The organism is Marivita sp. (genome assembly GCF_051251565.1).
In the GTDB taxonomy this organism is placed as follows: domain Bacteria; phylum Pseudomonadota; class Alphaproteobacteria; order Rhodobacterales; family Rhodobacteraceae; genus Marivita.
Genome location: NZ_JBPOFB010000001.1, coordinates 56,216 through 167,435 on the forward strand (window position 1 = coordinate 56,216; position 111,220 = coordinate 167,435).

Genomic DNA, 111,220 nt, shown 5'->3' on the forward strand with positions numbered 1-111,220 from the left:
TGCCGCGGCGCGCCCGGCTTTACATGATCGGGCTGCTGTATGTCGGGGTTCTGTTCATTCAGATTGCGCTGCCGATGGGACATCCCTTGCGGCTTGCCACCGGGGAAAGTGCTGCGCTTTGGATTTTGCTGGGCGTGTTTGCGGCATTGGCCGTGGTGTATGGACGTGTCGTCAAGGTCTTGAAGGGGCGTGCGCTGGTCAAGGAACAAGCTGACGCGCCAAAGGTAACACGGGGTGCGCGCTTTTCGGAAAGCGAATTGGAACGCTATGCGCGCCATATCGTGCTGCGTGAAATCGGTGGTCCGGGACAGAAGGCGTTGCGCGACGCGAAGGTGTTGGTGATCGGCGCAGGTGGTCTTGGTGCGCCTGCGCTGCAATATCTGGCCGCTGCCGGAGTGGGGACCATCGGTGTGATTGACGACGACATGGTCGAGAACGCGAACCTGCAACGGCAAGTGATCCACCGCGACCGCGACATCGGTATGCCCAAGGTGTTTTCGGCGCAATCGGCCATGATCGCGCAGAATCCGCATGTTGAGGTGCTGCCCTATCATCGGCGATTGACCGAAGGTATGGCTGAAGATCTGTTCCGTGGGTACGATCTGGTGCTGGACGGTACGGACAATTTTGAAACCCGCTATCTTGCCAATCGTGTGGCCGTGGCGTGCAGAGTGCCGTTGGTTTCTGGGGCGTTGTCGCAATGGGAGGGACAGATTTCCGTCTTTGATCCAAGCAGTGGCACGCCTTGTTACCAGTGCATTTTCCCGCAAGCGCCCGCGGATGGTGTGGCCCCATCCTGTGCCGAGGCGGGGGTAATCGGGCCATTGCCCGGTGTGATCGGGTCGATGATGGCGGTTGAAGCGATCAAGCTGATCACTGGGGCCGGTCAGGCGCTCAAGGGCGAGATGCTGATTTATGACGCTCTTTGGGGTGAGACCCGGAAGATTGGGCTAAAGCCACGCGCGGACTGCCCCGTGTGCGGAACGGGACGCGCCTAACGCAGATGGCCATTGTTGTTCTGCGGCCTCGACCCTAGGTTTTGACCATACCGAATAGGAGCTTTCGATGACCAACCCGTTGCTTGAGACTTGGGACACGCCCTTTGGATTGCCGCCTTTTGCTCAGATCGAAGATATGCATGTCGCACCTGCCATCGATGCTGCGATGGCAGAAGGGTTGGCTGAGGTCGAGGCGGTTGCGCGTAACCAAGAACCCCCGACATTTGAGAACACCATTGAAGGGCTGATGCGCACGGGAGCAGTTCTGGACCGGGTGCTGGGGGTGTTTTACAATCTGGCTGGCGCCGACAGCACCGATGCCCGTGAAGAGATTATGCGGGAGTATTCACCCAAGCTTGCCGCGCATTCGGCAGCGATTTACGGCAATCAGGCGTTGTTTGCACGTATTGAGCAGGTCTGGTCGGCGCGGGATGCGCTGGATCTGACGCCTGAGCAGGCGCGCGTGTTGATGCTCACCCATAGAGGGTTCGTGCGCGCGGGTGCGGCGCTGACCGGGGATGAGGCGACGCGGATGAAAGAGATCAAAGGCCGCTTGGCGGTTTTGGGCACTGCGTTTGGGCAAAACCTGCTCTCGGATGAGCGCGAGTGGCAGCGGGCTTTGGCCGAGGACGAGCTTGAGGGACTGCCCGGCTTTGTGATTGACGCGGTACGCGCTGCGGGCAAGGAGCGGGGGGCCGACGGGCCGGTTCTTACGTTGTCGCGGTCGGTGATTGTCCCGTTCTTGCAGTTCTGCCCAAACCGATCCTTGCGCGAAGAGGCATGGCGCGCTTGGGTCGTGCGTGGTGCAAATGGCGGGGCGACGGACAACCGCGCGGCGGTGGCCGAAATTTTGGCGCTGCGACAGGAACGTGCGCGGTTGTTGGGCTATGATGATTTCGCGTCCTATAAGCTTGAGCCCGAGATGGCGAAAACGCCGGATGCGGTGCGCGGTCTGCTCATGGATGTGTGGGAACCTGCAAAGGCGCGGGCTGTGTCGGACGGCGCGCTACTTGAAGACCGGATGCGCGCGGACGGGGTCAATGGCCCGTTGCAGGCTTGGGATTGGCGCTACTATTCCGAGGCGCGACGGCGCGAGGAATTTGCGCTTAACGAAGCAGAGCTAAAGCCCTATCTGCAACTAGAGCGGATGATCGAGGCGTCTTTTGCTTGTGCGTCGCGGCTGTTCGGCCTGGCCTTCACGCCGCTTGATGTGCCGATGTACCACAAGGACGCCCGCGCCTGGGAGGTGACTCGTGACGGGAAACACGTGGCGGTGTTCATCGGGGATTATTTCGCGCGGGCGTCAAAACGGTCTGGCGCGTGGTGTTCCACAATGCGGTCACAGCGCAAGTTCCCGGATGTGCAGGCCCCGATCGTGGTGAATGTCTGCAACTTCGCCAAGGGCGATCCTGCGCTGTTGTCATATGACGATGCGCGGACGTTGTTCCATGAATTCGGCCATGCTCTGCATCAGATGTTGTCGGATGTGACCTATGATATGATCTCGGGCACATCGGTTGCGCGGGATTTTGTCGAACTGCCAAGTCAGCTATACGAGCATTGGTTGGAAGTGCCCGAGGTGTTGCAGGAATTCGCAACACACTCCGACACCGGAGAGGCGATGCCACAGGCCATGCTGGACAAGGTTCTTGCGGCTGCGACCTATGACATGGGGTTCCAGACTGTGGAATATGTCGCTTCGGCGTTGGTCGATCTGGCGTTCCACGAAGGGGCTGCACCTGCTGATCCGATGGCGGCGCAGGCCAAGGTTCTGGCCGAGCTGGGGATGCCCGAGGCGATTGTGATGCGCCACGCGACGCCGCATTTTGCGCATGTGTTCACCGGAGACGGCTATTCGTCGGGCTATTACAGCTACATGTGGTCCGAAGTGATGGATGCCGATGCGTTCGAGGCCTTTGAAGAGGCAGGCGGCGCGTTTGATCCCGAGATGGCGGATAAGCTGGAACGGTTCATCCTGTCGGCGGGCGGGTCCGAGGAAGCGGATGTACTTTATACCAAGTTCCGCGGTCGGATGCCGGGCGTCGAGGCTTTGCTCAAGGGGCGCGGATTGGCGGCCTGAGGCGGTCGATACCCTTGCAGGGATTTGGCGCGTCGGATCACGGGTGCAATCCTTCGATGGATTGCGCCCAACTCTTGGACGAGTTGGGGCTATTGCTCTGATGTCAGCTTTTCGGTTTCAAGAAAGCGTTCGAACGCGTCAAGATTAATAGCCTCGAACTGACCAAAGGCTTGCATCCAGACGCTGGCATCCTTGAGCGCGTCTGGTTCCAGCTTGCACCATTTCACGCGCCCGCGCTTTTCCTGGCTGATAAGGCCCGCACCGGCGAGGATCATCAGGTGCTTTGAAATCGCAGCCAGTGACATGTCGAACGGCTCTGCCACATCGGTCACCGCCATATCGTCTTCTAGCAGCATCGTCAGGATTTGACGGCGTGTTGGATCGGCCAAAGCGGCAAAGACGGTGTCGAGCGTGTTGGGCATGCTACGCAGTAGACGCGGGTGACTGGGAAACTCAACCGAAAAGTTGAATATGCGATATCGGCTTTTTTGGACTTGATTGTCCGTGCGACCGTTTGGTCTGAGGCAGCTTTCCTAGGTAATTATCAATTATAATCAGTATCTTGAAATCGTTTTCGCCGTGTCCAACACTGCCTTGACTCGGATCGTGCTGCACCGTAGCACAAGGCCAACGTTCCAACCGAGGTGGAGTGCGTGTCTGAAGACGATCCAAAGCAGAGGCTGGCAGAGCTGGAAGCGCGGATCGCGGCGGCCAAAGGGGCCCCCAAGGACAAGCCACATCAAGAGGAACATTACAGCCAAGCGCAACATGCGTGGCGCATGGTGATCGAATTGGTGTCCGGTCTCGGGATCGGATTTGGCATCGGATACGGGTTGGACGTGCTGTTTGGCACCGGACCTTGGATGATGGTGCTGTTTGCATTGCTGGGCTTCGCGGCCGGGGTCAACGTCATGATCCGCACCGCACAGGAGCTTCAGGACAAGAAACTGGCCGCGCAGGCTCGCGAGGGCGAAGGGGACGAACATGGCTGACGAGGCGAAAACAGGCGGACTTGCCGAATTCCATCCGATGGATCAGTTCATCGTGAAGCCGCTTTTTGGTGATGGTGCGGTTGGCATGTTCACGGTAACGAACGTGACCCTGTGGCTTGCGTTGGCAGTTGTGTGTTCGCTGGCGTTGATGGTGCTTGGCACGTCCAAGCGCGCGACCATCCCAACGCGCACCCAGTCGATTGCTGAGCTGGCTTACGGGTTCGTCTACAAGATGGTTGAGGATGTCACGGGCAAGGATGGCCTGAAATACTTCCCCTACATCTTTACCCTGTTCATCTTTATCCTGTTTTCTAACTACCTTGCCCTAATCCCGATGTCGTTTTCGCCGACATCTCATATCGCAACAACAGCGGTGCTCGGCTTTGGTGTGTTCATCTTCATCACCGTTTTGGGCTTTGTGAAGAACGGTGCAGGTTTCCTGAGCCTGTTCTGGGTGTCGAGCGCGCCGCTGGCGCTGCGCCCCATCCTCGCTGTGGTCGAGGTGATTTCCTATTTCGTGCGCCCGGTGAGCCATTCGGTTCGTCTTGCCGGGAACATCATGGCGGGTCACGCGGTTCTCAAGGTGTTTGCGACCTTTGCGTCGTTGGCCATCGTGGCACCGCTGTCGGTTCTTGGTGTGGTGGCGATCTATGCCCTTGAGGTGCTGGTTTGTGGCATTCAGGCGTACGTGTTCACCATTCTGACTTGCGTCTATCTCAAGGACGCGCTGCACCCGCATCACTAACGTCTTGGCGGGCAACCTGCTCGCCTTACTCACTATTTCAACTTCCAATCGTAAGGAGAATTCACATGGAAGGCGATCTCGCACATATCGGCGCTGGCCTCGCAGGTCTGGGTACGGGCCTCGCGGCTCTGGGTGTTGGCAACGTTGCCGGCAACTTCCTTGCCGGCGCTCTGCGCAACCCCTCTGCTGCTGCGTCGCAGACAGCAACGCTCTTCATCGGCATCGCCTTTGCAGAAGCTCTGGGTATCTTCTCGTTCCTGGTTGCTCTGCTGCTGATGTTCGCCGTCTAAGCACCGGACTATAATCCTTACGCGCGGGCGGTGCCGTTTGTTTACGGCCCGCCCGATGTGACGACAGGTTCCGACGGAGGACAACATGGCAACCGAACCCACTGGTACAGCCAGCGCATGTGTAGGCCCGGATGGCAGCGCCATCGGGATGCCGCAGCTTTGCGCCGACTGGATGCCGAACCAGATTTTCTGGCTTCTGATCGCGCTGGTCGTGATTTACTTTGTCCTGTCCCGCATCGCATTGCCGCGCATTGCGACGGTTCTGGCGGAACGACAAGGCGCAATTACAAACGACCTCGCGGCTGCTGAAGATCTCAAGCAGAAGGCTGTTGAGGCCGAAGAGGCCTATAACAAGGCCCTCGCTGATGCGCGTGCTCAGGCGCAAGAGATCATCGCGCAAAACAAGGCCGACATGCAGGCTGAATTGAACAAGGCCATCGCCAAGGCCGATGCCGAGATTGCAGCAAAGGCTGCGGAATCGGAAAAAGCAATTTTGGCCATTCGCGCATCGGCTGTTGAAAGCGTCGAAGCCGTGGCCAAAGACACCACAGGGGCCATTGTCGCGGCTCTGGGTGGACAGGTTGACGATGCTGCGGTTGCCGCAGCCGTTGATGCACAGATGAAGGGGTGAGCGCTATGCAACGTATCATGACCATTGCCGCGGCAACCCTGATCGCCAGCCCGGCGCTTGCCGCTGGTGACAAACCGTTCTTCTCATTGGCGAACACAGATTTTGTCGTGACCATCGGCTTTTTCGTGTTCATCGGCATCGTGCTCTATTTCAAGGTGCCAACGCTTTTGGGTGGCATGCTGGACAAGCGCGCTGAGGGTATCCGCAGCGAGCTGGACGAAGCCAAGGCCCTGCGTGAAGAAGCGCAAGCCCTGCTGGCCTCGTACGAGCGCCGCCAGCGCGAAGTTCAGGAACAGGCGGACCGCATCATTGCGCACGCTAAAGACGAAGCGGTTCTGGCCGGTGAGCAAGCCCGCGCCGATTTGGAAAAGTCGATCGCGCGCCGGTTGGCTGCCGCCCAAGATCAGATCGCGTCTGCGCAGGCCGGTGCTGTCAAGGAAGTGCGGGATCGCGCAATCGCTGTTGCGATCAACGCAGCGCGTGACGTGGTGACAAAGCAGATGACGGCCAAGGATGCGGCCCAAAGCATCGACGTTGCGATTGCCGAAGTCGGCCAAAAGCTCCACTAAGCTTTTCTGCGTCACTGAATGAAAAGGCCCCGGTTTTGCCGGGGTTTTTTGTTTTTTTCGGTAACGCACGAAAGCGCAACGCCTGTGCAAGTTAGTGCATCGCGTCAATCAACGCTCGTACTGATTGCATCGAACAGAGGTTGACGGTGCAGGACGCCTGCTAGCCTTCCGCAGGCACTCGCGCACCAAACAGTGCAGAACCTACGCGGATATGGGTCGCGCCAAAGGCGATGGCCTGATCAAAATCATCACTCATGCCCATCGAAAGCCCCGTCAGGCCGTTGCGCTCTGCCAGTTTGCGCAACAGCGCAAAATGTAGCGACGGGGTTTCGTCTACGGGTGGAATACACATCAGCCCCTGCACCGGGAGATCAAGCGCACGGCATTCCTGGACAAAGGCGTCTGTTTCCGCAGGCGTGATGCCAGCCTTCTGTGGCTCTTCGCCTGTGTTGACCTGAATGAACAGTGACGGGCACTGTCCCATGTCTTGTGCGATCCGGGCAAAGGTGTGCGCCAGTTTGGAGCGATCGAGCGTGTGAATGACATCGAACATCTCAAACGCCTGACGGGCCTTGTTGCTTTGTAAAGGGCCAATCAAGTGCAGGTTGACGCCGTCATAGCGGTTGCAAAAATCCGGCCATTTGCCAGCAGCTTCTTGCACACGGTTCTCGCCAAAGACGCGATGCCCTTCCTTGAGAACAGCTTCAACCCGGTCATTCGGCTGGACCTTGGACACTGCAATGAGGGCCACATCGACCGGATCGCGCCCCGCCTCTTGGGCTGCTTTGGCGATGCGGGCGGTGATGTCAGTCAATCCCATGGTGTGTCTCCCCAGGCGTCAAAGAAGGGTTGCAAGTCAGCTTCATAGCGGCGCCATGCGGCGGCTGAGCTCTGATAGATCGGTTGGCGGACCTGATGCAGGCTAAGTGTCTTCACCGTGCCTGTGCTTTGGTGGAAATTGAGACACTGCTCTTCCCACTCCAGACCTGCGGCCAAGATTAGATGCCTCGACTGTGTGTCAGGGTCGGCTACGAGGTCTTCGTAACGTATCTCGGTAAACCTATCCGGCAGAATTTTGCGCCAATGGGCGACAATCCGGCGGAAGCTCTTGATTGTGTCGGCGATGGTTGCAAGATCATTGGCATAGCGATGCGTACCGCCGTTGAAATAGTTCTTGTAGATCGACACTGCGATGTCACGCGGATCGCGGTGAACCACGATGAAGCGCGCATTGGGCAGGGTTGCGTGCAGCAGGCTGTAAATCAGGAACGCCATGATTGACTTGTCGGTCAGCCATGGTTTCGATGCGTCGGCATGCACGCGCATTTGGGTGTTCAACTGCGTGGCAAAGCTATTCAGCGCGTCTACGGGTTCAGACGCCAAAGGCCGCATGGCAATGCCTGCGCCAAAACTGGCATAGGCTGTGCGCAGCGCTTTGGCCATTTCACCGCCTGCATGGACCTGTGAATGACTGGCGATGATCTGCTCGACCAGCGTTGTCCCGGACCGGGGCAGGCCTGTGACAAAGATCACGCCCGGATCGCTGCCTGTGCTGTCGCCAAGTGACGTCAGGTTGGCTTGTGCGGCAACAACCGCCTCCCATTCCTGCGTGCGCGCTACAACGTCATCCGGCCAAAGCGCGGCCTGTGCTGCATTTGCGCGTCGTAGGTGCGGGAAGACCTTATCGGTCTGCGCGATGTCTTCCATCGCCTTGGCGAGCGCATAATGCACGTGCATCTTGCCCTGTGGGGAAAGCTGGGGATGTTTTGCCAGACGTCGCATTGCCCCGATCAGGGGATCGTTGGGTATGAACCGGATCGTCGCGGCAAACATCCTGTAAAGCTCGGCGTCGTTGGGGCGCTTTTTCAGCAGCTTGCGAAACAGTTTTTCCGACGCGGCAAACTGGCCAGTCTGTTGGAGGAACAGGGCCTTGTCGGCCTGGGGTGCAATGGAAGACGGGTCGCGCGCAATCTTGGCATCCATCAAGGCAAGAACCCGGTCGGTGTTGCCTGCGGCACGATGCGCGTTCAAAGCTTCGTCAAGGATCGCAGGTTCGGTCGGGCGCAGCGCATATGCGGTGTCGATGTTGAGGCACCAACTGTCGATATCGCCCAGCCGGGCGGCGATCTGCGCACGTTTGTACGGAAATTCGGCGGCTGTGGGCAGTTTTAATGCCAACGCATCCAGCAGGGTGGCGGCGTCGTGCAAACTGCCCGCTTGTGCCAGCCGCAAGGCGCGGTCGTATTCAGCTTTGATAGGGTGTTTTGCGCCGGGTGTCATGTTCGCCTCTTTTCAGGCTTTGCTAATTGGACCGTGCACAAAAGAAAAGAGCGGGCGCAAGGCCCGCTCTTTCCCTAACCAAATCTGGTTATGAGCTATTAGAAGCTCATCGACAGACCGAAGGAGTAGCTCTCTTCGTCGTTGACTGTCACGTCGTCGCTGGAACCGTAACCAACGTGAGCTGCGAGACCGCCGCCCAGGTCGTAGGTTGCCGCGAGGCCGAAGCCGGACGAATCGGGGTCAGATTTCGCTGCCCAATCTTCGTACTCACCGTAGTTCACACCGATCGACAGTGCGTTCATGGTGTAGCCAACGCCAACGCCGATGAATGTGCCGTTGTCGGACACGCCGTCGATGTCTGCTTCAGCGTAGTTGATCGCAGCCGAGAAACCGTTTGCCAGTTTCGCGTCAACGCTCACGCCGATCAGCGATGCGAAGTCTTCCTGAGTCTGGTAACCAAGGCCAACACCGATGGCTGCGCCACCAAGGTCAGTCACGTAGCGAACGCCAAGGCCCCAAACGGGGTTGTCGTTGCCAACTTCAAGGTCAGCCACGTTTGCCGACAGACCGAGTGTCAGGCCACCTGTGGAGTAGGATACGCGAGCAACCTGACCGCCGTGGACGCCGTCCAGGCCGGAGTTACCATTGTAGCCGGAGTGCTCTGTTTCGTCATCCGCGATGGATGCGCCAGCAAGTGCAACTTCCTGCAGAGCCGCGTCATACGCGCCATCTGTGTCGCCCATGTCGAGACGCATCGGGCCGAATGCGAGGAAGTATGTCTCGCCGCCCTGTGTCTGAGCGTTGGAAGCGCCAGCGATTTCGTCGAGCTGGACAGTGGCACCGAATGCCAGACCGCCATCGGATTCGCCGGTCATGGCGAATGTGACTTCAACGTCTGTGTGATACTGAAGCTTGGAGTCAGCAGCACCGACGTCGTAGCGGTCGCCGCCGATAACACCGATTTCGGCGTAACCAGAGATCGACACTTCGGCTGCTGCGATGCCAGCAGTTGCAACCAGCGCGGTGGAAGCAAGAAGAAGAGTTTTCATGTTTTTCCCTCATGTGTTCGTAAGGCACGTACCAAACCGGATGGTCCGGATTAGCTGGAAACTCTATGCTCTCTGGGGGGGCTTGTTTGCAAGTCAAGCCGCAAGGCCTTTGGGAACTTCGCCTTCTGTGGTGCTCATTTGCCACAAGCTTCACGGCGGTGTTTCCTGTCGAAAGATCACAGTCTTATTGGGGCAAGACAAGTTCGGCTTGTCGTGATCGGGATGGGCTTGTATGCAAACCTTAAAGCAAACACTGAGCTAACAGGCAATCGAGGACAGTTTCCTATGGACCTTACACGTTTCAGGACCGGTAGTGGTTTTGTTCTTGTTGCAGCTCTCGTGTCTGGCTGCGGCGTTTTCGGTGGCGGCGACCGGGCTCCGGTAGAAACGCCACCAGCGTCAGAAATCGCGGATGACATTATCTTTCAGGATAGGCAGCGGCCGCAGTCGACATTGTTCGACTTTTTCCGCAACCGCAACGATGCCGGGCAGGTGGGTGCCGTTAACAAGTATATTTGGAACGCCGCGCTTGAGACGTTGGATTTCCTGCCGGTACAGTCTGTTGATCCGTTCACAGGGGTCATCACAACCGGATTTGGCACACCACCGGGCGGTGGTCAGGCGTATCGTGCGACGATTCTGGTGAATGACCCGGCACTCGACGCGCGGTCGTTGAACGTGGCGCTGATGACGCGCTCTGGCCCAGTCAACGGCGCGACAGTGCGCGCCGTTGAGGATGCGATCCTTACTCGGGCCCGCCAATTGCGCCAGCAAGACAGTCGTTTCTAGGTTTTTCGGGTCTGTAGGACGTTTAAACTCTGAAACTTCCGCACAGTCCCTATCTACCACTTGTCCAGTTTCAGTCGCGCGGCCGGCGCACCGGGGTGGCTTTGGCAAGAGTATCCACCCAGTTAAGCTGTTTTGGAAGGCAAATGCGCTCCAGATCATAGGTCGCTTGCGCGAATCGGCGGGCATTTGCACCGAGTGCCGCCCTGCGTTCTGGCGACTCTAGCAGGGCACAGGTTTCGTCTGCCAACGTGGCGCGGTCGAAGAAGTCGACCATCACGCCGGTCTGGCCGTCCTTGATTGCCTCGTGCACGGGGGCCGTGTCGGATGCGATAATCGCACATTCGGCGCTCATGGCTTCGAGCAGGGACCAGGACAGTACGAACGGATAGGTCAGGTAGATGTGCACCCGGCTGACCTGAAGCATCGACAGGAACGTGTTATAAGGCACGCGCCCCAGAAAATGCACGCGCGCCCAATCGGCGTCAGAGATTTGTGGGCGCACTTCGTCGATGAAGATCTGTTTCCACGTCTTGCCCTTGGGCGGTTTGGCCCCGTAACTGGTGTCATCGCCGCCCAGCAGCACCACCTGAGCCGACGGGCGACGACGCAGAAGATCGGGAAGGGCCCGCATGAACACGTGATATCCGCGATACGGCTCAAGGTTGCGGTTGATAAAGGTCACGACTTCATCGTCGCGGGTCAAAACGCGGCCGTCGGGCAATGTCAGCGCGGCGGCAGGGTTCGGAACGACATAGGTGGTGTCGACGCCGTCATGACAAATGGTGATCCGGTCGCGGTGATGGTCGGGATAGGTGCTCGCCTGAAACTGGGTTGGGCTGATGCCCGCGTCCATCACCTCTTCATGCAGGCGGTTGTTCAGGTTCTTCATCCGCAGACGCAGCGGATCGCGGTCTGGTGTCCGGCTTGTGAATTCGGGGTCAAAGTCGGTATGGCCTGCGCCGTAGCGGTGGTAAAGCTCGCAATACAACCCAAGGCGCGCGTCGGGCCAGACGTCCTTGAGAAACAGGCTTTCGCCCCAACCGTGATGCGCCAAGATCACATCGGGGACAAACCCCTTGTCCCGCAGCGCAACGGCGGCTTCAAAGCAGGCAGTTCCGCGCAAAAGTTTGGTTTCAAAATCGGTCAGCCACGGGTGGACACCCGGCGTACTGTTGCCCGTGACCTCATAGGGCAGGATCGCGATGCCGCTCCATTTTGACGGTTCTTTGACCTTGGGAGTCAGAACGACAACCTGATCGCCCCGCTTGGCCAGTGCAGGGCCAAGATGTTTGAATTGGCCGGGGAAATTCTGGTGGATCAAAAGGAGTTTCATCAGCCTGCGCAGTGTGTTCCAGCAATTCCTTTTGGTATGACTGCAAAAAACAGGCATCACAATGGCGCAGTTGGGGGCGGGACTGGACGATCCTGTGGCATCGGCCTATCACGCTGGCAACAGAAGATGCACACCCGAAGGACACACCTCATGTCGCGTTATGACCCCTCTGTCATTGAATCCAAATGGCAGGCCGTCTGGGACCAGCAGAACACGTTTCGTGCCGTGCGGTCAGACGACAAGCCCAAATACTACGTGCTTGAGATGTTCCCGTATCCGTCGGGCCGCATCCATATCGGTCACGTGCGCAACTACACGATGGGTGACGTGATCGCGCGCTACAAGATGTCCACCGGGCACAATGTGCTGCACCCGATGGGGTTTGATGCCTTTGGCATGCCTGCTGAAAACGCCGCGATGGCGTCGGGCGGGCACCCCAAGGATTGGACCTATTCCAACATCGACACGATGGTCAGCCAGATGAAGCCGCTGGGCTTTGGCCTTGATTGGTCGCGCATGTTTGCGACCTGTGATCCCGAGTATTATGGCCAACAGCAGGCCTTGTTCCTGGATATGTTGGAGGCCGGTCTGGTCTATCGCAAAAACGCGGTGGTGAACTGGGATCCGGTCGATATGACCGTGCTGGCGAATGAGCAGGTGATCGACGGCAAAGGCTGGCGATCCGGTGCCGAGGTAGAGCGGCGCGAGCTGACGCAGTGGTTCTTCAAGATCAGCGACATGTCCGGCGAATTGCTTGACGCGTTGGACGGTCTGGACGATTGGCCCGCCAAGGTAAAGCTGATGCAGGCCAACTGGATCGGCAAATCGCGCGGTCTTCAATTCGCGTTCTCGACCATTGATGCGCCGGACGGGCATGACCGGATCGAGGTCTACACCACCCGCCCGGACACTCTCATGGGCGCGAGTTTTGTCGGCATTTCTCCGGATCACCCCTTGGCCAAGCATCTGGAGAAGGACAATCCGGAACTGGCTGCGTTCAACGCCGAGTGCCGTAAGGGTGGGACGACCGAAGAAGCGTTGGAAAAGGGCGAAAAGCGCGGCTTTGACACTGGGCTGCGCGTACGCCATCCATTTGATACGGCTTGGGAATTGCCGGTCTATGTGGCGAATTTCATCCTGATGGATTACGGCACCGGCGCAATCTTTGGCTGCCCGGCGCACGACCAGCGTGACCTTGATTTCGCGCGCAAATATGGCCTGCCCGTCACCTCGACCTACGCCCCTGTTGCGGACGCAGGTGCGGTCCTGCCCGAGGATGGTGGCGATGCCTATGTGCCGCCGAAAACTGACCGCGTGGTCTATGTGCGCGGCTTTGCCGGTGAGACCGAACAGACCGGGCTTGAGGGCATCGACAGCGCCATCGACTTTTGCGAGCAGAACGGGATTGGCCAAGGTGTGACCAAGTTCCGCCTTCGTGATTGGGGCCTGAGCCGCCAGCGCTATTGGGGCTGCCCGATTCCCGTCGTGCATTGTGACGCCTGCGGTGTGGTGCCCGAGAAGAAAGAGAACCTGCCCATCGCGCTGCCCTACGATGAGGACGGCACTGCGATTGATTTCAATGTTCCGGGCAACCCGCTGGACCGGCATCCGTCCTGGCGCGCTGTGCCCTGTCCAAGCTGTGGCAAGCCGGCCTCGCGTGAGACCGACACGATGGACACCTTTGTCGACTCAAGCTGGTACTTTGCCCGCTTCACCGCCCCGCGTGCCGACACGCCCACGGATATGGCGGATGCCGAGTATTGGATGAATGTCGATCAGTATATCGGCGGCATCGAACACGCGATCCTGCACCTTCTGTATTCGCGCTTCTTTGCGCGGGCGATGCACATCACCGGGCACCTGCCCGAGAAATGCAAAGAGCCGTTCAACGCGCTGTTTACGCAGGGCATGGTGACGCACGCGATCTACCAGACCAAGGGGGCGGATGGCCGTCCGGTTTATCACTACCCCGAGGATGTTGCGCTGCGGGACGGTAAAGGCTTTTTGAAAGACGGGACCGAGGTTCAAATCATCCCTTCGGCCAAGATGTCCAAATCGAAGAACAACGTGGTCGATCCGGTTGCCATCATCCAGCAATACGGGGCCGACACTGCGCGATGGTTCGTGCTGTCCGATTCGCCTCCCGAACGGGATGTGGAATGGACGGCCTCGGGCGCCGAGGCCGCATCAAAGCATCTGGGCCGTGTCTACCGCATCGCAACTGAGGCGGCAGAGGCGGACGAGGCACCGAACGCAGAGGATGCCGCGCTGCTGCGCGAGATGCACAAGGCGATTCATGATGTGACACTTGGGGTCGAAAGCTTTGGCTTCAACGCGTCGATCGCGCGGCTTTATGCCTTCACCAATGCGCTGTCGAAATCCAAGGCCGGGTCGGATGCGAAACGTCAGGCGGTCAAGACATTGGCCCAATTGATGTCGCCGATGACCCCGCATGTGTCCGAGGAGATATGGGCTTTGCTGGGAGGCGAGGGCCTCATTGCCAATGCACCTTGGCCGGTGGCTGATGCGGCGATGATGGTCGAAGACACCGTTACGCTGCCCATTCAGGTGAACGGCAAACGCCGCGACGAGATCACCGTCCCCAAGGATATGGGCAAGGACGAGGTTGAAAAACTGGCGCTGGCGACCGATGGTGTGAAACGTGCGCTGGATGGCGCAAGCCCCAAAAAGGTGATCGTGGTGCCGGGTCGGATCGTGAATGTGGTTGCATAGACGCCAAACGCTGTTTGCTTTTGCGGCGCTTTTCGCGGGGGCGGCCTGCGGGTTTACGCCTGCATACGGCCCCGGCGGTAACGCGTCTGTTTTGCAAGACAATCTTCGGGTCGCAGTCCCAGACCGGCGGGACGGCTTTTTGATGTCGCAACGCTTGGAAGACCGGTTCGGTCGCAATGATGCGGGGCGGTATCTTCTGACCGTGACGACACTCCTTCAGCGGCAAGGACTTGCCACCTCGGTCGAGGGCACAACCAACCGGTTTCAGCTAACGGGTCGCGCGGATTATGCGCTTAAGGATCTTGAGACAGACACAGTTGTCCGGAAGGACAGGGTCACGGATTTCACCGGCTTTTCGGCCACAGGATCAACCGTTGCCACCTTGGCCGCGGAACGCGATGCAACCGCGCGGCTGATGGTGATCTTGGCCGACCAGATCGTGGACCGGTTGGTGATCTCGGCAGATGGCCTGCCCGAATGAAACTGTCCCCGCGCGAAGCGTTCGGGTATTTTGGCAAGCCCGATCCGGCCAAGACCGGCATCCTGATCTTTGGCGAAGACGCAATGCGCGTGGCACTCAAACGGCAGGAACTGATCGCGGCGCTGATCGGCCCCGAAGGCGAAAGCGAAATGCGCCTGACCCGGATTCAAGCTGCAGAGCTGCGCAAGGAGCCCGCGCTTTTGGGTGACGCAATCAAAGCAGTTGGATTTTTCCCCGGACCGCGCGTGGCATTTGTCGAAGATGCCAATGACACGATTGCCAAACAGGTCGCGGCGGCGATCGAAGATTGGCAGCCGGGCGATGCGCAGATTGTTGTGACCGGCGGGCAGCTGACCGCCAAATCGGCATTGCGCAAACTGTTTGAGAGCCACCCCAACGCCTATGCGGCGGCACTGTATAATGATCCGCCCAGCCGGGCCGAGATCGAAGCAGAACTGACACGCGCCGGGCTTGCGCGGCCGGATGGCGCGGCGATGGAGATGCTCACATCCCTATCGCGCGAGATTGATCCGGGGGATTTCCGCCAGACGCTTGAGAAAATCGCCCTCTATAAACTGGGCGATGCGACGCCACTTACACCGGATGAGGTGACGTTGTGCGCTCCGGGATCGACCGAGGCCGATCTGGATGATGTGCTCAACATCGTGGCTGATGGGCGCACAGGTGACATTGGCCCCGTGATGGCACGGCTTGAAGCGCAAGGCACGGCAGCGGTGACGCTTCTGATCATGGCAACGCGGCATTTCCGGGCGCTGCACGTTGCAGCATCAGATCCGGGTGGCGTGGGGCAAGGTATGGGGCGTTTGCGTCCGCCGGTCTTCGGTCCGCGCCGGGATCGCATGTCGCGGCAGGCGTCCGGTTGGGGCATGTACCGGTTGGAGCAAGCGTTGCAGATGTTGCTTGAGACGGATCTGTCGCTGCGTTCAGCGGGGCAGCACGGACCAGCGATGGCGATTGTCGAGCGCGCGTTCATCCGCTTGGCGATGCTTGGGCGCAGATGAGGCGTGCCGGGCCAAAGCCCGGCCTTTGGGGGGGGACTATGTATAAACTAGTTGGAAATCGTGCGACGCGGGCATTCCGGCCCTTGTGGCTGCTCGAAGAACTGAGTGTGCCGTACCAGCATATCCCGGCCGCGCCGCGCTCCGACGAGGTGCGCGCGCACAGCCCTGCGGGCAAAGTGCCCGTGTTGGTCGACGGGGACCAAGTGATTGCTGATTCCATGGCGATTGTGACCTATCTGGCGGATAAGCATGGCGCGTTTACCCATCCGGCGGGCACAGTCGCACGGGCGCGGCAGGACGCCTGGACGTTTCGGGTGTTGGACGAGGTAGACAGCGTCTTGTGGACGGCGGCTCGGCACAGCTTCATTTTGCCCGAAGACCAACGTGTGCCTGCGATCAAAGACAGCCTTAGGGTCGAATTTGCCGGAAACATGGATCGCATCGCGGATGAGATGACGTCGGACTGCCTGACAGGCGATGATCCGACCGTGCCGGATATCCTGCTGGCACACTGTCTGGGCTGGGCGCGGAATGCCAATTTCCCAGATGCGCCTGACGTGTTGGTGGCGTATCTGCGCCGCCTTCGGGACCGGCCCGCGTTTCAGCGCGCGGCGGCGCTGTAATACAGGCTTTCGAAACTGCATCTCGCGCCCCTTGGGAGAGAATTGTGCACATCGGAAACTGCTCGGACGCAAATCTGCGCCAAGGTGTCGGGATTGTTGATCCCGTGTTGCCCCCGAATGCGGTTAGAGTGTGGGCGACAAGGGAGACTGCAATGACCGACACGATCCGCTTTACCCTCGATGGGGCAGAAGTTGAGGCCCGCGCTGGCGAGACCATTTGGGAGGTCGCCAATGGCCGTGGTCTGGTGATCCCGCACCTGTGTCACAAACCGGCGCTCGGCTATCGCCCTGACGGCAATTGCCGCGCGTGTATGGTCGAGGTTGCGGGCGAACGTACCTTGGTGGCGTCGTGCATCCGCGAACCTGTTGAGGGCATGGTGGTCACCACAGACTCTGCCCGTGCCACATTAGCGCGCAAGATGGTGGTCGAGATGCTGCTGGCGGATCAGCCCGAACGGGATGCCGCGCATGACAAGTCCTCGCATCTTTGGGACATGGCCGATGCGACGGGCGTATCGGAAAGCCGTCTTCCGACCTTGGATGTAGAACGGATTCCGCTGCTCGATGACAGCCATGTTGCGATGCGGGTGAACCTTGATGCCTGCATCCAATGCGGTTTGTGCGTGCGCGCCTGCCGCGAGGTACAGGTCAATGACGTGATCGGCATGGCCGGACGCGGGCATGATGCCTATCCGGTGTTCGATTTCGACGATCCCATGGGCGACAGCACCTGTGTGGCCTGCGGTGAATGTGTGCAGGCTTGCCCCACGGGCGCACTGATGCCCGCGACTGTGCTGGATGACGCGCAAGTGGGCGACAGCAAAGATTACGACAAAGAGATCGAAAGCATTTGTCCGTTCTGCGGTGTGGGTTGTCAGGTCAGCCTTAAGGTCAAAGACAACCGCGTTGTCTATGTCGAGGGGATCAATGGGCCAGCCAACGAAGGGCGACTCTGCGTCAAAGGGCGGTTTGGGTTTGACTATATTCACCACAAACACCGTCTGACGAAACCGCTGATCCGGCGAGATGATGCGCCCGCAAAGGGGCTGAACGTCGATCCGGATAACTGGCAGGAGGTGTTCCGCGAGGCGTCTTGGGACGAGGCGTTGGACTTTGCCGCAAAGGGACTGAAAGGGCGCGGGCGTGAAGTGGCGGGCTTTGGGTCCGCCAAGTGTACGAACGAAGAAGCGTATTTGTTTCAGAAGTTCATCCGTCAGGGATTTGGCCATAACAACGTCGATCACTGCACGCGGCTGTGCCATGCCTCGTCCGTGGCGGCGCTGTTGGAGAATGTTGGGTCGGGGGCTGTGACGGCCACGTTCAACGAGATCGAAAATGCCGATGTGGCGATTGTGATCGGGGCGAACCCGGTGGAAAACCATCCGGTTGCCGCGACATATTTCAAGCAATTCGCCAAGCGCGGTGGCAAACTGATCGTGATGGATCCGCGCGGGCAGGCGTTAAAACGCCATGCGACGCATATGCTGCAATTCCGGCCGGGCGCGGATGTCAGCATGCTCAACGCGATCATGCATGTGATTGTCGAGGAAGAGCTGTTCGACCGTCAATATATCGAGGCCTATACCGAGAATTGGGAGGCCGAGAAGGCGCATCTGGCGGATTTTTCGCCCGAGAAGATGGCCGATCTTTGTGGCATTGATGCAGAGACGCTGCGCGCTGTGGCGCGGGACTTTGCGACGGCCAAGGCGGGCATGATTTTCTGGGGAATGGGCATTTCGCAGCATATCCATGGCACCGATAATTCCCGCTGCCTGATCTCATTGGCGCTGATGACCGGACATGTCGGGCGCCCCGGCGCCGGATTGCACCCGCTGCGCGGGCAGAACAATGTGCAGGGCGCATCCGATGCCGGACTGGTCCCGATGTTCCTGCCGGATTACCAGTCTGTGATGGATGATGGCGTGCGATCTGCCTTTACGGATGTCTGGAAGTCGGGCGATTTCTCGAACCAAAAGGGCCTCACCGTGACCGAGATCATGGATGCGGTGCATGACGGGGACATCAAGGCGATGTATATTCTGGGCGAAAACCCTGCCATGTCGGACCCCGATGTCGAACACGCCCGCGATGCCTTGGCCAATTTGGACATGCTTGTGGTGCAGGACATCTTCCTGACCGAGACCGCAAACTATGCCGACGTGATCCTGCCCGCGAGCGCCTTTGCAGAAAAGTCCGGCACCGTGACCAATACCAACCGACAGGTGCAGATGGGCCGCGCGGCGGTGACACCGCCCGGTGAGGCGCGCGAAGATTGGGCGATCACGACCGAACTGGCGCGCCGCTGTGGCATGGATTGGGACTATGACAGCCCGGCGGATGTGTTTGCGGAAATGAAGCTGAACATGCGGTCGCTGGAGAACATCACCTGGGACCGACTTGAGGCGCAAAACGCGGTCACCTATCCGTCGCTGTCGCCGGAAGACCCCGGTCAGGCGATTGTGTTCGGCGACGGCTTCCCCCGTCCTCACGGGCGTGCACGGTTCACGCCTGCATCGGTGATTGCACCCGATGATGTGCCTGATGCTGAGTACCCGATGATCCTGACAACTGGTCGGCAGCTTGAACATTGGCACACCGGGTCGATGACGCGCCGGTCTGCTGTGTTGGACGCGGTCGAACCGGAAGCGAACTGTTCGCTGCACCCTTCGACCTTGCGCAAGCTTGGGGTGGAACCGGGCGGTCATGTGCGCCTGACCACCAAGCGTGGCACCGTCGTCGTGATGGCCCGCGCCGACCGCGCGGTGGCCCCGGACATGGTGTTCCTACCCTTCGCCTATGTCGAGGCGGCAGCGAATATCTTGACCAATTCGGCGCTTGATCCCTATGGCAAGATCCCCGAGTTCAAGTTTTCGGCCGTGCGGGTCGAGGCAGCGGATCTCGGGGCGGTTGCGGCGGAATAGATACATAGAGCGCTGACGCGAAAAGGTTTTCTTGGCCACGGGCTTGCGTCGCGCGGCATAGACACGTTTTCTACTGTGGCGCTTTTGAGGATGTGTCGCCTGAGACGACGTTGCTTTGGCGTATTTGGAAAAAGAAGAAGGACATCTGTCATGCTCCCGATCCAGCCAGCGCGCTTTCTGGAAGACCTTCACAACTTGCGGGGGTTCGGCGCTGCGGGCCTTGGCAAAGGTGTGGTGCGTCCGGCTTATTCCGAGGCGGATATCGCGGCGCGGGGGTGGTTGGCGGCACGTATAACAGAGGCGGGATTGCGCGTGCATGTCGATCCTGTCGGATCGGTCTTTGGCTTGGCTGAAGGGCCGTCGCTTTTGCTTGGGTCGCATTCGGACAGCCAGCCGGAGGGTGGATGGCTGGACGGAGCTTTGGGAGTGATCGCGGCGCTGGAGATTGCACGGGCGGCGCGTGAGGCCGGTGGACCGGCAGTGTCGGTTGTGTCCTTTCAGGACGAAGAGGGCCGGTTCGGCGTGACCACGGGCAGCGCGGTTTGGTCGGGCAGCCTGACGCTAAAGGCCGCGGACCTTCTGGTTGACCGGGACGGTGTGTCGTTTGGCGCGGCGCGCGCATCTATGCCGGGGCGGTCAGAGATGTTTGTCGATCCTTCACAGTTTTCTGGCTTCCTGGAGATGCATATCGAACAGGGGCCGGTTCTGGACCGCGAGAGCGAGGCGATTGGTGTGGTCGATGCCATTGTTGGCATTCGGGACATGAAGATCACGTTTGAAGGTGAACAGAACCACGCGGGCACCACGCCGATGCAGGGGCGACGGGATGCGTTTCAGGCGGTGTCCCGGTTCAACACGTTGTTGGCTGACAGGTTTGCCAATGTGGTCACGCCGCGCACGGTTTGGACCATTGGGCATATAAGCCTGCACCCCAACGCATCGTCTATTGTGCCGGGTCGGGCCACATTTTCAATGCAGTGGCGTGACGGTGATGCGGACCGGCTTGGCCGGATGGAGCAGATCATCCGTGACACCGCGCAGGAGGTTGCATCGTCAGGCGGTTTTGAGCTGAGGTTCGGGCCAATGCTGGGGCTTGAACCTGTGAAGATGGACACTCGGCTGCGCGGGGCGCTCGAAACCGCGGCAGAGGCCGAGGTGCCGGGGCGCTGGCGCGTGATGCCATCGGGCGCGCTACACGACGCAACCAACCTGTCCGGGCTCATGCCGGTGGCGATGCTGTTTGTGCCGTCAATCGGTGGGATCAGCCATGCGTTTGGTGAAGACACAGCTGAGGCTGATCTGGTCACCGGGCTTTCGGTTCTCGCTGGGGCCGTTGCCGCTTTGGGGTAGTCCGGCGTTTCGTGCTATCGTCATCCCTTTGGGGTCAGGGCACATGGCATCGAGATAACAGCCATGCTGTTTGCAGGGGTTTTGTCGGCGTTGCGCTGGGTGATGGGGATTTGATGAGGCGTCAGGCCCATGTCACGTCGCCCAGAAAGATATACCCGGCACCGTAGATCGTCTTGATCAGGCGGGGGTTTTTCGGGTCTTCGCGCAGTTTTGTGCGTAGGCGCGAGATACGCACATCCATCGCGCGATCAAAGCTGTCACCTGCGGCCCCACCGAGTGTATCCTGCATGTAGTCGCGGGTGATCAGGCGGTTGGGGCTTTCCAGAAAGAGCCGCAGCACCTCGCCTTCGGCATGCGAGAACGGGGTTTCTGCGCCGGTTTCATCTTGCAAGGAATAGCGATCGAAGTGAGCGATCCAGCCGTTAAAACGAGCGGTCTGGCCAGTCGGGGCTACCGCCGTTCGCGTGCGCAGACGGGCACGGACACGGGCGACAACCTCGGCCGGATCAAACGGCTTGATAATGTAATCGTCAGCACCCAGTTCCAGCCCGGTGATCTTGTCCTGCACCTGCGCGCGTCCCGAGATGATGATGACAGTGGCCCCTTGTTCAAGCGCCAATCGATGCACAAGGCTGAGGCCGTCGCGGTCGGGCAGGCTCAGATCGACAAGGCAGACATCGGGCGTCGTGCGGCGCAGCGCCAGTTCGAATTCCCCGGCGCGCCCAAAGCTGAGCGTGTCATAGCCTGCGTCCTGTAGCGCTTCGGATAGCATGGTGCGGATTGCGGGTTCGTCATCCAGAATGGTGATCAGTGGCTTGCTCATGTCGGGTTGGCCTCGTGGCCCAGAAACGCGGCCAGAACGGATTTGGAAAAGGGTTTGCGCAGCACGGCGGCTTTCGAGGCGGCGTCCTTGTGGCGTGGGTCGGTGGCGGGCAGCGATGTCATCAGATGGACAGGTTTCTTGGGCAGGGCAGTGACAAGCTCTGTGCCCAGGGTGAGTCCTTCCAGGGAAATATCCGAGAGCACGAAGGCAATGTCGGGCACGCCTTGCGCCAAGGCCAGAGCTTCGTCTACGGAGGTGGCTTCGATCACGCTGTGGCCCAGACTTGTGAGCATTTCACGGATCGTGGCACGCAGATCCCCGCTGTCTTCGACCAGAAGGACCAGTTCGTTGGTCAGATGGCGTGCGGCGTGGCGCAAGGGCAGGCGTAGGGTGACGCGGGCGCCGGTGCCTGTGTTGCCGACCTGAAGCTGCCCACCCGCCAGTTTGGCGGTGTCATAGACCATGGACAGGCCAAGCCCGGACCCGCCATCGCCCTTGGTGGTGAAGAACGGATCAAGCGCGTGTTTCAGGGCATCCTCGGAAAACCCGGTTCCGGTGTCTTCGACGGTGAAGTCGATCCATGTATCGCGGATCTCGGACGCGGTCAGTCGGATGCTGCCCGTGCCGGTGCACGCGTCGCGCGCGTTGAGGATGAGGTTCAGCAGGCTGTCCTGCAATTGGCCGGCATCAAGCAGCGCCCGTTGGGTGATGGATGTCTCGAAACTCAGGCTGATGCTGTCGGGCAGCGAAGGGGCCGCCAGCGTGTGCAGATCGGACAGAAACGTCGCCACATCCAGCGGTTCGGGTCGCCAGGCACGATGGGCGGTTATATCGGCGATTCGGTTCAGAAGATCACCCCCCCGACGGGCGGCTTGCAGCGTGGCGGTGATCAGCGGGTCGGCATCGGGTGGCAGGTCCATCCGGGCAAGTTTCGACTGCATGCCAAGGATAATGGTCAGCAGGTTCGAGAAATCATGGGCAAGGCCAGAGGTCAGCTGCGCGGCCATTTCGCGGCGGCGGGTTTGCTGAAGTGCTGCGCGCGCTTGGGTTTCTTCCGTCACATCCATCGACAAGATGTAGACGCCGTTTTCAGATTCGTCCGGCGTAAAGGCGACGCGGATGCGGCGGGAACTGCCGATGTCAGTAAATTCAAAGGTCGAAGGATCGCCCGCCAAGGCCATCTGAAGGTGCGGCAAAACACGGGCATAGGCATCGGCCCCCAGCGCCTCGGAGATGTGCAGGCCGACGATTTTCGACGGACGCCCCGGCATGACGTTGGACAGGCGGCGGTTTGAAAACGTGTAATGCCCGGCGCTGTCCACATGCGCGATATGGGCGGGCATCATCTCGGTGGTCAACCGGGTGCGCGCTTCCATTTCCCTCAGTTCGCGCTGTGCTTCTTCAAGGGCCGAGACAGTGGCAGCCAGTTTGCGGTTGGTGGCGGCCAGTTCCTCTGATCGGGCCAGCACCTCTTCGGACAAAAGTTCGGACCGGGTGCGCAAAAGCTGCTCCTGCGACTTGACCTCGGTGATGTCGGTATAAACCGTAACCCAACCGCCTTGAGGCAGGGGCGCGCCTTCGACGCTGATTGTGCGGCCATTGGCGCGGCTGCGTTCCATGTAATGGGGTTGAAACGCGCGGGCTTGTTCAACGCGGGTGCAGATGAAGCTTTCGAAATCGTCGATCTCGCCATATTCGCCACGTCCGGCCAGATGACGGATTGTGGCTTCGAAATCGGCACCCGGTTTGGTGAGCGTGTCGGGGAGATTGAACATCTCGGCAAAGCGGGCATTGCAGGCGGCCAGCTTCAAGTCGCTGTCATAAATCGACAAGGCCTGTCCGATCAGGTTTAGCCCGGCTTGAATGAGCGCGTCGGTTTGCATGCGAAAACCTCCGAAAATGGTTCCGTCCCCTTCTGGCTAGCATTGGATGGGCGCGGGGCAAAGTCTGGCGGAGCACCTGTTACAATTCGTAAGGATTGTGAAAACTTCAGGAAAAAGTTGACGGTCAACCTGCCATCTGTCCAATCTTGGGACAGAGTCGCGCAAAGCGGCCGGTTCGGGTTCACCCGGGCATAGGGAGGAAACGTTTTGGCATATTTGACCGAGGGCGCAGAGGGTCTGCGCTCGGTTCCTGCGTTATTGGCGCGCAATGCTTCGCAGTTTGGCGGTTCGCCCGCCTACCGCGAAAAGGAATATGGTATCTGGCAAAGCTGGACCTGGGCCGAGACCGCCAAGGAGATTGAGGCGCTTGCGCTGGGATTGTTGAACCTTGGTGTGAACGAGGGCGATTTTATTGCCGTTATCGGGCGCAACCGCCCGTACCTGTACTGGTCAATGGTGGCCGCACAGCGCGTCGGCGCGATCCCTGTGCCGCTTTACCAAGACGCGGTGGCCGAAGAAATGGAATATGTGCTCGACCATTGCGGCGCGCGCTTTGCCATTGTGAGCGACCAGGAGCAGGTCGACAAGGTCATCGAGATTCAGGACAAGCTGCATCAGTTCGAGCATATGATCTATCTCGATCCGCGCGGATTGCGGAAATACGATCATTCGCATCTGCATCAATTCAGCCATGTGCAGAACCAGGGCCGCGCCGCCCATGACGAATTCATCAAGGAGTTAGAGGCGCGCACAGCCAAGCTGGAGTATGACAGCACCTGTGTGATGCTTTACACCTCTGGCACGACCGGAAAGCCCAAGGGGGTGGTCCTGTCGAACCGCAACATCATCGAAACCGCCAAAGCCTCGTCTGAATTTGACCATCTGAAGGTGGATGACGAAGTGCTGGCCTATCTGCCGATGGCGTGGGTGGGCGATTTCATCTTTTCCATCGGACAGGCGTATTGGTCGGGCTTTTGCGTGAACTGTCCCGAAAGCCCGGAAACGATGATGACCGATCTGCGCGAAATCGCACCGTCCTATTATTTTGCCCCGCCACGGGTGTTCGAGACGCAGCTCACCCAGATCATGATCCGCATGGAAGACAGCGGCACGTTCAAGAAAAAGACGTTTGACTATTTTATGGAACACGCCCGCAAGGTGGGGCCAGCGATCCTTGATGGGCACGATGTCAGCGCGTTTGACCGACTGAAATACCGTCTGGGCGAATTCATGGTCTATGGGCCTTTGAAGAATGCGCTGGGGTTTTCGAATGTCCGGGTCGGGTATACCGCCGGTGAGGCGATCGGCCCCGAGATTTTCGATTTTTATCGCGCCTTGGGTATCAACCTCAAACAGTTATACGGCCAGACCGAAGCGTCGGTGTTCATCACCCAGCAGCCTGATGGCGAAGTGCGATCGGACACTGTGGGCGTGCCTAGCCCCGGGGTCGAAATCCGCATCGCGGAGAATGGTGAGGTGTATTACCGATCGCCGGGTGTGTTTGTGGAATACTACAAGAACGCAGAATCGACCGCAGATACCAAGGATGCCGAAGGCTGGGTCGCCACCGGGGATGCGGGTTTTATCGAAGAAGCCACCGGGCATCTGCGGATCATCGACCGTGCCAAGGATGTGGGCGCGATGGCCAATGGTGCGATGTTCGCGCCGAAATACGTTGAGAACAAACTCAAGTTCTATCCCAACATTCTGGAAGCGGTTGTGTTCGGGGCAGGCCGCGACCGCTGCACTGCGTTCATCAACATTGATCTTGCCGCCGTCGGCAACTGGGCCGAGCGCAACAACATTGCCTATGCATCCTATCAGGAACTCGCTGGTCACCAGCAGGTGTTGGACACCATTCAAGCCCATATCGAAGAGGTCAATGCCAGCATTGCGCAAGATCCGATGTTGTCGGGATGTCAGGTGCACCGCTTCCTTGTGTTGCACAAGGAACTGGATGCCGATGATGGTGAGCTGACCCGGACGCGCAAAGTGCGCCGCAAAATTATCGGCGAGAAGTTCGATGATCTGGTGACGGCGCTGTATGAAGGGGCCTCCAATATCTACACCGAAACAGAAGTGACCTATGAAGACGGTCGCAAGGGCAAAATCTCGGCAACGCTGGAAATCCGCGACGCCAAGGTGGTGCCGGCAACAGCGCAGAAATTGGCGGCAGAGTGATGGGCGTGCGTTTTGACAGCAAAATGGCGCGTGCCAGCATTGGTCAGTCGGACGCCGCTGGTCCCAGAATTTTATGGGGAGAGCTGAGAATCTTCGTACGAAGATTCTCGAACACCCCTAATAAATTGTTGACCCCGATGGCCTGCGCCGGAGGAACCACGGCATGAAAGATACCGAAGGCTATGTCACCGAGGACGGTCGCCAAATTGGCGGCACCCTGATGGAGATGAAGAACATCACCCTGCGCTTTGGAGGGGTGGTGGCCATTCAGGACATCAGCTTTGACATCCGCGAGGGCGAGGTGCGGGCGATCATTGGGCCAAACGGCGCGGGCAAGTCGTCAATGCTGAACGTGATCTCGGGCTTCTACACCCCGTCCGAGGGCGAGGTCTGGTACAAGGGATCGAAACGTCCGCCGATGAAACCGTTCGAAGTGGCCCGCCAAGGCGTGGCGCGGACCTTTCAGAACATCGCTTTGTTCGAAGGCATGACCGTTCTCGACAACGTCATGACAGGACGGCTGACGCATATGAACGCCGGGCTCGCCAGTCAGGCGCTTTGGTGGGGCAAGGCCCGGACCGAGGAAATGGAGAACCGCGAAAAGGTAGAGCGGGTGATCGATTTTCTTGAAATCCAGAACATCCGCAAAACGCCCGTGGGCCGTCTGCCATATGGCCTCAAGAAACGCGTTGAACTGGCCCGCGCACTGGCGGCAGAGCCATCGCTTCTGCTGCTGGATGAACCCATGGCGGGCATGAACGTCGAGGAAAAAGAGGACATGAGCCGCTTCATTCTGGATGTGAACGACGAATTTGGCACGACAATCTGCCTGATCGAACATGACATGGGCGTCGTCATGGACCTGTCCGACCGCGTGGTCGTGATGGATTACGGCAAAAAGATCGGCGATGGCACACCAAGCGAGGTGCGCAACGACCAGACCGTGATCGACGCCTATCTTGGGGTGCCGCATGAGTGATCTGGGCCAGCCACGCAACTCAGCAAGGGATTCAGGTGAACCATGCTAGCAGATATTTTCATCAATCCATTCGTGGACATGGTCGAAGCACCGGATTTCCTGATGCAGGTGCTTTGGGAAGGCCTCGTATCCGGCATCCTTTATGCGCTGATCGCGCTGGGCTTCGTGCTCATTTTTCGGTCCAGCCGCATCTTCAACTTTGCCCAAGGCATTATGGTGGTCTTCGCCGCGCTGACGCTTGTGGGACTGCACGCAATGGGCATCCCGGCCTGGATCAGCGTTTTGCTGACGCTGGGCGTGATGTTTGTGCTGGCGGTGACAATCGAACGGGTGGTGTTGCGGCCCTTGGTGGGGCAGCCTGACATCATTCTGTTCATGGCAACCATCGGGATCACCCTGTTCCTCATTGGCTTTGGCGAGACCATATTTGGCGGCGAAAACAAGGTGATGATCACCGAGGAACTGGGCATCCCGACTGGTGACACGGTGCTTGAGCCATTCGGTGGTCTTTTGATCCTGCAACATCTCGACATCACGGTCGTGATCGTAGCGACCCTTCTGGTCTTGGCGCTGCTGGCCTTCCTCAACTACACGCAGATGGGCCGGGCGATCCGGGCGCTGGGCGACGATCACCAAGCCGCGCTGTCGGTGGGCATCTCGTTGCAGACAATCTGGGTGCTGGTCTGGTTCATCGCGGGCATTATCGCACTGGTCACCGGCATCGCCTGGGGCGCCCGCGCGGGCGTCAGTTTCGCGCTTGAAGTCATCGCCTACAAAGCGCTGCCGGTGCTCATGCTCGGCGGGCTTGAATCGATCACTGGAGCCATTGTTGGCGGCTTGATGATTGGCATTCTGGAAAAGCTGTTCGAGATTTACTGGGGCCAGCCTTTGCTGGGTGGCAACACGGAAACATGGTTTGCCTTTGTGCTGGCGCTCATCGTGCTGCTGTTTCGGCCACAAGGGCTGTTTGGAGAACGGATCATCGAGCGGGTCTAGGGCAGCGCGGGGCGCGCTGCACTTGGACTTGGTGGGCCACATTGCCCACCCGACGATACATATTGAAAGACACGACATCATGGCAAAGCTGATCGCACTTCTGAACGTCATCGCCTGGTCCGGGTTCTGGGCCTTTGGCTATCTTGCGGTGTCCAGCGGGACCGAGGCGGGGTCGCAGACGGTTGTGGCAATCTTGCTCGCCGCGATGGGCGGTGCGCTTGGGCTTTGGGCGTATTTCTGGCTGATCCGGTACTCTGAAGCGACCGGCTATGCCAAGCCGCGCAATCGCGCGATTATTCAGGAAGAGGAGGCGGTCTGATGCTGTACCGCACGGCTGGACAGTTCAAAACGAGCTACAATGCCGATCAGGCTCTGTTCCCGGTCAAACAGGACGCGTTCCTGCTTTGGGTGATCGTGATCCTTGCGTGGGTGGTGTTCCCGCTCACAGCGTCGGAATTCACCTTCCAGACACTTCTGATCCCGATCCTGATCTATGCGCTTGCGGCGATGGGGCTGAACATCCTGACCGGCTTTGCCGGACAGCTCAGCCTTGGCACCGGCGCGTTCATGGGGGTTGGGGCCTACGCGTGCTACAAGATGGTCACGATCATGCCCGAGATGAACCTGATCGTAGCGATTTTGCTCTCGGGGTTCTTTAGTGCGGCCATTGGCGTGGCCTTCGGCATTCCAAGCTTGCGGATCAAGGGGTTTTATCTGGCCATCGCCACGCTGGCGGCGCAGTTCTTTCTGGTCTGGTTGTTCGAAAAATGGTCGTGGCTTTACAATTACAATGCCTCGGGGGCCATTCAGGTGCCCAACCTTGAGATGTTCGGGATGTTCGTCTCCGGCCCGCAAGCGGCATCGGTCACGGAATACTATATCGTTCTGTTTGTCGTCTCACTTTTGACGCTGCTCTGCATCAACCTCACGCGGGGCAATCTGGGTCGGACGTGGAAAGCGACTCGCGATATGGACATTGCTGCTGAACTGATCGGCATCAATCTGATGAAATCCAAACTGACGGCTTTTGCAGTCTCAAGCTATGTCGTGGGCGTCGCAGGCGCACTTTACGTCTTTTTGTGGAAGGGCGCTGCCGAACCCAATGTCTTTGACATTCCGCTGTCGTTCCAAGTGCTCTTTATCGCCATCATCGGCGGGCTTGGGTCGATCATGGGCAATTACCTTGGTGCGATCCTGATCGTCGGCTTGCCCGTGGTGCTGAACGTAGTGGCGGGCACACAGGTGTTTCAGATGTCCACCGGATCAGCCGCTCTGCTGACGGCGGTCATCGCAGCGGCGGTGTTTTTGTTCGCGGTCGCGCGCAATCTTTGGGGCGTGGGCGTTGCACTGGCCTTTGGCGCGGTGACGCTGATCTATGGTTATGCTCAATTGCAGGGCTTCCGCATCGAATCCGCGCTGATCGAACACATCAACGTGATGATTGTCGGCGCACTTATCGTCTTCTTCCTGATCATCGAACCGCACGGGCTCAACCAGCTGTGGCGGCTCATTCGGGAAAAACTGATTATCTGGCCATTCCCGCATTGATGGGCTGGCCCAAGAAAAAGACCAAAAAAATTGAACCCAATGGGAGGACAACCATGAAACAGTTTACCAAAATTGCCGCAGCTGCGGCGCTCGGCACGGTGATGGGCACTGCGGCCATTGCCGAAAGTCTCTACACCCCGAACCTCGCCTACCGGACCGGCCCCTTTGCGGCGACAGGTATTCCGCTGATGAACGGTCAGGCTGACTACATGACGCTTCTCAATGAACGCGATGGCGGCATTGGCGGCGTGATGGTGGACTTCGAAGAATGTGAAACCGGCTATTCCACAGAAAAAGGTGTGGAATGCTACGAAAAGACCAAAGGTCAGGCCATCGTGACCCAGCCTTGGTCCACCGGCATCACGCTTCAGGTTCTGCCCAAGACCAATGTCGACGAGATCCCGATCCTCGCCCCCGGTTATGGCTTTTCGCCGATGGCTGATGGCAAGGTGTTCCAGTGGGCGTTCAACATGCCCGCAGGCTATTGGGACGGCGCGGACATGATCATCCAGTACCTTGAAAACCAAGGATCGCTGGACGGCAAAAAAATCGCCTTCCTGCATCTGGACCACCCGTTCGGCAAGGAACCTCTGCCTGTTCTGGAAATGCATGCCGCCAACAAAGGGTTTGAGCTTCTTCCGATTCCGGTCGGCCTCAAGGAAATGCAGAACCAGTCCGCGCAGTGGCTGCAAATCCGCCGCGAACGTCCCGATTATGTTGTGATGTGGGGCTGGGGTGCGATGAACGCAGGCGCGATCACCGAAGCCGTGAAGACCAAGTTCCCGATGGAGAACTTTCTCGGCGTTTGGTGGGCTGGTCACGATGCGGATCTCAAGCTCGTCGGTGAAGAAGGCAAAGGCTACAAGTCGATCTCATGGTCCTTCCCGAATATGGACGCGCCTTTGATGAAGGACATCAAGGAACGTGTCATCGACGCGGGTCTGAGCCAGACCAACGAAGAAGAGATGCAGGGCGTGTTCTACGGCCGTGGTCTTGTCATGTCGGCGATCCTTGCCGAAGCGATCAAGAACGCTCAGGAAAACTTTGGGGCGAGCCAGATCACGCCGACACAACTGCGTTGGGGGCTTGAGAACATCAACCTCACCGAAGAGCGGATCGTAGAGCTGGGCATGGAAGGCATGGTGCCACCCTTCGCCACGTCCTGCGCCAACCACACCGGTCACTCTGGCGGTTGGATGCTCGAATGGGACGGCGCTAAGTTTGTCAAAGCGTCAGACCTCTTGATGCCGAACGTGGACGGCTACGCCAACCTGATCGCAGAAGCGTCGGCAGAATATGCCACGTCGAACGCGCCTTGGGCGATGAACGAAGAGTGCTCGGCGACCAACTAAGGCCCGCGATCCCCGGCGGCACAGGTCGCCGGGGACCTTTTAGGACATTTTCAAACACAAAGGCCCGCCATGCTGGACGCCGGACGCACAGACGAGACCCTGCTTGAGGTCAACAATATCGAGGTGATCTACAATCATGTGATCCTCGTTTTGAAAGGTGTGAGCCTGACCGTAAAGAAGGGTGGCATCACAGCCCTTCTTGGTGGCAATGGCGCGGGCAAGACAACCACTCTCAAAGCCATCTCCAACCTGCTCCATTCCGAGCGCGGAGAGGTCACCAAAGGGTCGATCCTCTACCAGGGCGAACGGGTGCAGGATCTGGACCCGGCGGCGCTGGTCAAGCGCGGGGTCATTCAGGTGATGGAGGGGCGGCATTGCTTCGGCCACCTCACCGTTGAGGAAAACCTGCTCACCGGCGCCTATACCCGCAAGGATGGCAAAGCCGCGATCCTGAACGATCTTGAGCTGGTCTATTCCTATTTCCCGCGCCTCAAGGAACGTCGCAAATCGCAGGCGGGCTACACCTCGGGCGGCGAACAGCAGATGACCGCGATCGGTCGGGCCCTGATGTCACGTCCGCAGACGATCCTTCTGGACGAACCTTCGATGGGTCTGGCCCCGCAATTGGTCGAACAGATTTTCGAGATCGTAAAATCCGTCAACGAAAACGAAGGTGTGTCCTTCCTTTTGGCCGAACAGAACACCAATGTTGCCCTACGCTATGCGCATGAAGGCTATATCCTTGAAAACGGGCGCGTCGTCATGGACGGCCCCGCCGCAGAACTGCGTGAAAACCCGGATGTAAAGGAATTCTACCTTGGCGTCTCGGATGAGGGGCGCAAATCGTTCCGCAATGTGCGCAGCTACCGCCGCCGGAAACGCTGGCTCGCGTGACCCTTCCATACGTTTCGTTTCAACCCGACCTGTCAAGACAAGGCACATCCGCCATGACCCTTCATTACGATGATCTGGAAACCCGAAGCGCAGACGCGCGCCGCGCTGCGCAAGAGACGGCGTTTCTTGCGCAGGTGGCCCGTGCGATGACCGCCGAAGGGTCGTGTCTGGTGTCCGACGGTGCGGTGGCGTCGCTTGATGACATCATCAAACTGCCGGTCCTGCGGAAATCTCAACTGGTGGCTTGGCAAAAGGACAAACCGCCCTTTGGCGGGCTGCCGGTGTCGAACCTTGCACATATCTTCCAATCGCCGGGCCCGATCTATGAACCCGGTGGCGTGACCCATGATTGGTGGCGCATGGGGCGCTTTCTGCATGCGGCAGGGGTGGGCAGCACAGATATCGTGCAGAACTGCTTTGGCTATCACCTCACACCGGCTGGGATGATCTTTGAAAGCGGCGCGCGGGCTGTGGGGGCGGTTGTGCTGCCCGCAGGCACTGGCCAGACCGAATTACAAGTGCAGGCGGCGCATGATGTGGGTGTCACCGCCTATGCGGGAACGCCGGATTACCTCAAGGTGATCCTTGAGAAAGCCGACGAAATGGGTGTCACGCTTGGTATCACCAAAGCGGCGGTCTCGGGCGGCGCGCTTTTCCCATCCTTGCGCGATTGGTACAAGGATCGCGGGATTTCCTGCCTGCAATGCTACGCCACGGCAGATGTCGGCCACATCGCCTACGAAACCCCTGCGATGGAGGGCATGATCCTCGATGAAGGCGTGATCGTGGAAATTGTCACCCCCGGCACAGGCGATCCGGTGCCCGAGGGCGAAGTGGGCGAGGTGTTGGTCACATCGCTCAACCCCGACTACCCGCTGGTGCGCTTTGCCACCGGTGACCTGAGCGCGATGATGCCGGGCCAAAGCCCGTGCGGGCGCACCAATGGTCGCATTAAAGGCTGGATGGGCCGTGCGGATCAGACAACCAAGATCAAGGGGATGTTCGTGCGCCCCGAACAGGTTGCGGCGCTTGTCGCCAAACATGCCGACATTGACCGCGCCCGCGTTGTGGCCAGCCGTGACGGTGAAATGGACGTGATGACCGTGCGTATTGAAACCGCCGCCGATGATGCTGCGCGGTTTGAATCGAGCATTGTCGAAACGCTCAAGCTCAAGGGCCGGGTCGAACTGGTGCCGCCGGGGGCGCTCCCGCGGGATGGATTGGTGATCGAGGACGCACGCAGCTATGAGTGACCAGTCACGCCTCGGTCAGTCAAGATCGGTCCAAGGCCACGGTTTGACGTTGCTCGCCGCCGTTTGATACCGCGCGGCCTTGGCGATCCAGATCCCAAGATCGGTGCCGAATTCGGCCAGCCGGGCATTGGGCTGTTTCTTGTTCACCAGCATGATGATGAATTGCAGGACCGTCATCACACCCAGAATCGTCTGCGCGACCGAGATCATGACGGCGATCAGGATCATGTACAGCAGCCGTTCGATCAGGGAATCGGTCTTTTCTGGTTCGAACTGCTCACCATGAAGACGGCCAGAGACTTTTTCGTCGTCAGAGGGGGGCATCGCAGCGTTCCTTCCGTGTCACATCTGCCTGAGACTCTATGTCGTTTCCGGCAAAAGCGCCAACCTGCTTTGATAAGGCCGCAGGCCGGATGCCGCCAAGCCCCTCTCGGGCCGTACAAAGAGGTTAGCTTAGCAGGGACTTGGCGTTTCGCGCATGACGTTCGATCAGCTTGCGTTGCAGGCGTGGGGGTGGTTGAAACCGCGCCATCTCTGGCGCGGCCACATAATCCGGAAACAGTGCCTCAAACTCTGCGCGCGCCTCGGGCGACAGGGATTTGAGCGCCTCTGGCCCCGGAAAAAAGCTCTCGCTGGGTGCACCGTTGGCCAGAACAACGCAATGCGCGTCAAACACCATATGGTAATAGGTGACGGCAGCGCGGGCGGCATCCACATAGATGCTGGGCAGGGCACAGAGCTGATGCGCGGGCACCAGAACTTCGCGCGCGCCGAACATGCGGTCACACACGGGCGACGACACCAGCATCCGGTGGTGCCGCGATACCCACAAATCGCGCTTGGGCAAGCCAAGCCCCAAAGCGCCGGCGCTGATCTTGATGGGCTGCAATGACGGATCACCTGCCAGCAAAACGCCCGGAACATCACGGTGCAACACCGCCCGCAGCGTCGCCTCGCCACCTTCGGCAAGGATGATGCGCATTCCGGGCCGCAGCGTTTCAACCGCCATAGGCCCGCGCAATGTGTCGATCAGTGTGCCATCGGCAAAGCAGGTGACAGTCGAATAGGTCCAGCCCGCCGATGTGTGGCTTTGGTAATTCCCAAGCCGCGCCCCGACGGTAAAGGCAGATCCGGGTGCGGGGATAAAGTACCACCCGCTTGGTGGGCCTGCGGTGTTGAAAAAATAAAACGGTTCCACATGCGATCCACCAAGCGTGTCGGTGAAGCTCACATTGATGACATAGGGCGTACTGATCGACGAGTTGAATGCGCCACCGTTGATCGAGATCGTTTCGTCAGAATCGCCGCCACCGAGGTAAGTGCCGTCATCATCGTCTAGCACGGCGGTATACGACGTGTTGTAAACGGCATTGTATCCCGTGCCGGTCCAATGAAACGCTGTGACTGTGTGCTGTGGCATTGCCGTCCACCGCTTACCCAAAAACAAAAACAAAATACGAAGCAAATTGTTTCTAGATCTGAAACAGGGCGCGACAGCGGCACGTTTATGAAAAGATCATGATGTGAGGCCAGCCGCCCACGCGGTCATGGCCAAAGTGGCCCAAAACGAAAAAAGCCACCCCGAAGGATGGCTTTCTCGCAAAATCTGCGGTCCGCTTAGCCCTGACGGGCTTTAAACCGAGGCTGCGTCTTGTTGATGACGTAGACGCGGCCCTTACGGCGCACAACGCGGCAGTCGCGATGGCGGTTCTTCAGCGAACGAAGCGAGTTCTTGACCTTCATCTGGTCTCTCCTTTTATCGCGGCGCGCGAGCGCCTGTATGGTTGCGTATGCCCTGGTCCGAAGACCAAGACGGCGAATTCAATGGTGGGCGATACAAGGTTCGAACTTGTGACCCCTTCGATGTCAACGAAGTGCTCTACCACTGAGCTAATCGCCCTTAATCCCTTTGCGATTCACAGGCCCCAAAAGAAAGGGGCGCGTAAAGCCGCGCCAGTGGAGCGGTCTATAAAAGGAGTCGGAACAGGGATCAAGGGCTTTTGGTCAAAGAAAAAATCAGTCTATGTTGAGCGATACGGAGAGCATATGCCAAAAGTCGCGTACCACCTTGTTCAGCCAGAAGCCCACACCTCGCGGGTGGTCTTTGCATCGCCCCATTCCGGGCGCGATTATAGCTGGAATTTCCTGCGTTACACGGCTTTGGACGAGGTCACGATCCGGTCCTCGGAAGACGCGTTTGTAGACCGCCTTTTTGATTGCGCCCCGCAATTTGGCGCGCCGTTTCTAAAGGCGGGCGCACCGCGTGCATATATTGACCTCAACCGCTCCTCAGAAGAACTTGATCCGGCGCTGATTGAAGGCGTGCGGCGTCAGACCCACAATCCGCGTGTCGCCTCTGGGCTCGGCGTTGTGCCGCGGGTGGTGGCGAATGGGCGTCCAATCTACCGCGGCAAACTGCCCTTGGCCGAGGCTGAACGACGGATCGCTGAATTCTGGCATCCCTATCACACCCAGTTGCGCCAGTTGATCCAGCAAGCCCATGCGCGCTTCGGCGAAGCGATTCTGGTCGATTGCCATTCGATGCCCCACGAGGCGCTGGACGGCGTAGCCAAATCCTCTGCCCGGCGTCCCCAGATCGTTCTGGGCGACCGCTTTGGGGCCTCTGCAAGCCAGACAGTGGTGGATCGGATCGAAGCGGCCTTTACCGATGCGGGTCTGATCGTGGCGCGCAATACACCCTTTGCAGGCGCCTATATCACGCAGGCCTACGGGCGTCCGTCGCGCAATCAGCACGCTGTCCAGATCGAGATTGATCGCGCGATCTACATGGATGAACGCACCGTGCGGCCAAACGCCAATTTTCACAATTTCCGCAAGCTTTTGCGCAGTGTCATTGCCGAAATCGCCGCCGCAGGTCAGGCCGACGATATGCCGCTTGCCGCCGAATAGCGTCAGGCGAACAGGGCGGCCAATGCGGCCCGCAAAGGCGCGCTGTTCGTCAGTTCAAGGCGTACAGGCAGTGTCAGCACCTTCATTCGGTGACTTTGCGGCAAACGCACCGCGTCTTTTTCGGTTGTGACCAATTGCGCGTGCGCCGCCTGTGCGTCTTTCTCAAGCCGGGTCAGCAGGGCAGGGGTCAATGGCTGATGATCGTCAAGCGCCCGTGTCTCGACCACCTCCGCCCCCAAGTCACGCAAAGTCAGAAAGAACTTCTCGGGATGGCCGATCCCGGCAAATGCCAGACAGCGCAGGCCGTCCCAATCCATGCCTGTCTGCAATGGTGCCAGATGCCCGGTTAGATGCGGACGCGTGATTTGTGCGCCCCAATGCACCGCGAATTCCGCCTGCGCCGACTCGGGTCCAATTGACAGCACCATATCGCCGCGCGCCATCGCCGCCGCCACCGGCTCGCGCAGCGGTCCGGCAGGGATGCAGCGCCCATTGCCAAAGCCCCGCGTGGCATCAACCACGATCAGCGACAGGTCTTTGATAAGGCTCGGGTTCTGCAACCCATCGTCAAGAATAATCACATCCGCCCCGGCCTCTGCCGCCGCATGGGCCCCGGCGGCGCGATCCCGTGATACCCAAACAGGGCCAAACGCCGCCAGAAGCAGCGGTTCGTCCCCCACGTCAGCGGCCTGATGGCGGCGCGGATCAACCGCAACTGGCCCCTCGATCGTGCCGCCATAGCCGCGCGACACCACATGCGCGGTCTTGCCCATGTCGGAAAGCAACTGCATCAGCGCGATCACCGTAGGCGTCTTGCCGGTGCCGCCCGCATTGACATTGCCAACGCAGATCACTGGCACTCCAACCCGAACCGGCGCCCCCCGCCGCAAACGCCGTGCGGTGAGCCCGGCATAAACGGCCCCAAGCGGTGCCAGCAACCGCGCCCGCAGCCCCGGTGCGTCAGGTGGTGCATCCCAAAACGCCGGCGGTCTCATCGCGTGCCCTCCATCGCATCCAGCCATTCGTTGATCTGCACCAGCACAAGGTCGGCAGTTTCCGCCCCGGCAGACACCACGTTCCACCCGGCATGCGCCATCGCCGCCGCCCGATCCGGCGCAATCAGGTGCGACACCGCAGCGCTGAGCGAGTCCATATCTTTGATGATCCGCGCAGCCCCGGCGGCAACAAGCCGCGAATAGGCGTCCAGATGCCGCCCCACATTGGGACCATAGAGAATCGCCGATCCAAGTGCTGCTGCCATCATCGGCGATTGCCCGCCGGTATTGCCCGCCAAAGATCCGCCTAGAAAACAAAGCGGTGCAAGCCTGTACCACAGACCCAATTCGGCATCATCGGCGGCCAGTAACACCTGCGTGTTCTCGTCCGGCATCTCGCCGTTGTCCCACCGCGCCAGTCGCAACCCCACTTCGTGACACTGCTCGACCATAAAGGCCTCGTCCTCGGCATCCGCAGGAACGATCACCAGCAACAACCGATGCGCCAGCCGGGCCGCCCTCCGATGCGCGCGCAGGATCGCATCCGTCTCGTCGCGTTGAATATGCGCGCCAAGCCAGACAGGGCGTCCAGCCAAAACTGCGGTCAGCTCTTCATGCAAGCCGTCATGGCTCGACAGCGGGAAAATCTCGGGCTCCAGCGGTGATGTGACCTCGATCCGGTCATCCGTCACCCCCAACCTGCGCAATCGAAGGGCGGCCATCTTGTCCTGCGCCAGAATATTGTGAAACAGGCTCAGCGCGCCTGCGGTGGCATCTGGCAAGAACCGTTTGGATGGCTGTCGCCACGCAACATCGGCGGCATCGACCAAAAGCAGGTGCGTGCGCGCCTCGGCCGCTTCGTGGATCAGCGCGGGCCGCAGCCCGTTCCCGGCCCAGACAAGAACATCAGGCCGCCAATGATCCAGAAACCGGTGAACATCGCTCAGGGTTTCAGCAGGCGGCGCGCTCACCGGATGACCGTTCAGCGCAAACCCACCGTCATTGGTGGAATCGCAGGTCAGTAGCAACGAGAAATCGTCGCGTTGCAGACGCAATCGCTGGATCAGCGTCAGCAGCGTTTCCAACCGGGTACGGGTGTCGCTGTGCAGCCAAAGCACCGGGCCGGTGGGGCGTGCGGGCCAATTAACCGCCTCTGTGACAAGGCGGTCTTGTCCGCGCGCCAGCGCCAGATAGGCCGTGAGGCTGAACGGGCGACGCGCCAAATGGTCAGTCCTGCGCGTCTGGGGCCGCGTTGCTGGCGTCCATCAACTGCTGCAAATCCCCGACGAAATAGCGCATATGGGCGTTGTCCACAGTTCGTTGCGCTTCGGTTTTCCAGGCGTCATAGGCCTCTGTGCGATCCGCAAAGATCCCCACGATATGGATGCTGTCCGGGTCCTTGAACACAGTGCCCGACGGCGACACCAGTTCCCCGCCAAAGACGATGTGCAAGTGCTGGGCCATGGGACGTTCCTTTTATTCTGCAATTCCGCCAACCTAAGAAGCTGCGATGCTGGGTCAAGGCGATTAGGGCAAAACCTGACTGACAAGGCCCTTGATGGCGCGTGCATGCTCTGCGGTGGCGGCGCAGACATCCCGCGTCAGATCAGTGGCGCGCTCCAGCAGCGCGTCGGGGGCGGTGATCTCGTCGATCAGCCCCCAACTAAGCGCATGCTCGGTGGTAATCTTTTGTCCCGCCATCAGGATCATCTTGGCCCGTGATGGCCCTACCAGCGCCGACAAACGCGCCGGATCAGAGGGTTGCGGCAGAAAACCCAGCTTCATCACCGGGTAAAACACCTTGGTGCCGGGCACCGCAATGCGCAGATCGCACGCCAGAACCATTCCCATCGCGCCTCCGGCAACCGTCCCATTGAGCGCGGCAATGGTCAGACCGGGATGACGCGCAATCGCTCCTGAAAGACGCTCCCACAGCGGGCTGGTCGCCAGACCGGCCTTGGCCGCATCCAGATCCGCGCCTGCGGAAAACACGTTGCCCAGCCCTGTCAGGATCACCGCCCGCGCGCTGCGCGCCTCTTCCACACCGACGCACAGCGCCTCAAGCATGTCGCCGGTCAGGGAATTGGCCTTTTCAGGACGGTTGATGGTCAGCACGCACAACGGGCCATCGGTGTGAACCGCGATCATACCAAACCCACTGTCTTGCGGATGCCCTCGTCCCTAAGCGAGATTTCCTCGCCCAGATACGCGTCCGCATCAGAGCTGCACATCCACAACAGCGCCTTGGCAGGCCAGTCGGCAGGAATGTGATCGGACCAGTCCAACTGGCTGATCGGATTGATGCCGCTCGCCTTGATCTCGCGTTGCATTTGGGTGGCCACGGTACCGGGGGACAAACCAATCGCGCGAATGCCTCTGTCGCCCATTTCCTTGTGCAGACATTTGGTCAGCATCGCCGCCCCGGCCTTGGACGCGCAGTAATGCGACCACGCCTCAACCGGGCCATGCGCGGCCCCGGAACTGATGGTCAGGATCGTACCGCCACCGGCCTCTTCCATAATCGGAAGTGCGGCGCGCATGCCGTGAAACACCCCCTTGAGATTGATGTCGATCACCTGACCCCAGCTTTCGGGATCGGCCTCGGTCATCCGCGAAATCGGTTCGATCACACCGGCATTGTTGATCAGGATGTCCAATCCGCCAAAGGCCGTGACGCAGTTTTCCACCGCCTTGGCCACTTCCCAATAACGGCTGATATCGCAAGGGATGGCGACCGCTTGCGGGCCAAGCTCGCCGGCAAGATCAGCGATGCTGTCCGCGGTGCGCGCCACAAGCGCGACATTTGCCCCGGCTTTGGCAAAAACCCGCGCAGCCTCTGCGCCGATGCCGCGGCTGGCTCCTGTGATCAAGACGGTACGTCCGGTTAGATCGGTCATGCTATGGCCTCCCCTGTGTGTTCACAGCAGTGCTACTTCGGACAGCGGACGGGGTCCAGCCACTTGACCCCGCCGTGCAGGAGTCCGAAGCTGGGGCCGGGAGTTTGACATCAAGGATAGACCAATGCGCCGCATGACCCGTTACTCGACCTGCTCTGTGCTGGCCTTGGCGCTTGGCGCGGGACCAGCCTTGGCTGACCTGACCGCGCAGCAGGTCTGGGACGGCATCGAAAACGCCGCCCAAGGGTTTGGCTACGCGATCCGCGCCACCGAAACGCCGTCTGCCAGCGGGTTGGACGTGACGGATATCGAACTGCGCTTTGCCGTGCCCGAAGACAACACCACCGTCGATCTGACGATGGACGCCGTGTCGCTGGTTGAAAACGGCGATGGCTCTGTAACCATGACCTTTCCCGCCTCCATTCCGATCACGATGCAGGCCGCGCCCGACGGTGAAGACGATGTGACGATGGTGCTTGATTACACCAATACGGGGCTGGAGCTGGTTGTGGCCGGGACACCCGACAACATGACCTACACCTACAGCGCCGACCAATTGGCGGTCACGCTGGCGGAGTTGTCGGTCAATGGCGTGTTGATCCCCCGTCAAGAAGCGCGGCTGGACGTGGTGCTGGACGATGTTTCGGGCACCGCGACCAGCGTGACCACAAGCGGCACCGAGATCACGCAAACCGTGCAGGCGGGCGCGGTCAACTATGAAATGGTGTTCAACGAACCCGAAAGCGAGGACACAGCGCTGGTGTCGGGGACCATGTCAGCGGTGTTCATCGCAAGCGCCGCCAACCTCCCCGAAGGGTTCAACCCCAATGATCCCGGCAGCCTTGCGGCGGGCGGTTTTTCCGCAAGCGGTGCAATGGGCTATGAAAACGGCCAGATGCAATTCGCCGCAACCGAGCCGTCAGGCACCTTGTCCGGCACCACGAAAACCGGCGCGGTGACGGTCGAGTTTGCGATGGACGGCGCGGCCCTGCGCTACTCTATCGGTGCGACCGAACAGGCGATCACACTGTCTGGCCCTGACATGCCTGTGCCCGTGGATGTGTCCATGGCCGAAACCGCCTTTACCCTTGTGGCCCCCATCGCCAAAGCCGACATGCCGCAGGACATGGCACTTGGCCTCACCTTTGGCGGGTTCGAGATGTCGGATATTCTGTGGAACATGTTCGATCCCGGTGCCGCCCTGCCGCGCGATCCGGCAACCATCGCGCTGGACCTGACCGGGCAAGTCACGCCATTTATCAACCTGTTCGACCCGTCTGAAATGGCCCGCTTGGATGCAACCGGGCAAACCCCGGGGGAACTGAATACCCTTACGCTCAAGGATCTGACAATCGAGGCCGCTGGCGCAAAGTTGGGTGGCACCGGATCGTTCACCTTTGACAACACGGACCTGCAAACCTTTGGCGGCTTCCCGCGTCCAAACGGCACAGTGAGCCTGACGCTCGATGGGGCAAATGCGCTTATCGACAAGCTGATCGAGATGGGCCTGATAAGCAGCGAAGACGCCATGGGCGCGCGCATGATGATGAGCATGTTCGCCGTTCCCGGCGACGGCCCCGACAGCCTCAAATCATCCCTGACGATCAACGAACAGGGTCATGTCTTGGCCAACGGGATGCGAATTCAGTAACAGGTAAGGTGGGCTCTTGAGCCCTCTTTCCCAAATGCTCCACTATTCGAGGATACCAGTATCATCCTCGGGCTCGACCCGAGGACATCTAACCTCAAAGATCACCGGATCATGTCCGGCGATAACGTCCGATAGTGAACCGCAAACCGCCGTTCACCCGGCCATCAAATCCGGCAAATCCCCGTTCAGACCAGCGGCCTCGCGGATAAATGCGCGGCGCGCGCCGGGGATCGCGTTAAGCGCGGCCATGCCCAGATCCCGCCCGGCCCGAAGGACAGGGTTGTCGTTCGAAAACAGACGGTTGAACACATCCGTCGCCGTCAAAAGCGTCGCCGTGTCGAACCTGCGCCATTGCTCGTACCGGGCAAGCACCAGCGGGCTCGCAAAATCCTCACCACGCCGCACGGCATGGCTGATCACATGCGCCAAAGCTGCCACGTCACGCAGCCCGGCATTTAGCCCTTGCCCTGCAATCGGGTGCATCCCATGCGCCGCATCGCCGACAAGCGCCAGCCGATCCCCGATGAACCGGTTCGCCATCGTCAGGCCGAGCGGATATGTGAACCGCGCCCCGGCCAACGAAATCTCGCCCAGAAAATCGCCGAAACGTGGGCGCAGCACGGTCAGGTAATCCTCTTCCGGCAGCGCATTGATCTCTTCGGCCAGCCCCTTGCGTTCGCTCCAGACAATCGACGACCGATTGCCCGTCAGCGGCAGGATCGCCAAAGGCCCGGCAGGCATGAACAACTGATGCGCCACGCCGCCATGCGGCTTTTCATGCGCAATCGCACAGACCAGCGCGGTTTGCGGATAGTCCCACGCGGTGCGCCGGATACCTGCACGCAGGCCCGTGCCGCTTTGCCGCCCGTCCGCCCCAATGATCAGCGCACACGCCAGCACCTCTCCCGACGCCAGCGTCACCGACGCTCCCGACGCGGTAACGCTCTGGTCCACAACCGTCTGACCGGGAAGATGCGTCACCAGCGGCTCTGCCGTCATCGCATCCAGCAACGCGCGCCGCAAATACCGATCCTCAAGCAGATGACCCATCGGTCCCTCCTCGATCTCGGCGCTGTTGAAATGCAGTCCAAGAAACACCTCGGCATCACCCGCGCGCCCATCGCTGACCTTGATCTCGTGCATCGGCTGGGCATCAGCCCTCAGACCGTCCCACAGGCCAAGCGCGGTCAGCATCCGTATGGATGCCAAAGCCAAGGCATAGGACCGCCCGTCGAAATTATCGCTGCGCCGCGCACCTTCGGGGCGGGTGTCGATCACGGTGCTGCGCAAACCGGACTTGGCGGCAGCAAGGGCAAGCATGGGGCCATTCAACCCCCCGCCAACAATCAAGATATCGGATGTCTGGGTCATGCTTTGGCATATGTGCCGACAGGTGGGATTGTCCATGCGCTTCTGTGCCGCTACCGTCACGCTGAACCGGCAGGGCAGGGAATGGAAAAATGACCGAATGGCAGACAATGACAGCCGCCGATCTGGGACGCGGCATCGACAAGGGCGAGATTGATCCGGTCGACCTGACCCAATCGTTCCTTGATGCCGTCCGCGCGCATGAACACGGCGATCGTATCTATGCCCGCCTCACGCCTGACCGGGCCCTGGCCGAAGCCAAAGCCGCCCAAGAACGCGCGCGCCTGAAACTGCGCCGTTCACCGCTGGACGGCGTCCCGATCAGTTGGAAAGACCTGTTCGACACCGCAGGGGTGGTGACCGAGGCAGGATCAAAACTGCTCGAAGGGCGCACGCCCGATACGGATGCCGATGTCCTGACCGCTGCCACCCAGCAAGGGCTGGTATGCCTTGGTAAGACGCATCTGACCGAATTGGCCTTTTCCGGCCTTGGCCTGAACCCCAAAACCGCGACGCCCCCGAACGTCCACAATCCTGACAACGCGCCGGGCGGATCTTCGTCGGGGGCCGCAACTTCGGTCGCGTTCGGCCTTGCCCCGGCGGCCATCGGATCGGACACGGGCGGGTCGGTGCGCGTGCCGTCGGCATGGAATGATCTGGTCGGTCTGAAAACCACCTCTGGCGTGCTCAGCCTCAAGGGCGCAGTTCCGCTTGCCGCAAAATTCGACACGGTTGGCCCGCTATGCAAATCGGTCGAAGACGCAGCACTTTTGTTCGCCGCCATGCAGGGGCAGGCCCCCATCGACCTTGCGGCAACATCGCTCAAGGGCAAACGGCTGGCGATCCTCACCACGACCGCGCTGGACGATCTGCGCGACGCCCCGCGCAAAGGCTTTGACCACGCCCTTCAACGCTTCCGCGATGCCGGGGCCGAGATCACAGAATGCGCCATTCCCGAGGTGGAGACCGCGATGGCCCTGTCTGCCGTTCTCTACAGCTCCGAAGCCTACGGCACTTGGAAAGACGTGATCGAGGCAAACCCCGATGCGATGTTCGCCGAAATCCTTGCCCGGTTCCGGTCGGGCAGCGCTTTTTCCGCAGCAGAGTATGTGGCCGCATGGCATACTCTTGACCGGTGCCGCGCCGCGTATCTGGCAGCAACGGCCGCATTTGACGCGGTGCTGTGCCCGACTTGCCCCATCACCCCGCCCAACGTGGACCGACTGCTGACCGACAGTGACTATTATGTCACGGAAAACCTGCTGACCTTGCGCAACACCCGTATCGGAAACCTCATGGGATTGGCCGTTCTGACCCTTCCAACAGGCGTTCCGGCCTGCGGTGTGTCGCTCATGGCGCGTCCGCGCGGCGAAAATGCGCTGTTGCGTCTGGGTCTGGCAGCCGAAGCCGCATTGGCCTGAAAGCCACAACAGACTGATCTTCACGCTCTTTTTCTGGACGCGCCCGCCCCGCCTATGTAATTTGTTCGCAAAGAGGGCGATAACGACCCTCGTTCTGAGGCAGTACTGGCATGTTTCCCGAGCGGTTTTCGAACCTTCCGGCTTATGCGTTCCCGCGTTTGCGCGCCCTTTTGGACGTGCACGAACCCGGTGGACCTGTGATCCATATGACAATCGGGGAACCGAAACACGCGTTTCCGGCATGGATTTCCGACATTCTCACGCAGAATATGGCCGGTTTTAACAAATACCCGCCGAACGAAGGCACACCCGAACTGCGCGGTGCGATCCGTGACTGGATCAACCAACGCTATGGCGTGACCTTGGACGCTGACACACAGGTCATGCCGCTCAATGGCACGCGCGAAGGGCTGTATAACGTCGGCATGGCACTTTGCCCGGAAACCAAGAACGGTGCAAAGCCGGTCGTTCTGATGCCGAACCCGTTCTATCAGGTTTACCTGATCTCGGCGATTTCGGTCGCGGCCGAACCCGTCTTCGTGAACGCCACCGAAGAGACCGGCCATCTGCCCGATTTCGAAGCCCTGTCCGAGGATGTTCTGAACCGCACCGCGTTGGCCTATATCTGTTCGCCCGCGAACCCGCAGGGCGCTGTGGCTGACCGCGATTATTGGGAACGGCTGATCCGCTTGGCCGAAAAGCACGATTTCCAGATCCTTGCGGATGAATGCTATTCCGAGATCTACCGCGACACGCCCCCCGTCGGCGCTTTGCAGGTGGCACACGAGATGGGCGCAAACCCCGAACGCGTGGTGATCTTTCATTCGTTGTCCAAACGCTCAAATCTTCCGGGCCTGCGATCCGGGTTTGTGGCGGGTGGCCCCGAGACGATCAAACGTCTGCAACAGCTCCGCAACTATTCCGGCGCGCCGCTGCCCTTGCCGCTACAGGCTGTGGCGCAGGCCGTCTGGGAGGACGAGGCGCATGTCGTGGAAAACCGCGCGCTTTACGCCGAGAAATACGACCTCGCGGACCGCATCTTTGGCAATGTGCCCGGCTACCGATCCCCGCAGGCCGGATTCTTTCTCTGGCTGCCGGTGGAAAACGGCGAAGATGCAGCGCTCAAGCTCTGGAAAGACACTGGCGTCCGGGTGCTTCCCGGCGCGTACCTGTCCCAGGACACCAAGGCCGGAAATCCCGGCACGCAGTATATCCGGGTCGCAATGGTGGCCCCAAAAGCAGAAACAGAACGCGGCCTGACGCAGATCAGGGACTGCCTTTACGGCGGTGAAGACCAATAAAGAGGCGAACGATGGCATATCAGGCGCGGGGGCGTGACCCCCTCTTTGACAGCAACATGCAGGCCGCTCTCGAAAAGCGCGGCAAAGAGCTCGGTGGCTTTGTGCTTATGGCACTGGGCGCGATGGCGGCGATGATGATCTATTCGTACTCGCCACAAGACCCAAGCTGGCTGTCGGCCACAGATGCGCCCGTGCAGAACTGGCTGGGCCGTGCCGGGGCGTCGGTTGCGGCACCGTTGTTCATGATTGTGGGCTGGGCCAGCTGGGGCTTGGCGCTTGTCCTTCTGGTCTGGGGCACCCGCTTTGCACTGCACAAAGGCGAAGAGCGCGCGCTGTCCTGCCTGATCTTCGCGCCGATCTGGGTGGCGCTGGCCGCCGTCTATGCCGCCGGTGTGCCGGAAAGCGCCCACTGGACCCACAGCTTTGGACTGGGCGGACTGTTCGGCGACATGATGATGGGATCAATCCTGACGATCCTGCCCTTGGGCACCACCTTTGCGCTCAAGCTGATGATGCTGCTTCTGGGCGGCGTGGTTCTTATCATGGGCGCGTTTGTTCTGGGCTTTACCAAGATCGAAATGGCGCGCATGGCGCGGTTCCTCGTGGTGGGCGTGATCATGGTCTATGCCACGCTCTTGTCGGTTCTGGGTAAAGGCGCATCAGGTGCGCTGATTGCCGCGCGTGATTTGCAGGCAAAAAACGTGCAACGCCGCGCGATCCGTGCGCAGGAAGAGGCTGAAGCCGCCGAATGGGCCGCCGCCGAAGCCGCCGTTGCCGCCGAACCGCGCGTGACCCGCATCTCCAAACCCGCCTCTGCGGCGGCACCGATGGTCTATGCCGAAGACCGCTATAATGATGACCGCTATGACGCTCCCCCCGTTCAGGCTCCACAGAAAACCGGGTTTCTGGCCAAGATGCCATCGCTGATGCGCCGCCCCGAGCCCGAACCCGAACTGGTGGAAACATGGCCCTTGGGCGACATGCCTGACACGATGCCCGGCGATGACCGCGTCCGCGCCAAAATCGCCGATGCCATCAAATCCCGCGTCCGCAGCACTCCGTCCATCACTTCGGCTGTTGCCGCTCCGCTGACCAAAGGCCGGGGCCACGGTCCCGCTCCGTTGATCTTCAAGCCGACAATGGAACTTCCGCCGGAACCGCCGGTCACCGCCCGCGCCGCAGCGCCCCTGCGCGCCGAACCCCCGGTCACGGCGGCCAAGCCCGCCTTTCAGCCGCAGCCCACGTATGGCGAACAATCCGCAGCCCTGCGCGCAGATCCCCCCGAAGACAATATTTTCGAAGATATGGCAGATTGGGATGATTACGGCGACGAGGTGCAAACCTACGCACCCGTGCCACCCGCGCCCGCTGCGCACGCACCCGTCCCGGTTCCCGAGGCCAAGAAGGTTGTGCAGCAACCCCTGCGCAAGCCGATCCAGCCGTCCAAGCGCGCGCAGGAAGAAGCACAGCCGCGCCTGCAATTTGAGGACAAACAGGTTGAGTATGACCTGCCGCCCCTTGGCTTGCTCATGGACCCCGCCAATATCGAACGGCACCACCTGAGTGACGAAGCGCTGGAAGAAAACGCCCGCATGTTGGAGGCGGTGCTTGACGATTACGGCGTCAAGGGCGAAATCGTCTCGGTTCGCCCCGGCCCTGTTGTGACCATGTACGAACTCGAACCCGCGCCGGGCCTCAAGGCATCGCGCGTGATCGGTCTGGCCGACGATATCGCACGCTCCATGTCCGCGCTGTCCGCCCGTGTGTCCACCGTACCGGGGCGCAGCGTTATTGGCATTGAACTGCCAAACGAAAACCGCGAGATGGTCAGTTTCCGCGAGATCCTCTCAACCCGTGATTACGGCGACGGCACCCAGAAACTGCCGCTTGCCTTGGGCAAGGACATCGGCGGCGACCCTGTGGTTGCCAACCTCGCCAAGATGCCTCACCTGCTGATCGCGGGGACAACCGGGTCCGGTAAATCCGTGGCGATCAACACGATGATCCTGTCACTGCTTTACAAGCTGACACCGGCCGACCTGCGGCTTGTGATGATCGACCCCAAGATGCTCGAACTGTCAGTCTATGACGGCATCCCGCACCTGCTGTCGCCGGTTGTGACAGACCCGAAAAAAGCTGTGGTTGCCCTGAAATGGGTCGTCGGCGAGATGGAAGACCGCTACCGCAAGATGTCCAAGATGGGCGTGCGCAACATCGACGGCTATAACAGCCGTGTCGCCGATGCGCTGTCGCGCGGTGAGATGTTCGAACGCACTGTCCAGACTGGCTTTGACGACGACACTGGCGAACCGATTTTCGAGACCGAAGAAATCCAGCCCGTCAAAATGCCCTATATCGTCGTCATCGTCGACGAGATGGCCGACCTGATGATGGTCGCGGGCAAAGAGATCGAAGCCTGCATCCAACGCCTCGCCCAGATGGCGCGGGCCTCGGGTATTCACCTTATCATGGCCACACAACGCCCGTCCGTTGATGTTATCACCGGCACGATCAAGGCGAATTTCCCGACCCGGATTTCGTTCCAAGTGACCTCAAAGATCGACAGCCGCACCATCCTTGGCGAAATGGGCGCGGAACAACTTCTGGGGCAGGGCGACATGCTTTATATGGCGGGCGGGTCCAAGATCATCCGTTGCCACGGTCCCTTTGTGTCTGACGAAGAGGTCGAGGAAATCGTCACCCATCTCAAGGCCTTTGGCCCGCCCGAATATGTCGGCGGCGTCGTACAAGGCCCGGACGACGAAAAGGCCGACAATATCGACGCGGTGCTGGGCCTCAACACCGGTGGCAACACCGACGGCGAAGACGCGCTTTACGATCAGGCCGTCGCCATCGTGATCCGTGATCGCAAATGCTCGACCTCCTACATCCAGCGCAAACTGGCGATCGGCTACAACAAAGCCGCACGTCTGGTCGAACAGATGGAAGACGAAAACGTGGTCAGCGCCGCCAATCATGTCGGAAAACGCGAAATTCTGGTGCCCGAGCAGTAGATACCTGCCGACACATCACAAAAACGGGCGTCGCTATCGCATAGCAGCGCCCGTTTCGGCATATAGTGTCCAAAGAGTTCCGAGCAGACTGGACCCCATCTATGCGTATCCGATACCTTGCCCTGATCACCGTTCTGAGCCTGACATCCGTGCTGCCCGCTTCGGCGCAGCAAATCCCGCTCAACACGCTGTCAAACTACCTCAACCAACTGACCAGCGCCGAGGGCAGCTTCACCCAGATCAACGCCGATGGCACGATCTCGACCGGCACGCTGTATATCCGTCGGCCTGGCAAGGTACGCTTTGAATACAACCCGCCCGAACAGGCGTTGGTGATGGCCAACAATGGCGCGGTGGTGGTGTTTGACCGCAAACTGGGCGGCGACCCCGAGACCTATCCGCTGGATCGCACACCGCTCGGCCTCATCCTTGCGCGCAATGTCGATCTGGCCCGCGCGAATATGGTGGTGGCGCATGGGTATGACGGCACGGCAACCACAGTGACGGCGCAAGATCCCGAACATCCCGAATACGGCAGCATCCAGCTCAAGTTCACCGGCGACCCGGTAGAGCTGCGCCAATGGGTGATCACCGATGATGGCGGTGGCCAGACCACGGTTGTCCTGGGGGCGCTCGAACGCAAGCAACTCGCCAATCGCCTGTTCAACATCGAAGCCGAACGTACCGCCAATCAGTAACGTATGTGACTGCGAGACTCCGAACCATGCAGCATGCCAATCGTTCTGTTTTGCTCACAAATGAGCCTCTTTGGTGACAAATTCAAACGGTATCTCAACGCAAAAGCAATGAGAGACCGTCATGGATTTTCTGAACCAGATTTACGTCAGACTGATTGGCAATTTCACCGACCTGGAATCCCGGATGGCGGTGCTTTACCTTTTGCTCACCATCGTGCTTGTGGCGGTGATTTGGGCGGTGCGCGGGCGGCCCACACGTTTCGTGGCATTTCTTGTCCCGAAAGAGGTCTATCTGCACAAATCCAACATCGTGGATATCAAGATTTTTCTGTTCAACGTGGTGCTCGGTGCCGCCGGGTTGTTTGCTGCGGTCACGATGACACCGCTGATGACGACGTTCGTTCTGGATGCCCTCTTGTCTTTGAGCGGGGGGTCGATGGCTCCGGTCGCCGATACATGGGGCAAGCTGGCGCTTGCCACGTTGATCATGATCCTGACGCTGGATTTTTGCAAATACTGGGCGCACCGCCTGCATCACGAAACCAGTATTCTGTGGCCGTTTCACGCCCTGCACCATTCGGCCGAAGTGCTGACCCCGCTGACGGCAAGCCGCAATCACCCGGTCTTTCTGATTTTGCGCGCGCTGATCTACACCGTGATCGTTGGGTTCGTGCAGGGGATTATGTTGTTTACCCTGATGGGCAAGATCGAAATCCTGACAATCGGCACCGTGAACGCGGGGTACTTCCTGTTCAACGCCTTCGGCGCGAACCTGCGTCACAGCCATGTCTGGCTCAGCTATGGGCGCGTGCTGGAACATATCTTCATTTCGCCGGCACAGCATCACATCCACCATTCGATCGAACGCAAGCATTACAACAAGAACTATGGCGAAGTTTTTGCCTTTTGGGATTGGATGTTCGGTACGCTCTACGTTCCAAGAAGCTACGAAGACATCAAGGTCGGCCTGTCGGATAAAGACGGTAACCGGATCGAACAACCTTATCCAACGCTGCGCAGCGCGCTGTTCCACCCGTTTGTCGATTGCTGGCGTGCCTTGTTGAAAGGCACCTCCCGCGACCCGAGCCTGAACGGGCCCGGTGGCGAGACCACAGCGCAATGACGCGTGGCCTGTCGCTTTGGCTGGATGCGGTGCGGGTTTGGGTGACGATCATCGTCGTCATCTCGCACGTCGCCTACCCAAGGTTCACGCGCGGCGATTACATTTGGGTGCGCGACCTCAACTTTGGCAGCGACGCCGTCATCGTCTTCTTCGTGATATCTGGACTGGTCATCGCCTACGCCGCGCAACGCGACAAGAGCCTTGCGACCTACAGCTTCAACCGTCTGACCCGGCTGCTGTCGGTGTTGCTGCCTGCGCTCTTGCTGACATTCATCTTCGATCAGCTTGGCAAAAGCATAGGACCGGACGCCTACACCACCTTCTACAACCCGGCGTCGCTTTGGGAACTGTTGGTGCGTGGACTGATCATGTCCAACGAGTGGGGGGCGTTCGACCGTATCCGTCTTGGAACAAACGGCCCGCTGTGGTCGCTCAGCTACGAGGCCGCATATTACGTCATCTTTGCCGCAGCTTTTTTCCTGACCGGCATACGCCGTGTTGCCGTGCTTGCGCTGCTTGTCGTGCTGGTTGGCCCCCGTGTCCTGCTCTTGATGCCCGCATGGCTTTTGGGGGTTGTGGTCTGGAACTGGGTCGCCTCGGGCGGGGTGGATCGCCTGTCATTGGGCAAGGCACGCCTTTTCGCACTGGGCGCCCCGCTGTTCTACGTGATCTGTCAGGCGACGGATGTTCCGGCGGCGCTGGCGGCACAGACCGCGCAAGCATTTCAACCCAACCATTACCGCGCAGTTCTGGGTTTCTCAGACGAATTTGTGTGGAACGCTATGATCGGGATCATGACTGCGGTGCATATCATGGGCATGGCACGGGTGTTGCAGGCGTCAAAGCTCGAAAGCATGCGTATACGCTGGTGGGCAGGGGCCAGCTTTTCGATCTACGTGACACATTATCCGGCGCTGCACCTGATCGACGCGGTCTTTCCGCAGGAAACACTGGCGCGTGACGGTCTATTGCTTCTGGGCTCGATCATGGTCGGATTGATCTTCGCGGCGGTGTTCGAACGCCGCATAGCGGGACTTCGCCACTGCCTGCTTGGCATCCTGGACCGGGTCCAGATCGGGTCCACCGCACGCTCCGCATCATGACCGGGGATCGGCCTGCGGTGATCTGGCTCATGTGTTAACATATGATTAAAGGGTCAACAGGACTCATCCAATGTTTCGCGCGCGAAACATTGGGTCCACTTCGGACCTATCTTCGAACCCGGCAACTGGACAATTGTCGCTGATAGGTCATCGACCGTGCGGCAATCTCGTCGGATACGCGCAACAGCCACGCTTTGCCGTTATATGACCCACGGGCAAACCCGGTGCGGCCCTCGTGATAGGCAAGGTACTGGTTGCGGGCGTCGTTCAGCGGAATGCCCATACGGCGATTGGACTCCGCCATATACCAGCCCATGAAATCAGCCGCATCGTCGATGTCGTTGCGTTTCGCACGGAACGCGCGCTGATCCTGAACATATTCGTCCCAGGTGCCATTCAGCGCCTGACTATAGCCAAAGGCCGAACTTTGACGCCCCATCGGGATCACGCCCAGCGTATAGCGGAACGGCGTGCGTGCGTCGGACTTGAACTTGCTTTCCTGATACATGGAGGCCATCTGCACATGTACCGGCACGCCCCATTTGCGCTCTGCCGCGCGGAACGCCCGGAGGTATCCGGGGCGCTGTTGCAGGATCGAACAGGCGTTATCAAGGTTACGGGGCGCCGATGTGCCGCCGCCGCCGCCACATGAGGCCGCCAGCAAAACAATCACCAAGGCGCGAAAGAATCTGCTCATAGGCCTCTCGCTTTTCATCGAAGACGGTTGCTCCGTCTTTCAGATTGCACAAAGTGTACCGCAAAGTCGGCGCGGGGGAAATCACAATTGCTTGGACCGGCAAACCCTTGCTGCACAAAGAAAATCCCTTGTGTCGATAAGGTGCACAGACTGTTTCCCTTAAAGTGGCCCGTTCAATTGGACAATTTGTCGAAAATCAGGCAGGTATGTGGCAACGGACAGGACTCATGATCAGACAACGCGCAAAATATAACATCGGCCAGGTCGTTCGCCACCGCAAACACCCCTTTCGGGGCGTGGTGTTCGATGTGGATCCTGAATTCAACAACACCGATGAATGGTACGACGCCATTCCCGAGGACAGTCGGCCTGCCAAGACGCAGCCCTTCTATCACTTGCTGGCCGAGAACGAACAAAGCTTCTATGTGGCGTATGTCTCGGAACAGAACCTTATCGCCGATTATTCCGGCGAACCTGTCGAACATCCCGATGTGCCCGATCTCTTTGGTGCGTTCGAGGATGGCAGCTATGAGCTGCAATTCCAGTTTAACTGATACCCATCTCTCTTGGTTTGCCACGGCGTAACGAGTAAGGGCTCCCAGTCGGGAGCCCTTTTTTCATGCGCTGTTCAGTAGCGAAACAAAGCGGTCAATCTCGGGATCGGGCAAGGACCAGTCGCAGACCAGCCGCCCGGTCAAAAGCCCGTCCGCAGGGCCATCCTCCAACACGCCGCCCGACACATAGTATTTCGCACCCCCGGCCTGAAGCGTCTGGTGCAGCGCACGCGGGGCCTGGAAAAAGATCATGTTCGCAGTGACCTCATTCAGGAACCGGACATCGGCTTTGCTGCGCATACCGTCATAAAGACGCGCCGCCTTGGCATTGGCCCGCTGCGCCAGATCGCACCACAGATCGTCGCGCAGATACGCGGCCATCTGGGCGGACAGATACCGGTGCTTGGAAAACAGATGTCCACCACGTTTGCGGCGCAGTTCGAACTCCCACGCCTTGGCCGGGTCAAAAAACACCACCGCTTCAACGCCCATCAATCCGTTTTTGGTGCCGCCGAACACGGCCACATCCACACCCAGCTTCCACGACATCTCAGCCGGGGTGCAGCCCAGCGACACCGCCGCATTGGCAAAGCGCGCACCGTCAAGATGCACGGGCAAACCGTAGGATTTCGCCACATCACACAGCGCTTGCAACTCGGCCAGCGTGTAGACATTGCCCATCTCGGTCACCTGCGTGATCGACACAGCGCCCCGGCGTGGGCCATGCACACCGCGATTACCTTGGGATTCGATGGACGCCGTCAGCCGCTTTGGTGTCATGCGGTCGGGCCCCTGCACCAAGGTGAGCTTTGCGCCGCCCATGTAGAATTCGGGCGCATTGCATTCGTCTTCTTCGATATGGGCCATCGGGGTGCAGAACACCGTGTCAAACGGTTCAACCAGCGTGGCCAGGGCCAGAGCGTTGGCGGCAGTTCCGGTGGCGACCAGATAAACGGCCGCCTCGGGTGCCTCGAACAGATCGCGGATGCGCTGGCGCACCTCGTCCATCATGGCATCGGCCCCGTAGCCAAAGGCGTAGCCCTGATTGACTTCGGTCAAGGCGTCCAACACGGCTTGGGGGACAGGCCCGCTGTTGTCAGAGGCAAAAAACATCAGGTCGGCTCCTCGATGATGTGGTCTTCCCAGTCGTCTTCATGCACTTCGAATTCCGGCACAGTTGCGTTTCGCATCGAAACACCGGCGTCGTGCACGCTGTCCGGCGTCCCCGAGATCAGCGGGTGCCAGTCATAAAGCGGCTTGCCCTCCCACAGCAGACGGTAGGCGCAGGTCTTGGGCATCCAATAAGCATGATCGTCGATATTGGATGGTTTGAGCACAATACATTCGGGCACAAACTGATGCCGAATTTCGTATTGCGCGCAGCGGCAGGTGCTGTCGTCAAACAGCCGACACGCCACGCGCGTCAGTTCGACATGGCCGGTGTCTTCGTCCTCAAGCTTGTTCAGGCAGCATTTTCCGCACCCGTCACACAGCGCTTCCCATTCCTTGGGGGTGAGGTCGGTCAACGCTTTGCGTTCCCAAAAGCGGGGGGCAAGGCCGTCGCGCTTTATCGGGTCATGGCTCATAGCGCGGCCAATATCGTGCGCGCCTGTGCGCAATCGGCATCCATCTGGGTGATCAGGGCCTCAAGACCGTCGAATTTCAGCTCTGGGCGCAGGAAATCTACCAGCGCAACCGACACGGTCGCCCCGTAAAGATCGCCGGTGAAATCGAACAGGAATGTTTCCAGATTGGCGCGGTTTTCGCCAAACATCGGACGCACGCCAATGGACGAAGCGCCGTGATAGGATCCGGCATGAGGCCCGTCGAGCACATCGACCAGCACGGCATAGACCCCGAATTTCGGCGGGTGCAGGCCGTCGATCGACATATTGGCGGTTGGGTAGCCCAATTCGCGGCCCCGCTGTTCGCCGCCGATCACCATGCCTTCGATCCGGTGCCAATGGCCCAGCATGTCCGCGGCAACGCGCGGTGTGCCGTCCGTCAGCGCGGTGCGTATCGCGGTCGAGGATACAGCGCCGGACGTGGAGGTAATAAGGTCAGCCACGGTGACGCCAAAGCCCATGTCGCGGCCAAAGCGTTGCAGGTCTTCAACGGTCCCCGCGCGGCCTTTGCCAAAGCAGAAATCGGCACCCACCACCACATGGCGCAGACCCAGTCCTTTGGCGATCACCGTCGCTGCGAACCCTTCGGGTGTCAGGTCGGCCAGTTGCCGGTTGAACGTCAGCTCATAGAGCACATCCACCCCAAGTTTTTTCAGACGCGTTGACCGCGCCTTGGCGTTCATCAGCCGAAAGGGTGGAGCGTCTGGTGCGAAATATTCGCGGGGGTGCGGTTCAAACGTCAGCACTCCCAGCGGTGCGTCGGGCAGCGCAGCACGGGCAAGCTTGATCACGGCTTGATGACCGAAATGCACGCCGTCAAAATTGCCGATGGCAACCGTCGCGTTTTTGTCGCCGTCAGAGACGAATTGATAATCCCGCACAATCTTCATGCGCAGAGGACTAGCGGGGGCTTTGGGGCGTTGCAATCCCCGGTCCGGAGGAGGCGGGTGATTTTCCAACGCTGGAAAATTGAGGATGCGTCACCGCATCCTTGCCGGTGGCTGGGTCAGTCGAACTTGCGCGACGGGGCGAGCACCTTGGCTTCGCCGATCAGGACCTTCTTGCCATCGACGGAACAATGGCAATCCAGCGTGACGCGGCGTTTCGAAATGTCGATATCGACCACTTTCACCTCGGCATAAACCATGTCGCCGGGGCGAACGGGGGCCAGAAACTTGAGCGTTTGGCCCATGTAAACGGTCCCGTGACCGGGAAGCTGTTCGCCGATGACCGCAGAGATCAGACCGGCGGTCAGCATCCCGTGGGCAATGCGCCCTTCAAAAATGGTATCCTGCGCGTAGTCGTCATCAAGATGCACCGGGTTCCGGTCGGTCGAGATCTGTGCGAACATTTCAATGTCCTGATCCGTCACTTCTTTGCGCAGGTGACGCGACATCCCCATTTCGATGTCTTCGATACAGATTGTTCCGCGTGGCAGATTGTCCAACATTTCGCACTCCGCTCTGTGACCCAAACTATAGGGAAAGAGTAATAAAAAGTAAATCAGCTTCCCATTTGAGAAACTTTATTACTTTGCAAGTGCAGAAAATCAAGCAAAATCTGACCTAGCGCAGTTGTCCTATAGTATAGGTCGGCGCGATTTTTTCCTTTTGGATATAGGCGTTTAGCGCATCTGGGTCAGGCTGATGCGACGTTTTGGTCTCTGCTGCGGCCAAGCCCCCCGAGATGAAGAGGGAATCAATGTCCTCGCCCATGGCACCGTCGATATCGGTATGCGCGCCGTCGCCGATGGCCAGAATGCGCGATGGGTCCACATCCCTGTCCAATGCGGCCAGCCGCCGGCGGGCCAGGTCATAAATCGGCGGGTGCGGTTTGCCGAAATAAAGGCTTTCGCCGCCCATCTCGGTATACAGCGCAGCCAAGGCACCCGCGCACCATTCGCGGGTTTCGCCGCGGTCCACCACGATATCGGGGTTTGCACAAAGCAGTTTCTGGCCCTTTTGCTTGGCGTAGAGAAAGTGCGGGCGGTTGACGGATGGGTCGGCCATTGGATCAAACGGGCCACAACAGACAATGCCTTCGGCGTTTTCCAGTTCAACGCGCTGAATGGGAGCGGGATCGTCGATCAGGTCCATCGGGGCAAAGAAGCTTTCGTCAAAGGGCTGACCCATGAACCAGATTTTTTCGCCCACCGCGCCCCGGAACATCGCCGCACGGGCGCTGTCACCGCTGGTGGCGATGCTGTCGTAACAGTCTTCCGGGACGTTCAGGCGCACAAGCTGCTTGGCGACCTCATCGCGCGACCGGGGAGCGTTGGTCAGCAGAACCACGGTGCCGCCGCCCCGTTTGAAGCCCTTGAGCGCGGCCACGGCGTCTTGGTAAGCGGTCACACCGTTGTGGACGCAGCCCCACAGATCGACCAGCAGCACGTCATATTGGTTGGCGATGTCGGCGAGGGAGTCGAGGATCTGGGTCATGGCATATCTTTCCGGGCAGTGTTGGGGGCAGGTCACACGAAAAAGGGGGTGCCGTCCAGCACCCCCTTTGAAACGTCGTTCGGGTCGACTCGGGTCAAAGCTTGAGGTTCGGGATGATCTGCTTTTTACGGCTGACCACACCCGGCAGGACCACGGTGTCGCCGGACACGGTTGCGCCAAAGCTTTTCTCGGCCAGTGCTTTGACCAGATCATTGGGGACCAGCAGCGTTGCTTCTTCGTTCAGGATATCGACGACAAACAGGATCACCTGATCAACGCCATCCTCGGCTGCGACATCGGCCATGGTGGCCATCAGGCTGTCTTTGCGGTCGAGCACGATCTTGGGCGAAGTGGTTTCAAGGACCGAGACGCGGAATTTGGTGCCCTCAACCGGGTATTCCTTGCTGTCCATGCGCAGGAGTTCGGCGTCAGAGAAGGCAGAGACATCAGATTTCGCGGCGAACATTTCAGCCGCGAAGTCGGGGATCGACACGCCAAGGTCTTCGGCCAGCGCATAGGCGATGGCTTTGTCTTCCTGGGTTGTGGTCGGCGAGCGGAATTCCAGCGTATCGGACAGGATGCAGGACAGCATCGCGCCTTTGATGCCTTTGGGGGCCTGGGCCAGATCGTCGCCAATCATCTTCCACATGATGGTGGCGGTGCAGGCGACGGGTTCGATGCGGATGTCGATGGGGCCTTTGGTTTCCAGACCGCCGACCAGTTTGTGGTGGTCGATGATCGCGCGGATGTCGGCGCTGTTGATGGCCGGGGGCAGCTCAGCGGGGTTGTTGGTGTCAACGATGACTACGGGCTGATCCGCGTCCACGTCCGAGATGATATCCGGCTTGTCGAGGCCCCAATGGGTCAGCATGAACGCGGCTTCGGTGTTGGGTTCGCCCAGCAGGACCGGCTTGGCGTCTTCGCCCTTGATCTGGTTGAGGTACCACGCCCAGATGATCGGGCTGCCGGTGCTGTCGGTGTCGGGGGATTTGTGTCCGAATACGAGGGTTGTCATGGGGGGCCTCTGCTCTGCCAAAATCAGGTCGCGCGCCTTATAGGGCGCGCGCTCTGCAATGTCACCTGTGTCAGTTTGCGCCCCGATGCAGGGGCGGTTCTGGCGGGGCCTTGGAGGCCCCGCCGGGTGGTTAGTTCGCCACCTGTTCGCGTAGGATTGACGCGGTCAATGAGATCAGAAGGTAGATTCCCGAGAAGATCAGGAAGGTCAGCAGCGTGTTCTCGAATGACCTTGGATAGCTGGGGTCCTGTGCGGCCAAAGGGTAGACCGATGTGGTCAGGTAGCGGGCCTGGCTGTCTGCGTCGCGGCGCGCCTGATCAAGCCGTTCGAGGGCGGCGGCCAGCATCATGTCGCGGGTCGCCAGATCGGCCTCGGCCAGTTGGATCTGCACGGCGGTTTCGGCAAGCGAGCCCGCGCCTTCGCTTTCGGCTGTCATCTCTGAATTGATGTCGGCCTTGAGCGCTTCGAGGCGGCGAATGTCGGCCTCAACGCCCTCGACGCGGCTGCGGTTCGGGCGGGCGTTGTCGAGCAGCGCCTGAAGTTGCAGATTCTTTTCCTGAAGCTGCGTTTCGACGGATTCGATCCGGGCCTGGAGCGATCCGATGCGGGCGCGCGGGTCAAGCACAGAGCTGTCCTGTTGCAAACGGACCAGCCGTTCTTGTGCCACGCGGCGGGCGCCTTCGGCTTCTTCAAGACCAAGCTGGGCATCTTTGACCGCGTTTTCGCGTTTCCGGGCCGACAGGTTGTCGACGCGTTCTTCGGCATAGCCGATCAGCGCGGTTGAGAAATCCGTGGCCACCTGGGGATTCGCGGCGGCGACTTCCATGCGGATCACGCCTTCGGTCGGATCATAGCCGATCTGGACGTATTTCTTGTAGAGCTTGTACATCTCTTCGGAGGTCGCGGTTGGTTCAAGGCGGCGCAGCGGGTCGAGGTCCGGTTGCGAGAAATGCGATTTGAAACCTTCGTCCTGATCCAGACGCAGCATGGCGTCTTTCGAGGTCAGGTAGCTTTGCACCGCGATGGCGTCCTGATTCGTGGCGAATTGCGTGCCCGAGAAGAGCCCACCCACGCCGCCGCCGCCGGATTCGGCCTTGAGGATCAAAAATTCTGATTTCGAGGCATACATGGGTGTGGCAATCGTGAAGAAATACCAGCCCGCAACCAGCGTGGGCAGCAGGACAAAGGCGGTCAGGCGCGCAAAAAGCATGCGCATCCGTTGCCTGCGGCGGCGGGCCATGTCTTTTTGAATTGCCATGATTTCCTGCGCGCGCCGTTCCGCAGGGGTGCGGTTGTCGGTGGCGGGCAGGTTCTTGGTCTGCGGGCGCACGGCTTGGGGAAGCTGTGGCTGTGTTGCCAGCGGTTTTCCGTCTGCCGGGGCAGGGGCGGCTTTTGCCAGTTTGGCCTCGGAGGTGGCGGCGGGGGGCAGCATCAGGTCAAGCGCGTTTTCGCGTTCAAACGGGTCCACGCCCTTGAGGCGCAGCAGGTAGACCGCTTCGAAATCCGAGTTCGGGTTGAGCCCATGTTTCTGGGCAATGCGCCGTGCCATGCGCAGCTGCCGGCCTGTCAGGCCTTCGTCGCGGATGGCGGCAAGCGCCTGTTCCACACCGCCATCGGCGGGGCGTTGAATGCGGGGCTGTTCCAGCGTCGAGGGCGCGGGCGCGGTGGCCGATACCGGGTGTCCGGCCGCAGCCATTTGGCCGGTGCCTGTTTCGGGTGCCGGTTCACTGCGACGGATGCGAAAGCGTTTAGCCTTGGGTTTCGTAGTCATAGAGCTGCTTCGCTTCCTCCAAGGTGTCAAACATATGCAGCTGGCCATCCATCAGGACGCCAGCCTTGCTGGCAAAGCGTGCCAGCGTCTCGGGTTGGTGAGACACGATTATCATTGTTGTGGTGCGCAATCGTTCCGCGAGGATATCGCCCGCCTTTCGGTTGAATTCCACGTCGGTGTAGGTCGGCATGCCCTCGTCCACGAGGTAGATGTCGAAATCGAGGGCCAGCATCAGCGCAAAGGTGAACCGTGCGCGCATGCCTGACGAATAGGTGCCCAGCGGTTGGTCGAAATATTCGCCCAGATCACACAGCCAGCGGCAATATGCTTCGACGTAATCTGGATCGATGCCGTAGAGACGCGCGATGAACCGCGAGTTTTCCATCGCGGTGTGTTTGGGGACCACACCGCCCATGAACCCAAGCGGAAAGGACACGCGGCTGGTCTTGCGGATTTCGCCCTCATCGGGTTTTTCCAACCCTGCCATCATCTTGATCAGCGTGGTCTTGCCGGTGCCGTTGGGTGCAAGGATGCCAAGGGATTCGCCCAGTTCGACGCGAAACGACGCCTGATCCAGGATCACCTTGCGGTGCGACCCGGTCCAGAACGATTTGCTGACATTGTCGAATTCGAGCATCGAAACCCCGATCTACATCCGTACAGGCATTGCACGGTATGGTTTCCAAAGGGTTTAGATGTCGAGTTTGACTGGATTGTGGCCAATCCTTAGCAAAATGCGGGTATTGTCTCTGAGCCCTTGGGATCAGCCGGTTCTGGCCCTGTCCAACTTCTGAACCAGACGGTGGAACGTGATGTCGGTGGCATAGTATTCGGTCAACTGGGCAAAGAGATCTTCGGGCAGGAAGCTTTCGATGCTGAGCTGCTTTGGTGTCGGCAGGTCGGCGGGCCGCGCGTCGGGGGCCCATTTGTGGTAAACTTGGCCCTTGGTTTTGTCGCGTGACACATTCATGCGTGGCAGTTCGATGTCAGCGCCGATATGGGTGCGCAGGTCTTCGGCCAGAAGATCAAGCCGTTTGACATCATAGACATGGGTGAACGGGATATGGCCCAGATATTCCGATTGTGGCCGCCAATGCCCGTTGAGCCTTTCCGGGCATTCAGACAGAATGTATTCGACAAATTCCCGAAAGGTCAGGCCGCGGTCGAAATCCTCGGGGGTGAGTGTGTCTTTTCCCAAGATTGCCTGAAACGCGGGGCCGATGGTCTGCACCTGATCAGCCTTGTTGCGGTTGAATACGAATTTTTCGACATAGACGCTGACAAGCCTGTCTAACGGTTCGCGGATAATAAGAAACCGCATCCAGTCGGGTGCGGCCAGCGCCTTGCGAATTTCATGGTCAGGTCGGTCTTCGAACTGGAGGCCGGTGCGTTCGGAATCCAGCTTGTGATGGATGTCTTCACCATTTTCGAGCGTCAGTCCGCCCAGCATGGCCACGGTGCGTTTGAGCGAGGAACAGGCGTTTTTGGCGATCGGCAGATACATCAGCTTGTGTTTGTCGACCATCATCGCCTGACAGATCGGCGGCCGTTTGAGGGGCGATGGGATGTAAGTGTAGTCGAACAGGTGTGTCTGCTTTGGGCCGGGTTGTGGGGCTTCAATGATCTGGTCAGACACTGCTGCAGATTGCACAATAGGTGGTGTCGGCGCCAACCGACGCCGCATTTTCTCAAGCAGCCTTCGTGCCACGTGTCACGTTCCCTGTTTCGATGTCGCGTTAAGTGTTGCGCGCAAGTTGCCTCTACTGACCCTTTAGAATGCATGTGGTCAAGATTGTTCTGTTGGTCAACTTTTGACCATCGCGTCTCGCATGTCATGAAGTTTGGCCGGATGTCGGAGTGGCTTGGTGTCCGCCCGCATTTCCGGGATGCGGAAAACATGTGAACATTCGGAGCATAGAGTGTGGCGAATCGTCGATCCTGATGTTTCGCATGGTGGTTTTCTGAGGGCATTGCGCTTGCATTTGTCGAGTCTTGAGAGTCGAGTGTCCTGTTTTGCGGTGGTGACTTTGCCTGCCTTTTGGCTATGCGCAGTCGATCTTCCTGATGTGACGCATAATTTCTGCGCATAATTCCTGCAAATGACTGGTGTCGCGCGAAACTTGGACGACCGTGTTGCAATGTGATGCACAACGCGATTTATTTCGTCCAGACAAGCGGAAGCAATCCGTGGACCAAACAGGGAGTTCGTTTTTGCCCGACACGTCAAACAGTGACGCGTTCGTCGAATTTGAACGAGTGCAAAAAAGCTACGACGGCGTACAGCTCGTCGTGAAAGACCTTAACCTGACCATGCCGAAGGGCGAGTTTCTTACGATGCTCGGGCCGTCGGGGTCTGGTAAGACCACCTGCCTCATGATGTTGGCCGGGTTCGAAACAGCGACCCATGGCGACATCCGGCTTGATGGCAAACCGATCAACAATATCCCGCCGCACAAGCGGGGGATTGGCATGGTTTTCCAGAACTATGCGTTGTTTCCCCACATGACGATTGCCGAGAACCTGAGCTTTCCTTTGGAAGTGCGTAAGATCGGTAAGTCCGACCGCGAGGCCAAGGTCAAACGGGCGCTGGACATGGTCGAGATGGGGGCCTTTGGAGGTCGCCGTCCGGCACAGCTTTCGGGCGGACAGCAGCAGCGGATCGCACTGGCGCGGGCGTTGGTGTTCGAACCTGAACTGGTTTTGATGGACGAACCGTTGGGCGCTCTGGACAAGCAGCTGCGCGAAAAGATGCAGTTCGAGATCACTGATCTGGCGCACAAGCTGGGCATCACCGTTGTTTATGTGACCCATGACCAGACTGAAGCGCTGACCATGTCGGATCGTGTTGCGGTGTTTGATGATGGCCGTATTCAGCAGCTTGCTCCGCCGGACGAACTTTATGAAAAGCCGCAAAACAGTTTTGTGGCGCAGTTCATTGGCGAGAATAACACGCTCGAAGGGGTCATCCGCGAGATCAAGGGCAACGCGTGCGTTGTGCAGCTTGATGGTGGCGATCTGATTGATGCGGTGCCGGTCAACGTGAGCAAGGTTGGCGAACGCACCCGCGTGTCGATCCGCCCGGAACGGGTTGAGATCAACAAGGATCGTTTGCAGGACGGTGCCCATACGCTGAAAGCCGAGGTGCTGGAATTCGTGTATATGGGCGACATTTTCCGCACCCGTCTTCGGGTCGCTGGGAATGATGATTTCGTCATCAAGACACGCAACGCCCCTGATCAGGTGCGACTTGAGCCGGGAACGCAAATCGATATCGGGTGGTTGCCCGAGGATTGCCGCGCCCTGGATGCGTCCAACTAAGCACTTTCTAGCGTCGCCACGTCTTGGCTTCGCGTCGCCATAGGTGATGGTTGGGCGGTCCGACAGCCACCACCACTTTTGATAAGCGGACCGAAACGGGAGAATATTAATGAAACTGACTAAAACACTTCTGGCGACCAGCGCACTTACAGTCGCGGGCGCAGGTGCCTACGCAGCCGGTCACGGTATGTCCGACAGCATGACTCTTGTCAGCTGGGGCGGTGCCTATCAGGCGTCGCAGCAGAACGCGTATGTGGCACCTTACCTGGAAATGAACCCGGGCCTGACTGCGTCCTGGGACGAAAGCTCGGCCGAAGCCGTGGCGAAATTGCGCGCCATGAACGAAGCGGGCAACATCACCTGGGATCTGGTCGACGTGGTTGCCGCTGACGCAATCCGTTTGTGCGACGAAGGTTTGGCGATGGAAATCGACCACGACGCCATGCTTGAGCCTGCGCCCGATGGCACCAGCGCAAGCGATGATTTCGGCGACCTGATCGTCTCTGAATGCTACATCCCGCAGATCGTGTATTCGACCACATTCGGCTATCGCACCGACATGGTCCCGGAAGGTGTCGCGCCTCCGAGCAAGATCTGTGACGTGTTCGATCTGGAAACCTATCCGGGCAAGCGCGCCCTGGAACAGCGTCCGATCAACAACATGGAATGGGCGCTGATGTGTGATGGCGTCGCCAAGGAAGACGTCTATTCCGTGCTGGAAACTGACGAAGGTCAGGACCAGGCCCTCGCCAAGCTGGGCACCATCAAGGACGAAGTGATCTGGTGGTCTGCCGGTGCGGACACGCCGCAGCTTTTGGCGGATGGCGAGATCTTCATGGGTTCGACCTATAACGGTCGTCTGTTCAGCGTGATCGAAGAGCAGGACCAGCCTGTTGCGATGATGTGGGACGCTCAGGTATTTGACCTTGACGGTTGGATCATCCCGACCGGTCTTCCCGAAGATCGTCTGGCGCGCGTGATGGATTTTGTCCGCTTCGCAACCGACACACAGCGTCTGGCGGATCAGGCCAAGTGGATTTCCTATGGTCCGGCACGTGCGTCGTCTGCACCGCTGGTGTCCACACATGCTGATCTGGGCATCGAAATGGCACAGCATATGCCGACCGATCCGGCAAACGCCGCCAACACGTTCCTCTATAACTACGAGTTCTGGGCTGACTACCGCGACGATATCGACGCGAAGTTCCAGGCGTGGTTGGCACGATAAGCCTGATACGGGCGTAGGGCGGGCAGTTTTGCCCGCCTGACTGACATAAGGGTGGGCAAAACTGCCCACCCTGCTTCAAAGGACACTTCCATGCCCAAAGGCTACATCATCGGCCATATCACGGTGAACGATCCCGACGCCTACAAGGAATATATCGAGCGCGATACGCCGATTCTTGAAAGCTTTGGCGCAAGGTTCATTGTTCGGGGCGGACAGTCCGAGACGATGGAGGGCGACACGCAAAATCGCCATGTCGTTATAGAATTCGACGATTACGAGACCGCACAGCGCGCGTATCACGACCCTGCCTATCAGGCGGTCGCAGAGATTCGCCGTCGCACTGCAACAAGCACAATCATTCTAGTCGAGGGCACCTAAGCTATGACTGACGCAGCTATTGAACCCGACAAGATCAAAAGCCCGACCCCGGACAGCGCGCATCGCGCCGCAGATGGGTCCGTTCTGGCCGCGGACGGCACGCCACTGAAGCAATCCTTGAACCGTGCGTTGCGGGCGCAGAAATTGCGGGCTCTGGCGTTGATTTCGCCACTTCTCATTTTCGTGCTGGTCAGCTTTATCGCGCCGATTGGCGACATGCTGTTCCGGTCGGTTGAAAACCAGATCGTGTCCGACACGATGCCGCGCACCGTGGCCGCGCTGGCCGATTATGACGCAAGCTCGGGCGAGCCGCCCAGCGATGCCGTGTTCGAGGCTGCCTATTACGATGTGTTCTTTGCTGCCGAACGCAAGCTGCACACGCGGCTTGGGTCGCGGTTGAACTACGAGCAAACCGGCGCATCGTCGCTTTTCCGCAAGTCTGGCCGTGGCATTGATGACATTGGCGAGGTGTATCAGGATCAGTTCAAAGACCTGAACGCCGATTGGGACGAAGCCCGCCCCTGGGCCGAGCTGATGGGTGATCCGGCATGGATTGCCGCGCAAGAGTCATGGGATGGCGAAGGTTCGATGCCAGCGTTCGTCTTGCGTGACGGCATTGCCGACGTCCTGCCGCGTACGGCTGAATCCTATGCGATCTTCGCGCGCTTCATGCAGATCGACGAAGGCGACAGCCCGCTTGCGGAAGAGCCGTGGACGGTTGTGCATACCGCGCTTTATCAAGACCTGTCCGAGAGCGAACTGTCCGGCTACACCGGTCCGCGTGCCGATATGCTGCAAGCCGCGGATGCGTTGGTTGACAGCCCTGATTTCGAAACCATCGCCTTTCGTGACGGTTTGGAAGAGATTGATGAGGATTGGGTCACTGCCGAGATCTGGCAGACGATCAAGACCTACAGCCCGTCCTACACTGCGGGCTATTTCCTGAATTCCGTGGACATGCAAAAGACCGCAGATGGCCCGGCCCTGCGCGAAGAAGACGAGCGCATCTACGGTCTGCTGTTCCAGCGGACCATGTTCATGAGCCTTGTTATCACCCTAAGCTGTATCATGCTTGGCTATCCGATTGCCTACCTGCTGTCGAACCTTCCTGCGAGCAAGGCAAACCTGTTGATGATCCTTGTGCTGCTGCCGTTCTGGACCTCGCTTCTGGTGCGGACATCGGCGTGGAAGGTGATGCTTCAACAACAAGGGGTGATCAACGACACGTTGGTTTGGCTTGGCCTTGTGGCCGATGATGCGCGTCTGACGATGATCAACAACCAGTTCGGTACGATTGTGGCGATGACGCATATCCTGCTGCCGTTCATGATCCTGCCGATGTATTCGGTGATGTCGACGATCCCGCAGACCTATGTGCGAGCGGCCAAATCGCTGGGCGCAACCAACTGGACATCGTTCTGGAGGGTCTATTTCCCGCAATCGGTGCCGGGCATTGGCGCGGGGTCGATCCTCGTGTTCATCCTGTCCATCGGTTACTATATCACGCCGGAAATTGTGGGTGGCACGTCGGGTATCTTTATCTCGAACCGGATTGCCTATCACATCTCAAGCTCGCTCAACTGGGGCCTTGCGGCTGCGTTGGGGACGATCCTGCTGGTGGTGGTTCTGTTGCTCTACTGGGCCTACGATCGGATCGTTGGCATCGACAACGTGAAACTGGGGGGCTGAACCATGTCGGACGCCATTCTCACACCTATCGAGAAAAAGCCCATCGGGTTCACCGCTGGCGTGCTTGCTGCGGCGGGCGCCTTTGCCGGGTTGTTCATCGGCACGGCCCAAGGATCAGGTCTGATGGGCATCGTCGTGGGGGCTGCGCTGATGGCGGGGTTTGCCTTTGTGGCGATGCAGGTCTTGGGCGAAACACTTGAAAAGCCGGTGCGCTGGGGCGTCATTGCGGCAGCCGCATTGGGTGGATATCTGTTCAGTGCGGTGCCCGGATTTATCCTTGGCGCGTTGTTCGGCTGGTTCTTTGGCTGGTTCATCTACTGGGTCGGCATGGGCCGCTACCGGGCCCATCTGGTGCCTTACCTCACCGGCAGACAAGTGTTGTGGCACTACACGTTCCGGGTGATCTGCGGCGCGATCTTTATTTTTCTGATCACCCCGATCATCGTGGTGATGCCGTTGTCATTCAATGCGCAGGACTTCTTCACCTTCACACCAGAGATGTTGCGCTTTGATCCGGCGGGCTATAGCCTCAAGCATTACCGTGACTTCCTGACCAACCCGGAATGGACCAGCGCGGTGAAGAACTCGCTGATGATTGCGCCGGTTGCGACGCTGATCTCGGTCACGCTTGGCACGCTGGCGGCCATCGGCCTGAGCCAAAGCCATGTGCCCGGCAAGCGTGCGATCATGGCGATCCTGATTTCGCCGATGATTGTGCCGTTGATCATCTCGGCGACAGGCATGTATTTCTTCTATTCCAAGATCGGTCTTGTCGGCACTTATTGGGGCATCGTCCTGGCGCATGCTGTTCTGGGCATTCCCTTTGTGATCATCACCGTGACCGCAACGCTGGTTGGCTTTGACAAGTCCCTGACGCGGGCGGCGGCGAATATGGGAGCCAACCCGGTGACCACCTTCTTCAAGGTGCAGATGCCGCTGATCTTGCCGGGGGTGATCTCGGGCGGGTTGTTCGCGTTCATCACGTCGTTTGACGAGGTGGTTGTGGTGCTGTTCATCGGATCGGCAGAATTGCAGACCTTGCCGTGGCAGATGTTCACCGGTCTGCGCGAGCAGATTTCGCCAACCATCCTTGCCGCTGCCACGATCCTTGTGGGGATTTCGATCTGTCTTTTGACCGTGGTCGAGATCCTGCGCCGCCGGTCTGAGAAGTTGCGCGGTATGTCGCCGGGGTAATTTCACATTCCTTGGAACCAAAGAAAAAGCCCTGCACCAGATGATGCAGGGCTTTTTCCGTCATATGGGTGTGCGATCAGCTGCGAACCAGCGTCTCGTAGCCTTCTGCGATTTCGCGGGTCAGGGCACCAACCTCAAACGTGAAGTCGCCGATCTGGCCAACAGGCGTGACCTCGGCAGCTGTGCCGGTGAGCCAGCACTGTTCGAACCCTTCGAGTTCTTCCGGCATGATGTGACGCTCATGTACGGTGATGTTGCGCTCTTTGAGCATGCCGATCACGGTCTGGCGGGTGATCCCGTTCAGGAAGCAGTCGGGCGTCGGTGTGTGTACTTCGCCGTCTTTGACGAAGAAGATATTGGCCCCCGTCGCCTCGGCCACATACCCGCGATAGTCGAACATCATGGCGTCGGAGCAGCCTTTTGCTTCAGCCGCGTGTTTGGACATGGTGCAGATCATGTAAAGACCGGCGGCCTTGGCGTGGCTTGGGATTGTCTCGGGCGACGGGCGCTTCCATTTGGAGATGTCGAGCTTGGCCCCCTTCATCTTTGCGTCGCCGTAATAGGCGCCCCATTCCCAGCTTGCGATGGCCAGGCGCACGGGGTTGCGCGCAGAGGCGACACCCATATCTTCGCCCGCACCGCGCCATGCGATGGCACGGACATAGGCGTCAGACTTGCCATTTGCCGCCAGCACGGCCGCTTTGGCTGCTTCGATCTCATCCACTGTGTAGGGGATTTCAAAGTCGATCATCTGCGCCGAGCGCTTCAGGCGTTCGGAGTGATCGCGCGACTTGAAAATCTTGCCGCCATAGGCGCGTTCGCCCTCGAAGACCGAGCTGGCATAGTGCATTGCATGGGTCAGGATGTGGACATTGGCATCGCGCCAGTCGATGAGCTGGCCGTCCATCCAGATCGTTCCGTCGCGGTCATCATAGGTTCCGGCCATTTCAATTCTCCTCGCTCGGATTTTCATTAATTGCGCAATAAAGGTCCGTATCGGACATAATGTTGCGCCAAAACTGAGATTCGCTACCATTTGATCCTTGGAATGTCAACAAGACTGACGTATTTTCAAGACCAAGAAAAAGACGGAGTGGGTGGCAGAACATGGCAGACGGACACACGCAAAACACATCGAGCGGACAGGCACTGCTGTACCTCACTGATGAACAGCTGCGGCAGGGGATCGAGGCGATGTTCTTTGCCTATCGCGGGTTCACCGCGGATCCCGACCGTATTCTTGAAGGTCTGTCTTATGGACGTGCCCATCATCGGGCGATCCATTTCATCCATTGCGCGCCGGGTACAACGGTGAACAACCTGCTGGCCATTCTGGGTGTCACCAAGCAATCGCTGAACCGTGTGTTGCGCACCTTGATCGAAGATGGTCTTGTGACAAGCCATGTGGGACGCAGCGACAAAAGAGAGCGGCATTTGACACTCACCGAGGCCGGAAGCGCGCTGGAACAGCAATTGTCCGATGCACAGCGCGTGCGCATGCGCGACGCGTATCGCAAGGCCGGGCCGGACGCGGTGGCGGGGTTCAAGACTGTGCTGGAAGCGATGATGGATGATGACATGCGCGGCGCTTACCACGCGATGCGAGAGGGGCGCTGATATGGCCGATCCTGATGCCCACCTGCTGATTGTCGACGATGACGAACGCATTCGCGGCCTGTTGCAGAAATTCCTGATCCGCAACGGGTTTCTGGTCAGCGCTGCGCGCGACGCGGCCCATGCAAGGCGCATTCTGTCGGGGCTGGATTTCGACCTGATCGTTCTGGATGTGATGATGCCCGGCGAGGATGGCATTAGTCTGACACGGGGAATCCGCGAGCGGTCGTCGACGCCGATCCTGTTGCTGACCGCACGGGCCGAAACCGAAGACCGGATTGCAGGGCTTGAGGCAGGGGCAGATGATTACCTTGCCAAACCGTTCGAACCGAAAGAGCTGTTGTTGCGGATCAATGCGATCCTGCGGCGGATGCCGGAACAGGTCGCCGATGATGGCGCGCCGAAATACCTGAGCTTGGGCCCGATCCGCTATGACACCGAACGCGCCGAGATGTGGCGGGGCGAAGACCTTGTGCGCCTGACCTCGACCGAGATCCAGCTGATGAAGGTCTTTGCCGCCAAACCCGGTGAAGCGCTGAGCCGGATGCAATTGGTCGAGGAACTGGGCCGCGACCGCAGTCAGAGCCAGGAACGCGCGGTGGATGTGCAGATCACTCGCCTGCGCCGCAAGCTTGAGGACAACCCGAAACAGCCCCGCTACCTGCAAACGGTGCGTGGTGCCGGGTATATGCTTGCGCCCGACTGACGGGTTTGGTCTTTGCATATTTGAAAAAAGAAGAAGCAAAAGGGGGACGCGCGCATGGCGACGGCATTGATCACGCATGCAGATTGTCTGGATCATATCACGCCCGACGGTCATCCCGAACGGGTGGCGCGGCTTGAGCATGTGTTGCATGCGCTCCAAGGGCTGGACCTGCGGCGCGAAGCGGCCCCTTTGGTGGACATGGCGCATCTGGCGTATGTCCACCCGCAGGCGCATGTTGATGCAATTCTGAACGGCGCGCCGGATCAGGGGTTCACCCAGCTTGATGCGGACACCTGGATGTCGCCGAACAGTGTGCCTGCGGCTTTGCGGGCTGCGGGGGCCGTGGTGAAGGCGGTGGATATGGTGCTGGGCGGTGAGGTGGGGAACGCGTTCTGCGCCATTCGCCCGCCCGGTCACCATGCCGAAACCGCGACGCCCATGGGGTTCTGCCTGTTCGGCAATGCGGCTATCGGGGCGAAACACGCGCTTGAGGCGCATGGGCTGAACCGCGTTGCCGTGGTGGATTTCGACGTGCATCACGGCAATGGCACGCAGGATTTGCTGTGGGCCGAGCCGCGTGCATTTACGGTCACCAGCCAGCAGATGCCGCTTTGGCCCGGGACAGGCGATCCGTCTGAACGCGGCGGTCATGACAACGCGCTGAACATCGCGCTGCCACCCGAGTCGGGCGGGGCCGAGATGCGCGCCGCCTACGAGGGTCAGGTGTTCCCGCGTCTGCGCGCCTTTGCGCCGGAATTGATCATCATTTCTGCCGGGTTTGACGCACATCAGGATGATCCGCTGGCCCAGCTTTGTTGGTCGACCGAGGATTTCCGCTGGCTTACCGAAGAGCTGTGCGCGCTGGCGCAAGAGCTGTGCGGCGGGCGCATCGTCTCGACACTCGAAGGTGGGTATGATTTGACTGCGCTGGCAAAAGGTGCGCGCGCGCATGTAGACGTTTTGATGGAGGCCGCGTCATGAGCGACACACCCGTAGACGAGATGAGCTTTGAAGCGGCGATGGCCGAGCTTGAAAAAGTCGTGGGGCAGCTGGAGCGCGGGGATGTGGCGCTGGAGCAATCCATCGCGCTTTACGAACGAGGTGCTGCATTGAAAAAGCGCTGCGAAGCCAAGCTGAACGAAGCGCAGGAAAAGGTCGCCGCGATCACGCTGGACGCGGATGGTCAGCCCAAGGGCACCGCGCCGTTCGACGCCGAGTAAGACAGGGCGATGTTTTCCGACGCGCTGCGCCGTGATGCCGATGCCATTGGCGCACATTTGACCAAGGTTCTGACGGGCGGGCCTGATCTGCCGGTGATCGACGGCATGCGCTATGCGCTGTCAGGTGGCAAACGGCTGCGCGGGTTTCTGGTGCTCGAAGGTGCGCGGTTGCACGGTGTGCCAGAGGCACACGCGATCTGGGCGGCGGCGGCGATTGAGGCAATCCACGCCTACAGTCTTGTGCATGATGACCTGCCTTGCATGGATGACGACGATCTGCGGCGCGGCCTGCCCACGGTGCATCGCAAATGGGATGACGGTACAGCTGTGCTTGTGGGTGATGCGTTGCAGGCCCTTGGGTTCGAACTGGTGCTGGACCCAGCCTGCCATGCGAACGCGGCTGTGCGCGCCGATCTGGCGTCAAGTCTTGCGCGGGCTTCGGGGCACAGGGGTATGGTGCTGGGACAGGCGTTGGACATTCTGGCCGAAACCGCAGCGACGCCGCTGACCTTGGACCAGATCACCCGGTTGCAGGCGGGCAAGACAGGCGCGCTGATCGTGTGGTCTGCCGAGGCGGGGGCGCGGTTGGCGCAGGTCGATCCCGCGCCATTGACGGCATATGCGACGGCGCTGGGCCTTGCCTTTCAAATCGCCGACGACATTCTGGACGTTGAGGGCGATGAGACTACAGTTGGCAAGGCAGTCGGCAAAGATGCGCACCGGGGTAAGGCCACGTTTGTGTCGCTGCTTGGACTGGATGGCGCGAAACGCCGGGCGTCCGAGTTGGTCACTGCCGCCTGTGATGCCTTGTCACCCTATGGGGACCGGGCACAAACCTTGAATGACGCAGCGCAGTTCGTTATCTCGCGCGACACCTGATGCGACCCGGAGGCGCGGCCCATGTCCTTTTCTACAGCGACCCCGCTTCTGGATACGGTGACATCACCGGCTGATCTGAAGCGCTTTTCCGATACACAGCTTGAGCAATTGGCAGACGAGCTGCGGCGCGACACGATTGCCCATGTCTCCCGGACGGGCGGGCATTTGGGTGCGGGCCTCGGTGTGGTCGAACTGACCGTGGCGTTGCATGCGATTTTCGACGCGCCGCGCGACAAGATCGTCTGGGATGTGTCGCACCAGTGTTATCCGCACAAGATCCTGACCGGGCGGCGCGCGCGTATGGGCACGCTGCGGCAAGAGGACGGGCTGTCAGGTTTTACCAAACGGTCAGAATCTCCGTATGATCCGTTTGGTGCTGCGCACAGTTCGACCTCTATTTCAGCCGCGCTTGGCTTTGCCGTCGCGCGTGATCTGGGCGGCAATTGCGACACCGGGCATGGCGACGCGATTGCGGTGATCGGCGACGGAGCGATGAGCGCGGGCATGGCCTATGAGGCAATGAACAATGCGGGCCATTTGAAAAAGCGGCTGATCGTCATTCTGAACGACAACGAAATGAGCATCGCACCCCCGGTCGGCGCGTTGTCGTCCTACCTGTCGCAGCTATATGCAGGTGCGCCGTTTCAGGATTTCAAAGAGGCGGCCAAAGGCGCGGTGAGCCTGCTGCCGCCTCCGTTCCGGGAAGGGGCAAAGCGCGCCAAGGATCTTCTCAAGGGCATGGCCGTGGGCGGCACCTTGTTCGAGGCGCTGGGCTTTTCCTATGTTGGGCCAATTGACGGGCATGATCTGGACCAGCTTTTGCCGGTGCTGCGCACGGTCAAGGATCGTGCGGATGGGCCGATCCTCATTCATGTGCTGACCAAGAAGGGCAAGGGCTATGGCCCGGCCGAAGACTCTGCCGATCGCGGGCATGCGCGGGCCAAGTTCGACCTTGTGACCGGAGAGCAGAAGAAAGCGCCGTCAAACGCGCCGAGCTATACCAAGGTCTTCGCCGATGCGCTGTTGCAGGAAGCGGCGGACGATCCGATGATCTGTGCGGTCACGGCTGCGATGCCCGATGGTACGGGGTTGGACCTGTTTGCCGAGCGCTACCCGTCGCGGACGTTTGACGTGGGGATCGCCGAACAGCATGGCGTGACGTTCTGCGCCGGATTGGCGGCAGGCGGGTTGAAGCCGTTCTGCACGCTGTATTCGACATTCCTGCAACGGGGCTATGATCAGGTGGTGCATGACGTGGCCATTCAACGCTTGCCGGTGCGCTTTGCGATTGACCGGGCAGGTCTGGTCGGGGCCGATGGTGCGACCCATGCGGGAAGCTATGACATTGCTTTTCTGGCGAACCTGCCGGGGTTTGTTGTGATGGCAGCGGCGGACGAGGCCGAGCTGAAGCATATGGTCGCCACCGCCGTCGCGCATAACGAAGGTCCGATTGCGTTCCGGTATCCGCGGGGCGAAGGGCAGGGCGTTGAGATGCCCGAGCGCGGCCAGATTTTACCAATTGGTAAAGGGCGGATGATCCGCGAGGGCAGCAAGGTTGCGATCCTATCTTTTGGCACCCGTCTGGGCGAGGTTCTGACCGCCTGCGAGGCGCTTGAGGCCAAAGGCATCACGCCGACGGTGGCCGATGCCCGTTTTGCCAAGCCGCTGGACCGGGATCTGATCCTGAAACTGGCGGCAGAACACGAGGCACTGATCACCATCGAAGAAGGGGCTGTTGGTGGATTTGGCAGCCATGTGGCCCAGCTTTTGGCCGAAGAAGAGGTGTTCGACCACGGGCTGAAATTCCGCTCCATGGTGCTGCCGGATATCTTTATTGATCAGGCTAGTCCGGCGGCGATGTATGCTGTAGCAGGGCTGAATTCTGAACAGATCGAACAGAAAGTGTTGGATGTGCTGGGCGTCGCGGCGATTGGCAAACGGGCCTAGAACAGCCCGGCGATCAATGCAGCCACGACCGATAGCGACAGCCCGAGCACGGTATAGCCCGCGATCAGGACAAATCCGTCCCGCACCATCAGCGCAAACGCAATAAGGGCGACGCCGGTGGCGCTCACGGATGTGAACATCGGCAGAATTTCCAGAAACGGCCATGTGGCCGCGACGCTCATCACCGCCAAGAGGGCGATCCGGTCCATGGGTGCGGCGGACAGGAACCGCAGCCTGTCGCGGCTGTTGCGGTCGAGACATGCCGCAGGTTTGCGCAAGAATGCCACGGCGCGGGTCAGTTGGTCCTTGCGCAGCCGTCGTGTGGCAAGGAACCGTGGCAACCACAGGTGTGTGCGTCCGAAAAACGCCTGTATCGAAATGGTCAGGATCACCAAACCGCCAAGCGTTGGCATCAGCGGGATGATCGACAGTGGAGACACGAGGATCAGTGACGGGATCAGCAACGCAGCCCCGAAGGAACGGGCACCCACACGGTCCAACATCTCCTGAATGGTCAGCCCGTCTTGCGCATCATGTGTCTGGGTGCCCGCGCCGGTCGTTGGCATGTCCGGATCAAGCGCATCAAGAAGACTGGTCAGCGATCTTGGTGCCCTGGGGTCGGATGTCACGGTTTGGTTTGCTCTGCGGCAAGGATGGCGGCGAGACCAGTCCGGTAATCGGGATATTGCAAGGTTATGCCAAGGTCTGATTTGATCCGGTCATTCCGCACCCGTTTGCTTTCGGCATAAAAGCTGCGCGCCATGGGGGACAGTTCGGCATCCTCGAACGCCTGTTCGGGCGGTGCCTCGACCCTGAGCAGGGTGGCGGCGTGGGCAATCACGTCCTGCGGCGGTGCAGGATCGTCATCGCACAGGTTATAGGCGGTGCCCGGTTTGGGATGGCTCATCGACGCCTCAAGCACCAATGCGATATCTTCGACATGGATGCGGCTGAACACCTGACCGGGCTTGATGATCCGGCGGGCAGTGCCGTCGCGCACCTTGGCGAAGGGGCCACGACCGGGTCCGTAAATTCCCGCGAGACGGAAGATATGCAGCGACAGACCCGCAATGGCCGACCAAGCGGCTTCGGCCCTGACACGCCGGCGGCCACGTTCGGTGGCTGGCGTGAGCACCGCGCTTTCATCCACCCAGTCGCCCTGCGCATCGCCGTAAACGCCGGTTGTGGACAGATAGCCCACCCAGTCGAGCCTTGCTGCCTGTGCCGCGATATCGGCTTTCAAAAGGGCCAGCGTCGGGTCGCCTGTTTCGGTTGGGCCTGCGGAGACGAGCAGGTGACTGGCGTTTTCCAACCACGGCAGAATGGCGTCTCTGTCCCACAAAAGCGGTGTGATCCCTTGGGCGCGCAGGGCCGTGAAATTGTCCGGGTCGCGTGTTGTGCCCGCAATGCGCCAGCCCTGCGGCACGAGCCGCTTGGCCAGATAGGCCGCGCTGTAGCCGTGGCCGAGAGAGAGCAATGTCTTTTCCATAAGCAAGACGTGGTACGCCAAATTCCAAAAACAAGCGGGCGCCGAGCTGCCTCGCTGATTTGTTAACGTTCATGCGGCGTAATCAGATCCCTCGGCGTCGAGAATTTTTTTCAATTCGTCCAGATGGCGGGCGTCTTGCTCCGGGTAGCCTTCGAGTTCTTGGGCTGTTTTCTCGGCAATCTCGTCCGAGAGCACTTTCAACGGCTGGCCTGTTTGCAGCGCGCGGATATAGGTCTCGGCGGCGCGTTCGAAGTAATATAGACGGTTGAACGTGTCGGCCACGCTGTCGCCAATCACCATGATGCCGTGATTGCCCATGATCATGACCTTTTGCTTGGGGTCAGAGAAAAGCTGTGCACAGCGTTCGCCTTCTTCTTCAAAGGCCAGCCCTCCGTAATGGCTGTCGATCACGGTACGGTTGAAGAAGGTGGCACAGTTCTGGTCGATCGGGGGCAAGCGCGGGTCTTGCAGGCAGGCCAGAACGGTGGCGTGGATCGAATGGACGTGCATGGCGCAGCGCGCATGGGGGCAATGCCGATGCAGACCGCCGTGCAGGCCCCATGCAGTGGGGTCGGGCGCGTTTGGTCCGTTCAACGTGTCGGGATCATTGGCATCCACGACCAAGAGGTCGCTGGCCTTGATCCGGGCGAAATGGACCTGATTGGGGTTCATCAAAAACTGGGTGCCATCGTCGTTGATTGACAGGCTGAAATGGTTGGCGACGCCTTCATGCATGTTCAGGCGTGCGGTCCAGCGAAAGGCGGCGGCAAGGTCAACTCGTTCCTGCCAGTGATCTATGTTGCGGGCCAAGTGCGTGACGGTCATGAGTGCCTCCTGTGGTTTTCCCCAGACCAAGCCGTCTGTGCGCCGAAGTCAAGCCGTGCGTGGTCGGATATCGCGTCCGGCATTTGCGCAGGGTGGATCAGAGCGGACGCTACGGCACCCATGCATAGCCATCGGTGCACAGCAGGTAACATTCGCGTAGGCCGTGCGGTTTGTCGGTGGGCGCTTGCAGCACAGTGAACCCTGCCGCTTGGGCCAAGGTGCAGGCGTGATCCGGGTCCGTGTCATACAGACGGATCTCAAGCCCGGCGCCGCGCGGTGGGTTTTCCGGCACCAGCCCCAGCAACGGGTTTGCGCCATAGGTCGTGTCTGCGTGGAGTTGAAACACCTAATCGCCATAGCACATGATGGCGAAATCATCCGATAGCCTGTGTGCGGCCATGCCAAACACCTGGGACAGCTGCGTGGCCAGGTGGCGCACATCGCGGGTGATCAGGTTCAGGCCCAGCCCACGCAAGCTTGCGCCAAACGCCTTTGGGGTGACGGTTTCGTAATCCATCAGGCTGCAAACGCTCCTCGTGATTGTGGATAGCTTGATTGCGTGTCATGGACCTGTCAACCTGCACCAAAAGCAGGTGAACACATAAGAAAGGCAGGCCATGCAGGACCGTTCGATCAATCTGGACATCCTTTCACCGGAGGCACCATCGCCGGAACGGTTCGACACTGCGACGGCTGCCGTTGACCGCCTCTGTGCCCTTTATGATCAGGCGACCCGCTTTTTGTGTGACAGTTTTCAGACCGCGATGGAGCAGGGGCATCCCGGTGTGCGCTACCGGGCGTTTTACCCCGAAGTGCGGATTACCACGACCAGCTTTGCCAAGGTGGACAGCCGTCTGAGCTTTGGTCACGTGTCGCATCCCGGCACCCATGCCGCGACGATCACGCGGCCTGACCTGTTTCGGCACTATCTGGAACAGCAGATCACACTTTTGCTTGAAAACCACGGCGTGCCGATCGAAATCGGGATCTCGGACACCCCGATGCCAGTGCATTTCGCGGTGGCCAATGATGCGGCGATCACCGTGCCACAAGAAGGCGCTGCCGATTTTATCCTGCGTGACGTGTTCGACGTGCCCGACCTTGCGACGACCAATGACGATATCGTCAACGGTGTGGCCAAGCCCGCGCCGGATGGAACCGAACCGCTTGCCCCGTTCACAGCGCAGCGCGTGGATTATTCATTGGCGCGCCTGTCGCATTATACTGCGACCGACCCGCATCATTTCCAGAACCACGTGTTGTTCACCAACTACCAGTTTTACGTGGCCGAGTTTGAAGCCTATGCGCGCGCGCAATTGGCTGATCCGGACAGCGGGTACACAAGTTTTGTCAGCACCGGTAATTCCGAGATTTTTTCAGCTGACGATGTGTTGCCTGCGGTCGACAAGATGCCCCAGATGCCGACCTACCACCTCAAGCGCAAAGGCGGGGCGGGGATCACGCTGGTCAATATCGGGGTGGGTCCGTCGAATGCGAAAACCGCAACTGACCATATCGCCGTGTTGCGCCCGCATGCGTGGCTGATGGTGGGGCATTGTGCCGGTCTGCGCAATTCGCAAAGCCTTGGGGATTTCGTGCTGGCCCATGCCTATCTGCGCGAAGATCGCGTGCTGGATGACGATCTGCCCGTCTGGGTGCCGATCCCGGCGCTTGCAGAAATACAGATCGCGTTGGAGCGGGCGGTGGCGGCAGAAACGCAGCTTGAGGGATATGACCTCAAGCGGATCATGCGGACAGGCACCGTGGCCAGTGTCGACAACCGCAACTGGGAATTGCGCGACCAGCAGGGCCCGGTTCAGCGGCTAAGCCAGAGCAGGGCTGTTGCGCTTGATATGGAAAGTGCGACGATTGCCGCAAACGGGTTCCGGTTCCGGGTGCCTTACGGCACGTTACTGTGTGTGAGTGACAAGCCGTTGCACGGCGAATTGAAGCTGCCTGGCATGGCGTCGGATTTTTATAAAACACAGGTTGCACGGCATTTGATGATCGGGATTCACGCCATGGAACATCTGCGCGACATGCCTCTTGAGCGTATTCACAGCCGCAAGCTGCGCAGCTTTGAGGAAACAGCGTTCCTCTAAGCGATTCTTGGTTTTTGCGACGCCGCGGCCAATTTGTTTGTTCCACCCCATGAAAACTGGGGGAAAAGCATAAAAAAAGGCGAAAATCACTTGGTAAAGGTCCACCAACCGTTGTGTTTCCCCTCAATATACGGTTAGTTTTTCGTCACGAGGCCCAAGATCGGGCAGTGAAGGAGACCACGAAATGGCGAAACCAATGACCAAGACCCAGCTTGTGGCCGCTCTGGCCGAAGAAATGGGCAGCGACAAGAAAACCGCAGGCGCTGCACTGGAGGCAGTCACCGGCATCATCACCAAAGAAGTATCCGGCGGCGGCGCTGTGACACTTCCCGGTGTTGGCAAGATCTATTGCCGCGAGCGGCCCGAGCGCATGGTGCGCAACCCGGCCACTGGTGAGCAGTTCAAGAAAGAAGCGGACAAAGTGGTCAAGATGACCATTGCGAAAGCTCTCAAGGACAGCGTAAACGGCTGATCCGACTTTTGGACATGCTGAAAAGGCCGCTCGTTTGAGCGGCCTTTTTTGTATCAGCTGTCTTTCGGCACGTCATGCGCCTTGAGCAGGGCTTCTTTGGATGCGTCCTCTGGGAGGTCTTCGTTCTTCCACAGGGGCACGCCCGTCGACAAAACCGACCGGCCCATCATATGCGCCCCGATTGGCGCGGTGAGAAGAATGAACAGCATGATCGCTATGACGCGGATGGTGATGTCCGAACTGCCATAGACAATCGCACAGCCCGCCAGGATCAGCCCTGTGGACAGCGTCCCGATCTTTGTGGAGGCATGCATGCGGATCAGCACGTCTGGCATCCTGAGAAGGCCAAGCGCGCCGATGATGGCGAACACGCCACCAAGGATAATGAGACAGCCTGCGACGACCTCAATCATCTGACGCCTCCTTTCGGTTGCGAAGGGTGTTGCGTTCGGCAAAGCGGGCCAGCGCCACGGTTGCGAGGAACCCGACCAGCGCCAGCACCAGCGCCACGTCAAGGAATGCGCTGGTGCCATAGCGCACAGCAGCGAGGCCACAGAAGGCCACGATGGCCACGGTCATGAAATCAAGCGCGACCACACGATCCTGAAGGCTTGGCCCTTTGACCATGCGAATAAAGGCCATCACCACCGACAGCACCACGCACATGAACCCGATCTCAAGACTGAGTTCCAGAAATCCGTTCATTATGTCCCCTCCACAGCGTCAATGACCCAACGCTCCATACCGTCTTTCAGGCTACGACGCAGTGCGTCGTGATCGTCGGCAAACATCGCATGCACCAGCAGCGTCTTGCGATCCTCACTCACGTCAAGGCTTAGCGTGCCGGGGGTGAGCGATATCAGATTGGTGACCAGCAGGATGCCGGTATCGGTCTTTACATCCAGTGGCACCTCGATGATCGCAGGGCGCGACCGGTGGCGGGGTGTCAGGATGTCAAAGGCGACAGCAAGGCTTGAGACGATCAGTTCATAGTGGAACATCACGATCAGCTTGATCCACGCTGTCACCCGTTTGAAATACGTGCTGGTGCCCAGAAGTGGCTGGATCAGCCAAAGCGCGCCATAGCCAATCACGAACCCGGTTGTCAGCCCGACCAGTGACACACTGCCCGTAAAGGCAACCCAGGCGATGGCCAGAATGATGTTCAATCCAAAGGTGTTCATGGCTGTTCCCCCAACACCGCAGCAATATAGGCCGATGGATCAAGAAGCTGCGCTGCCGAATCCTGGGCGAATTGCACAAACGGTTCGGGCATCACCCCGATCATCACGGTCAGCGCGGCCAGACCAGCAATCGGGATCAAGAGCGCGGCGCGATCCCGGCCAGACAGCGACGACAATTTGGGTTCGATCCCGTCGGGATGCGGTTCCCAGAACGCCTGCGCCCAGATCTTGGTCATTGAGTAGATCGTCAACAGACCCACCGCGAGGGCGATCCCGGCAATGAACCACGCCTGAATATCGAGCGCCGCCTTGACCAGAAGGAACTTCGCCCAGAAGCCTGACAATGGTGGAAAGCCGGCAAGCGAAAAGGCCGGGATGACGAACAGAACGGCCAAGAGCGGAGCCGATTTGTAGAGGCCCCCAATGCGCGCAAGCTCGGTTCCGCCAGCGATCTTGTTGGCGACCCCTGCAATCAGGAACAGATTCGCTTTTACGACGATGTGGTGGACGAGGTAGAACACCGCCCCCACGAGGGCCAGCGGCGTCAGCAGGGCCAGGCCAAGGATCATGTAGCCAATCTGACTCACGATGTGGAACGACAGGATCTTGCGCATATCGCTTTGTGCCGCTGCACCCAGAACACCCACAACCATCGTCAGGCCCGCGACCCACAGCAGGATCGTATGGGTGAACGCGGTGTCGTGGTCAAAGATCAGCGTGAACATCCGCATCAGGGCATAGACCCCCACCTTGGTCAGAAGCCCGGCAAACACCGCCGATACCGAAAACGACGGGGTGTGGTAGGATGCAGGCAGCCAGAAAAACAGCGGGAACACCGCAGCCTTGACCCCGAAGGCAATCATGAACAGCACTGCAACCACGGTCAAAAGCTGCTGGTCCGCACCGTCCACCGCCGACGCCAGATCAGCCATGTTGAGCGTGCCAGTCATGCCATACAAAAGGCCGATGCCTGTCAGGAACATGATCGTGGACACAAGGTTCAGGGCCACGTATTTCACGCCGCCGTCGATCTGTTCGGGGCGTCCGCCCAGCACCAGAAGGCCGAAGGACGCGATCAGCATGACCTCGAACCAGACATAGAGGTTGAACAGGTCGCCTGTGATGAACGCCCCGACCACACCCGCGATCAGCATGTTGAACAGCGCGTGATAGCCCAGCCGCTCCATGTGTTCGTCCACATCGGCCAAAGCATAGACCGACACCGCAACGGCGACGATGGCCGTGATCAGGACCATCACCGCTGACAGAAGGTCCGCGACAAGTGTGATGCCAAAGGGGGCAGGCCATTGGCCCATTTGCCCGGCAATCACGCCTTCGCGCAGCACGGCGTTCATCAAGAGAAGGGACACGGCCAAAAGAACGCCCGAGCCGATCACCGAAACCCAGCGGCCCCACGGGGACACGCGCATGAGGAAAGCCAGAACCGCAGTTATGAACGGGATGACGATAGGTAGTGCGAGAAGCCAGCTCACTTGTGCGCCTCTTCAGGTTCGGCCAGGCGCATGTCGTCCGGCGTCAGGGAATTGAGCGTGGTCCACGCGCGGAAGACCAGCACGATGGCAAAGGCAAAAAGGCCAAAACCGATCACGATAGCCGTCAGGACAAGCGCCTGTGGCAATGCGTTGGCGATGTCACCCAGCGGTGCGTCAGCGCCTTCGGGGATCAGCGGCGGGGCGCCCGTGGTCAGGCGTCCGGCGACAAAGATTGTCAGGTTTGCGGCGTTCGAAATCAGGACCAGCCCGAAGATGAACCGCAGCAGGTGGTTTGACAGCATCAGGTAAACCGATGAGGTCACCAGAACACCGATGGTGATGGCAAAGAGGAATTCCATCAGATTTCTTCCTCCATTGCGAAGACAAGGGTCAGGATCGACCCGAAAACCACGAGATAGACACCGATGTCAAAGACCAGCACCGTAGACAGGGGCAGGCCCTTGTCTGTTTCCGTTGCCCCGATAAAAAGCCATTGCCCGGTGAACAGCGCGTCTCCGAACACCGCAGCGAAGAGGCCCGCCGCAAGCGCGATACCCAGCCCCCAGATCGCTAGGGTCTGCGGCAGAACACGCAACGCCGCGCGGGCGTCTTGGGTGCCGCAGGCTATCGCATATAGCACGAACCCGGTTGCGCCGGTCAGGCCACCGATAAAGCCGCCCCCCGGTTCGTTATGGCCGCGCAGCATCATGTAGAAGGAAAACACCAGCAGCAGCCCGGCAAGGTACCGCGTGCCGACGCGCAGGATGACGGAGTTCATTTTTGGTCTCCTTTGCGTGTGGTGCGCAGCAGCGCATAGGCGGACAGGGCCGCGATCACGACGACCGCGATTTCGCCAAAAGTGTCAAGCGCGCGGAAATCCACGAGGATCACGTTGACGATGTTGCGGCCATAAGCTTCGGGCCAGCTTGTCGCTTCGAAATAGTCGGTCAGCCGCAGGTCAAGCGGCGAGGACACAACCGCCACAAGGATCAATGTCACAGACACGCCCATTGCGATGGACAGCGCGGCGTGACCCAACCGGAACTCGGCCTTGGGCAGTGAGGGCAGGCGCAGCATCACAATCGCCACCAGCACCACAACAAGCGTTTCCACAAGAAGCTGGGTGATCGCCACATCTGGCGCGCTGAACAAGATGAAGATCAGCGCGATACCGATCCCGACCACGCCAAGCGCTGCAATCCCGGCGATGCGCGAACTGGTGACTAGTGCAAGGATCGACCCGGCAATCGTCAAAAGCGCGATTGAGGCATGCTTCCATTCAACGTCTGACAGATCAACGTTGATCGCAGGCAGGCCGGTATAGACAAAGGTCAACAGCACACCGGAGGCAATCGTCAGGAACGTGACTGACAAATAGCTGGAGAGTTTGCCATTTTGCACAAGCTGAGTTTGCCACTTCGCAAAGCCTTTCAGCCCGTCAAGAAAGCGGTCCCATCCCCGGTCGAGGTTTGGAATGGCGTTAAAGCCACGATCCAGCATCGCGCGCAGTTTGACGTGGGTCATGTAGATGAGGATACCCAGAACAAAAGTCGCAACACTAAGCAGGAGCGGGATGTTGAACCCGGCCCAAAGCTTCAGCTCTTTCGCCTCGCTGACCTCGCCGGTCAGGGAGATTACCATCGGGTTGATCAACGACACCTGCAACAGGTCGGGATAGATGCCAAAGATCGCGCCAAGGCTGGCCAGGATGATCGGCCCGGCCCACATCTGCCAGGGGGCCTCGCGCGGGGATTGATCCGACGGCACGCTGCCTTGCCAGAACGGGCGCAGGGCAACCACAGCCGCAACGGCCAGCATCAACGCGTTCGCCAAGAGCGCTGCACCTGCCACCAATATGGGTTCCGACGCCACGGCAATCGCGCCGGCATATTTCAGCTCTTTGCCGATAAAGCCAAGGAAGGGTGGAAAGCCCGCCATAGACAGCGCCGCAAGTGCAGCCGCGACGGTGGTGATCGGCATCAGCCGCCTGAGCCCGCCCAGTTGATCTGTCTCGCGGGTGCCGGTCGACAGGTCGATACAGCCCACCACCAAAAACAGCGCCGCTTTGTAAAGCGAATGCACGATCAGGAAGGTCGCAAAAGCGGTCATTGCGTAGCCGGACTCTTGCCCCAGGAACAGCGTGAGCGTGCCAAGCGCCATCAGCGTGGTATAGGCCAATGCTTGCTTCAGGTCGGTCTGGCGCAGGGCCAAAAGGCTTGCGAAGACGGCGGTTGCGGCTCCGAGTGCTGTGAGCGTCCAAAGCCACACATCGGTGCCGGACATCGCCGGGTGCATGCGCGCCATGACATAGATGCCTGCTTTGACCATCGTGGCTGAATGCAGAAACGCGCTGACCGGGGTGGGCGCGGCCATGGCGTTGGGCAGCCAGAAATGGAACGGCACCTGTGCCGATTTGGTAAAGGTGCCCGCCAGCAACAGGATCAGGATGGGCAGGTACATCGCATGCGCCTTGAGATCGTCGCCCATCGTCAGCAGGCCCGAAATGCTGGTTGTGCCGGACACGGCTGCCAGCAGGATCAGACCCGCCAGAAACGCGAGCCCGCCCGCGCCGGTGACAAAAAGCGCCTGCAACGCGTTGCGGCGGCTTTTCTCGGCCTCATGCGAAAAGCCGATCAGCATGTACGAGGTCAGCGTTGTCAGTTCCCAAAAGACAAACAACACAATCAGATCGTCGGCCAGAACCAGCCCCAGCATCGACACCATGAAGGCCGTCAGGAACAAGGCAAACCGGGCATATTGCGGATGTCCAGCAAGGTAGGTGTTCGAATACAACAGCACCAGCGTGCCGATGCCCGAAATCAGCAAGGAGAACGTGAGGCTGAGTCCGTCGACCAGAAACGCCAGTTCAATCCCAAGCGATGGAATCCACGGGACCGATACGCGAATGATCTCTTGCGCGGCAATCGTCGGGATCATGGATGCAAAAAAGACAAACAGCGCTGCGGCAAACAGAATGGGGATGACCCCGGTTATGCCATTCGCGTTTACGTCTTTTGGAAAGCCACCAGCCATCAGATAGATACCTCTTGCGAACCTGCGCCAACGGGCGATTGAAATCCCGAAGCCTTGGCCGTCAGCACCGAACAGCTGACGTGATTTAAAACGGTCTCGGCCGTGTTGCCGATGAAAAACCCTGCGACGCCCGTGCGAGTCAGAGTGCCCATGACGATCGTGTCGATCCCTTCGGCGGCCACGTGCTCGGGAATCACATCGCCCGCGACGCCCTTGATATGCAGCACGCGCATGATGTCTTCAAACGCGGAAAAGCCCGAAACCAATGATTGCAGACGCTCTTTGCTTGACGCTTGCGCTTTTGCAACCAATCGGTTGATGTCCTGATCCGAAATGTCGGCGATCCCGTGCCGCAAGGTGGCCTCTTCCTGAAGTCGCCAAACCGTCATCACGTCCAGTTTTGCGCCATCGCTGCGCGCAAGCGACGTGGCCATTTCCATCAGCGCATGGTTCAGCCCGTCGCGCGCGGCATCGTTCGGGTCTGGATCGACCGCCACTAGGATACGCCGGGCGCGTGGTTCCGCGGCAGAATTGATAATCCAGACGGGGCAGGGGCATTTGCGCAACAGGTGCATATCGGCGCCGGGAAAGAACCGGCGTCCGCCGACGCGATGCGCGCCCTTGACCACAAGGTCATGCCCGTTGCGCAGGACATGCCTGATGATTTCGATAAAGGGTGTGCCAATCAGCAGCTTTGTGTCGACCGCGATGCCCTTGTCGCGCAGCATCTTTGCACGGTCTGCAAGTTTCGCCTGGTGCACGGCAACAACCGCTTCGCCAAGTGCCTGACTGCCTAATCCGGGGATCACCGAAAAAAGCTTGGACACATCGCTGGCCCCGCCGCTGTCGATTGTGCTGACAAGCGTCACGGCGGCATCATTGGCCGTGGCAAGCCAGATCACGCGGTCCAGCGCCATCTCATGTGCGCTTTGGTCATCGCACACAAACAGAATGTTCTTGAATCGCTGCACGCGGAACGCCCCTTAACCCACTATCCGAGATAGGATGGTGGGTCTCATTGACCAAATCGAAAATACGCGTAGTTTTGATAGAAAATAACTATCAGAGGCGCGAGCATGCCCAGCTTACAGCAATTGCGATACCTTGTTGCCGTCGCGGACCAGTTGCATTTTCGCCGCGCTGCGGAGGTTTGCAACGTCACCCAGCCGACTCTGAGCGCGCAAATCAAGGATCTTGAGGTGCGGCTTGGCACCACTTTGGTCGAACGCAGCCGGTCCAAGGTGATGATGACCCCAACCGGCAAAGAGATTGCAGAGCGCGGGCGGCGCATCCTGCGCGAGGTGTCCGAGATTCACACCATCGCCAAATCGCGCCAATCTGTCTTGAACTCGGTGATCCGCATTGGTGTGGTTCAGACGGTCGGGTCTTATTTCCTGCCGCTGGTGATCCCGGATTTGCACACACAATATCCCAAGCTGGGGCTTTATATCCGCGAAGGATTGCCGGATCTGTTGTTGCGCAGCCTTGAAGACGGTGCGTTGGATTTGCTGTTCTTTCCGTTGCCGGTGAACAGGGCCGAGCTTGAGACGCTGTCACTTTTTCGGGAACCCATTCAGGTTGTGTTGCCCGTTGATCACCGACTTGCCGCCGAGCCCGAGATTGATCCTGTCATGCTGCGCGGCGAAACCATCCTGTCGCTGGAACCGGGGCACCGTCTGCACGAATTGGTGCGTACGATTTCTGACGATTATGGGGTTGAGCTTTCGCATGATTACGAAGGCACCAGCCTTGATACCCTGCGCCAGATGGTGGCGACTGGGATGGGCCTGTCGCTGATGCCAGCGCTTTACGTCAAATCCGAAGTGGCGCATCAGGATCTGGTTGTCGCGCGCCCGTTTCGAGGCACCGCGCCGTCGCGGACCATCGGGATGGTCTGGCGCAAGGGCACATCGCGCGAAGAGGACTACCGCCTTTTGTCCACCTTGGTTTGTCGGTCCCTGTCGGATCGCGCCCCCGAGATCACCGTTCTGGGCGATGTGTCGGGCCGGTGATGCCTGTTAGGGCGTGTATTGGACAAGCGACGCATGGGTGCGCTCAATCCGGTCCTCGGCCAGCGCGGTGCCGGTTTGCCATCCTTCGGCGTCATCAAGTGCTGCGGGCGCTTCGAAATCAAAGGGGATTTTCGACAGGTCGCTGTTCATCACTTCGATCAATTCGAACACCGGCAGCGCCGCGCGCCGCCGTCTTTCCGAAAATTGCAGTGACAGGGCGATCAACGTCCGGCTGTTATAAGGGGACAGGTAGAAATTCCGCCACAGCGCCGGGAAAGATGCGCCGACGGTGGATGGATAATACACCTCAAGGAACATGAAATCCGCCGCTTTTGCCATGGCCGTGTCGGGCAATGTGGCCTGCCACGCCAGAAAATCGTCGCGGTGGCGGTCGGCAATTGAGCTGTCAAAATCGGCGCGCGGCACGATGAGCAGTCTTTCGATCTGCCAATCCGGAGTGCGCCAGTGCTTTTCAGATCGGAACACAAACACCGCCCGCAACAGATCGGTCTGGTGCCCCCGCAAGACAACATTGCCGTCGGGCACACCAGTGATCACGCCATTCAGATATTCCTTGGGTGGTTTGACAGGTGCGCCGTAGGTGACCTGATACGCAGCCAGCGTGCGGCGGATGTCCTTTGGCGTCATCGACACCTGACGTTTGTCATGAACGTCATGCGCCACCCCGGCAACTCGGCACAGGTCAGCGGCGATGGCCGCGTCCCGGCGCGTCGCATAATTGTTGATGTGGGTGTAGACCTGATCGAGCTTCGCCGCGTGTTCGCCCGCAAACGCAAGGATCAGACGGCTGTCCATGCCGCCGGTGACCGGAAGCGAGCAGGGATAGGACCCTGTGATTTCCGCTATATTCGCGCGCGTGGTGGCGATGATCTGGGCGTATATGTCCAGAATGGTCTCAGGTTCCGGCGTAAATTGTTCGTCGCGGGGCCAAAACCGGTGTTCACGCAATGCATCGAGGTCCAGATAGCAGTTCGGGTTCATTCGTCGCACTGCGGCATCTGCGGTGTTAAACAACGACAGTTTCCCACCCCGGTCCCGAATGGACTCAAGATCGACCTTGGGATTGGGCCGCAGCGGGCGCTTGATGGCAAGAAGCGGCGAAGAGGCGACAAAGCCGTCTTCTGCATTATATACCGCGCCAATCATTCCAACCGGATCGGTATACAGCCGCGTCGCCTTGAGCGCATGGAGCACAAACGCGTAGCGCCCGGCGGCATCGTTCAGGAAGGATTCGAATCGCGCCCAGAAATTTTTGCTCCGGCTGCTGAAGGGCAGTGTGATGCGGTTCGTAGATGTAACCGCCATGGTCCCTGCGGCTATGCCAAGCAAAAGGCCGATCGGGCGATCCGCTGAATCGTACACATTGGACACGGGAAGGTGGCTGCCGCAGTGCACATGAACGTTACCCACCACATGCCCGGTGAACCCGTCAAGCGCTTCGGCAGTTCTTGAAATCACATATTGGTAGCGAAACCGGTCTTCAAACGGCCCAAGCCGATAGGTCCATTGCCGCTGTGCTTCAAACATACTGCATACCATCCTGGTTCAGGGACAACTAGCTCGCATATATTTCGAAGACGTAAAGGCCTGTCGGTAAAATCGGCCAATAAATTCCGCATGCTGGGAATTTGGTGGAGCCTAGGGGGATCGAACCCCTGACCTCTTGCATGCCATGCAAGCGCTCTCCCAGCTGAGCTAAGGCCCCGTTAGTGCGTGTTCACCTACGCAAAGCTTGGGGCGGGATCAAGCGTGATTCCGCCCCTTTTGAAGAAATTAATCGTCGTCGTTGCTGGCGACGTCAGCGATCTCGTCCAGAGAGACGTTGTCATCGTCATCGTCTTCGAGAACATCATCATCATCCTCGAGTTCGACATCGACATCATCATCCTCAAGAACATCGCCCTCATCGGTCTCTGTGTCCTTGGCTTTGCTTTGCCGGTCTGCAGCATCCGCTGCGATCATGCGTGTCTTGCCTGTGTCGATCTCGACCACTTCGCCCGTGTAGGGGCTGACGATCGGATCGGCATTGAGGTCATAGAACCGCTTGCCTGTGGTGGGGCAAAGGCGCTTGGTGCCCCATTCTTCTTTGGGCATGGGTTATCCCCTTCAATTGCGTGGTCATATCGACAACCAGCGCCAACTGCCATAACACCGAACCAGTGTCAAAGGCTTTACGGCACGGATCTCATCGAGCGGCATATGGGCGTTACAACTCTTCCGGGCAACCCCGAAATTACGTTGAAACTGCGGAAAAACCCGCGGGCACGGCGCATGACGCTACGGATATCGCGCGTTGATGGCGCTGTGACCCTGACCGTGCCGCGTGGCGTGTCCGACCGCGAAGCGCTCGCTTTTGCCGCAGAAAAGCAGGATTGGGTGCTTGGCCATCTGTCGCAACAGGCCGCAACTGTTCATGTCGGGCCGGGGCAAACCCTGAATGTGGGCGGGGCGCAATTTCAGCTTGTCGCGGGCGCGGGCAAACGATTGCGCGTCGTGGGCAACACAATTGAACTGCCACAGCCGGTGGAGAAAGGGCGGCTTCATCTGTTGGCCTGGCTGAAAGAGCAGGCCCGTGCGGAGCTGACCCGTGCATCGGACCATTACGCCGAACGGCTGGGGCGCGGCTATGCGCGGCTGAGCCTGCGGGACACGCGGTCGCGCTGGGGGTCGTGTTCGTCTGCCGGGGCGCTCATGTATTCGTGGCGGTTGATCCTCGCACCGAAATCGGTGCTGGCCTATGTCGCGGCGCATGAAGTGGCACATTTGCAGGAAATGAACCATTCCGCAGATTTCTGGCGCGTGGTGGATCAGCTTTACGGTCCCCACCAAGAGGCGCGCGCATGGCTGCGGCAAGACGGCCCAAAGCTGCACCGCTTCCGGTTTGATGCTTGACCGCCCTGACAGCTGTGATCACAGTTCGGTATGAGCGTCATTCCCCGCCCCACTGAACCCACCTTGTCCGCGCATGACCGTGTCTATCGCGGGTTGCGCAACCGGATCATGTTCGGCCAGATGTCGCCGGGCGAACCTCTGACGCTGCGCGGGGTTGGACGGGAATTCGATGTCTCCATGACCCCCGCGCGCGAAGCATTTCAACGGCTTGTCGCCGAAGGTGCGTTGTCGATGTCAGCCTCGGGCCGGGTCTCGACGCCAGAGCTGTCGAATGACCGGATCGAAGAATTGGCTGCCCTGCGTGCCCTGATCGAGGTCGAGCTGGCCAGCCGGGCCTTGCCTCGGGCACATTTGGCCCTGATTGAACGGCTTCAAAGCATCAATGGCACGATTGCCGATGCGATCTCAAACCGTGATTCAGTGGGTTATATCCGGACCAATCTCGATTTTCATCGGACGCTGTACCTGCGGGCGCAGGCACCTGCGATGCTGGCGATGGCGGAAACCGTCTGGCTTCAGCTTGGGCCGACCATGCGGGCGCTCTATGGCCGTTTGCGCCGTACCGAAGCGCCACAATATCACCGGTTGATCATTGCCGCGCTAAAGGCCGGGGATGAACCCGGCCTGCGACTTGCGGTGCGGTCTGATGTGACCCAAGGTTTGCGGCTTTTGGCGGGCTAGGCCAATCTGCGCGCCGGTTCAATGCGCCATGAAAACCGGGATTTCGCAGGTTTCCAGCATGTTGCGGGTCACCCCGCCCAGAACGGCCTCGCGGAAACGCGAATGCCCATACGCGCCCATCACCATCAGATCAGCGTTGATATCGATGACATGGCGGCGCATCACATCCGACACGCGCGGCATGGTCTTGGACAGCACGTCGATTTCCACCTTCACATCGTGGCGGGCCAGAAACTGTGACAATTGACCACCGGGGTCAGACCGCGTGGGGCCATGTTTGGGCGGATCAATGACCACGATATGCACGATCTGGGCGCTGCTGAGCAAGGGCAGGGCGCTGCGCACGGCGCGCAAAGCCTCGGCGCTTTCGTTCCAGCCGATGGCGATTTTTTCAGGCACTTTCAACTCGGGCCCCTGATCGGGCAGCACGATCACTGGCGATTGCCCCTCGAACAACGCGCCTTCTACGACGGGCTCAAGTTCGATCCCGCGGTCCTCGCCATAGGGGCGGGGCACAATGGCCAGATCCGCAAACCGCGCATGCGACGCCACGAACCGTGACACATCGGCAAGCTGGCACACCGCTTCGGTGACGCCCCACCGCAGCCCCGACACATTCAAAGCCTTTTTGGCGGCCTCGGACATTTCAGAGGCGTTTTCGCGGGCGTGGTTCATCGTTTCCTGGAGCACCGCCGCGTTCATCCCGGCGTAGTAATACCCGGTTTGCGTGCGGTCGACGCCAATACACACAACGTCCAGATGGGCATCCAGCGCGCTGGCCATGGCGACAGCCTGCGCGAGTGTGTCGCTCAATTGGGCCTGATCAGTGATGACGGCCAGAAGTGTTTTGAAAGACATGATTGGATCCCTTGGATAAGTCCTATGCGCCTATCATGTCACGGCGTTCCAGTGCGTGCATTGATACCCATCAATCATGACCAGCAATTCTATTGATGCAGATCAAGGATAGGTTTCGTCAAGTTCCGCATTAAGGGCCCAGTCTGAAAACCGCCCGCGCGGCAGCCGAATCGCGCAGGAAAGACGAAGGGACAAAAAAATGTTGAACTATATCAAGCTGATCGCGCTTGGTTTGATCACGCTCTTTGCGATGATTGCTGCGAGCTATGCGCGCGATTTAGCCTATCAGGTTCACGCCATCATCATAATGGCGGTATCTGCCGGGCTCTTCCTTTGGACGCTGCGGAACACCGATGAACCGGTACCAGCGGCCATTCTCGAAACAAGCTACATGGACGGCGTGATCCGCTACGGCGTGGTTGCAACGGCGTTCTGGGGTGTTGTAGGGTTCCTTGTCGGGACCTTTATCGCATTCCAGCTGGCGTTTCCGGGGCTTAATTTCGAATGGGCGCAGGGCTACGCGAATTTTGGGCGTCTGCGTCCGCTGCACACCTCTGCGGTGATTTTCGCGTTTGGCGGCAACGCTTTGATCGCGACGTCGTTTTATGTGGTGCAGCGCACCAGCGCCGCGCGCCTTTGGGGCGGGAACCTGGGATGGTTCGTGTTCTGGGGCTACAACCTCTTCATCGTGCTGGCCGCAACGGGCTACCTTCTGGGTGCGACCCAGTCCAAGGAATACGCGGAACCGGAATGGTATGTTGATCTTTGGCTGACCATCGTCTGGCTGGCCTATTTGGCGGTTTTCCTCGGCACGATCATCAAGCGTAAAGAGCCGCATATCTATGTGGCCAACTGGTTCTTCTTGTCCTTTATCGTCACTGTTGCGATGCTGCACGTCTTCAACAACCTGAGCATTCCGGTCTCGATCTTCGGCTCCAAGTCGGTGCAGGTCTTTGCCGGTGTGCAGGATGCGATGGTGCAGTGGTGGTACGGCCACAACGCTGTGGGCTTCTTCCTCACCGCCGGTTTCCTTGGCATGATGTACTACTTCATTCCCAAGCAGGCTGAGCGTCCGGTCTTTAGCTACAAACTGTCGATCATCCACTTCTGGGCGCTGATCTTCCTGTATATCTGGGCTGGTCCGCACCACTTGCACTACACCGCTTTGCCGGATTGGGCGTCGACCCTTGGTATGGTGTTCTCGATCGTTCTTTGGATGCCCTCATGGGGTGGCATGATCAACGGTCTGATGACGCTCTCGGGTGCATGGGACAAGCTGCGCACTGATCCGGTCATTCGGATGATGGTGATCTCGCTTGGTTTCTACGGCATGTCGACTTTCGAAGGTCCGATGATGTCGATCCGTGCGGTGAACTCGCTGTCGCACTATACAGACTGGACCATCGGTCACGTGCATTCCGGCGCGCTTGGCTGGAACGGCATGATCACCTTTGGCGCGCTCTACTTCCTGGTGCCGAAGCTCTGGAACAAGCAACGGCTTTATAGCCTGAGCATGGTGTCCTGGCACTTCTGGCTCGCCACCATCGGCATCATACTCTACGCGGCCTCGATGTGGGTCACGGGGATCATGGAAGGCCTGATGTGGCGCGAAGTCGATGCAAACGGGTTCCTCGTGAACAGCTTTGCCGACACCGTAAGCGCCAAGTTCCCGATGTATGTGGTCCGTGGTCTTGGGGGTGTGATGTACCTCACCGGCGCGCTGATCATGTGTTACAACCTGTGGATGACTGCAACACGCGGCCCGGCAAAAGAAACTGCCGGCGCGTCAGCAGCCGTCGCGGCCGAATAAGGAGGCTTTGACAATGGGTATTCTTGACAAGCACAAGATTCTTGAAACCAACGCGACGCTTCTGCTCGTGTGCAGTTTCCTCGTGGTCACGATTGGTGGTCTGGTGCAGATTGTGCCGCTCTTCTATCTCGAAAACACGATCGAGAAAGTAGACGGCATGCGTCCCTACACGCCGCTCGAACTCACCGGACGCGACGTCTATGTCCGCGAAGGCTGCTATGTCTGCCATAGCCAGATGATCCGTCCGATGCGGGATGAGGTGGAACGCTACGGACACTACAGCCTTGCGGCTGAGTCGATGTACGATCACCCGTTCCAGTGGGGCTCCAAACGGACGGGGCCTGACCTCGCCCGTGTGGGGGGGCGCTATTCGGACGATTGGCACGTCGATCACCTGCGGGATCCGCAATCGGTGGTGCCGGAATCGGTTATGCCGAAATATGGCTTCCTCGAAGCGACCCTTCTGGACGGCGAACATATCGGTGATCTCTTGTCGACCAATGCGTTCGTCGGCGTGCCGTATACCAGCGAAATGATCGAAGCCGCCCGCGCGGACTTCCGCGCCCAAGCGGACCCGGACAGTGACTATGACGGCCTGCTGGAACGCTATGGCGAAGCGGTGAATGTTCGAAACTTCGACGGTCAGCCGGGCATTTCCGAAGCGGATGCCTTGATCGCCTATCTGCAAATGTTGGGCACGTTGGTCGATTTCTCGACCTTCACCCCAGACGCAAGCCGCTAAGGAGGGCGATATGGAAACCTATTCGTTTCTAAGGGAATTCGCCGACAGCTGGATGCTGCTTATGCTGTTCCTGTTCTTTGTCGGGGTGATCCTTTGGGTCATGCGCCCCGGCAGCAACAAGACGCACCGCGACACGGCCAACATCCCGTTCCGCTACGAAGACAAACCCGCCGCATCTGAGGAGGCGAGGAAATGAGCAATAAGAAAGACGACGATCTCGACTACGAGACAACTGGCCACGAGTGGGACGGAATCAAGGAATATAACAAACCCCTGCCGCGCTGGTGGCTGTGGACGTTCTACGCCTGTATCGTATGGGCAGTGCTTTATAGCATCGCCTATCCTGCATGGCCGGGCATCACAGCGGCCACACCCGGTCTTCTTGGCTATTCGACCCGGGCCGAAGTGGCTGAAGACATCGCCCGGTTTGAAGACGCCAATGCAGGGATCAACGCACAGCTTGCATCGGTTGAACTGACTGAGATTGCAAACGATCCAGATCTGAACCAGTACGCCCAGAACGCGGGGGCGGCGGTGTTCCGCGCCTGGTGTTCGCAGTGCCACGGGTCAGGTGCAGCTGGCGTGCAGGCATCGGGCTATCCGAACCTGCTGGACGATGACTGGCTTTGGGGTGGGGATATTGAAAGCATCCACGCGACCATCGCCCATGGCATCCGCAACGAGAATGACCCGGATGCACGGTATTCCGAAATGCCGGTGTTTGGTGAATTGCTCGAAGCGGAAGAGATCGCCCAAGCCGCAAATTATGTCATGACGCTTTCCGGTCGGGACCCGGTTGATGCGATGCTCGCAGCAGCAGGTGAAGAGGTCTACCTTGATAACTGCGCGGCTTGTCACATGGATGACGGTAGCGGTGATGTCTGGCAAGGCGCACCAAATCTGTCGGACGCGATCTGGCTTTATGGCGGGGATTACGACACGCTGATCGAAACGATCACCTATTCCCGTTACGGTGTAATGCCCTCTTGGGCGGATCGTCTGAACGAGGCTGAAATCCGCGCTGTTGCTGCCTATGTCCACGGTCTGGGCGGTGGCGAAGCGTCCCCCGAGTAAGTATAAAGTCGCAACATCTTCTGGCCCGTGGGCCAGAAGATCAGGTGCCGGTGCTGTGTTCCGTTCGCGCGTCTCAAAGCACCGGCGCTGTCATTTGGCGGATCGCCAGATGTAACCGCGCCCCGGTTCCTGCCGGGCGCGGTTTTTTCGTGCCTGCCCGTACCACAGGCGCAGTGGTAGGCCGATCACCGGGTCCATCACTTCCAATCTTCCCATCGCTTTGGCGCCGAGGCTGTGCGCAGGTCTTCCCGGTACCATGATTGCGGCAAGTCTTTCTGGTAGCGGGTGGGCGAAAGTCCACTGGCGCGAAAGTAAGTTTGTGCAAGTGTTGTGAACATGATGATCTCCTGTTCTTTTGTGTTTGTGACATCATACTTGCGTATTTTTGCTGAAAGTGCGACTCAGGGATAAATCCAATATGTAAGTTTAAATTACATGATTGACTGGTCCAGACTTCCCTCTCTTGCCGCGTTGCGCGCGTTTTGCGCATTTGTCGAACGCGGGTCTGTGGTTGGGGCAGGGGCCGCGCTGAACGTCAGTCATGCGGCGGTCTCGCAGCAGTTGCGCAGCCTTGAGACGCATCTGGGCACGCCGCTGTTTGACCGCAGCAACCGTGCCCTTGAACTGACCGATGAGGGGCGCGACCTTGCCCGCGCGCTGGAAGACGGGTTTGGGCGCATCAACACCGGCGTGCTGCACGCGACCCAATCCCGCAGCGAACGCCCCCTGAACATCGCCTGCACCCCGACATTTGCCGCAGCGTGGCTGATGCCGCGATTGGCGGGGTTCCAATCGGCGCATCCAGGTATTGATATGGTGCTGACGCCCAGCCCGGCCTTGACGGATCCCGCATTCGGGGGCATCGACGTGGCGCTGCGCTTTGGCGAGGGGCCGTGGCCGGGGTTCGATCATGTCTGCCTGATGTCCGCGCCCATCGTCGCGGTCGCCGCCCCTGAGTTGATCAAGGACGCAACGATCCACGACCCAGAGGCGCTGTTGGCGTATCCTTGGCTCGAAGAATTGGGCACCACCGAAAGCACATCTTGGTTGGCGGCGCAGGGCCTTGCGCATAGGCGGGTCAAATCGCGCACAGAGCTGCCGGGTAACCTCATGCTGGACGCCGCGCGGCGCGGGCAGGGGATCGCAGTGACCACATGGGTGGCCGTGGCCGAGGACGTCGCCGCAGGCAGACTGGTGATTCTGTTCCGCGATCGTCCCCAAGCGGGGTATCACATGCTGACGAAACCGGGCGTCTTGCGGCCACCGTTGCGGGCGTTTGTCCGCTGGATTCGCAAGGAAGCCGCGAAAAGCTGAATTAAAGATACAGTATTTGATGCAAGTCAAAGCCCGGCGCTCCGCCCCCTGAGACAAGACGATCAAGCCACTACGTCTTTGGGAGCCAACCGTCTCGTGTCTCAAACTGAAAACCAAACGCCGCCGAACCTTTACGCCGCGCGCGAACCCATTTTCCCCAAGCGGGTCAGTGGCAATTTCCGCAACTTCAAATGGATCCTCATGATTGTCATGCTGGGCATTTATTATGTCACGCCATGGATCAGATGGGACCGGGGGCCGGAATTGCCGGATCAGGCTGTGCTGATTGATCTTGCGCATCGCCGGTTCTTTTTCTTCTGGATTGAAATCTGGCCGCATGAATTTTATTTCGTGGCGGGCCTTCTTATCATGGCGGGTCTGGGTCTGTTTCTGTTCACTTCGGCGTTGGGCCGGGTATGGTGCGGCTATGCCTGCCCGCAAACCGTTTGGACCGATTTGTTCATTCTGGTCGAGCGGTGGATCGAAGGTGACCGCAACGCGCGCCTGCGTCTGCACCGGCAGGAAAAGATGGATTTCCGCAAGGCACGCCTGCGTGTGACCAAATGGGTGTCGTGGTTCCTGATCGGTCTGGCGACAGGCGGGGCGTGGGTGTTCTACTTTGCCGACGCACCGACGCTTTTGTGGAATCTGGTCACGGGACAGGCGCATCCCGTTGCCTACACCACCATGCTGATCCTGACGGCGACCACCTTCTTTTTCGGCGGCTTTGCCCGCGAACAGATTTGCATCTATGCCTGCCCGTGGCCGCGTATTCAGGCCGCGATGATGGACGAAGACACGCTGACCATCGGATACCGGGAATGGCGCGGCGAACCGCGCGGCAAGCATCGTAAAGGTGAAGGCGCAGAGCAGTTGGGCGATTGTATCGACTGTATGGCCTGCGTGAACGTCTGCCCTGTGGGGATAGACATCCGCGACGGTCAGCAGATGGAGTGTATCACCTGCGGCCTGTGCATCGACGCCTGTGACGACATCATGGAAAAGATCGGCAAGCCGCGTGGCCTGATCGACTATCTTGCACTGTCGGACGAACCCCGCGAACGCGCCGGAGAAGCGCCGCGCTCTGCATGGTTCCACATCTTCCGCGTTCGTACGATGATGTATACCGCGCTTTGGGCGTTGGTGGGGATCGGTTTGGTCTTTGCACTGTTCATCCGCCCCGAGATCGACATGACGGTGGCGCCGGTGCGCAACCCGACCTTTGTGACTCTGTCCGACGGGTCGATCCGCAACACCTATGACGTCCGTTTGCTCAACAAACACGGCGAGGCGCGTCCGTTCCGCATGTCTGTGGCGGGTCACCCTTCGCTGCGCATCCAGCTTGAGGGTACGCCCTACGAGACCGCAAATGTGCCGGCGAACGAAACCTACCTGCAACGCGTTTACGTTGTGGCAGCTGCCGGTGCCGATCCGGCCGAAGACGAACGCACCGACATCCGGTTTTGGGTCGAAGACCTGACCAATGGCGACCGCGCCTATACCGACACGATCTTCAACGGGAGAAGCAACTGATGGTCAAAGAACGCAAACTCACCGGTTGGCACGCGCTGGCCATTTTTGGCAGCTGTTTCGCTGTCATCATCACGGTCAACCTGTTCCTTGCCTATTCGGCGGTCAGCACGTTTCCGGGTCTGGAAGTCAAGAATTCCTACGTTGCGTCGCAGGGGTTTGACGACCGCCGCGCTGAGCAAGAAGCGCTGGGCTGGACCGTTTACGCAGAAGCCAAGGGTGGATTGTTGATCCTGAGCATCACGGACGCCACGGGTCGCCCGGTTCAGGCTGGCACGCTTGATGCGGTTCTGGGGCGCGCGACCCATGTGCAAGATGACCGCGTGCCGGACTTTGCCTTTGATGGCCGCGCCTATGTTGCGCGCGAAACACTGCGTCCCGGCAATTGGAACATCCGCATGAAAGCCACGGCGCTGGACGGGTCGCTGTTCGAACAGCGCGTTGTCCTGCACGTCAAGAGTTAAGCCATGACCATCGCGATGCGTCCTCCCACCTCCGCCTGTCCCGCCTGTTCCGCCGCCCCCGCGGCCGAAGCGCTGGCGGCGGCAGCTTTGCCAAAAGACGTGAACATCATTCTGTCCCTGCCTGCGATCCACTGTTCGGCCTGCATTTCCGGGGTAGAGCGCATCTTGGGCGCAACCGAAGGTGTGACGGGCGCACGCGTCAACCTCACTCTCAAACGGGCCCAGATCGAAGCGGCGCCGGATATGACAGCAGAGCATCTGATCCGGGTTCTGGAAAAGGCCGGGTTCGAGGCGCACGAGCTGGACACAACCGCCCTGCGTGCGACCGAGACCGACCAAGCGGGACGTGACCTGTTGATGCGGCTGGCCGTGTCTTTCTTTGCGGCGATGAACATCATGCTGTTGTCCGTGGCCGTTTGGTCGGGCGCGGAAGGCCAGACACGCGATTTGTTCCACTGGATTTCCGCCGCCATCGCGCTGCCCACCATCGCCTTTTCAGCACAGCCGTTTTTCAAACACGCCTGGACCGCTTTGCGGGCAGGGCGGCTGAACATGGATGTTCCGATTTCGCTCGCCATTGTATTGGCGGTGGCGACATCGCTTTGGGAGACAACCCTGTCCGGCGAACATGCCTATTTTGATGCTGCAATCACGTTGACCTTTTTCCTGTTGGCGGGACGATATCTGGACCATCGCACCCGATCTGCCGCGCGTTCTGCCGCCGAAGAACTTGCTGCCTTGGAAGTCCCGCGCGTGTCGCGGCTGACGGATGCCGGCGAAGAGCAGATCGCCATGTCGGCTCTTGTTGTGGGCGATTTGATCCGCGTGCGCCCCGGCGGGCGGATGCCGGTGGATGGTGAAATCATTGATGGACAATCCGAACTGGACCGATCGCTGCTGACAGGGGAAACCCGCCCGATCTATGCCGGACCGGGGTCGATTGTCAGCGCAGGCGAAGTGAACCTCACCGGCCCGCTGACCATCCGCGCGAACGCGGTTGGCCGTGATACGTCGTTGCACCGTATGGCCGATCTTGTCGCTATCGCCGAATCCGGGCGGTCGCGCTACACCTCGCTCGCCGACAAGGCGGCAAAGCTTTATGCGCCGGGCGTGCATATCTTGTCGGCCTTGGCGTTTTTGGGCTGGTACTTTTACACGTTCGACCTGCGCACCGCGCTGAACATTGCGGCGGCTGTGCTGATCATAACCTGCCCCTGTGCGCTGGGTCTGGCCGTGCCTGCCGTGACAACAGCGGCGTCGGGGCGGTTGTTCCGCAAGGGGCTGCTGATCAAGGACGCCACCGCGCTGGAGCGTATGGCGCAGGTGGACACCGTTGTGTTCGACAAGACCGGCACCTTGACCGCAGACACCCCCGAGGTGACCAATCTGGGCGATCAGTCACGCCGTGATCTGGGGATCACTTTGGCCTTGGCCGACGGGTCATCGCACCCGCTGTCACAGGCGCTTGCCCACGCCATCCGCACAGCAGGAGTGGCCCCAGAGGCCGTTACAGAGATCACCGAAATTCCCGGCCACGGGACCGAAGGCCGCTGGAAGGGCCAGACCGTGCGTCTGGGTCGCGCAAGTTGGGTTGGCGGCGGAGAGAGCGCCGAGACCTGTGCATGGCTGCGTGTGGGTGATCGGGTTGCCGATCCGTTCCGCTTTGCCGATCATATTCGGGACGGGGCCGAGGCGCTGATCACCAAACTGCAAAACGATGGCTATGACGTCATCCTGATGTCTGGTGACACGACCCAAGCCGTCGAGGCCTTTGCCAACCGGCTGGGCATTGCCAGATGGGTGGCCGAAGCCCTGCCAGAAGAAAAAGCCGCCAAGATTGCGCAACTGACCGATGCGGGCAAACATGTCTTGATGGTCGGTGACGGGCTGAACGACACCGCGGCCCTTGCTGGCGCACATGCGTCGATTTCACCGGCAAGTGCATTGGATGCGGCGCGGGTGGCATCGGATGTGGTGTTGCTGGGCAATTCGCTTGAACCGATTGCGGATGCGCTGTCGACATCGCGTGTTGCGATCAAGCGTATTCGTCAGAACTTTACGATTGCCACATGGTACAACATCATCGCGGTGCCGCTTGCGGTTGCGGGATTGTGTTCGCCGCTGATCGCCGCATTGGCGATGTCGACCTCTTCGATTACTGTGTCTCTCAACGCTTTGCGTCTGAAATAACCCGGAGCTTTCGATGAACGTGCTCGCCTATCTGATCCCTGTGTCGCTGATCCTTGGCGGAATCGGGCTTGTCGCGTTTGTTTTCACGGTGAAGGCCCGGCAATACGAAGATCCGGATGGCGCCGCACAGCGCATCCTGTCAGACGATTACGACGATCACCCCAAATCCTAGGACCTTGGGCCTTAGCTTGGCCCGATCATAAAGCAGGTGACCTGACGTGCTTGAAGCCGTCGGCAGGCGAGGTCCGCGCTTTCGCGGCTCAGCCCCATGAAATTCGCATCATACCCGCGTGACCCGTTGACGACCTTGCGCAACGATCCGTCAAGCGTGGACATCTCGGACAGCGCGGTTGTGAGCAACGCTTTCTCGGCGGCGAAACGGCTGGGGAAACGCCCGACATTGATCCCCCAATGACGGCCCCCAGAGGTCGAGATCCGGGTGACGATTTCGGCTTCGCGGGTTTGTACGGGCTGCTGCACTTCGGGCGCCTGGCGTGCTGTGGCCGAGGCTAGCACAAGTGTGCGCGGGCGGACCACCGGCTTGACCGACGCAGCGGGCGCTGTCTTTTCGGCCACGTTCGGTGTGGCGATGGGCAAAGCGATTTGTGCAGACGTGGCTGTGATTTCTTGCACCGCTTCAGTTTGCACTTCGGCGAGCACGGATTGGATGTCCTGCTGCAACTCCGCCACCAAAGCGTCTGGCAGGACAGGTTGCGCCACGGGTCGCGCCGTCGGGCGCAAGCTTGTCTTCACAGCTGCCGCGACAACCCGAATGGATTTCGCGCGCGTGTTGGTCGAGGGTGTCTGGCTTCGCGCAATTACGGTTTCTGTGGGTGCAGATGTGTCTGGCCCCAGATAGGGCGGTTTGCGCGGTGTGCGCAGCGCCATGCGGCTGGGCGCTTTGTTGAAGCCAAGGTCCATCAGCTTGGCCACTTGCGCGTTGCGCGACGCGGTCGAGTTCCCGCCGAACACGGTCACGATGATCCGTTCGTTGCCCCGTTCAGCAGAGGCAACAAGGTTGAAGCCCGCCGCGCGGGTGTAGCCGGTCTTGATCCCGTCCGCGCCCTTATAGGCGTCCAGAAAACGCCGGTTGGTGTTGGCGACCGCTTTGATCCCGGCATCCGTGCTGCGACGGGAAAAGAGATTGTAATACTGCGGGTAGTCATACAGCACATGCCGTCCAAGGATCGTCATGTCCCGAGCTGTGGACATATGGCCGCTTTCGGTCAGGCCATGGGCGTTCTTGAACGTGGTGCGCGACATACCAAGCGCTTTGGCCGTGCGGTTCATCCTGCGGGCAAACGCGGCCTCAGATCCGGAAATCGCCTCGGCCAAGGCAGTTGCGGCATCGTTGGCAGATTTGATCGCGGCCGCGCGAACGAGATAGCGCAACTGGATCGTTGATCCTGCCCGCAGGCCAAGCTTTGAGGGCGGTTCTGCTGCGGCTTTCTTGGAAATTCGCACCGGTGTGTCCATGCTGATCTCGCCGTTTTGCACGGCTTCAAACACAACATATAGCGTCATCATCTTGGTAAGCGACGCTGGGTGCAGACGCGTGTCAGCGTTTTCCGAGTGAATCACTTCGCCGTTTCGCGCGTCCATGACCACCCCTGCATAGGGTGCCGCCATAGCGCTTATCGGGACCAGAACGGCCAACCAGATTGCGGTGATTAAATACAGGCCTACTCGACCCGGCTTTCTACGCCGTCCCGTCACGATTTCCGCCTTTTCTGCCTCTGGCCGCCGGATTCTTCCGGTCGGCACTGTTATTACCATTAGCCTAACATATGAAAAGAGGCCGATAAAGTCCTTATTTATATACCTTTTTTGCCCAATTTTGCAGCGACGTGCCGCAATATGTTGGGGGCGTGCGACGTTCGCTCACAAGGTCGGCCAATGTGGCAGAAGTAAGGCAGCGATCATCAGCCGATGTGATCCACCAACGCGGGCAAATCACCCAGATCCGCAATGCTGCGATAGCGCGGCGCTTTGGGCGGATCGGCTTTTTCCAGATCCCATTCGAGGGCATGGGGCACAAACACGCCCCATGCGCCTGCGGCAACTGCTGGTACGACGTCCGAGCGCATGGAATTGCCCACCATCATTGCGGCCTCTGTGCCACCGGGATGGCTGGCAAAGGCCGTAAGATAGGTTGCAACCGTTTTTTCCGACACGATGGCCACATCGTCGAACAGGTCTCCCAAGCCCGATTGGGCCAATTTGCGTTCTTGATGCAGCAGGTCGCCCTTGGTGATCAGGACAAGCCGGTGCGTGTCTGACAAAGCTGTAACCGTGGTGCGTGCGTGCGGCAGCAATTCGATGGGATGGGCCAGCATGTCCTGTCCGGCATCAAGGATCTCGCGGATCACGTGGCCAGGCACCGCGCCGTCCGTCACGTCAATCGCGGTCTCGATCATCGACAGGACAAACCCTTTCACGCCGAATCCGTATTGGCCGATATTGCGCTTTTCCGCCGCGACAAGGCGGTCATGCAGCTGGGAGGTGTCCGTATAATCTGACAAAAGCTCTTCAAACCGGTCCTGCGTCAGTTTGAAAAACCGCTCGTTGTGCCAAAGCGTATCGTCGGCATCGAAGCCGATTGTTTGCAGCTTTCGCGCCATGTGTGGCCTGCGCCTCTTTTCTCGGGGTCAGGACAGGTTATATAGAGCCATCAAGGATATGGAACGCGAGGCACCTTTCCACACATGACACACCTGACCGTCACACGCATGTCGTCCCGCCCATTGGCTGGACCTCCGTCAAACGAGGACAACGACACTGGTGTCGTCGTGGAAACCCGTGCCAAGACAAAACGCCCACCGCTTTACAAGGTGATGCTGCTCAATGATGATTACACGCCGATGGAATTTGTCGTGCATGTGCTTGAGCGGTTTTTTGGTATGACGCATGCGCAAGCCTTTGAAATCATGTTGACCGTCCACAAAAAAGGCGTTGCCGTTGTCGGTGTGTTCAGCCACGAGATCGCAGAGACCAAAGTCGGTCAGGTGATGGATTTCGCGCGCCGTCATCAACACCCGCTGCAATGCACCATGGAAAAGGAATAACCGGGGTATCCCGGGTCTCCCATGACGTTATCCAGACTTGCCCATGCCCTTGAAACAGGCACTCTCGACCTGTCAGAGAACGCTTGTGTTGTTCTTATTGAACCGAATCCCGATGCTGATCTGGGGGTCTTGCCCACGCGCAACGTCACCGTTCAGCACAGTTTCAAACCGTCCTATGACCTGTTTGATGCCATGGGCGTCGCGGTCACGACCCAAGCCACGCAGCCCGTGGATGTGGTGCATGTCACCTTGCCGCGCAGCCGGGAACTTGCGCGCGGTCTGATCGCACAGGCTGAATCGCTGGCCGCCGGAGGGCGAGTCATCGTGGACGGGGCCAAGACCGATGGCATTGACGCGATCCTGAAATTCGCCCGCGCGCGGGTCACGATTGACGGTCAGGTGTCCAAGGCACATGGCAAGGTGTTCTGGTTCGATGCGGGCACAGCCTTTGCCGAATATGCGCTGTCTGACCCTGCCCCTGTCACCGATGGCTGGATCACCCAGCCCGGAGTGTTCTCAGCGGATGGACCGGATTTGGGATCAGTTGCCTTGGTGGCCGGGCTTCCCAAACTGCTCAAGGGGCGGGGTGCGGACCTTGGGGGCGGCTGGGGCTTTCTGACCAAGCATCTGCTGGGCGTGCCCGGTGTCACCCATATTGACCTTATCGAAGCGGACCACCGCGCGCTGACCTGTGCGGCGCTGAACGTCAGCGATGATCGTGTCGCGCTGCATTGGGCGGATGCGACAGTCTGGGGCGATGCGGGCGGTTTGGATTGGGTCGTGATGAACCCACCCTTCCATACCAGTCGCACACCTGATGCCTCTTTGGGTCAGCAATTCATCCGATCCGCTGCGCGCTTACTCAGGCCGAAGGGCACGCTGGTGATGGTTGCGAACCGGCATCTGCCTTACGAGACGACACTCGCGGAGTGTTTTGGACAGGTCCAGGAATTGAACGGCGACCCGCGCTTCAAGATCGTGCAAGCCGACCAGCCCAAAACGTCCAACAAACCGGGCCGCGCACTGCGCCGCTAAGGGAGGTCCATCATGTCATTCTCTATCGAAGGGAAAACAGCGATTGTCACCGGGGCCGCCAATGGCGTTGGTTTGGCGATTGCACGGCATTTTGTCGATCAAGGCGCAAATGTCATGTTTGCGGATATGGACGAAGCGCGGCTGGCTCATGAATGTGGCGAGATCCCTGAAGAAGATGGCAACATCCGCTATTTTGCCGGCGATCTGCGCGAACGCCTGACACTTGCGAACCTGCTGTCGGCCACGATTGACGCGTTTGACCGGGTGGATATCCTGATCAATGGCAGCCGTCAGGTGTTGCCTTCTGACGCGCTTGATATGGATGACACCACGTTAGAGGCGCTGATGATGCAGAACGTGACCAACACGTTCCGCCTGTCACAGATCGTCGCTAAGCGCATGATCAAACAGGCTGAAGACAAAGAAGACGGGCAGGCGGGCGCAATCGTGAACCTGTCCTCTATTGCGGCACGGGTCACGCAGCCTGAATTGTTGGGCTTTTCGGTATCGATGGCGGCTTTGGATCAACTGACACGATCACTTGCCGTGTCGCTGGCTGAACATCGCATTCGGGTGAATTCGGTCGCGTTGGGGTCGGTCATGTCGGCAAGCCTGAAACAGGCGCTCAAGGATCACGACGGATACCGCGAGAAAATTGAAGAAAACACGCCGCTTTCGCGGATCGCAAGCCCGTCTGAACTGGCGCAGGCGGTTCAATTCCTGTCCTGCGAAGGGGCGGGTTTCGTGACTGGGCAGATCATAACGATTGACGGTGGGCGGACGCTTCTTGATCCGGTAAGCGCCCCGGCACACTAGTGCGGCATTCCGACAGCAAGCCTTTGGGGTGACTTGTGATTTGCGCCTCGCGTTGTAGTGTCCTGTCACAAAGATAGGACAGTGACATGACGGAAAACTTTGACACCGAAAAAGCCCGCGCCTCAGCGTGGTTTCGGGAATTGCGCGATCAGATCGTTGCATCCTTCGAAGCGCTCGAAGACAGCCACGACGCCGGGCCACTCCACGACGCAGCTCCGGGCCGGTTCGAGGTCACCGAAACCAAGCGCACGTCGGAGGACGGATCGGACGCGGGTGGCGGTTTGATGAGTGTCATGCGCGGTGGCCGGGTGTTTGAAAAGATCGGCGTCAATGTCTCGACCGTCTATGGTACCTTGGGCGAACGGGCGCAGCATGCGATGGCCGCGCGCAAAGGCATTCCGGGCATGAAGGATGATCCGCGCTTTTGGGCGTCGGGCATCAGCCTTGTCGCGCATATGCAAAACCCGCATTGCCCCGCTGTTCATATGAACACGCGTATGTTCTGGACACCGCATGCCTGGTGGTTTGGAGGCGGATCGGATCTGAACCCGTGTCTTGAATATACCGAGGACACCCAGCATTTTCACGACACGCAGAAACAGCACCTCGATCCGCATGGCGATGCGTATTATCCCAGGCTCAAGGAATGGGCGGATGAGTATTTCTATATTCCGCACCGGGGCCGGGCGCGTGGCGTCGGCGGGATTTTCATGGACGATCACAACACCGGCGACTGGGATACCGATTTCAGCCTGACGCAGGATATTGGCCGCGCCTTCCTTCCGGCCTTTGTGCCACTCGTAGAAAAGCGCCGCGCGCAGGACTGGTCAGACGCCGACAAAGAGGCGCAGCTGGTGCATCGTGGGCTCTATGCCGAATATAATCTGGTCTATGACCGGGGCACCAAGTTCGGTCTGGAAACCGGCCATGACGCCAATGCGGTGCTGATGAGCCTTCCACCGCTGGCCAAGTGGGTCTGACGCCTACGCGTCCCGCCATGTGCCGGGATCAATCCCGTCCAACGTCCATTCCCCAACCGACCAACGCACCAGCCGCAGACAGGGCAGGCCCACATGGGCTGCCATGCGGCGCACCTGCCGGTTGCGGCCTTCGGTGATTGTCAGTCGCAGCCACGCATCGGGCACTGTCTTGCGAAACCGCACCGGCGGGTCGCGTGGCCACAGATCTGGGGCGTCGATCTGGTCCACCAGGGCCGGACGCGTTGTCCCATCCTTGAGCGTGACACCTGTGCGAAGCTGATCCAGCAAAGCCTCGGTCGGAATGCCTTCGACCTGAGCAAGATAGGTTTTTGGTGACCGGAATTTGGGATTGCTGATCTTGGCCTGTAATTTGCCATTATCCGTCAACACCATAAGCCCTTCACTGTCGCGGTCCAGCCGCCCTGCGGGATAAACGCCGGGCACGTTGATAAACTCGGACAGCGTGCGCCGTGCGGTGCCTTCGGTGCTTTTGTCGGTAAATTGCGACAACACGTCGAAGGGTTTGTTAAACAGAACAATGCGCGTCATTCAGCGGGGCCTCGCTTGGCGGCAAAGAAGGCGGTCAGCAGTGTTTCCGCCTCGGTTGCGCTGACGCCGTCATAGATTTCGGGGGCGTGGTGGCATTGGGGATGCGAAAACACCCGTGCGCCATGGGCGACACCCCCCGATTTCGCATCCTGGGCGCCATAGTAAAGCCGCTTGATCCGCGCGTTGGAAATCGCACCTGCGCACATCGGGCAGGGTTCCAACGTAACGTAAAGATCATGCCCGGTCAGTCGTTCCACCCCCAGCACAGCGCAGGCATCGCGGATTGCCAGCATTTCGGCATGGGCTGTCGGGTCGTTCAGCTCGCGTGTGCGGTTCCCGGCGGCGGCCACGACAGTCCCGTCCGGGGCCACAACAACCGCACCCACGGGCACCTCGCCACGGGCGGCGGCGTTGGTGGCTTCTTCAATCGCCAGCGACATATTTGAACGGAACACCATGCGCCCGTCATAGACCGCGCAATCGCCTTTCCCAAGGGGCTGAATTGGACTAAGCCGCGTCTCATGACACAGAACACACCCCCCGGTGATCGCATCGCCAAAGTCATTGCCCGTGCGGGCCTTGCCAGCCGCCGTGAGGCGGAACAGTTAATCCTGGAGGGCAGGGTTTCCGTGAACGGCAAGACCATCAGCAGCCCCGCGTTGAACGTCACGCCGGACGATAAGGTTGTCGTCAACGGCAAGGTTGTGGGCACCCCAGACGAACCGCGCATCTGGCTGTATCACAAGCCGGTGGGCCTTGTGACGACGACCAAGGACGAACAGGGCCGTGACACGATCTTTGACAAACTGCCCGAAGAGCTTCCCCGTGTGATGAGCATCGGGCGGCTTGACCTTAATTCCGAAGGGCTGTTGTTGCTGACCAATGATGGCGGCGTGAAGCGCAAACTGGAACTGCCCTCGACAGGCTGGTTGCGCAGATACCGCGCACGGGTCAAAGGACAGCCCACCGAAGAAAGCCTTGAGCCATTGCGCAGAGGGATGGTTATCGACGGCGAACGGTTCCAGCCGATGATCGTGACGCTGGACCGCCAACAAGGGGCAAATGCCTGGCTGACGATCGGCCTGCGCGAAGGCAAGAATCGCGAGATCAGGCGCGCGCTTGCCGACATCGGATTGACGGTGAATCGTCTGATCCGGGTGTCCTATGGGCCGTTCCAATTGGGACAGCTGAAATCAGGCGCCGTCGAAGAGCTGCGTCGCAAGGTTGTGCGCGATCAATTGGGGCTGGAAACCGTACCGGATGCCAAACCATCCAAGCCCCTGAAACAAAACAGAAATGCCCCGCGACGCGGGCCGCGTCCAGACAGGTCAAAAAAGAGTCCCTGATCTTTCCCTTTTAGCGCCCATTTTCCGCCCGGATTCGCAGCGACGGTCGGGGAATGTTGATCACCTTCCTCACCTCTGTCGTGCTTGTGGCCTCGGTGCTGCTGGTTCTGTCCAACCTCGGGACCGTTGCTGACGACACGTCCAAAGCGGTGCGCTCTGCCGTGCATCGCATCCGCGCCCAAGGTGGGGCTGCGTCCTGGGTCGCGTTTGCGGTTCTGTGGCTCACGATCTTTGCATTGGGGTTGTTATGATGGATGTTCAGATGTCCGGCCTTGTCGATTTCAATCGCAGCGCGGCATTGGGGCAGGCGGTCCCGGTCAATGACGTGCCGGTTGGGTTCATGGTGCTGGCAACCTGCCCGTTGATCCTTTGGCTTTTGGACGGGACGGTGGCCGGGCTCGCCTCGGCGCTGTTGATCATCACCTTGTTTGCAATTGGTCTTGTGTGCTTGTCGGTGGGACAAAAGAACCATCTGGCCTATGCCTGTGCAGATGTGGCCTCACGCCCGAAGGTGCCGTTCAAACTGATAGGAAGCTGCATCGTGGCGGCGGTCGTGGCCCTTCTGGCCACCACCAAGATCACTGTGCCAGCGATTCCGTTTGTCATTGGAATGTCGATTTTCATCCTGTGCCTCGTGTCCTTTGGCCTTGATCCGATGCGTGACAAGGGCATGAACAACCCTGCCAAGCGCATGCGCCTGCTCAACCAACAAATATATGATGGGTTCGACGAACGGTTCGAACGCCTGTCCTACGCCTTGCGCGACCTTGAAGACGATGAGCTGTCTGAACGCACCCGAAGCGCGTCGAACAAGGTGATGGGGCTACTTGGGACGATTGATCTGGCAACGCCCACCCTGACGAAAATTGCGCCGTCTGTGGCCAAGATGCTGGCCAAGATGGAGGCTGAGGTCGCGTTGCTCGTGGACGGGTCAGACCCCGCACCGAACGAATTCGAGCGCCGCAAGTTCCACATCAAGATGCAGACGCTTGTGGACGCATTCGAACGGCGCGCCCGGAAAAGCGGCATCGCACGCGGGCGCAACAATTTCGAATTGCAAACGGACCTGCTTTTCGAACGGATGAAGCGCAAAGACACGGTCTGAGCGGATCTGTGCTGACTTCCCCCTAGTAAGCCATCTGTACATCCCCTAAGTTCTTATCGGTATTTGGGGAAAGGGTATTTGATGTCCGGTGCAGGCTTGCAACGATTGAGCTACGCGTTGCTACTCGTGTTGCTCTTCGGGGTGACCAGCGGTTGGCTCGGAGGTCTGTAGGCATGGCCCAAAGATTTGGTGGCAAATTTAGCCCGAACGGATCGCCGTCCCAACCTGCGGACACGCCCAAGGCCAAAGGGTTTAAGGGCGCGACGGTCGATCCGGTCGGTGCCCGCTCCAATATCCTGTTTATTCCCCCTGTGGTTCTGGCGTTCACGTCGATCAACGAAGGCGCCATTGGCATGGGGCTGGGCCTGATTGGTGCGGCTGTTTTGCTTTTGGGGGCGTGGCTGCTGCGCGGCGGCTTGACCGCCGAAGCCGCCTATAATGCCCGCAAAGTGGCCCGCCGACCGGCTTTTCCACGCAAGATCGCTGCGGCGGTCATGACGGGTTCAGGCGTCGGGATTGCGGCCTTTTCCAATGAACCGGGTCTTGTTGCCCCGATCATCTACGGCGCTGCGGCAAGTGCGCTGCATCTGGGTGCGTTCGGCATCGATCCGTTGCGTGACAAAGGCATGGAAGGGGTCGATACCTTTCAACAAGACCGTGTCGCCCGTGCCGTCGATGAGGCTGAAACCCATCTGGTCGCCATGCGCGATGCGGTCCTGCGTTCGGGGGACCGACGTATGATCGCGCGGGTTGAACAGTTCCAGACCACCGCCAAAGACCTGTTCCGCACCGTTGAGGAAGACCCGCGCGACTTGACAGGGGCAAAGAAATACTTGGGCGTCTACCTGATGGGGGCCCGCGACGCGACGATCAAGTTTGCCGATGTCTACGCCCGCACAAATGATCCGCAGGCTCGTACGGATTACGAAGCCCTGCTGGACGACCTTGAAAAAAGCTTTTCGAGCCGCACACGCAAGATGCTGCTGGATGACCGATCAGACCTGACAGTCGAAATCGACGTCCTGCGAGACCGCTTGCAGCGCGAAGGCGTTCGGATCGACCGAGATATGCAGTAACCTAGCAATGAGTATTAAAGGAACCTTTGATGTCTGAAACAGTTCGCGCCAAAGCCCAGGACACGCTGGCCCTGGTGGAAGAAGTCAACGCCGTCATCCTGCCGGAACCCAAGGACGCCGGGGCGATTGTGCCTTTGGCCGACGCTGACCCGGCCTTGAGCGATGAAATTCGGTCGCGGATGGCGGAAATCGACATGACTGACACGCAATCGATCGTGTCCTTCGGGTCGAACGCGCAAGCTGAATTGCAGGAAATCTCGCAATCCATGCTGGCCGATGTGCGCAACAAGGATGTGGGCCCGGCGGGCGACAGCCTGCGTGGTATCGTCAGCACGATCCGTGGGTTTTCGGTGTCAGAACTTGATGTACGCCGCGAACGCAGTTGGTGGGAAAAACTGCTGGGCCGCGCCGCGCCGTTTGCAAAGTTCACAGCACAGTTCGAAAAGGTGCAGGGCCAGATCGACAAGATCACGGACGAGCTGCTGCGGCACGAGCACACGCTGCTCAAGGACATCAAGTCTCTCGACATGCTGTATGACAAGACGCTGCAATTCTATGATGAACTGGCGCTGTATATCGCGGCGGGTGAAGAAAAGATCAAAGAGATCGACGCCAACGACATCCCGGCCAAAGAGGCCGAGGTTCAGGCCGCTGCCGAAGGCGATCAAGTGATGAAAGCGCAGGAATTGCGCGACATGCGCGCTGCGCGGGATGATCTCGAACGCCGGGTGCATGACCTCAAACTGACGCGACAGGTGACGATGCAGTCGCTGCCGTCGATCCGTCTGGTGCAGGAAAACGACAAGTCGCTGGTCACCAAGATCAACTCGACCCTCGTGAACACCGTACCGCTGTGGGAAACCCAATTGGCACAGGCCGTCACCATCCAACGCTCTGCCGAAGCGGCTGCGGCCGTGCGTGACGCCAATAACCTGACCAACGAACTGCTGACCTCGAACGCCAAGAACCTGCGCGACAGCAACAAGCTGATCCGCGAAGAAATGGAACGCGGCGTGTTCGATATTGAAGCGGTCAAACAGGCCAATGCCGATTTGATTGGCACGATCAACGAAAGCCTGCAAATCGCGGATGAAGGCAAAGCCAAACGCGCCGCTGCGGAAGTTGAGCTCAAGCGGATGGAAGCCGAATTGCGCGACACGCTCGCTTCGGCCAAGGCGCGCAAGGATGGGCTGGGCGACACCTCTGCCGCCTCGATGCCGGACCGGTAACGCCGTGCGGCGGCGCTGGTCTCATATCCTGTGGTCTTGCGCCGCCTTGGTGGCCCTGTCGGCATGCGATCCGATGCTGACAGAACCTGTCCCTGCGGACACAAAACCGCAGACGCGGCCCGAACGTCCTGCCGTGCCTGAGCCGCCTCAAGCCGACACTCCGTCAGCGCGGGCCTTGGACCTGAGTGCCTATTATGCACGCGTGCAGGAAGACCTGCTGGCGCGCGGCTTGCTGCGGGTGGATGGCGGTGGAATCGACACGCCCTTCACCGATCAGATGCTGG

At 59.4% G+C, this 111,220-nt stretch carries 112 protein-coding genes, 2 tRNA genes and 1 pseudogene (2 of these 115 cut by a window edge); 66 read left to right on the top strand and 49 right to left on the bottom strand.

Annotated elements, in window-relative coordinates:
• Both ACSHXH_RS00280 and ACSHXH_RS00285 read left to right on the top strand, forming a co-directional pair.
• A protein-coding gene (locus ACSHXH_RS00280) for a HesA/MoeB/ThiF family protein (RefSeq protein ID WP_435669746.1) crosses the window boundary here: on the top strand, window positions 1-998 show its 3' portion. 58 nt of this gene lie to the left of the window's left edge; the window shows 998 of its 1,056 coding nt (coding positions 59-1,056); its start codon lies off the left edge, out of view; it ends in the stop codon at window positions 996-998.
• Window positions 999-1,065: 67 nt separating this feature from the next.
• Window positions 1,066-3,078, top strand: a complete 2,013-nt coding sequence (locus tag ACSHXH_RS00285; protein WP_435669747.1) for a M3 family metallopeptidase — start codon at window positions 1,066-1,068, stop codon at window positions 3,076-3,078.
• Between the two features lie 89 nt (window positions 3,079-3,167).
• Here ACSHXH_RS00285 and ACSHXH_RS00290 read toward each other — a convergent pair whose 3' ends face one another.
• Window positions 3,168-3,500 carry an ArsR/SmtB family transcription factor gene (locus tag ACSHXH_RS00290; protein WP_435669748.1) on the bottom strand — a complete coding sequence of 111 codons (333 nt, stop codon included), beginning with the start codon at window positions 3,498-3,500 and terminating at the stop codon, window positions 3,168-3,170.
• Between the two features lie 231 nt (window positions 3,501-3,731).
• On the opposite strand from ACSHXH_RS00290, the gene ACSHXH_RS00295 reads away from it, so the two are divergent.
• The 5 genes from ACSHXH_RS00295 to ACSHXH_RS00315 all read left to right on the top strand — a co-directional run bounded on the left by ACSHXH_RS00295 (window position 3,732) and on the right by ACSHXH_RS00315 (window position 6,305).
• Window positions 3,732-4,070: an AtpZ/AtpI family protein gene (locus ACSHXH_RS00295; protein WP_435669749.1), complete on the top strand. Its 339-nt coding sequence runs from the start codon at window positions 3,732-3,734 to the stop codon at window positions 4,068-4,070.
• Window positions 4,063-4,815 carry a F0F1 ATP synthase subunit A gene (locus ACSHXH_RS00300; RefSeq protein WP_435669750.1) on the top strand — a complete coding sequence of 251 codons (753 nt, stop codon included), beginning with the start codon at window positions 4,063-4,065 and terminating at the stop codon, window positions 4,813-4,815. Before ACSHXH_RS00295 ends, ACSHXH_RS00300 begins: the two co-directional genes overlap by 8 nt.
• 65 nt (window positions 4,816-4,880) lie before the next feature.
• Window positions 4,881-5,105: a F0F1 ATP synthase subunit C gene (locus ACSHXH_RS00305; RefSeq protein ID WP_435669751.1), complete on the top strand. Its 225-nt coding sequence runs from the start codon at window positions 4,881-4,883 to the stop codon at window positions 5,103-5,105.
• An 85-nt stretch (window positions 5,106-5,190) separates the two neighbouring features.
• Complete coding sequence (locus ACSHXH_RS00310) at window positions 5,191-5,736, top strand: F0F1 ATP synthase subunit B' (protein WP_435669752.1); 546 nt, start codon at window positions 5,191-5,193, stop codon at window positions 5,734-5,736.
• A gap of 5 nt (window positions 5,737-5,741) precedes the next feature.
• Window positions 5,742-6,305 carry a F0F1 ATP synthase subunit B gene (locus ACSHXH_RS00315; RefSeq protein ID WP_435669753.1) on the top strand — a complete coding sequence of 188 codons (564 nt, stop codon included), beginning with the start codon at window positions 5,742-5,744 and terminating at the stop codon, window positions 6,303-6,305.
• A 160-nt stretch (window positions 6,306-6,465) separates the two neighbouring features.
• Here ACSHXH_RS00315 and ACSHXH_RS00320 read toward each other — a convergent pair whose 3' ends face one another.
• From ACSHXH_RS00320 to ACSHXH_RS00330, 3 genes are all read right to left on the bottom strand, one after another.
• Window positions 6,466-7,125: a YggS family pyridoxal phosphate-dependent enzyme gene (locus ACSHXH_RS00320; RefSeq protein ID WP_435669754.1), complete on the bottom strand. Its 660-nt coding sequence runs from the start codon at window positions 7,123-7,125 to the stop codon at window positions 6,466-6,468.
• On the bottom strand, window positions 7,116-8,585 hold the full coding sequence (locus tag ACSHXH_RS00325; protein ID WP_435669755.1) for a tetratricopeptide repeat-containing sulfotransferase family protein: 1,470 nt from the start codon (window positions 8,583-8,585) through the stop codon (window positions 7,116-7,118). The genes ACSHXH_RS00320 and ACSHXH_RS00325 overlap by 10 nt, the downstream gene beginning before the upstream one ends.
• A gap of 98 nt (window positions 8,586-8,683) precedes the next feature.
• Window positions 8,684-9,634 carry a porin gene (locus tag ACSHXH_RS00330; RefSeq protein ID WP_435669756.1) on the bottom strand — a complete coding sequence of 317 codons (951 nt, stop codon included), beginning with the start codon at window positions 9,632-9,634 and terminating at the stop codon, window positions 8,684-8,686.
• A 285-nt stretch (window positions 9,635-9,919) separates the two neighbouring features.
• Here ACSHXH_RS00330 and ACSHXH_RS00335 point away from each other — a divergent pair, with 285 nt between their 5' ends.
• Window positions 9,920-10,423 carry a DUF3576 domain-containing protein gene (locus ACSHXH_RS00335; RefSeq protein ID WP_435669757.1) on the top strand — a complete coding sequence of 168 codons (504 nt, stop codon included), beginning with the start codon at window positions 9,920-9,922 and terminating at the stop codon, window positions 10,421-10,423.
• A gap of 70 nt (window positions 10,424-10,493) precedes the next feature.
• Here the strand turns inward: ACSHXH_RS00335 and ACSHXH_RS00340 are convergent, their stop codons facing one another.
• Window positions 10,494-11,756, bottom strand: a complete 1,263-nt coding sequence (locus ACSHXH_RS00340) for a glycosyltransferase family 4 protein (protein ID WP_435669758.1) — start codon at window positions 11,754-11,756, stop codon at window positions 10,494-10,496.
• A 150-nt stretch (window positions 11,757-11,906) separates the two neighbouring features.
• On the opposite strand from ACSHXH_RS00340, the gene leuS reads away from it, so the two are divergent.
• From leuS to ACSHXH_RS00370, 6 genes are all read left to right on the top strand, one after another.
• The gene (gene leuS, locus ACSHXH_RS00345) at window positions 11,907-14,489 is read left to right on the top strand and encodes a leucine--tRNA ligase (RefSeq protein ID WP_435669759.1); all 2,583 of its coding nucleotides are present in this window, start codon (window positions 11,907-11,909) and stop codon (window positions 14,487-14,489) included.
• Window positions 14,476-14,970: an LPS assembly lipoprotein LptE gene (lptE, locus tag ACSHXH_RS00350; protein ID WP_435669760.1), complete on the top strand. Its 495-nt coding sequence runs from the start codon at window positions 14,476-14,478 to the stop codon at window positions 14,968-14,970. The genes leuS and lptE overlap by 14 nt, the downstream gene beginning before the upstream one ends.
• Window positions 14,967-15,992 (top strand): DNA polymerase III subunit delta, encoded by a 1,026-nt coding sequence (gene holA, locus ACSHXH_RS00355; protein ID WP_435669761.1) that lies wholly within the window; start codon window positions 14,967-14,969, stop codon window positions 15,990-15,992. The genes lptE and holA overlap by 4 nt, the downstream gene beginning before the upstream one ends.
• Window positions 15,993-16,030: 38 nt before the next feature.
• On the top strand, window positions 16,031-16,615 hold the full coding sequence (locus tag ACSHXH_RS00360) for a glutathione S-transferase family protein (protein ID WP_435669762.1): 585 nt from the start codon (window positions 16,031-16,033) through the stop codon (window positions 16,613-16,615).
• Window positions 16,616-16,767: 152 nt separating this feature from the next.
• Complete coding sequence (gene fdhF / locus ACSHXH_RS00365) at window positions 16,768-19,536, top strand: formate dehydrogenase subunit alpha (RefSeq protein WP_435669763.1); 2,769 nt, start codon at window positions 16,768-16,770, stop codon at window positions 19,534-19,536.
• 150 nt (window positions 19,537-19,686) lie between these two features.
• Window positions 19,687-20,886 (top strand): hydantoinase/carbamoylase family amidase, encoded by a 1,200-nt coding sequence (locus tag ACSHXH_RS00370; RefSeq protein ID WP_435669764.1) that lies wholly within the window; start codon window positions 19,687-19,689, stop codon window positions 20,884-20,886.
• Between the two features lie 121 nt (window positions 20,887-21,007).
• Here the strand turns inward: ACSHXH_RS00370 and ACSHXH_RS00375 are convergent, their stop codons facing one another.
• Both ACSHXH_RS00375 and ACSHXH_RS00380 read right to left on the bottom strand, forming a co-directional pair.
• Complete coding sequence (locus ACSHXH_RS00375) at window positions 21,008-21,709, bottom strand: response regulator transcription factor (protein WP_435669765.1); 702 nt, start codon at window positions 21,707-21,709, stop codon at window positions 21,008-21,010.
• Window positions 21,706-23,592, bottom strand: a complete 1,887-nt coding sequence (locus ACSHXH_RS00380; protein ID WP_435669766.1) for a PAS-domain containing protein — start codon at window positions 23,590-23,592, stop codon at window positions 21,706-21,708. Before ACSHXH_RS00380 ends, ACSHXH_RS00375 begins: the two co-directional genes overlap by 4 nt.
• Before the next feature lie 207 nt (window positions 23,593-23,799).
• Between ACSHXH_RS00380 and ACSHXH_RS00385 the strand changes: the two genes are divergently transcribed.
• The 8 genes from ACSHXH_RS00385 to ACSHXH_RS00420 all read left to right on the top strand — a co-directional run bounded on the left by ACSHXH_RS00385 (window position 23,800) and on the right by ACSHXH_RS00420 (window position 32,795).
• The gene (locus ACSHXH_RS00385) at window positions 23,800-25,773 is read left to right on the top strand and encodes an AMP-binding protein (RefSeq protein WP_435669767.1); all 1,974 of its coding nucleotides are present in this window, start codon (window positions 23,800-23,802) and stop codon (window positions 25,771-25,773) included.
• A 163-nt stretch (window positions 25,774-25,936) separates the two neighbouring features.
• Window positions 25,937-26,752 carry an ABC transporter ATP-binding protein gene (locus ACSHXH_RS00390; protein WP_435669768.1) on the top strand — a complete coding sequence of 272 codons (816 nt, stop codon included), beginning with the start codon at window positions 25,937-25,939 and terminating at the stop codon, window positions 26,750-26,752.
• Window positions 26,753-26,794: 42 nt separating this feature from the next.
• Window positions 26,795-27,748 (top strand): branched-chain amino acid ABC transporter permease, encoded by a 954-nt coding sequence (locus ACSHXH_RS00395; RefSeq protein ID WP_435669769.1) that lies wholly within the window; start codon window positions 26,795-26,797, stop codon window positions 27,746-27,748.
• 79 nt (window positions 27,749-27,827) lie between these two features.
• Entirely contained in the window at window positions 27,828-28,067 is a 240-nt protein-coding gene (locus ACSHXH_RS00400) for a hypothetical protein (RefSeq protein WP_435669770.1), read from the top strand.
• On the top strand, window positions 28,067-29,296 hold the full coding sequence (locus ACSHXH_RS00405; RefSeq protein ID WP_435669771.1) for a branched-chain amino acid ABC transporter permease: 1,230 nt from the start codon (window positions 28,067-28,069) through the stop codon (window positions 29,294-29,296). Before ACSHXH_RS00400 ends, ACSHXH_RS00405 begins: the two co-directional genes overlap by 1 nt.
• Window positions 29,297-29,349: 53 nt before the next feature.
• Entirely contained in the window at window positions 29,350-30,648 is a 1,299-nt protein-coding gene (locus ACSHXH_RS00410; RefSeq protein WP_435669772.1) for an ABC transporter substrate-binding protein, read from the top strand.
• Between the two features lie 69 nt (window positions 30,649-30,717).
• Complete coding sequence (locus ACSHXH_RS00415) at window positions 30,718-31,542, top strand: ABC transporter ATP-binding protein (protein ID WP_435669773.1); 825 nt, start codon at window positions 30,718-30,720, stop codon at window positions 31,540-31,542.
• A gap of 53 nt (window positions 31,543-31,595) precedes the next feature.
• Window positions 31,596-32,795 (top strand): phenylacetate--CoA ligase family protein, encoded by a 1,200-nt coding sequence (locus ACSHXH_RS00420; protein WP_435669774.1) that lies wholly within the window; start codon window positions 31,596-31,598, stop codon window positions 32,793-32,795.
• A 15-nt stretch (window positions 32,796-32,810) separates the two neighbouring features.
• On the opposite strand, the gene ACSHXH_RS00425 is transcribed toward ACSHXH_RS00420, so the two are convergent.
• The 4 genes from ACSHXH_RS00425 to ACSHXH_RS00440 all read right to left on the bottom strand — a co-directional run bounded on the left by ACSHXH_RS00425 (window position 32,811) and on the right by ACSHXH_RS00440 (window position 34,695).
• Complete coding sequence (locus tag ACSHXH_RS00425) at window positions 32,811-33,119, bottom strand: DUF4389 domain-containing protein (protein ID WP_435669775.1); 309 nt, start codon at window positions 33,117-33,119, stop codon at window positions 32,811-32,813.
• A gap of 124 nt (window positions 33,120-33,243) precedes the next feature.
• Window positions 33,244-34,215, bottom strand: a complete 972-nt coding sequence (locus tag ACSHXH_RS00430; RefSeq protein ID WP_435669776.1) for a Hint domain-containing protein — start codon at window positions 34,213-34,215, stop codon at window positions 33,244-33,246.
• A 197-nt stretch (window positions 34,216-34,412) separates the two neighbouring features.
• Entirely contained in the window at window positions 34,413-34,538 is a 126-nt protein-coding gene (gene ykgO / locus ACSHXH_RS00435; protein WP_058332978.1) for a type B 50S ribosomal protein L36, read from the bottom strand.
• Between the two features lie 82 nt (window positions 34,539-34,620).
• Window positions 34,621-34,695: transfer RNA gene (locus ACSHXH_RS00440), tRNA-Val, on the bottom strand.
• Window positions 34,696-34,841: 146 nt separating this feature from the next.
• Between ACSHXH_RS00440 and ACSHXH_RS00445 the strand changes: the two genes are divergently transcribed.
• On the top strand, window positions 34,842-35,705 hold the full coding sequence (locus ACSHXH_RS00445) for an N-formylglutamate amidohydrolase (RefSeq protein ID WP_435669777.1): 864 nt from the start codon (window positions 34,842-34,844) through the stop codon (window positions 35,703-35,705).
• A gap of 2 nt (window positions 35,706-35,707) precedes the next feature.
• On the opposite strand, the gene lpxK is transcribed toward ACSHXH_RS00445, so the two are convergent.
• The 5 genes from lpxK to ACSHXH_RS00470 form a co-directional block, all read right to left on the bottom strand.
• A complete protein-coding gene (gene lpxK, locus ACSHXH_RS00450) occupies window positions 35,708-36,700 on the bottom strand; it encodes a tetraacyldisaccharide 4'-kinase (RefSeq protein WP_435669778.1) in 993 nt (330 codons plus the stop codon).
• Complete coding sequence (locus ACSHXH_RS00455; protein ID WP_435669779.1) at window positions 36,697-37,923, bottom strand: 3-deoxy-D-manno-octulosonic acid transferase; 1,227 nt, start codon at window positions 37,921-37,923, stop codon at window positions 36,697-36,699. Before ACSHXH_RS00455 ends, lpxK begins: the two co-directional genes overlap by 4 nt.
• Before the next feature lie 4 nt (window positions 37,924-37,927).
• Window positions 37,928-38,164: a DUF4170 domain-containing protein gene (locus tag ACSHXH_RS00460; RefSeq protein ID WP_435669780.1), complete on the bottom strand. Its 237-nt coding sequence runs from the start codon at window positions 38,162-38,164 to the stop codon at window positions 37,928-37,930.
• Between the two features lie 63 nt (window positions 38,165-38,227).
• Window positions 38,228-38,848, bottom strand: a complete 621-nt coding sequence (locus ACSHXH_RS00465) for an enoyl-CoA hydratase/isomerase family protein (protein ID WP_435669781.1) — start codon at window positions 38,846-38,848, stop codon at window positions 38,228-38,230.
• A complete protein-coding gene (locus tag ACSHXH_RS00470) occupies window positions 38,845-39,597 on the bottom strand; it encodes an SDR family oxidoreductase (RefSeq protein ID WP_435669782.1) in 753 nt (250 codons plus the stop codon). Before ACSHXH_RS00470 ends, ACSHXH_RS00465 begins: the two co-directional genes overlap by 4 nt.
• 124 nt (window positions 39,598-39,721) lie before the next feature.
• On the opposite strand from ACSHXH_RS00470, the gene ACSHXH_RS00475 reads away from it, so the two are divergent.
• Window positions 39,722-41,248 (top strand): DUF2125 domain-containing protein, encoded by a 1,527-nt coding sequence (locus ACSHXH_RS00475; protein ID WP_435669783.1) that lies wholly within the window; start codon window positions 39,722-39,724, stop codon window positions 41,246-41,248.
• A gap of 153 nt (window positions 41,249-41,401) precedes the next feature.
• On the opposite strand, the gene ACSHXH_RS00480 is transcribed toward ACSHXH_RS00475, so the two are convergent.
• A complete protein-coding gene (locus ACSHXH_RS00480; RefSeq protein ID WP_435669784.1) occupies window positions 41,402-42,619 on the bottom strand; it encodes a UbiH/UbiF/VisC/COQ6 family ubiquinone biosynthesis hydroxylase in 1,218 nt (405 codons plus the stop codon).
• A gap of 89 nt (window positions 42,620-42,708) precedes the next feature.
• Here ACSHXH_RS00480 and ACSHXH_RS00485 point away from each other — a divergent pair, with 89 nt between their 5' ends.
• From ACSHXH_RS00485 to ACSHXH_RS00510, 6 genes are all read left to right on the top strand, one after another.
• Window positions 42,709-44,037 carry an amidase gene (locus tag ACSHXH_RS00485; RefSeq protein ID WP_435669785.1) on the top strand — a complete coding sequence of 443 codons (1,329 nt, stop codon included), beginning with the start codon at window positions 42,709-42,711 and terminating at the stop codon, window positions 44,035-44,037.
• Between the two features lie 110 nt (window positions 44,038-44,147).
• Window positions 44,148-45,338: an aminotransferase class I/II-fold pyridoxal phosphate-dependent enzyme gene (locus ACSHXH_RS00490; RefSeq protein ID WP_435669786.1), complete on the top strand. Its 1,191-nt coding sequence runs from the start codon at window positions 44,148-44,150 to the stop codon at window positions 45,336-45,338.
• Window positions 45,339-45,349: 11 nt separating this feature from the next.
• On the top strand, window positions 45,350-48,352 hold the full coding sequence (locus tag ACSHXH_RS00495; protein ID WP_435669787.1) for a DNA translocase FtsK 4TM domain-containing protein: 3,003 nt from the start codon (window positions 45,350-45,352) through the stop codon (window positions 48,350-48,352).
• A gap of 101 nt (window positions 48,353-48,453) precedes the next feature.
• The gene (locus ACSHXH_RS00500; RefSeq protein WP_435669788.1) at window positions 48,454-49,050 is read left to right on the top strand and encodes a LolA family protein; all 597 of its coding nucleotides are present in this window, start codon (window positions 48,454-48,456) and stop codon (window positions 49,048-49,050) included.
• Between the two features lie 121 nt (window positions 49,051-49,171).
• The gene (locus ACSHXH_RS00505) at window positions 49,172-50,173 is read left to right on the top strand and encodes a sterol desaturase family protein (protein ID WP_435669789.1); all 1,002 of its coding nucleotides are present in this window, start codon (window positions 49,172-49,174) and stop codon (window positions 50,171-50,173) included.
• Window positions 50,170-51,276, top strand: coding sequence for an acyltransferase family protein (locus tag ACSHXH_RS00510; protein ID WP_435669790.1), 1,107 nt, complete (start codon window positions 50,170-50,172; stop codon window positions 51,274-51,276). The genes ACSHXH_RS00505 and ACSHXH_RS00510 overlap by 4 nt, the downstream gene beginning before the upstream one ends.
• Window positions 51,277-51,382: 106 nt before the next feature.
• Here the strand turns inward: ACSHXH_RS00510 and ACSHXH_RS00515 are convergent, their stop codons facing one another.
• Window positions 51,383-51,973, bottom strand: coding sequence for a lytic transglycosylase (locus ACSHXH_RS00515; protein ID WP_435669791.1), 591 nt, complete (start codon window positions 51,971-51,973; stop codon window positions 51,383-51,385).
• Between the two features lie 227 nt (window positions 51,974-52,200).
• Between ACSHXH_RS00515 and hspQ the strand changes: the two genes are divergently transcribed.
• A complete protein-coding gene (gene hspQ, locus ACSHXH_RS00520; RefSeq protein WP_435669792.1) occupies window positions 52,201-52,527 on the top strand; it encodes a heat shock protein HspQ in 327 nt (108 codons plus the stop codon).
• Between the two features lie 63 nt (window positions 52,528-52,590).
• Here hspQ and ACSHXH_RS00525 read toward each other — a convergent pair whose 3' ends face one another.
• From ACSHXH_RS00525 to ACSHXH_RS00565, 9 genes are all read right to left on the bottom strand, one after another.
• Entirely contained in the window at window positions 52,591-53,640 is a 1,050-nt protein-coding gene (locus ACSHXH_RS00525) for a threonine aldolase family protein (RefSeq protein ID WP_435669793.1), read from the bottom strand.
• Entirely contained in the window at window positions 53,640-54,113 is a 474-nt protein-coding gene (locus ACSHXH_RS00530) for a YcgN family cysteine cluster protein (protein ID WP_435669794.1), read from the bottom strand. The genes ACSHXH_RS00525 and ACSHXH_RS00530 overlap by 1 nt, the downstream gene beginning before the upstream one ends.
• Window positions 54,110-55,042 (bottom strand): bifunctional riboflavin kinase/FAD synthetase, encoded by a 933-nt coding sequence (locus ACSHXH_RS00535; RefSeq protein WP_435669795.1) that lies wholly within the window; start codon window positions 55,040-55,042, stop codon window positions 54,110-54,112. The genes ACSHXH_RS00530 and ACSHXH_RS00535 overlap by 4 nt, the downstream gene beginning before the upstream one ends.
• Window positions 55,043-55,158: 116 nt before the next feature.
• The gene (locus ACSHXH_RS00540; RefSeq protein WP_435669796.1) at window positions 55,159-55,602 is read right to left on the bottom strand and encodes a MaoC family dehydratase; all 444 of its coding nucleotides are present in this window, start codon (window positions 55,600-55,602) and stop codon (window positions 55,159-55,161) included.
• Between the two features lie 115 nt (window positions 55,603-55,717).
• The gene (locus tag ACSHXH_RS00545) at window positions 55,718-56,590 is read right to left on the bottom strand and encodes a TIGR01459 family HAD-type hydrolase (RefSeq protein WP_435669797.1); all 873 of its coding nucleotides are present in this window, start codon (window positions 56,588-56,590) and stop codon (window positions 55,718-55,720) included.
• Between the two features lie 94 nt (window positions 56,591-56,684).
• Window positions 56,685-57,605, bottom strand: coding sequence for a manganese-dependent inorganic pyrophosphatase (locus ACSHXH_RS00550; RefSeq protein ID WP_435669798.1), 921 nt, complete (start codon window positions 57,603-57,605; stop codon window positions 56,685-56,687).
• Window positions 57,606-57,735: 130 nt separating this feature from the next.
• The gene (locus tag ACSHXH_RS00555) at window positions 57,736-59,376 is read right to left on the bottom strand and encodes a capsule biosynthesis protein (RefSeq protein WP_435669799.1); all 1,641 of its coding nucleotides are present in this window, start codon (window positions 59,374-59,376) and stop codon (window positions 57,736-57,738) included.
• Entirely contained in the window at window positions 59,354-60,013 is a 660-nt protein-coding gene (locus ACSHXH_RS00560) for an ABC transporter ATP-binding protein (RefSeq protein ID WP_435669800.1), read from the bottom strand. The genes ACSHXH_RS00555 and ACSHXH_RS00560 overlap by 23 nt, the downstream gene beginning before the upstream one ends.
• 126 nt (window positions 60,014-60,139) lie before the next feature.
• Complete coding sequence (locus tag ACSHXH_RS00565; protein ID WP_435669801.1) at window positions 60,140-61,012, bottom strand: sulfotransferase family 2 domain-containing protein; 873 nt, start codon at window positions 61,010-61,012, stop codon at window positions 60,140-60,142.
• A gap of 575 nt (window positions 61,013-61,587) precedes the next feature.
• Between ACSHXH_RS00565 and ACSHXH_RS00570 the strand changes: the two genes are divergently transcribed.
• From ACSHXH_RS00570 to ACSHXH_RS00590, 5 genes are all read left to right on the top strand, one after another.
• Window positions 61,588-62,694: an ABC transporter ATP-binding protein gene (locus tag ACSHXH_RS00570; protein WP_435669802.1), complete on the top strand. Its 1,107-nt coding sequence runs from the start codon at window positions 61,588-61,590 to the stop codon at window positions 62,692-62,694.
• A 109-nt stretch (window positions 62,695-62,803) separates the two neighbouring features.
• Window positions 62,804-63,922 carry an extracellular solute-binding protein gene (locus ACSHXH_RS00575; protein ID WP_435669803.1) on the top strand — a complete coding sequence of 373 codons (1,119 nt, stop codon included), beginning with the start codon at window positions 62,804-62,806 and terminating at the stop codon, window positions 63,920-63,922.
• A gap of 90 nt (window positions 63,923-64,012) precedes the next feature.
• Entirely contained in the window at window positions 64,013-64,300 is a 288-nt protein-coding gene (locus ACSHXH_RS00580; RefSeq protein ID WP_435669804.1) for a DUF1330 domain-containing protein, read from the top strand.
• Window positions 64,301-64,303: 3 nt separating this feature from the next.
• A complete protein-coding gene (locus ACSHXH_RS00585) occupies window positions 64,304-65,989 on the top strand; it encodes an ABC transporter permease (RefSeq protein WP_435669805.1) in 1,686 nt (561 codons plus the stop codon).
• 3 nt (window positions 65,990-65,992) lie between these two features.
• Window positions 65,993-67,183, top strand: coding sequence for an ABC transporter permease (locus ACSHXH_RS00590; protein WP_435669806.1), 1,191 nt, complete (start codon window positions 65,993-65,995; stop codon window positions 67,181-67,183).
• A 76-nt stretch (window positions 67,184-67,259) separates the two neighbouring features.
• Here the strand turns inward: ACSHXH_RS00590 and ACSHXH_RS00595 are convergent, their stop codons facing one another.
• Window positions 67,260-68,129 (bottom strand): branched-chain amino acid aminotransferase, encoded by an 870-nt coding sequence (locus tag ACSHXH_RS00595; RefSeq protein WP_435669807.1) that lies wholly within the window; start codon window positions 68,127-68,129, stop codon window positions 67,260-67,262.
• A 161-nt stretch (window positions 68,130-68,290) separates the two neighbouring features.
• Between ACSHXH_RS00595 and ACSHXH_RS00600 the strand changes: the two genes are divergently transcribed.
• From ACSHXH_RS00600 to dxs, 6 genes are read left to right on the top strand one after another with little or no spacing between them, the layout of a single operon-like run.
• The gene (locus ACSHXH_RS00600; RefSeq protein ID WP_435669808.1) at window positions 68,291-68,800 is read left to right on the top strand and encodes a MarR family winged helix-turn-helix transcriptional regulator; all 510 of its coding nucleotides are present in this window, start codon (window positions 68,291-68,293) and stop codon (window positions 68,798-68,800) included.
• A gap of 1 nt (window position 68,801) precedes the next feature.
• The gene (locus tag ACSHXH_RS00605; protein ID WP_435669809.1) at window positions 68,802-69,503 is read left to right on the top strand and encodes a response regulator; all 702 of its coding nucleotides are present in this window, start codon (window positions 68,802-68,804) and stop codon (window positions 69,501-69,503) included.
• Window positions 69,504-69,557: 54 nt separating this feature from the next.
• On the top strand, window positions 69,558-70,484 hold the full coding sequence (locus tag ACSHXH_RS00610) for a histone deacetylase family protein (protein WP_435669810.1): 927 nt from the start codon (window positions 69,558-69,560) through the stop codon (window positions 70,482-70,484).
• A complete protein-coding gene (locus ACSHXH_RS00615) occupies window positions 70,481-70,723 on the top strand; it encodes an exodeoxyribonuclease VII small subunit (protein WP_435669811.1) in 243 nt (80 codons plus the stop codon). Before ACSHXH_RS00610 ends, ACSHXH_RS00615 begins: the two co-directional genes overlap by 4 nt.
• A 9-nt stretch (window positions 70,724-70,732) precedes the next feature.
• Complete coding sequence (locus tag ACSHXH_RS00620) at window positions 70,733-71,602, top strand: polyprenyl synthetase family protein (RefSeq protein ID WP_435669812.1); 870 nt, start codon at window positions 70,733-70,735, stop codon at window positions 71,600-71,602.
• Between the two features lie 21 nt (window positions 71,603-71,623).
• A complete protein-coding gene (gene dxs, locus ACSHXH_RS00625) occupies window positions 71,624-73,549 on the top strand; it encodes a 1-deoxy-D-xylulose-5-phosphate synthase (protein ID WP_435669813.1) in 1,926 nt (641 codons plus the stop codon).
• On the opposite strand, the gene ACSHXH_RS00630 is transcribed toward dxs, so the two are convergent.
• From ACSHXH_RS00630 to ACSHXH_RS00645, 4 genes and pseudogenes are all read right to left on the bottom strand, one after another.
• Window positions 73,546-74,178, bottom strand: a complete 633-nt coding sequence (locus tag ACSHXH_RS00630; protein ID WP_435669814.1) for an exopolysaccharide biosynthesis protein — start codon at window positions 74,176-74,178, stop codon at window positions 73,546-73,548. The genes dxs and ACSHXH_RS00630 overlap by 4 nt on opposite strands.
• A complete protein-coding gene (locus tag ACSHXH_RS00635; protein WP_435669815.1) occupies window positions 74,175-75,038 on the bottom strand; it encodes an SDR family oxidoreductase in 864 nt (287 codons plus the stop codon). Before ACSHXH_RS00635 ends, ACSHXH_RS00630 begins: the two co-directional genes overlap by 4 nt.
• Before the next feature lie 69 nt (window positions 75,039-75,107).
• Window positions 75,108-75,863 carry a class II aldolase and adducin N-terminal domain-containing protein gene (locus ACSHXH_RS00640; protein ID WP_435669816.1) on the bottom strand — a complete coding sequence of 252 codons (756 nt, stop codon included), beginning with the start codon at window positions 75,861-75,863 and terminating at the stop codon, window positions 75,108-75,110.
• Between the two features lie 109 nt (window positions 75,864-75,972).
• Window positions 75,973-76,380 (bottom strand): annotated as a pseudogene (locus tag ACSHXH_RS00645) (VOC family protein).
• A gap of 100 nt (window positions 76,381-76,480) precedes the next feature.
• Here ACSHXH_RS00645 and ACSHXH_RS00650 point away from each other — a divergent pair.
• Window positions 76,481-77,965 (top strand): AMP nucleosidase, encoded by a 1,485-nt coding sequence (locus ACSHXH_RS00650; RefSeq protein ID WP_435669817.1) that lies wholly within the window; start codon window positions 76,481-76,483, stop codon window positions 77,963-77,965.
• 184 nt (window positions 77,966-78,149) lie between these two features.
• On the top strand, window positions 78,150-78,437 hold the full coding sequence (locus tag ACSHXH_RS00655) for an HU family DNA-binding protein (protein ID WP_435669818.1): 288 nt from the start codon (window positions 78,150-78,152) through the stop codon (window positions 78,435-78,437).
• A gap of 53 nt (window positions 78,438-78,490) precedes the next feature.
• Here the strand turns inward: ACSHXH_RS00655 and mnhG are convergent, their stop codons facing one another.
• Genes mnhG through ACSHXH_RS00695 form a run of 8 tightly spaced genes read right to left on the bottom strand, consistent with a single transcriptional unit; the run spans window position 78,491 to window position 85,118 of the window.
• Window positions 78,491-78,850 (bottom strand): monovalent cation/H(+) antiporter subunit G, encoded by a 360-nt coding sequence (gene mnhG, locus ACSHXH_RS00660; RefSeq protein ID WP_435669819.1) that lies wholly within the window; start codon window positions 78,848-78,850, stop codon window positions 78,491-78,493.
• Window positions 78,843-79,142 carry a monovalent cation/H+ antiporter complex subunit F gene (locus ACSHXH_RS00665; RefSeq protein WP_435669820.1) on the bottom strand — a complete coding sequence of 100 codons (300 nt, stop codon included), beginning with the start codon at window positions 79,140-79,142 and terminating at the stop codon, window positions 78,843-78,845. The genes mnhG and ACSHXH_RS00665 overlap by 8 nt, the downstream gene beginning before the upstream one ends.
• Window positions 79,142-79,621, bottom strand: coding sequence for a Na+/H+ antiporter subunit E (locus ACSHXH_RS00670; RefSeq protein WP_435669821.1), 480 nt, complete (start codon window positions 79,619-79,621; stop codon window positions 79,142-79,144). Before ACSHXH_RS00670 ends, ACSHXH_RS00665 begins: the two co-directional genes overlap by 1 nt.
• Window positions 79,618-81,114 carry a Na+/H+ antiporter subunit D gene (locus tag ACSHXH_RS00675; protein WP_435669822.1) on the bottom strand — a complete coding sequence of 499 codons (1,497 nt, stop codon included), beginning with the start codon at window positions 81,112-81,114 and terminating at the stop codon, window positions 79,618-79,620. The genes ACSHXH_RS00670 and ACSHXH_RS00675 overlap by 4 nt, the downstream gene beginning before the upstream one ends.
• Complete coding sequence (locus ACSHXH_RS00680; RefSeq protein ID WP_435669823.1) at window positions 81,111-81,473, bottom strand: Na+/H+ antiporter subunit C; 363 nt, start codon at window positions 81,471-81,473, stop codon at window positions 81,111-81,113. Before ACSHXH_RS00680 ends, ACSHXH_RS00675 begins: the two co-directional genes overlap by 4 nt.
• The gene (locus ACSHXH_RS00685; protein ID WP_435669824.1) at window positions 81,473-81,892 is read right to left on the bottom strand and encodes a Na+/H+ antiporter subunit B; all 420 of its coding nucleotides are present in this window, start codon (window positions 81,890-81,892) and stop codon (window positions 81,473-81,475) included. The genes ACSHXH_RS00680 and ACSHXH_RS00685 overlap by 1 nt, the downstream gene beginning before the upstream one ends.
• A complete protein-coding gene (locus tag ACSHXH_RS00690) occupies window positions 81,889-84,147 on the bottom strand; it encodes a putative monovalent cation/H+ antiporter subunit A (protein ID WP_435669825.1) in 2,259 nt (752 codons plus the stop codon). The genes ACSHXH_RS00685 and ACSHXH_RS00690 overlap by 4 nt, the downstream gene beginning before the upstream one ends.
• Window positions 84,147-85,118, bottom strand: coding sequence for a universal stress protein (locus ACSHXH_RS00695; protein ID WP_435669826.1), 972 nt, complete (start codon window positions 85,116-85,118; stop codon window positions 84,147-84,149). The genes ACSHXH_RS00690 and ACSHXH_RS00695 overlap by 1 nt, the downstream gene beginning before the upstream one ends.
• Window positions 85,119-85,223: 105 nt before the next feature.
• Here ACSHXH_RS00695 and ACSHXH_RS00700 point away from each other — a divergent pair, with 105 nt between their 5' ends.
• A complete protein-coding gene (locus tag ACSHXH_RS00700) occupies window positions 85,224-86,159 on the top strand; it encodes a hydrogen peroxide-inducible genes activator (protein WP_435669827.1) in 936 nt (311 codons plus the stop codon).
• 6 nt (window positions 86,160-86,165) lie between these two features.
• On the opposite strand, the gene ACSHXH_RS00705 is transcribed toward ACSHXH_RS00700, so the two are convergent.
• From ACSHXH_RS00705 to ACSHXH_RS00715, 3 genes are all read right to left on the bottom strand, one after another.
• Window positions 86,166-87,707: a hypothetical protein gene (locus ACSHXH_RS00705; protein WP_435669828.1), complete on the bottom strand. Its 1,542-nt coding sequence runs from the start codon at window positions 87,705-87,707 to the stop codon at window positions 86,166-86,168.
• Between the two features lie 102 nt (window positions 87,708-87,809).
• Window positions 87,810-87,885, bottom strand: a tRNA-Ala gene (locus tag ACSHXH_RS00710).
• Between the two features lie 68 nt (window positions 87,886-87,953).
• Window positions 87,954-88,274: a TIGR02300 family protein gene (locus ACSHXH_RS00715; RefSeq protein ID WP_435669829.1), complete on the bottom strand. Its 321-nt coding sequence runs from the start codon at window positions 88,272-88,274 to the stop codon at window positions 87,954-87,956.
• A 177-nt stretch (window positions 88,275-88,451) separates the two neighbouring features.
• On the opposite strand from ACSHXH_RS00715, the gene ACSHXH_RS00720 reads away from it, so the two are divergent.
• Together ACSHXH_RS00720 and ACSHXH_RS00725 are read left to right on the top strand one after the other, a co-directional pair.
• A complete protein-coding gene (locus ACSHXH_RS00720; RefSeq protein WP_435669830.1) occupies window positions 88,452-89,072 on the top strand; it encodes a M48 family metallopeptidase in 621 nt (206 codons plus the stop codon).
• Window positions 89,073-89,102: 30 nt separating this feature from the next.
• Window positions 89,103-89,753: a GntR family transcriptional regulator gene (locus ACSHXH_RS00725; RefSeq protein WP_435669831.1), complete on the top strand. Its 651-nt coding sequence runs from the start codon at window positions 89,103-89,105 to the stop codon at window positions 89,751-89,753.
• 18 nt (window positions 89,754-89,771) lie between these two features.
• Here ACSHXH_RS00725 and ACSHXH_RS00730 read toward each other — a convergent pair whose 3' ends face one another.
• Window positions 89,772-90,611, bottom strand: coding sequence for a universal stress protein (locus ACSHXH_RS00730; RefSeq protein ID WP_435669832.1), 840 nt, complete (start codon window positions 90,609-90,611; stop codon window positions 89,772-89,774).
• A 199-nt stretch (window positions 90,612-90,810) separates the two neighbouring features.
• Between ACSHXH_RS00730 and ccoN the strand changes: the two genes are divergently transcribed.
• From ccoN to ccoP, 4 genes are read left to right on the top strand one after another with little or no spacing between them, the layout of a single operon-like run.
• Window positions 90,811-92,421: a cytochrome-c oxidase, cbb3-type subunit I gene (gene ccoN / locus ACSHXH_RS00735; protein WP_435669833.1), complete on the top strand. Its 1,611-nt coding sequence runs from the start codon at window positions 90,811-90,813 to the stop codon at window positions 92,419-92,421.
• A 13-nt stretch (window positions 92,422-92,434) separates the two neighbouring features.
• Entirely contained in the window at window positions 92,435-93,163 is a 729-nt protein-coding gene (gene ccoO / locus ACSHXH_RS00740) for a cytochrome-c oxidase, cbb3-type subunit II (RefSeq protein WP_435669834.1), read from the top strand.
• 10 nt (window positions 93,164-93,173) lie between these two features.
• The gene (locus ACSHXH_RS00745) at window positions 93,174-93,359 is read left to right on the top strand and encodes a cbb3-type cytochrome c oxidase subunit 3 (RefSeq protein ID WP_435669835.1); all 186 of its coding nucleotides are present in this window, start codon (window positions 93,174-93,176) and stop codon (window positions 93,357-93,359) included.
• Complete coding sequence (gene ccoP / locus ACSHXH_RS00750) at window positions 93,356-94,237, top strand: cytochrome-c oxidase, cbb3-type subunit III (RefSeq protein ID WP_435669836.1); 882 nt, start codon at window positions 93,356-93,358, stop codon at window positions 94,235-94,237. The genes ACSHXH_RS00745 and ccoP overlap by 4 nt, the downstream gene beginning before the upstream one ends.
• 197 nt (window positions 94,238-94,434) lie before the next feature.
• Here the strand turns inward: ccoP and ACSHXH_RS00755 are convergent, their stop codons facing one another.
• Window positions 94,435-94,575 carry a hypothetical protein gene (locus ACSHXH_RS00755; protein WP_435669837.1) on the bottom strand — a complete coding sequence of 47 codons (141 nt, stop codon included), beginning with the start codon at window positions 94,573-94,575 and terminating at the stop codon, window positions 94,435-94,437.
• Between the two features lie 97 nt (window positions 94,576-94,672).
• Here ACSHXH_RS00755 and ACSHXH_RS00760 point away from each other — a divergent pair, with 97 nt between their 5' ends.
• The 5 genes from ACSHXH_RS00760 to ccoS all read left to right on the top strand — a co-directional run bounded on the left by ACSHXH_RS00760 (window position 94,673) and on the right by ccoS (window position 99,907).
• A complete protein-coding gene (locus ACSHXH_RS00760) occupies window positions 94,673-95,551 on the top strand; it encodes a LysR family transcriptional regulator (protein ID WP_435669838.1) in 879 nt (292 codons plus the stop codon).
• Between the two features lie 96 nt (window positions 95,552-95,647).
• On the top strand, window positions 95,648-97,084 hold the full coding sequence (gene ccoG / locus ACSHXH_RS00765; RefSeq protein WP_435669839.1) for a cytochrome c oxidase accessory protein CcoG: 1,437 nt from the start codon (window positions 95,648-95,650) through the stop codon (window positions 97,082-97,084).
• A complete protein-coding gene (locus tag ACSHXH_RS00770; protein ID WP_435669840.1) occupies window positions 97,084-97,545 on the top strand; it encodes a FixH family protein in 462 nt (153 codons plus the stop codon). Before ccoG ends, ACSHXH_RS00770 begins: the two co-directional genes overlap by 1 nt.
• A 3-nt stretch (window positions 97,546-97,548) precedes the next feature.
• Window positions 97,549-99,735 carry a heavy metal translocating P-type ATPase gene (locus tag ACSHXH_RS00775; protein WP_435669841.1) on the top strand — a complete coding sequence of 729 codons (2,187 nt, stop codon included), beginning with the start codon at window positions 97,549-97,551 and terminating at the stop codon, window positions 99,733-99,735.
• A 13-nt stretch (window positions 99,736-99,748) separates the two neighbouring features.
• A complete protein-coding gene (ccoS, locus tag ACSHXH_RS00780) occupies window positions 99,749-99,907 on the top strand; it encodes a cbb3-type cytochrome oxidase assembly protein CcoS (RefSeq protein WP_435669842.1) in 159 nt (52 codons plus the stop codon).
• Between the two features lie 11 nt (window positions 99,908-99,918).
• Here the strand turns inward: ccoS and ACSHXH_RS00785 are convergent, their stop codons facing one another.
• Both ACSHXH_RS00785 and ACSHXH_RS00790 read right to left on the bottom strand, forming a co-directional pair.
• Window positions 99,919-101,337, bottom strand: a complete 1,419-nt coding sequence (locus ACSHXH_RS00785) for a serine hydrolase (protein ID WP_435669843.1) — start codon at window positions 101,335-101,337, stop codon at window positions 99,919-99,921.
• Window positions 101,338-101,657: 320 nt separating this feature from the next.
• On the bottom strand, window positions 101,658-102,356 hold the full coding sequence (locus ACSHXH_RS00790) for an HAD family hydrolase (RefSeq protein ID WP_435669844.1): 699 nt from the start codon (window positions 102,354-102,356) through the stop codon (window positions 101,658-101,660).
• A gap of 108 nt (window positions 102,357-102,464) precedes the next feature.
• On the opposite strand from ACSHXH_RS00790, the gene clpS reads away from it, so the two are divergent.
• The 4 genes from clpS (at window position 102,465) to hemF (ending at window position 105,631) form a co-directional block, all read left to right on the top strand.
• Window positions 102,465-102,800 (top strand): ATP-dependent Clp protease adapter ClpS, encoded by a 336-nt coding sequence (gene clpS / locus ACSHXH_RS00795; RefSeq protein ID WP_435670174.1) that lies wholly within the window; start codon window positions 102,465-102,467, stop codon window positions 102,798-102,800.
• A gap of 21 nt (window positions 102,801-102,821) precedes the next feature.
• The gene (locus ACSHXH_RS00800) at window positions 102,822-103,835 is read left to right on the top strand and encodes a class I SAM-dependent methyltransferase (RefSeq protein WP_435669845.1); all 1,014 of its coding nucleotides are present in this window, start codon (window positions 102,822-102,824) and stop codon (window positions 103,833-103,835) included.
• 12 nt (window positions 103,836-103,847) lie between these two features.
• Complete coding sequence (locus tag ACSHXH_RS00805) at window positions 103,848-104,651, top strand: SDR family NAD(P)-dependent oxidoreductase (RefSeq protein WP_435669846.1); 804 nt, start codon at window positions 103,848-103,850, stop codon at window positions 104,649-104,651.
• Between the two features lie 86 nt (window positions 104,652-104,737).
• The gene (gene hemF / locus ACSHXH_RS00810) at window positions 104,738-105,631 is read left to right on the top strand and encodes an oxygen-dependent coproporphyrinogen oxidase (protein ID WP_435669847.1); all 894 of its coding nucleotides are present in this window, start codon (window positions 104,738-104,740) and stop codon (window positions 105,629-105,631) included.
• A 3-nt stretch (window positions 105,632-105,634) separates the two neighbouring features.
• Here the strand turns inward: hemF and ACSHXH_RS00815 are convergent, their stop codons facing one another.
• Window positions 105,635-106,180 (bottom strand): pseudouridine synthase, encoded by a 546-nt coding sequence (locus tag ACSHXH_RS00815; RefSeq protein ID WP_435669848.1) that lies wholly within the window; start codon window positions 106,178-106,180, stop codon window positions 105,635-105,637.
• Window positions 106,177-106,638, bottom strand: a complete 462-nt coding sequence (locus tag ACSHXH_RS00820) for a nucleoside deaminase (protein WP_435669849.1) — start codon at window positions 106,636-106,638, stop codon at window positions 106,177-106,179. Before ACSHXH_RS00820 ends, ACSHXH_RS00815 begins: the two co-directional genes overlap by 4 nt.
• Window positions 106,639-106,701: 63 nt before the next feature.
• Here ACSHXH_RS00820 and ACSHXH_RS00825 point away from each other — a divergent pair, with 63 nt between their 5' ends.
• From ACSHXH_RS00825 to ACSHXH_RS00850, 6 genes are all read left to right on the top strand, one after another.
• Entirely contained in the window at window positions 106,702-107,526 is an 825-nt protein-coding gene (locus ACSHXH_RS00825) for a pseudouridine synthase (RefSeq protein ID WP_435669850.1), read from the top strand.
• A gap of 53 nt (window positions 107,527-107,579) precedes the next feature.
• The gene (locus tag ACSHXH_RS00830; RefSeq protein ID WP_435669851.1) at window positions 107,580-107,777 is read left to right on the top strand and encodes a hypothetical protein; all 198 of its coding nucleotides are present in this window, start codon (window positions 107,580-107,582) and stop codon (window positions 107,775-107,777) included.
• 11 nt (window positions 107,778-107,788) lie between these two features.
• Window positions 107,789-108,631 (top strand): hypothetical protein, encoded by an 843-nt coding sequence (locus ACSHXH_RS00835; RefSeq protein WP_435669852.1) that lies wholly within the window; start codon window positions 107,789-107,791, stop codon window positions 108,629-108,631.
• A 173-nt stretch (window positions 108,632-108,804) separates the two neighbouring features.
• Window positions 108,805-109,707 (top strand): 5-bromo-4-chloroindolyl phosphate hydrolysis family protein, encoded by a 903-nt coding sequence (locus tag ACSHXH_RS00840; protein ID WP_435669853.1) that lies wholly within the window; start codon window positions 108,805-108,807, stop codon window positions 109,705-109,707.
• Between the two features lie 29 nt (window positions 109,708-109,736).
• Complete coding sequence (locus tag ACSHXH_RS00845; RefSeq protein WP_435669854.1) at window positions 109,737-110,936, top strand: toxic anion resistance protein; 1,200 nt, start codon at window positions 109,737-109,739, stop codon at window positions 110,934-110,936.
• 73 nt (window positions 110,937-111,009) lie between these two features.
• Window positions 111,010-111,220: the start of a DUF2927 domain-containing protein gene (locus ACSHXH_RS00850; protein WP_435669855.1), read on the top strand. Its footprint extends 692 nt past the window's final position; the window shows 211 of its 903 coding nt (coding positions 1-211); the start codon lies at window positions 111,010-111,012; its stop codon lies off the right edge, out of view.

Excerpts from the sequence above, each read along its gene's own strand:
- ACSHXH_RS00585 (WP_435669805.1), top strand. The coding sequence starts at position 64,304 with ATGACTGACGCAGCTATTGAACCCGACAAGATCAAAAGCCCGACCCCG.
- ACSHXH_RS00425 (WP_435669775.1), bottom strand. The coding sequence starts at position 33,119 with ATGCCCCCCTCTGACGACGAAAAAGTCTCTGGCCGTCTTCATGGTGAG.
- ACSHXH_RS00420 (WP_435669774.1), top strand. The coding sequence starts at position 31,596 with ATGACCCTTCATTACGATGATCTGGAAACCCGAAGCGCAGACGCGCGC.
- ACSHXH_RS00600 (WP_435669808.1), top strand. The coding sequence starts at position 68,291 with ATGGCAGACGGACACACGCAAAACACATCGAGCGGACAGGCACTGCTG.
- ACSHXH_RS00825 (WP_435669850.1), top strand. The coding sequence starts at position 106,702 with ATGACACAGAACACACCCCCCGGTGATCGCATCGCCAAAGTCATTGCC.
- ACSHXH_RS00540 (WP_435669796.1), bottom strand. The coding sequence starts at position 55,602 with ATGTTGGACAATCTGCCACGCGGAACAATCTGTATCGAAGACATCGAA.
- ACSHXH_RS00835 (WP_435669852.1), top strand. The coding sequence starts at position 107,789 with ATGTCCGGCCTTGTCGATTTCAATCGCAGCGCGGCATTGGGGCAGGCG.
- ACSHXH_RS00560 (WP_435669800.1), bottom strand. The coding sequence starts at position 60,013 with ATGCTCGAATTCGACAATGTCAGCAAATCGTTCTGGACCGGGTCGCAC.
- ACSHXH_RS00300 (WP_435669750.1), top strand. The coding sequence starts at position 4,063 with ATGGCTGACGAGGCGAAAACAGGCGGACTTGCCGAATTCCATCCGATG.
- dxs (WP_435669813.1), top strand. The coding sequence starts at position 71,624 with ATGTCCTTTTCTACAGCGACCCCGCTTCTGGATACGGTGACATCACCG.
- ACSHXH_RS00800 (WP_435669845.1), top strand. The coding sequence starts at position 102,822 with ATGACGTTATCCAGACTTGCCCATGCCCTTGAAACAGGCACTCTCGAC.
- hspQ (WP_435669792.1), top strand. The coding sequence starts at position 52,201 with ATGATCAGACAACGCGCAAAATATAACATCGGCCAGGTCGTTCGCCAC.
- ACSHXH_RS00310 (WP_435669752.1), top strand. The coding sequence starts at position 5,191 with ATGGCAACCGAACCCACTGGTACAGCCAGCGCATGTGTAGGCCCGGAT.
- ACSHXH_RS00465 (WP_435669781.1), bottom strand. The coding sequence starts at position 38,848 with ATGATCGCGGTTCACACCGATGGCCCGTTGTGCGTGCTGACCATCAAC.
- ACSHXH_RS00495 (WP_435669787.1), top strand. The coding sequence starts at position 45,350 with ATGGCATATCAGGCGCGGGGGCGTGACCCCCTCTTTGACAGCAACATG.
- ACSHXH_RS00775 (WP_435669841.1), top strand. The coding sequence starts at position 97,549 with ATGACCATCGCGATGCGTCCTCCCACCTCCGCCTGTCCCGCCTGTTCC.
- ACSHXH_RS00790 (WP_435669844.1), bottom strand. The coding sequence starts at position 102,356 with ATGGCGCGAAAGCTGCAAACAATCGGCTTCGATGCCGACGATACGCTT.
- ACSHXH_RS00685 (WP_435669824.1), bottom strand. The coding sequence starts at position 81,892 with ATGAACTCCGTCATCCTGCGCGTCGGCACGCGGTACCTTGCCGGGCTG.
- ccoN (WP_435669833.1), top strand. The coding sequence starts at position 90,811 with ATGTTGAACTATATCAAGCTGATCGCGCTTGGTTTGATCACGCTCTTT.
- ACSHXH_RS00715 (WP_435669829.1), bottom strand. The coding sequence starts at position 88,274 with ATGCCCAAAGAAGAATGGGGCACCAAGCGCCTTTGCCCCACCACAGGC.
- ACSHXH_RS00315 (WP_435669753.1), top strand. The coding sequence starts at position 5,742 with ATGCAACGTATCATGACCATTGCCGCGGCAACCCTGATCGCCAGCCCG.
- ykgO (WP_058332978.1), bottom strand. The coding sequence starts at position 34,538 with ATGAAGGTCAAGAACTCGCTTCGTTCGCTGAAGAACCGCCATCGCGAC.
- ACSHXH_RS00665 (WP_435669820.1), bottom strand. The coding sequence starts at position 79,142 with ATGAACGGATTTCTGGAACTCAGTCTTGAGATCGGGTTCATGTGCGTG.
- ACSHXH_RS00550 (WP_435669798.1), bottom strand. The coding sequence starts at position 57,605 with ATGACAACCCTCGTATTCGGACACAAATCCCCCGACACCGACAGCACC.
- ACSHXH_RS00320 (WP_435669754.1), bottom strand. The coding sequence starts at position 7,125 with ATGGGATTGACTGACATCACCGCCCGCATCGCCAAAGCAGCCCAAGAG.
- ACSHXH_RS00595 (WP_435669807.1), bottom strand. The coding sequence starts at position 68,129 with ATGGCCGGAACCTATGATGACCGCGACGGAACGATCTGGATGGACGGC.
- ACSHXH_RS00460 (WP_435669780.1), bottom strand. The coding sequence starts at position 38,164 with ATGGCCCAGCACTTGCACATCGTCTTTGGCGGGGAACTGGTGTCGCCG.
- ACSHXH_RS00730 (WP_435669832.1), bottom strand. The coding sequence starts at position 90,611 with ATGTCTTTCAAAACACTTCTGGCCGTCATCACTGATCAGGCCCAATTG.
- ACSHXH_RS00725 (WP_435669831.1), top strand. The coding sequence starts at position 89,103 with ATGAGCGTCATTCCCCGCCCCACTGAACCCACCTTGTCCGCGCATGAC.
- fdhF (WP_435669763.1), top strand. The coding sequence starts at position 16,768 with ATGACCGACACGATCCGCTTTACCCTCGATGGGGCAGAAGTTGAGGCC.
- ACSHXH_RS00290 (WP_435669748.1), bottom strand. The coding sequence starts at position 3,500 with ATGCCCAACACGCTCGACACCGTCTTTGCCGCTTTGGCCGATCCAACA.
- ACSHXH_RS00475 (WP_435669783.1), top strand. The coding sequence starts at position 39,722 with ATGCGCCGCATGACCCGTTACTCGACCTGCTCTGTGCTGGCCTTGGCG.
- ACSHXH_RS00605 (WP_435669809.1), top strand. The coding sequence starts at position 68,802 with ATGGCCGATCCTGATGCCCACCTGCTGATTGTCGACGATGACGAACGC.
- ACSHXH_RS00480 (WP_435669784.1), bottom strand. The coding sequence starts at position 42,619 with ATGACCCAGACATCCGATATCTTGATTGTTGGCGGGGGGTTGAATGGC.
- ACSHXH_RS00655 (WP_435669818.1), top strand. The coding sequence starts at position 78,150 with ATGGCGAAACCAATGACCAAGACCCAGCTTGTGGCCGCTCTGGCCGAA.
- ACSHXH_RS00410 (WP_435669772.1), top strand. The coding sequence starts at position 29,350 with ATGAAACAGTTTACCAAAATTGCCGCAGCTGCGGCGCTCGGCACGGTG.
- ACSHXH_RS00490 (WP_435669786.1), top strand. The coding sequence starts at position 44,148 with ATGTTTCCCGAGCGGTTTTCGAACCTTCCGGCTTATGCGTTCCCGCGT.
- ACSHXH_RS00690 (WP_435669825.1), bottom strand. The coding sequence starts at position 84,147 with ATGGCTGGTGGCTTTCCAAAAGACGTAAACGCGAATGGCATAACCGGG.
- ACSHXH_RS00755 (WP_435669837.1), bottom strand. The coding sequence starts at position 94,575 with ATGTTCACAACACTTGCACAAACTTACTTTCGCGCCAGTGGACTTTCG.
- lptE (WP_435669760.1), top strand. The coding sequence starts at position 14,476 with ATGTGGTTGCATAGACGCCAAACGCTGTTTGCTTTTGCGGCGCTTTTC.
- ACSHXH_RS00340 (WP_435669758.1), bottom strand. The coding sequence starts at position 11,756 with ATGAAACTCCTTTTGATCCACCAGAATTTCCCCGGCCAATTCAAACAT.
- leuS (WP_435669759.1), top strand. The coding sequence starts at position 11,907 with ATGTCGCGTTATGACCCCTCTGTCATTGAATCCAAATGGCAGGCCGTC.
- ACSHXH_RS00445 (WP_435669777.1), top strand. The coding sequence starts at position 34,842 with ATGCCAAAAGTCGCGTACCACCTTGTTCAGCCAGAAGCCCACACCTCG.
- ACSHXH_RS00395 (WP_435669769.1), top strand. The coding sequence starts at position 26,795 with ATGCTAGCAGATATTTTCATCAATCCATTCGTGGACATGGTCGAAGCA.
- ACSHXH_RS00535 (WP_435669795.1), bottom strand. The coding sequence starts at position 55,042 with ATGAAGATTGTGCGGGATTATCAATTCGTCTCTGACGGCGACAAAAAC.
- ACSHXH_RS00575 (WP_435669803.1), top strand. The coding sequence starts at position 62,804 with ATGAAACTGACTAAAACACTTCTGGCGACCAGCGCACTTACAGTCGCG.
- lpxK (WP_435669778.1), bottom strand. The coding sequence starts at position 36,700 with ATGAGACCGCCGGCGTTTTGGGATGCACCACCTGACGCACCGGGGCTG.
- ACSHXH_RS00370 (WP_435669764.1), top strand. The coding sequence starts at position 19,687 with ATGCTCCCGATCCAGCCAGCGCGCTTTCTGGAAGACCTTCACAACTTG.
- ACSHXH_RS00505 (WP_435669789.1), top strand. The coding sequence starts at position 49,172 with ATGGATTTTCTGAACCAGATTTACGTCAGACTGATTGGCAATTTCACC.
- ACSHXH_RS00470 (WP_435669782.1), bottom strand. The coding sequence starts at position 39,597 with ATGACCGATCTAACCGGACGTACCGTCTTGATCACAGGAGCCAGCCGC.
- ACSHXH_RS00720 (WP_435669830.1), top strand. The coding sequence starts at position 88,452 with ATGACGCTACGGATATCGCGCGTTGATGGCGCTGTGACCCTGACCGTG.
- ACSHXH_RS00820 (WP_435669849.1), bottom strand. The coding sequence starts at position 106,638 with ATGGTGTTCCGTTCAAATATGTCGCTGGCGATTGAAGAAGCCACCAAC.
- ACSHXH_RS00380 (WP_435669766.1), bottom strand. The coding sequence starts at position 23,592 with ATGCAAACCGACGCGCTCATTCAAGCCGGGCTAAACCTGATCGGACAG.
- ACSHXH_RS00785 (WP_435669843.1), bottom strand. The coding sequence starts at position 101,337 with ATGGACGCGCGAAACGGCGAAGTGATTCACTCGGAAAACGCTGACACG.
- ACSHXH_RS00590 (WP_435669806.1), top strand. The coding sequence starts at position 65,993 with ATGTCGGACGCCATTCTCACACCTATCGAGAAAAAGCCCATCGGGTTC.
- ACSHXH_RS00335 (WP_435669757.1), top strand. The coding sequence starts at position 9,920 with ATGGACCTTACACGTTTCAGGACCGGTAGTGGTTTTGTTCTTGTTGCA.
- ACSHXH_RS00360 (WP_435669762.1), top strand. The coding sequence starts at position 16,031 with ATGTATAAACTAGTTGGAAATCGTGCGACGCGGGCATTCCGGCCCTTG.
- ACSHXH_RS00415 (WP_435669773.1), top strand. The coding sequence starts at position 30,718 with ATGCTGGACGCCGGACGCACAGACGAGACCCTGCTTGAGGTCAACAAT.
- ACSHXH_RS00770 (WP_435669840.1), top strand. The coding sequence starts at position 97,084 with ATGGTCAAAGAACGCAAACTCACCGGTTGGCACGCGCTGGCCATTTTT.
- ACSHXH_RS00525 (WP_435669793.1), bottom strand. The coding sequence starts at position 53,640 with ATGTTTTTTGCCTCTGACAACAGCGGGCCTGTCCCCCAAGCCGTGTTG.
- ACSHXH_RS00510 (WP_435669790.1), top strand. The coding sequence starts at position 50,170 with ATGACGCGTGGCCTGTCGCTTTGGCTGGATGCGGTGCGGGTTTGGGTG.
- clpS (WP_435670174.1), top strand. The coding sequence starts at position 102,465 with ATGTCGTCCCGCCCATTGGCTGGACCTCCGTCAAACGAGGACAACGAC.
- ACSHXH_RS00620 (WP_435669812.1), top strand. The coding sequence starts at position 70,733 with ATGTTTTCCGACGCGCTGCGCCGTGATGCCGATGCCATTGGCGCACAT.
- ACSHXH_RS00390 (WP_435669768.1), top strand. The coding sequence starts at position 25,937 with ATGAAAGATACCGAAGGCTATGTCACCGAGGACGGTCGCCAAATTGGC.
- ACSHXH_RS00580 (WP_435669804.1), top strand. The coding sequence starts at position 64,013 with ATGCCCAAAGGCTACATCATCGGCCATATCACGGTGAACGATCCCGAC.
- ACSHXH_RS00285 (WP_435669747.1), top strand. The coding sequence starts at position 1,066 with ATGACCAACCCGTTGCTTGAGACTTGGGACACGCCCTTTGGATTGCCG.
- ACSHXH_RS00830 (WP_435669851.1), top strand. The coding sequence starts at position 107,580 with ATGTTGATCACCTTCCTCACCTCTGTCGTGCTTGTGGCCTCGGTGCTG.
- ACSHXH_RS00400 (WP_435669770.1), top strand. The coding sequence starts at position 27,828 with ATGGCAAAGCTGATCGCACTTCTGAACGTCATCGCCTGGTCCGGGTTC.
- ACSHXH_RS00325 (WP_435669755.1), bottom strand. The coding sequence starts at position 8,585 with ATGACACCCGGCGCAAAACACCCTATCAAAGCTGAATACGACCGCGCC.
- ACSHXH_RS00760 (WP_435669838.1), top strand. The coding sequence starts at position 94,673 with ATGATTGACTGGTCCAGACTTCCCTCTCTTGCCGCGTTGCGCGCGTTT.
- ACSHXH_RS00705 (WP_435669828.1), bottom strand. The coding sequence starts at position 87,707 with ATGTTTGAAGCACAGCGGCAATGGACCTATCGGCTTGGGCCGTTTGAA.
- ACSHXH_RS00840 (WP_435669853.1), top strand. The coding sequence starts at position 108,805 with ATGGCCCAAAGATTTGGTGGCAAATTTAGCCCGAACGGATCGCCGTCC.
- ccoP (WP_435669836.1), top strand. The coding sequence starts at position 93,356 with ATGAGCAATAAGAAAGACGACGATCTCGACTACGAGACAACTGGCCAC.
- ACSHXH_RS00375 (WP_435669765.1), bottom strand. The coding sequence starts at position 21,709 with ATGAGCAAGCCACTGATCACCATTCTGGATGACGAACCCGCAATCCGC.
- ACSHXH_RS00670 (WP_435669821.1), bottom strand. The coding sequence starts at position 79,621 with ATGAACACCTTTGGATTGAACATCATTCTGGCCATCGCCTGGGTTGCC.
- holA (WP_435669761.1), top strand. The coding sequence starts at position 14,967 with ATGAAACTGTCCCCGCGCGAAGCGTTCGGGTATTTTGGCAAGCCCGAT.
- ACSHXH_RS00635 (WP_435669815.1), bottom strand. The coding sequence starts at position 75,038 with ATGGAAAAGACATTGCTCTCTCTCGGCCACGGCTACAGCGCGGCCTAT.
- ccoO (WP_435669834.1), top strand. The coding sequence starts at position 92,435 with ATGGGTATTCTTGACAAGCACAAGATTCTTGAAACCAACGCGACGCTT.
- ACSHXH_RS00700 (WP_435669827.1), top strand. The coding sequence starts at position 85,224 with ATGCCCAGCTTACAGCAATTGCGATACCTTGTTGCCGTCGCGGACCAG.
- ACSHXH_RS00485 (WP_435669785.1), top strand. The coding sequence starts at position 42,709 with ATGACCGAATGGCAGACAATGACAGCCGCCGATCTGGGACGCGGCATC.
- ACSHXH_RS00815 (WP_435669848.1), bottom strand. The coding sequence starts at position 106,180 with ATGACGCGCATTGTTCTGTTTAACAAACCCTTCGACGTGTTGTCGCAA.
- hemF (WP_435669847.1), top strand. The coding sequence starts at position 104,738 with ATGACGGAAAACTTTGACACCGAAAAAGCCCGCGCCTCAGCGTGGTTT.
- ACSHXH_RS00500 (WP_435669788.1), top strand. The coding sequence starts at position 48,454 with ATGCGTATCCGATACCTTGCCCTGATCACCGTTCTGAGCCTGACATCC.
- ACSHXH_RS00405 (WP_435669771.1), top strand. The coding sequence starts at position 28,067 with ATGCTGTACCGCACGGCTGGACAGTTCAAAACGAGCTACAATGCCGAT.
- ACSHXH_RS00330 (WP_435669756.1), bottom strand. The coding sequence starts at position 9,634 with ATGAAAACTCTTCTTCTTGCTTCCACCGCGCTGGTTGCAACTGCTGGC.
- ACSHXH_RS00745 (WP_435669835.1), top strand. The coding sequence starts at position 93,174 with ATGGAAACCTATTCGTTTCTAAGGGAATTCGCCGACAGCTGGATGCTG.
- ACSHXH_RS00845 (WP_435669854.1), top strand. The coding sequence starts at position 109,737 with ATGTCTGAAACAGTTCGCGCCAAAGCCCAGGACACGCTGGCCCTGGTG.
- ACSHXH_RS00610 (WP_435669810.1), top strand. The coding sequence starts at position 69,558 with ATGGCGACGGCATTGATCACGCATGCAGATTGTCTGGATCATATCACG.
- ccoS (WP_435669842.1), top strand. The coding sequence starts at position 99,749 with ATGAACGTGCTCGCCTATCTGATCCCTGTGTCGCTGATCCTTGGCGGA.
- ACSHXH_RS00430 (WP_435669776.1), bottom strand. The coding sequence starts at position 34,215 with ATGCCACAGCACACAGTCACAGCGTTTCATTGGACCGGCACGGGATAC.
- ACSHXH_RS00805 (WP_435669846.1), top strand. The coding sequence starts at position 103,848 with ATGTCATTCTCTATCGAAGGGAAAACAGCGATTGTCACCGGGGCCGCC.
- ACSHXH_RS00530 (WP_435669794.1), bottom strand. The coding sequence starts at position 54,113 with ATGAGCCATGACCCGATAAAGCGCGACGGCCTTGCCCCCCGCTTTTGG.
- mnhG (WP_435669819.1), bottom strand. The coding sequence starts at position 78,850 with ATGATTGAGGTCGTCGCAGGCTGTCTCATTATCCTTGGTGGCGTGTTC.
- ACSHXH_RS00640 (WP_435669816.1), bottom strand. The coding sequence starts at position 75,863 with ATGACCGTCACGCACTTGGCCCGCAACATAGATCACTGGCAGGAACGA.
- ACSHXH_RS00615 (WP_435669811.1), top strand. The coding sequence starts at position 70,481 with ATGAGCGACACACCCGTAGACGAGATGAGCTTTGAAGCGGCGATGGCC.
- ACSHXH_RS00305 (WP_435669751.1), top strand. The coding sequence starts at position 4,881 with ATGGAAGGCGATCTCGCACATATCGGCGCTGGCCTCGCAGGTCTGGGT.
- ACSHXH_RS00555 (WP_435669799.1), bottom strand. The coding sequence starts at position 59,376 with ATGACTACGAAACCCAAGGCTAAACGCTTTCGCATCCGTCGCAGTGAA.
- ACSHXH_RS00680 (WP_435669823.1), bottom strand. The coding sequence starts at position 81,473 with ATGGAATTCCTCTTTGCCATCACCATCGGTGTTCTGGTGACCTCATCG.
- ACSHXH_RS00650 (WP_435669817.1), top strand. The coding sequence starts at position 76,481 with ATGCAGGACCGTTCGATCAATCTGGACATCCTTTCACCGGAGGCACCA.
- ACSHXH_RS00545 (WP_435669797.1), bottom strand. The coding sequence starts at position 56,590 with ATGACCCAGATCCTCGACTCCCTCGCCGACATCGCCAACCAATATGAC.
- ACSHXH_RS00515 (WP_435669791.1), bottom strand. The coding sequence starts at position 51,973 with ATGAGCAGATTCTTTCGCGCCTTGGTGATTGTTTTGCTGGCGGCCTCA.